The 112,090-nt window shown below is 53.0% G+C and carries 115 protein-coding genes and 1 pseudogene (2 of these 116 cut by a window edge); 76 read left to right on the top strand and 40 right to left on the bottom strand.

Annotation, left to right across the window (positions count from 1 at the left end; translation table 11 throughout):
* The 9 genes in view from ACFFLD_RS13015 to cobJ are tightly spaced (at most 19 nt apart) and all read left to right on the top strand, a layout consistent with a single transcriptional unit that may run on beyond the window.
* Positions 1-193, top strand: the 3' portion of a protein-coding gene (locus ACFFLD_RS13015) for an AAA family ATPase (protein WP_386041560.1). 1,535 nt of this gene lie to the left of the window's left edge; the window shows 193 of its 1,728 coding nt (coding positions 1,536-1,728); its start codon lies off the left edge, out of view; its stop codon occupies positions 191-193.
* Positions 190-783: a cob(I)yrinic acid a,c-diamide adenosyltransferase gene (gene cobO / locus ACFFLD_RS13010; RefSeq protein ID WP_386041302.1), complete on the top strand. Its 594-nt coding sequence runs from the start codon at positions 190-192 to the stop codon at positions 781-783. The genes ACFFLD_RS13015 and cobO overlap by 4 nt, the downstream gene beginning before the upstream one ends.
* A complete protein-coding gene (locus tag ACFFLD_RS13005; RefSeq protein WP_386041300.1) occupies positions 783-2,192 on the top strand; it encodes a cobyrinate a,c-diamide synthase in 1,410 nt (469 codons plus the stop codon). Before cobO ends, ACFFLD_RS13005 begins: the two co-directional genes overlap by 1 nt.
* A 19-nt stretch (positions 2,193-2,211) precedes the next feature.
* Entirely contained in the window at positions 2,212-3,321 is a 1,110-nt protein-coding gene (cobW, locus tag ACFFLD_RS13000; RefSeq protein ID WP_386041298.1) for a cobalamin biosynthesis protein CobW, read from the top strand.
* Entirely contained in the window at positions 3,321-7,139 is a 3,819-nt protein-coding gene (cobN, locus tag ACFFLD_RS12995) for a cobaltochelatase subunit CobN (RefSeq protein ID WP_386041296.1), read from the top strand. The genes cobW and cobN overlap by 1 nt, the downstream gene beginning before the upstream one ends.
* Entirely contained in the window at positions 7,136-8,311 is a 1,176-nt protein-coding gene (locus tag ACFFLD_RS12990; protein WP_386041293.1) for a cobalamin biosynthesis protein CobG, read from the top strand. The genes cobN and ACFFLD_RS12990 overlap by 4 nt, the downstream gene beginning before the upstream one ends.
* Entirely contained in the window at positions 8,295-8,924 is a 630-nt protein-coding gene (locus tag ACFFLD_RS12985) for a precorrin-8X methylmutase (protein WP_386041291.1), read from the top strand. Before ACFFLD_RS12990 ends, ACFFLD_RS12985 begins: the two co-directional genes overlap by 17 nt.
* Positions 8,921-9,658, top strand: coding sequence for a precorrin-2 C(20)-methyltransferase (cobI, locus tag ACFFLD_RS12980; RefSeq protein ID WP_386041289.1), 738 nt, complete (start codon positions 8,921-8,923; stop codon positions 9,656-9,658). Before ACFFLD_RS12985 ends, cobI begins: the two co-directional genes overlap by 4 nt.
* A complete protein-coding gene (gene cobJ / locus ACFFLD_RS12975) occupies positions 9,655-10,419 on the top strand; it encodes a precorrin-3B C(17)-methyltransferase (protein WP_386041287.1) in 765 nt (254 codons plus the stop codon). The genes cobI and cobJ overlap by 4 nt, the downstream gene beginning before the upstream one ends.
* Here the strand turns inward: cobJ and ACFFLD_RS12970 are convergent.
* A complete protein-coding gene (locus ACFFLD_RS12970) occupies positions 10,416-11,144 on the bottom strand; it encodes a cobalt-precorrin-6A reductase (protein ID WP_386041285.1) in 729 nt (242 codons plus the stop codon). The genes cobJ and ACFFLD_RS12970 overlap by 4 nt on opposite strands.
* On the opposite strand from ACFFLD_RS12970, the gene cbiE reads away from it, so the two are divergent.
* From cbiE to ACFFLD_RS12920, 10 genes are all read left to right on the top strand, one after another.
* Complete coding sequence (gene cbiE / locus ACFFLD_RS12965; protein ID WP_386041283.1) at positions 11,143-12,351, top strand: precorrin-6y C5,15-methyltransferase (decarboxylating) subunit CbiE; 1,209 nt, start codon at positions 11,143-11,145, stop codon at positions 12,349-12,351. The genes ACFFLD_RS12970 and cbiE overlap by 2 nt on opposite strands.
* Complete coding sequence (locus ACFFLD_RS12960) at positions 12,348-12,806, top strand: cobalamin biosynthesis protein (RefSeq protein WP_386041281.1); 459 nt, start codon at positions 12,348-12,350, stop codon at positions 12,804-12,806. The genes cbiE and ACFFLD_RS12960 overlap by 4 nt, the downstream gene beginning before the upstream one ends.
* A 74-nt stretch (positions 12,807-12,880) precedes the next feature.
* The gene (gene cobM / locus ACFFLD_RS12955; protein WP_386041279.1) at positions 12,881-13,681 is read left to right on the top strand and encodes a precorrin-4 C(11)-methyltransferase; all 801 of its coding nucleotides are present in this window, start codon (positions 12,881-12,883) and stop codon (positions 13,679-13,681) included.
* A complete protein-coding gene (gene cobF, locus ACFFLD_RS12950) occupies positions 13,678-14,442 on the top strand; it encodes a precorrin-6A synthase (deacetylating) (protein ID WP_386041277.1) in 765 nt (254 codons plus the stop codon). The genes cobM and cobF overlap by 4 nt, the downstream gene beginning before the upstream one ends.
* A 71-nt stretch (positions 14,443-14,513) precedes the next feature.
* Positions 14,514-14,954, top strand: coding sequence for a YtoQ family protein (locus ACFFLD_RS12945; protein WP_386041275.1), 441 nt, complete (start codon positions 14,514-14,516; stop codon positions 14,952-14,954).
* A 261-nt stretch (positions 14,955-15,215) separates the two neighbouring features.
* Positions 15,216-15,509, top strand: a complete 294-nt coding sequence (locus ACFFLD_RS12940) for a BrnT family toxin (protein WP_386041273.1) — start codon at positions 15,216-15,218, stop codon at positions 15,507-15,509.
* Complete coding sequence (locus tag ACFFLD_RS12935) at positions 15,427-15,711, top strand: BrnA antitoxin family protein (protein ID WP_386041271.1); 285 nt, start codon at positions 15,427-15,429, stop codon at positions 15,709-15,711. Before ACFFLD_RS12940 ends, ACFFLD_RS12935 begins: the two co-directional genes overlap by 83 nt.
* Before the next feature lie 25 nt (positions 15,712-15,736).
* Positions 15,737-15,856 carry a YtoQ family protein gene (locus ACFFLD_RS12930; protein ID WP_386041558.1) on the top strand — a complete coding sequence of 40 codons (120 nt, stop codon included), beginning with the start codon at positions 15,737-15,739 and terminating at the stop codon, positions 15,854-15,856.
* 456 nt (positions 15,857-16,312) lie between these two features.
* Positions 16,313-17,431, top strand: a complete 1,119-nt coding sequence (locus ACFFLD_RS12925; protein WP_386041269.1) for a restriction endonuclease — start codon at positions 16,313-16,315, stop codon at positions 17,429-17,431.
* A 139-nt stretch (positions 17,432-17,570) separates the two neighbouring features.
* A complete protein-coding gene (locus ACFFLD_RS12920) occupies positions 17,571-18,485 on the top strand; it encodes a hypothetical protein (RefSeq protein ID WP_386041267.1) in 915 nt (304 codons plus the stop codon).
* A gap of 123 nt (positions 18,486-18,608) precedes the next feature.
* Here the strand turns inward: ACFFLD_RS12920 and ACFFLD_RS12915 are convergent, their stop codons facing one another.
* Positions 18,609-19,073, bottom strand: coding sequence for a DUF1203 domain-containing protein (locus ACFFLD_RS12915; RefSeq protein ID WP_386041556.1), 465 nt, complete (start codon positions 19,071-19,073; stop codon positions 18,609-18,611).
* Positions 19,074-19,460: 387 nt separating this feature from the next.
* Positions 19,461-20,195 (bottom strand): SDR family NAD(P)-dependent oxidoreductase, encoded by a 735-nt coding sequence (locus ACFFLD_RS12910; protein WP_386041265.1) that lies wholly within the window; start codon positions 20,193-20,195, stop codon positions 19,461-19,463.
* An 87-nt stretch (positions 20,196-20,282) separates the two neighbouring features.
* Between ACFFLD_RS12910 and ACFFLD_RS12905 the strand changes: the two genes are divergently transcribed.
* The 3 genes from ACFFLD_RS12905 (at position 20,283) to ACFFLD_RS12895 (ending at position 22,272) form a co-directional block, all read left to right on the top strand.
* Positions 20,283-20,654 carry a winged helix-turn-helix transcriptional regulator gene (locus ACFFLD_RS12905; RefSeq protein ID WP_386041554.1) on the top strand — a complete coding sequence of 124 codons (372 nt, stop codon included), beginning with the start codon at positions 20,283-20,285 and terminating at the stop codon, positions 20,652-20,654.
* A gap of 202 nt (positions 20,655-20,856) precedes the next feature.
* Entirely contained in the window at positions 20,857-21,687 is an 831-nt protein-coding gene (locus tag ACFFLD_RS12900; RefSeq protein WP_386041263.1) for an alpha/beta fold hydrolase, read from the top strand.
* A gap of 108 nt (positions 21,688-21,795) precedes the next feature.
* Positions 21,796-22,272, top strand: a complete 477-nt coding sequence (locus tag ACFFLD_RS12895) for a GNAT family N-acetyltransferase (protein ID WP_386041261.1) — start codon at positions 21,796-21,798, stop codon at positions 22,270-22,272.
* Positions 22,273-22,319: 47 nt separating this feature from the next.
* Here the strand turns inward: ACFFLD_RS12895 and ACFFLD_RS20565 are convergent.
* Positions 22,320-22,484, bottom strand: a pseudogene (locus tag ACFFLD_RS20565) (IS30 family transposase); the annotation flags it as partial.
* Between the two features lie 189 nt (positions 22,485-22,673).
* Between ACFFLD_RS20565 and ACFFLD_RS12890 the strand changes: the two are divergent.
* The 4 genes from ACFFLD_RS12890 to rho all read left to right on the top strand — a co-directional run bounded on the left by ACFFLD_RS12890 (position 22,674) and on the right by rho (position 24,807).
* On the top strand, positions 22,674-22,838 hold the full coding sequence (locus tag ACFFLD_RS12890) for a BrnT family toxin (protein WP_386041552.1): 165 nt from the start codon (positions 22,674-22,676) through the stop codon (positions 22,836-22,838).
* Complete coding sequence (gene brnA / locus ACFFLD_RS12885; protein WP_386041259.1) at positions 22,828-23,097, top strand: type II toxin-antitoxin system BrnA family antitoxin; 270 nt, start codon at positions 22,828-22,830, stop codon at positions 23,095-23,097. The genes ACFFLD_RS12890 and brnA overlap by 11 nt, the downstream gene beginning before the upstream one ends.
* Positions 23,098-23,135: 38 nt before the next feature.
* A complete protein-coding gene (locus tag ACFFLD_RS12880; RefSeq protein WP_386041257.1) occupies positions 23,136-23,483 on the top strand; it encodes a DUF3024 domain-containing protein in 348 nt (115 codons plus the stop codon).
* A 364-nt stretch (positions 23,484-23,847) separates the two neighbouring features.
* Complete coding sequence (gene rho / locus ACFFLD_RS12875; RefSeq protein ID WP_386041255.1) at positions 23,848-24,807, top strand: transcription termination factor Rho; 960 nt, start codon at positions 23,848-23,850, stop codon at positions 24,805-24,807.
* Positions 24,808-24,923: 116 nt separating this feature from the next.
* On the opposite strand, the gene ACFFLD_RS12870 is transcribed toward rho, so the two are convergent.
* On the bottom strand, positions 24,924-26,111 hold the full coding sequence (locus ACFFLD_RS12870; RefSeq protein WP_386041253.1) for a DEAD/DEAH box helicase: 1,188 nt from the start codon (positions 26,109-26,111) through the stop codon (positions 24,924-24,926).
* A 493-nt stretch (positions 26,112-26,604) separates the two neighbouring features.
* Between ACFFLD_RS12870 and ACFFLD_RS12865 the strand changes: the two genes are divergently transcribed.
* A complete protein-coding gene (locus ACFFLD_RS12865) occupies positions 26,605-27,204 on the top strand; it encodes a pentapeptide repeat-containing protein (protein WP_386041251.1) in 600 nt (199 codons plus the stop codon).
* A gap of 224 nt (positions 27,205-27,428) precedes the next feature.
* On the opposite strand, the gene soxR is transcribed toward ACFFLD_RS12865, so the two are convergent.
* The gene (gene soxR / locus ACFFLD_RS12860) at positions 27,429-27,896 is read right to left on the bottom strand and encodes a redox-sensitive transcriptional activator SoxR (protein WP_386041249.1); all 468 of its coding nucleotides are present in this window, start codon (positions 27,894-27,896) and stop codon (positions 27,429-27,431) included.
* Positions 27,897-27,997: 101 nt separating this feature from the next.
* Between soxR and ACFFLD_RS12855 the strand changes: the two genes are divergently transcribed.
* Both ACFFLD_RS12855 and ACFFLD_RS12850 read left to right on the top strand, forming a co-directional pair.
* Positions 27,998-28,435, top strand: coding sequence for a VOC family protein (locus ACFFLD_RS12855; RefSeq protein ID WP_386041247.1), 438 nt, complete (start codon positions 27,998-28,000; stop codon positions 28,433-28,435).
* Positions 28,436-28,452: 17 nt separating this feature from the next.
* On the top strand, positions 28,453-28,848 hold the full coding sequence (locus tag ACFFLD_RS12850) for a VOC family protein (RefSeq protein ID WP_386041245.1): 396 nt from the start codon (positions 28,453-28,455) through the stop codon (positions 28,846-28,848).
* A gap of 140 nt (positions 28,849-28,988) precedes the next feature.
* Here the strand turns inward: ACFFLD_RS12850 and ACFFLD_RS12845 are convergent, their stop codons facing one another.
* Both ACFFLD_RS12845 and ACFFLD_RS12840 read right to left on the bottom strand, forming a co-directional pair.
* Positions 28,989-29,657: a mechanosensitive ion channel family protein gene (locus tag ACFFLD_RS12845; protein WP_386041550.1), complete on the bottom strand. Its 669-nt coding sequence runs from the start codon at positions 29,655-29,657 to the stop codon at positions 28,989-28,991.
* Complete coding sequence (locus ACFFLD_RS12840; RefSeq protein ID WP_386041243.1) at positions 29,563-30,534, bottom strand: mechanosensitive ion channel family protein; 972 nt, start codon at positions 30,532-30,534, stop codon at positions 29,563-29,565. Before ACFFLD_RS12840 ends, ACFFLD_RS12845 begins: the two co-directional genes overlap by 95 nt.
* Before the next feature lie 257 nt (positions 30,535-30,791).
* On the opposite strand from ACFFLD_RS12840, the gene ACFFLD_RS12835 reads away from it, so the two are divergent.
* The 11 genes from ACFFLD_RS12835 to ACFFLD_RS12785 all read left to right on the top strand — a co-directional run bounded on the left by ACFFLD_RS12835 (position 30,792) and on the right by ACFFLD_RS12785 (position 36,570).
* Entirely contained in the window at positions 30,792-31,358 is a 567-nt protein-coding gene (locus tag ACFFLD_RS12835; protein WP_386041241.1) for a GNAT family N-acetyltransferase, read from the top strand.
* Positions 31,359-31,386: 28 nt separating this feature from the next.
* Positions 31,387-31,536 carry a hypothetical protein gene (locus ACFFLD_RS12830; RefSeq protein WP_386041239.1) on the top strand — a complete coding sequence of 50 codons (150 nt, stop codon included), beginning with the start codon at positions 31,387-31,389 and terminating at the stop codon, positions 31,534-31,536.
* Positions 31,537-31,543: 7 nt separating this feature from the next.
* The gene (locus ACFFLD_RS12825) at positions 31,544-31,855 is read left to right on the top strand and encodes a hypothetical protein (RefSeq protein WP_386041237.1); all 312 of its coding nucleotides are present in this window, start codon (positions 31,544-31,546) and stop codon (positions 31,853-31,855) included.
* 142 nt (positions 31,856-31,997) lie between these two features.
* Positions 31,998-32,741 (top strand): class I SAM-dependent DNA methyltransferase, encoded by a 744-nt coding sequence (locus ACFFLD_RS12820; RefSeq protein ID WP_386041235.1) that lies wholly within the window; start codon positions 31,998-32,000, stop codon positions 32,739-32,741.
* Positions 32,741-33,247 (top strand): GNAT family N-acetyltransferase, encoded by a 507-nt coding sequence (locus ACFFLD_RS12815; RefSeq protein WP_386041233.1) that lies wholly within the window; start codon positions 32,741-32,743, stop codon positions 33,245-33,247. The genes ACFFLD_RS12820 and ACFFLD_RS12815 overlap by 1 nt, the downstream gene beginning before the upstream one ends.
* A gap of 181 nt (positions 33,248-33,428) precedes the next feature.
* Positions 33,429-33,827, top strand: a complete 399-nt coding sequence (fos, locus tag ACFFLD_RS12810) for a fosfomycin resistance glutathione transferase (protein WP_386041231.1) — start codon at positions 33,429-33,431, stop codon at positions 33,825-33,827.
* A 171-nt stretch (positions 33,828-33,998) separates the two neighbouring features.
* Positions 33,999-34,232: a putative quinol monooxygenase gene (locus tag ACFFLD_RS12805; RefSeq protein WP_386041548.1), complete on the top strand. Its 234-nt coding sequence runs from the start codon at positions 33,999-34,001 to the stop codon at positions 34,230-34,232.
* Between the two features lie 7 nt (positions 34,233-34,239).
* The gene (locus tag ACFFLD_RS12800) at positions 34,240-34,668 is read left to right on the top strand and encodes a GFA family protein (protein WP_386041229.1); all 429 of its coding nucleotides are present in this window, start codon (positions 34,240-34,242) and stop codon (positions 34,666-34,668) included.
* Positions 34,669-34,772: 104 nt separating this feature from the next.
* Complete coding sequence (locus ACFFLD_RS12795) at positions 34,773-35,318, top strand: nucleotidyltransferase family protein (protein ID WP_386041227.1); 546 nt, start codon at positions 34,773-34,775, stop codon at positions 35,316-35,318.
* Positions 35,319-35,588: 270 nt separating this feature from the next.
* On the top strand, positions 35,589-36,011 hold the full coding sequence (locus tag ACFFLD_RS12790; protein ID WP_386041225.1) for a tetratricopeptide repeat protein: 423 nt from the start codon (positions 35,589-35,591) through the stop codon (positions 36,009-36,011).
* A gap of 79 nt (positions 36,012-36,090) precedes the next feature.
* Positions 36,091-36,570 (top strand): DUF1456 family protein, encoded by a 480-nt coding sequence (locus tag ACFFLD_RS12785; RefSeq protein WP_386041223.1) that lies wholly within the window; start codon positions 36,091-36,093, stop codon positions 36,568-36,570.
* 70 nt (positions 36,571-36,640) lie between these two features.
* On the opposite strand, the gene ACFFLD_RS12780 is transcribed toward ACFFLD_RS12785, so the two are convergent.
* Positions 36,641-37,384, bottom strand: coding sequence for a class I SAM-dependent DNA methyltransferase (locus tag ACFFLD_RS12780; protein WP_386041220.1), 744 nt, complete (start codon positions 37,382-37,384; stop codon positions 36,641-36,643).
* 185 nt (positions 37,385-37,569) lie between these two features.
* Here ACFFLD_RS12780 and ACFFLD_RS12775 point away from each other — a divergent pair, with 185 nt between their 5' ends.
* Positions 37,570-37,992, top strand: coding sequence for an MAPEG family protein (locus ACFFLD_RS12775; protein WP_386041217.1), 423 nt, complete (start codon positions 37,570-37,572; stop codon positions 37,990-37,992).
* Between the two features lie 110 nt (positions 37,993-38,102).
* Here ACFFLD_RS12775 and ACFFLD_RS12770 read toward each other — a convergent pair whose 3' ends face one another.
* The gene (locus ACFFLD_RS12770; protein ID WP_386041215.1) at positions 38,103-39,125 is read right to left on the bottom strand and encodes a GlxA family transcriptional regulator; all 1,023 of its coding nucleotides are present in this window, start codon (positions 39,123-39,125) and stop codon (positions 38,103-38,105) included.
* On the bottom strand, positions 39,100-39,666 hold the full coding sequence (locus tag ACFFLD_RS12765) for an isochorismatase family protein (protein WP_386041212.1): 567 nt from the start codon (positions 39,664-39,666) through the stop codon (positions 39,100-39,102). The genes ACFFLD_RS12770 and ACFFLD_RS12765 overlap by 26 nt, the downstream gene beginning before the upstream one ends.
* Positions 39,667-39,942: 276 nt before the next feature.
* Between ACFFLD_RS12765 and ACFFLD_RS12760 the strand changes: the two genes are divergently transcribed.
* The gene (locus ACFFLD_RS12760; protein WP_386041210.1) at positions 39,943-40,350 is read left to right on the top strand and encodes a DUF4019 domain-containing protein; all 408 of its coding nucleotides are present in this window, start codon (positions 39,943-39,945) and stop codon (positions 40,348-40,350) included.
* Positions 40,351-40,383: 33 nt separating this feature from the next.
* Entirely contained in the window at positions 40,384-40,701 is a 318-nt protein-coding gene (locus tag ACFFLD_RS12755; protein ID WP_386041208.1) for an antibiotic biosynthesis monooxygenase family protein, read from the top strand.
* Positions 40,702-40,735: 34 nt separating this feature from the next.
* Here the strand turns inward: ACFFLD_RS12755 and ACFFLD_RS12750 are convergent, their stop codons facing one another.
* Entirely contained in the window at positions 40,736-41,338 is a 603-nt protein-coding gene (locus ACFFLD_RS12750; protein ID WP_386041206.1) for a YqaA family protein, read from the bottom strand.
* 9 nt (positions 41,339-41,347) lie between these two features.
* Positions 41,348-42,169 (bottom strand): DUF1206 domain-containing protein, encoded by an 822-nt coding sequence (locus ACFFLD_RS12745; RefSeq protein WP_386041205.1) that lies wholly within the window; start codon positions 42,167-42,169, stop codon positions 41,348-41,350.
* Positions 42,170-42,360: 191 nt separating this feature from the next.
* Between ACFFLD_RS12745 and ACFFLD_RS12740 the strand changes: the two genes are divergently transcribed.
* A complete protein-coding gene (locus ACFFLD_RS12740) occupies positions 42,361-43,194 on the top strand; it encodes a helix-turn-helix domain-containing protein (protein ID WP_386041203.1) in 834 nt (277 codons plus the stop codon).
* Here the strand turns inward: ACFFLD_RS12740 and ACFFLD_RS12735 are convergent.
* Positions 43,180-43,785 (bottom strand): LysE family translocator, encoded by a 606-nt coding sequence (locus ACFFLD_RS12735; RefSeq protein WP_386041201.1) that lies wholly within the window; start codon positions 43,783-43,785, stop codon positions 43,180-43,182. The two genes, ACFFLD_RS12740 and ACFFLD_RS12735, sit on opposite strands and share 15 nt — an antisense overlap.
* Positions 43,786-43,872: 87 nt before the next feature.
* The gene (locus ACFFLD_RS12730) at positions 43,873-44,793 is read right to left on the bottom strand and encodes a glutaminase (protein WP_386041199.1); all 921 of its coding nucleotides are present in this window, start codon (positions 44,791-44,793) and stop codon (positions 43,873-43,875) included.
* Between the two features lie 258 nt (positions 44,794-45,051).
* On the opposite strand from ACFFLD_RS12730, the gene ACFFLD_RS12725 reads away from it, so the two are divergent.
* Together ACFFLD_RS12725 and ACFFLD_RS12720 are read left to right on the top strand one after the other, a co-directional pair.
* Positions 45,052-45,909: a bifunctional transcriptional activator/DNA repair enzyme AdaA gene (locus tag ACFFLD_RS12725; protein ID WP_386041197.1), complete on the top strand. Its 858-nt coding sequence runs from the start codon at positions 45,052-45,054 to the stop codon at positions 45,907-45,909.
* Between the two features lie 34 nt (positions 45,910-45,943).
* Positions 45,944-46,456 (top strand): O-acetyl-ADP-ribose deacetylase, encoded by a 513-nt coding sequence (locus ACFFLD_RS12720; protein WP_386041195.1) that lies wholly within the window; start codon positions 45,944-45,946, stop codon positions 46,454-46,456.
* Here ACFFLD_RS12720 and ACFFLD_RS12715 read toward each other — a convergent pair.
* Genes ACFFLD_RS12715 through ACFFLD_RS12690 form a run of 6 tightly spaced genes read right to left on the bottom strand, consistent with a single transcriptional unit; the run spans position 46,437 to position 52,167 of the window.
* Positions 46,437-47,285, bottom strand: a complete 849-nt coding sequence (locus tag ACFFLD_RS12715; RefSeq protein ID WP_386041193.1) for a phosphodiesterase — start codon at positions 47,283-47,285, stop codon at positions 46,437-46,439. The two genes, ACFFLD_RS12720 and ACFFLD_RS12715, sit on opposite strands and share 20 nt — an antisense overlap.
* A complete protein-coding gene (locus tag ACFFLD_RS12710; RefSeq protein ID WP_386041191.1) occupies positions 47,278-48,357 on the bottom strand; it encodes an ABC transporter ATP-binding protein in 1,080 nt (359 codons plus the stop codon). Before ACFFLD_RS12710 ends, ACFFLD_RS12715 begins: the two co-directional genes overlap by 8 nt.
* Before the next feature lie 60 nt (positions 48,358-48,417).
* A complete protein-coding gene (locus tag ACFFLD_RS12705) occupies positions 48,418-49,206 on the bottom strand; it encodes an ABC transporter permease (RefSeq protein WP_386041189.1) in 789 nt (262 codons plus the stop codon).
* Complete coding sequence (locus ACFFLD_RS12700; RefSeq protein ID WP_386041187.1) at positions 49,203-50,099, bottom strand: ABC transporter permease; 897 nt, start codon at positions 50,097-50,099, stop codon at positions 49,203-49,205. Before ACFFLD_RS12700 ends, ACFFLD_RS12705 begins: the two co-directional genes overlap by 4 nt.
* Positions 50,100-50,101: 2 nt before the next feature.
* Positions 50,102-51,133, bottom strand: coding sequence for an ABC transporter substrate-binding protein (locus tag ACFFLD_RS12695; protein WP_386041185.1), 1,032 nt, complete (start codon positions 51,131-51,133; stop codon positions 50,102-50,104).
* Positions 51,134-51,144: 11 nt separating this feature from the next.
* Entirely contained in the window at positions 51,145-52,167 is a 1,023-nt protein-coding gene (locus tag ACFFLD_RS12690) for a LacI family DNA-binding transcriptional regulator (RefSeq protein ID WP_386041183.1), read from the bottom strand.
* A 421-nt stretch (positions 52,168-52,588) separates the two neighbouring features.
* On the opposite strand from ACFFLD_RS12690, the gene ACFFLD_RS12685 reads away from it, so the two are divergent.
* Both ACFFLD_RS12685 and ACFFLD_RS12680 read left to right on the top strand, forming a co-directional pair.
* Positions 52,589-54,769, top strand: a complete 2,181-nt coding sequence (locus ACFFLD_RS12685) for a S8 family peptidase (protein WP_386041181.1) — start codon at positions 52,589-52,591, stop codon at positions 54,767-54,769.
* A 112-nt stretch (positions 54,770-54,881) separates the two neighbouring features.
* Positions 54,882-56,336: a cobyric acid synthase gene (locus ACFFLD_RS12680; protein ID WP_386041179.1), complete on the top strand. Its 1,455-nt coding sequence runs from the start codon at positions 54,882-54,884 to the stop codon at positions 56,334-56,336.
* Here the strand turns inward: ACFFLD_RS12680 and ACFFLD_RS12675 are convergent.
* A complete protein-coding gene (locus tag ACFFLD_RS12675; RefSeq protein ID WP_386041177.1) occupies positions 56,320-56,706 on the bottom strand; it encodes a RidA family protein in 387 nt (128 codons plus the stop codon). The two genes, ACFFLD_RS12680 and ACFFLD_RS12675, sit on opposite strands and share 17 nt — an antisense overlap.
* Before the next feature lie 170 nt (positions 56,707-56,876).
* On the opposite strand from ACFFLD_RS12675, the gene ACFFLD_RS12670 reads away from it, so the two are divergent.
* Complete coding sequence (locus ACFFLD_RS12670) at positions 56,877-57,440, top strand: hypothetical protein (RefSeq protein ID WP_386041175.1); 564 nt, start codon at positions 56,877-56,879, stop codon at positions 57,438-57,440.
* Positions 57,441-57,491: 51 nt separating this feature from the next.
* Here the strand turns inward: ACFFLD_RS12670 and ACFFLD_RS12665 are convergent, their stop codons facing one another.
* The 3 genes from ACFFLD_RS12665 to ACFFLD_RS12655 form a co-directional block, all read right to left on the bottom strand.
* On the bottom strand, positions 57,492-58,673 hold the full coding sequence (locus tag ACFFLD_RS12665) for a vWA domain-containing protein (protein ID WP_386041173.1): 1,182 nt from the start codon (positions 58,671-58,673) through the stop codon (positions 57,492-57,494).
* Between the two features lie 3 nt (positions 58,674-58,676).
* Positions 58,677-59,531, bottom strand: coding sequence for an AAA family ATPase (locus ACFFLD_RS12660; RefSeq protein WP_386041171.1), 855 nt, complete (start codon positions 59,529-59,531; stop codon positions 58,677-58,679).
* Between the two features lie 175 nt (positions 59,532-59,706).
* Positions 59,707-60,471, bottom strand: coding sequence for an SDR family oxidoreductase (locus tag ACFFLD_RS12655; RefSeq protein ID WP_386041169.1), 765 nt, complete (start codon positions 60,469-60,471; stop codon positions 59,707-59,709).
* A 218-nt stretch (positions 60,472-60,689) separates the two neighbouring features.
* On the opposite strand from ACFFLD_RS12655, the gene ACFFLD_RS12650 reads away from it, so the two are divergent.
* The 5 genes from ACFFLD_RS12650 (at position 60,690) to ACFFLD_RS12630 (ending at position 68,942) form a co-directional block, all read left to right on the top strand.
* Positions 60,690-62,423 carry a sensor histidine kinase gene (locus ACFFLD_RS12650; protein ID WP_386041167.1) on the top strand — a complete coding sequence of 578 codons (1,734 nt, stop codon included), beginning with the start codon at positions 60,690-60,692 and terminating at the stop codon, positions 62,421-62,423.
* The gene (locus ACFFLD_RS12645; protein ID WP_386041165.1) at positions 62,410-65,583 is read left to right on the top strand and encodes a response regulator; all 3,174 of its coding nucleotides are present in this window, start codon (positions 62,410-62,412) and stop codon (positions 65,581-65,583) included. The genes ACFFLD_RS12650 and ACFFLD_RS12645 overlap by 14 nt, the downstream gene beginning before the upstream one ends.
* A 13-nt stretch (positions 65,584-65,596) precedes the next feature.
* Entirely contained in the window at positions 65,597-65,983 is a 387-nt protein-coding gene (locus ACFFLD_RS12640; RefSeq protein ID WP_386041163.1) for a response regulator, read from the top strand.
* Positions 65,976-67,631 (top strand): diguanylate cyclase, encoded by a 1,656-nt coding sequence (locus ACFFLD_RS12635; protein WP_386041161.1) that lies wholly within the window; start codon positions 65,976-65,978, stop codon positions 67,629-67,631. The genes ACFFLD_RS12640 and ACFFLD_RS12635 overlap by 8 nt, the downstream gene beginning before the upstream one ends.
* A 708-nt stretch (positions 67,632-68,339) precedes the next feature.
* Positions 68,340-68,942: an OmpW/AlkL family protein gene (locus ACFFLD_RS12630; protein WP_386041159.1), complete on the top strand. Its 603-nt coding sequence runs from the start codon at positions 68,340-68,342 to the stop codon at positions 68,940-68,942.
* Between the two features lie 98 nt (positions 68,943-69,040).
* Here the strand turns inward: ACFFLD_RS12630 and pepQ are convergent, their stop codons facing one another.
* The 7 genes from pepQ to ACFFLD_RS12595 all read right to left on the bottom strand — a co-directional run bounded on the left by pepQ (position 69,041) and on the right by ACFFLD_RS12595 (position 77,165).
* Positions 69,041-70,339 (bottom strand): Xaa-Pro dipeptidase, encoded by a 1,299-nt coding sequence (pepQ, locus tag ACFFLD_RS12625; protein ID WP_386041157.1) that lies wholly within the window; start codon positions 70,337-70,339, stop codon positions 69,041-69,043.
* Between the two features lie 48 nt (positions 70,340-70,387).
* Positions 70,388-71,299 carry a LysR family transcriptional regulator gene (locus ACFFLD_RS12620; protein WP_386041155.1) on the bottom strand — a complete coding sequence of 304 codons (912 nt, stop codon included), beginning with the start codon at positions 71,297-71,299 and terminating at the stop codon, positions 70,388-70,390.
* 49 nt (positions 71,300-71,348) lie between these two features.
* Positions 71,349-72,428: an ABC transporter ATP-binding protein gene (locus ACFFLD_RS12615; RefSeq protein WP_386041153.1), complete on the bottom strand. Its 1,080-nt coding sequence runs from the start codon at positions 72,426-72,428 to the stop codon at positions 71,349-71,351.
* Positions 72,425-73,441, bottom strand: a complete 1,017-nt coding sequence (locus ACFFLD_RS12610) for an ABC transporter ATP-binding protein (RefSeq protein ID WP_386041151.1) — start codon at positions 73,439-73,441, stop codon at positions 72,425-72,427. Before ACFFLD_RS12610 ends, ACFFLD_RS12615 begins: the two co-directional genes overlap by 4 nt.
* 7 nt (positions 73,442-73,448) lie before the next feature.
* A complete protein-coding gene (locus ACFFLD_RS12605) occupies positions 73,449-74,390 on the bottom strand; it encodes an ABC transporter permease (RefSeq protein WP_386041149.1) in 942 nt (313 codons plus the stop codon).
* Positions 74,387-75,436 carry an ABC transporter permease gene (locus ACFFLD_RS12600; protein WP_386041147.1) on the bottom strand — a complete coding sequence of 350 codons (1,050 nt, stop codon included), beginning with the start codon at positions 75,434-75,436 and terminating at the stop codon, positions 74,387-74,389. Before ACFFLD_RS12600 ends, ACFFLD_RS12605 begins: the two co-directional genes overlap by 4 nt.
* Before the next feature lie 148 nt (positions 75,437-75,584).
* Positions 75,585-77,165, bottom strand: coding sequence for an ABC transporter substrate-binding protein (locus ACFFLD_RS12595; protein ID WP_386041145.1), 1,581 nt, complete (start codon positions 77,163-77,165; stop codon positions 75,585-75,587).
* A 316-nt stretch (positions 77,166-77,481) separates the two neighbouring features.
* Here ACFFLD_RS12595 and ACFFLD_RS12590 point away from each other — a divergent pair, with 316 nt between their 5' ends.
* Positions 77,482-78,024 (top strand): hypothetical protein, encoded by a 543-nt coding sequence (locus ACFFLD_RS12590; protein WP_386041143.1) that lies wholly within the window; start codon positions 77,482-77,484, stop codon positions 78,022-78,024.
* 153 nt (positions 78,025-78,177) lie between these two features.
* Here the strand turns inward: ACFFLD_RS12590 and ACFFLD_RS12585 are convergent, their stop codons facing one another.
* Complete coding sequence (locus tag ACFFLD_RS12585; protein ID WP_386041141.1) at positions 78,178-78,564, bottom strand: glutaredoxin family protein; 387 nt, start codon at positions 78,562-78,564, stop codon at positions 78,178-78,180.
* Between the two features lie 276 nt (positions 78,565-78,840).
* On the opposite strand from ACFFLD_RS12585, the gene mpl reads away from it, so the two are divergent.
* From mpl to ACFFLD_RS12570, 3 genes are read left to right on the top strand one after another with little or no spacing between them, the layout of a single operon-like run.
* Complete coding sequence (gene mpl, locus ACFFLD_RS12580) at positions 78,841-80,250, top strand: UDP-N-acetylmuramate:L-alanyl-gamma-D-glutamyl-meso-diaminopimelate ligase (protein ID WP_386041139.1); 1,410 nt, start codon at positions 78,841-78,843, stop codon at positions 80,248-80,250.
* Positions 80,247-80,909 (top strand): flavin prenyltransferase UbiX, encoded by a 663-nt coding sequence (locus ACFFLD_RS12575; RefSeq protein WP_386041137.1) that lies wholly within the window; start codon positions 80,247-80,249, stop codon positions 80,907-80,909. The genes mpl and ACFFLD_RS12575 overlap by 4 nt, the downstream gene beginning before the upstream one ends.
* A gap of 3 nt (positions 80,910-80,912) precedes the next feature.
* Complete coding sequence (locus tag ACFFLD_RS12570) at positions 80,913-81,536, top strand: LysE family translocator (protein WP_386041135.1); 624 nt, start codon at positions 80,913-80,915, stop codon at positions 81,534-81,536.
* A 19-nt stretch (positions 81,537-81,555) separates the two neighbouring features.
* Here ACFFLD_RS12570 and ACFFLD_RS12565 read toward each other — a convergent pair whose 3' ends face one another.
* From ACFFLD_RS12565 to ACFFLD_RS12555, 3 genes are read right to left on the bottom strand one after another with little or no spacing between them, the layout of a single operon-like run.
* A complete protein-coding gene (locus ACFFLD_RS12565) occupies positions 81,556-82,953 on the bottom strand; it encodes a bifunctional DedA family/phosphatase PAP2 family protein (protein WP_386041133.1) in 1,398 nt (465 codons plus the stop codon).
* 42 nt (positions 82,954-82,995) lie between these two features.
* Positions 82,996-83,928 (bottom strand): diguanylate cyclase domain-containing protein, encoded by a 933-nt coding sequence (locus ACFFLD_RS12560; protein ID WP_386041130.1) that lies wholly within the window; start codon positions 83,926-83,928, stop codon positions 82,996-82,998.
* A complete protein-coding gene (locus ACFFLD_RS12555; RefSeq protein WP_386041128.1) occupies positions 83,925-84,779 on the bottom strand; it encodes a hypothetical protein in 855 nt (284 codons plus the stop codon). The genes ACFFLD_RS12560 and ACFFLD_RS12555 overlap by 4 nt, the downstream gene beginning before the upstream one ends.
* Positions 84,780-85,036: 257 nt before the next feature.
* On the opposite strand from ACFFLD_RS12555, the gene ACFFLD_RS12550 reads away from it, so the two are divergent.
* The 11 genes from ACFFLD_RS12550 to lipB all read left to right on the top strand — a co-directional run bounded on the left by ACFFLD_RS12550 (position 85,037) and on the right by lipB (position 95,676).
* On the top strand, positions 85,037-86,344 hold the full coding sequence (locus tag ACFFLD_RS12550) for a glutamate-5-semialdehyde dehydrogenase (protein WP_386041126.1): 1,308 nt from the start codon (positions 85,037-85,039) through the stop codon (positions 86,342-86,344).
* A 9-nt stretch (positions 86,345-86,353) separates the two neighbouring features.
* Positions 86,354-87,013, top strand: a complete 660-nt coding sequence (nadD, locus tag ACFFLD_RS12545; RefSeq protein WP_386041124.1) for a nicotinate-nucleotide adenylyltransferase — start codon at positions 86,354-86,356, stop codon at positions 87,011-87,013.
* Between the two features lie 78 nt (positions 87,014-87,091).
* Positions 87,092-87,478, top strand: a complete 387-nt coding sequence (rsfS, locus tag ACFFLD_RS12540) for a ribosome silencing factor (protein WP_386041122.1) — start codon at positions 87,092-87,094, stop codon at positions 87,476-87,478.
* A complete protein-coding gene (gene rlmH / locus ACFFLD_RS12535; protein ID WP_386041120.1) occupies positions 87,475-87,942 on the top strand; it encodes a 23S rRNA (pseudouridine(1915)-N(3))-methyltransferase RlmH in 468 nt (155 codons plus the stop codon). Before rsfS ends, rlmH begins: the two co-directional genes overlap by 4 nt.
* Positions 87,943-88,012: 70 nt before the next feature.
* The gene (gene mrdA / locus ACFFLD_RS12530) at positions 88,013-89,920 is read left to right on the top strand and encodes a penicillin-binding protein 2 (RefSeq protein WP_386041118.1); all 1,908 of its coding nucleotides are present in this window, start codon (positions 88,013-88,015) and stop codon (positions 89,918-89,920) included.
* A gap of 3 nt (positions 89,921-89,923) precedes the next feature.
* Positions 89,924-91,084, top strand: a complete 1,161-nt coding sequence (rodA, locus tag ACFFLD_RS12525; RefSeq protein ID WP_386041116.1) for a rod shape-determining protein RodA — start codon at positions 89,924-89,926, stop codon at positions 91,082-91,084.
* Positions 91,085-91,252: 168 nt separating this feature from the next.
* A complete protein-coding gene (mltB, locus tag ACFFLD_RS12520; RefSeq protein ID WP_386041114.1) occupies positions 91,253-92,302 on the top strand; it encodes a lytic murein transglycosylase B in 1,050 nt (349 codons plus the stop codon).
* Positions 92,299-93,312 (top strand): septal ring lytic transglycosylase RlpA family protein, encoded by a 1,014-nt coding sequence (locus ACFFLD_RS12515; RefSeq protein WP_386041111.1) that lies wholly within the window; start codon positions 92,299-92,301, stop codon positions 93,310-93,312. Before mltB ends, ACFFLD_RS12515 begins: the two co-directional genes overlap by 4 nt.
* A gap of 99 nt (positions 93,313-93,411) precedes the next feature.
* A complete protein-coding gene (locus ACFFLD_RS12510) occupies positions 93,412-94,611 on the top strand; it encodes a D-alanyl-D-alanine carboxypeptidase family protein (protein ID WP_386041109.1) in 1,200 nt (399 codons plus the stop codon).
* Between the two features lie 70 nt (positions 94,612-94,681).
* Positions 94,682-94,993 (top strand): HP0495 family protein, encoded by a 312-nt coding sequence (locus tag ACFFLD_RS12505; RefSeq protein WP_386041107.1) that lies wholly within the window; start codon positions 94,682-94,684, stop codon positions 94,991-94,993.
* A 2-nt stretch (positions 94,994-94,995) separates the two neighbouring features.
* The gene (lipB, locus tag ACFFLD_RS12500; protein WP_386041105.1) at positions 94,996-95,676 is read left to right on the top strand and encodes a lipoyl(octanoyl) transferase LipB; all 681 of its coding nucleotides are present in this window, start codon (positions 94,996-94,998) and stop codon (positions 95,674-95,676) included.
* 65 nt (positions 95,677-95,741) lie between these two features.
* Here the strand turns inward: lipB and lipA are convergent, their stop codons facing one another.
* Positions 95,742-96,800 (bottom strand): lipoyl synthase, encoded by a 1,059-nt coding sequence (gene lipA / locus ACFFLD_RS12495; RefSeq protein ID WP_386041103.1) that lies wholly within the window; start codon positions 96,798-96,800, stop codon positions 95,742-95,744.
* Positions 96,801-96,966: 166 nt separating this feature from the next.
* Positions 96,967-97,953 carry a LysR family transcriptional regulator gene (locus ACFFLD_RS12490; protein ID WP_386041101.1) on the bottom strand — a complete coding sequence of 329 codons (987 nt, stop codon included), beginning with the start codon at positions 97,951-97,953 and terminating at the stop codon, positions 96,967-96,969.
* Positions 97,954-98,193: 240 nt separating this feature from the next.
* Here ACFFLD_RS12490 and ACFFLD_RS12485 point away from each other — a divergent pair, with 240 nt between their 5' ends.
* From ACFFLD_RS12485 to ACFFLD_RS12460, 6 genes are all read left to right on the top strand, one after another.
* Positions 98,194-100,860: a DUF3141 domain-containing protein gene (locus tag ACFFLD_RS12485; protein WP_386041099.1), complete on the top strand. Its 2,667-nt coding sequence runs from the start codon at positions 98,194-98,196 to the stop codon at positions 100,858-100,860.
* Positions 100,861-101,152: 292 nt separating this feature from the next.
* Entirely contained in the window at positions 101,153-103,780 is a 2,628-nt protein-coding gene (gene topA, locus ACFFLD_RS12480; protein WP_386041097.1) for a type I DNA topoisomerase, read from the top strand.
* On the top strand, positions 103,777-104,238 hold the full coding sequence (locus ACFFLD_RS12475; protein ID WP_386041095.1) for a DUF6586 family protein: 462 nt from the start codon (positions 103,777-103,779) through the stop codon (positions 104,236-104,238). Before topA ends, ACFFLD_RS12475 begins: the two co-directional genes overlap by 4 nt.
* 60 nt (positions 104,239-104,298) lie before the next feature.
* Positions 104,299-104,763 (top strand): 2-hydroxyacyl-CoA dehydratase, encoded by a 465-nt coding sequence (locus tag ACFFLD_RS12470; RefSeq protein WP_386041546.1) that lies wholly within the window; start codon positions 104,299-104,301, stop codon positions 104,761-104,763.
* 168 nt (positions 104,764-104,931) lie between these two features.
* Positions 104,932-105,561 carry a L,D-transpeptidase family protein gene (locus ACFFLD_RS12465; protein WP_386041093.1) on the top strand — a complete coding sequence of 210 codons (630 nt, stop codon included), beginning with the start codon at positions 104,932-104,934 and terminating at the stop codon, positions 105,559-105,561.
* Positions 105,562-105,773: 212 nt separating this feature from the next.
* Positions 105,774-106,037: an Lpp/OprI family alanine-zipper lipoprotein gene (locus tag ACFFLD_RS12460; RefSeq protein WP_386041091.1), complete on the top strand. Its 264-nt coding sequence runs from the start codon at positions 105,774-105,776 to the stop codon at positions 106,035-106,037.
* Positions 106,038-106,179: 142 nt separating this feature from the next.
* Here ACFFLD_RS12460 and ACFFLD_RS12455 read toward each other — a convergent pair whose 3' ends face one another.
* Positions 106,180-107,379 carry a L,D-transpeptidase family protein gene (locus ACFFLD_RS12455; RefSeq protein WP_386041089.1) on the bottom strand — a complete coding sequence of 400 codons (1,200 nt, stop codon included), beginning with the start codon at positions 107,377-107,379 and terminating at the stop codon, positions 106,180-106,182.
* Positions 107,380-107,487: 108 nt separating this feature from the next.
* Positions 107,488-110,937 (bottom strand): transcription-repair coupling factor, encoded by a 3,450-nt coding sequence (gene mfd, locus ACFFLD_RS12450; RefSeq protein ID WP_386041087.1) that lies wholly within the window; start codon positions 110,935-110,937, stop codon positions 107,488-107,490.
* Between the two features lie 306 nt (positions 110,938-111,243).
* Between mfd and ACFFLD_RS12445 the strand changes: the two genes are divergently transcribed.
* A protein-coding gene (locus ACFFLD_RS12445) for a glyceraldehyde-3-phosphate dehydrogenase (RefSeq protein WP_386041084.1) crosses the window boundary here: on the top strand, positions 111,244-112,090 show its 5' portion. 608 nt of this gene lie beyond the right edge of the window; 847 of the gene's 1,455 nt are visible here — the first part of the coding sequence; the start codon lies at positions 111,244-111,246; the stop codon falls past the right edge of the window.

Raw genomic sequence — 112,090 nt, 5'->3', positions numbered from 1 at the left:
GCCGGGCCTTGCGATTTACACCTACCTGATTACCGACGGGCGCACCCGGGAATCCCTGGCGGGTCTGGCGCCCTTGGGCGACTGCCTTGTGCTGGATACTGAAGGATCAAGGGTCAAGCGCGGTAAGGGGGCAAGGCTTGCCCGCGAACTTGGCGCGCGCTACCGCACACTGCCAACCAAGGAGTTCACATGACGGACCAGCGCCACCAAAGCCGCATGCAGCGCAAGAAAGACGTCGTCGATGAGCGTATCAGCAAGGCCACTGAAGAGCGTGGCGTGCTGATTCTGCTCAAGGGCAACGGCAAGGGCAAAAGCAGCTCTGCGTTTGGCACCATGGCGCGCTCGTTGGGCCACGGCCAGCAGTGTGCCGTCATCCAGTTCATCAAGGGCCGCCGGGAAACCGGTGAGTACCTGTTCTTTCGTGACCACCCCAAGCTCGACTGGCACATCATGGGTCACGGGTTCACCTGGGAAACCCAGAACCGCGAGCGGGATATTGAAGCTGCCGAAGCCGCCTGGGCCATCGCCAAGGAGCTGTTAGAAAACCCGGCCTACAGCCTGATCGTACTTGACGAGATGAGCTATATGTTCAAGTACGGCTATCTTGACCCTGAGCCAATAGTCGAAGCACTGAAACGCCGCCCCGCTCACCAAAACGTGATCATCACTGGGCGTACCATGGCCACACCTTTACAAGATATAGCCGACACCATCAGCACGGTGCAGGACGAACGCCACGCCTTTCGTGGCGGCGTTAAAGCCCAAGCGGGGATCGAATACTGATGAACACACCCGTTACCTGTCCGGCGCTGTTTATCGCCGCGCCTGCCTCAGGCCAGGGAAAAACTACCGTGACGGCTGGGCTTGCGCGCCTGCTGCGTAATCAAGGCAAGGTCGTGCGGGTGTTCAAGACCGGCCCAGACTATCTGGATCCGCAAATTCTCGCCCAGGCATCCGGTCAGCCGGTGGATCAGCTCGATCTCTGGATGGCAGGCGAGGCCTACTGCCGCCAGCGCTTTTATGACGCCGCCTGCGAGGCGGATCTAATTTTAGTCGAAGGCGCCATGGGCTTATTTGATGGCGAGCCCTCAAGCGCTGATCTCGCGGCCCTGTTTGGTATTCCCCTGGCGATTGTCATGGATGTCAAAGGCATGGCTCAGACCGCCGCCGCGCTGGTGATGGGCCTTGCAAGCTTTCGCGACGATATCCATATTGCCGGGCTGATTGCCAACAGCTGCGGCTCGGCGCGCCACCGGGAATTGATCGAAGGGGCACTGCCAGCCTCTATCCCGCTTCTGGCCACCGTGCCCCGCGACCCGGCGCTGTCGCTGCCCGAACGCCACCTGGGCTTGGTGCAGGCCGCCGAAATTCGTGAAGACCTGGAAGGCCGCTTTGAAGCCGCTGCCCTGGCGCTGGAAGCCGCTGGGCTGCTTGAATCACTCGCCGCACTTTCGCCAGTGAGCTTTTCGGCGCCAGAAGACGCGCTTTCTTTTTCAGCGCCCGAAGACGCGCTTTCTTTGGTGGCACCGGCGTTGGCCGGCCAGACGATCGGCGTCGCCCGGGATGCCGCGTTCAGCTTTATCTACCAGGCCAACCTGGATTTACTCGAGCAGATGGGCGCTCGGCTGCGCTTCTTCTCGCCGCTTGTCGATCAAATGCTGCCCGAGTGCGATGCGCTGTGGCTGCCCGGCGGCTACCCGGAGCTTCACGCTTCGGCACTTTCAGCGAACGCTTCCATGCGTGAAGCGATTCAGGCGTTTTTTGCAGCCGATAAGCCTATTCTGGCCGAGTGCGGCGGCATGCTCTACAGCCTGGAAACCCTGACCAGCTATGATGACAGCACTCACACCATGCTGGGGCTGCTGGCAGGCCACGGTGCCATGCGCGGGCGGCGCGGCTGCCAGGGGATGCAGACCGCCGAGCTTCCTGAAGGCGCCATTCGCGGCCATGCTCATCATCGTTCTTTGGCTGAACAAACGCCGGAACCTATTGCCCATGGCCGCCGTCAGCGCCACCCCGCACCAGGGGAGCCGATCTATCGCCAGAAACGCCTGACGGCGACCTACTTGCATCTGTTTTTCCCGAATAATCCTGCCGCCGTGGCGCGCCTTTTTAGCCACGATCTTGACGACGATTCAGCGCCGCACGATTCAAAACAAGCCGGTTCAGCGCAGGCCACTGCCGCAAGCTAACAAATTGAGGAATCCTCTCATGCAGTTAAATAAAATTCCCGCCACGGTGGTCACCGGTTTTCTGGGCAGCGGCAAGACCACGTTGCTTGCCAATATTCTGCGTCAAGTGACCGGCAAGCGGATTGCGGTGATCGTCAATGAGTTCGGTGAGCAGGATATCGACTCCAGCTTATTACGCAGCTGTGCGCTTTCATGTGAACCGGGCTGTGAAGACGAGCAGCCGGTAGAAGGCGATGACAGCGGCATTTACGAGCTGGCCAACGGCTGTATCTGCTGCACCGTGGAAGAAGAGTTTCTGCCGGTGATGAAAAAGCTGGTGGCCCGGCGCGACGATATCGACCATATCCTGATCGAGACCAGCGGCCTGGCGCTGCCCAAGCCGTTGGTGCAGGCGTTTAACTGGCCGGAAGTGCGCCAGCACTGCACCGTGGATGCGATCATTACCGTGATCGATGGCCCGGCTGTCGCCGCTGGCCGCTTTGCCAATGACGAAGATAGAGTCGCCGCCCAACGCCTGGCCGATGACAGCCTGGATCATGACCCCAGCCTGCAGGAGCTGTTTGATGATCAACTAAGTGCCGCCGACCTGGTGCTGGTCAGTAAGGCCGATCTACTAAGCGCCGATGACAAGGCACAAGTTGAAGCGCTGATTGCCGCGCGCGTGCCAGCATCGGTGAAAACGCTGTTTATCGATCAGACCCTAACCACCGACACCGTTCAGTTGGAAGCGCTGATGGGAATTCAGGCTGCCAGTGAGAGAAATATCGACAGCATTGCCAACCACCATGATCGTCACCATGCCGAAGGCGCACACCACGACCACGCACATGATCACTTCGACTCCTGCGTGATTACCCTGGGCGAAGTGGATGGCGCCGCACTTGAACAGAAGCTGCAGGCGCTGCTGGAAAGTCACGAGATTTACCGCGCCAAAGGCTTCGCGGCTATTCCCGGCAAGCCGATGCGCCGGGTGATTCAGGCGGTGGGTGAGCGCCTGGATGGCTACTTCGACCGGCTGTGGGGACAAGATGAGCCGCGCCAGACCCAGCTGGTGTTTATTGGCCGTGGGTTTAATAGCGCCGAGTTACATGACGCGCTAGCCAGCGCCGAGACTGCGGCCAGCGTTTAATGCATCTATTTGCCGCCAAGCCCGGAGGCTTTGTCGATGATGAAGGCATCGTCGACTTGCAACAAAGCCCTGCCGATATCGTCATCATGTCCGCCGCCGACAGCAACCTGTCGGCGCTGGCCCAAGCCGCCGAGCGGTTGGGTGAGGCGTACCCGTCGGTGCGCCTGGCCAACTGGATGAACCTGGTCAAGCCCGCCGCTTATGATCTCTATGAAGATCGGGTGCTGGAAAAGGCCCGGCTGGTGGTGGTGTCGCTTTTGGGCGGCAAGGGCTACTGGCAGTATGGCCATGAGCGCCTGCTGGCCTGGGCGGCGGCGAAGCCTGCGCGCCAGCTAATACTGGTGCCGGGCTGCGACGCGCCGGATGACGCGCTGCTGGAAGACTCGAGCATCGGTTTTGATGACGCCTACCGCGTTTGGCGCTACCTGCGCGAAGGCGGCGTGGATAACGCAGAAGGGCTTTTGCGTTTTATTGCCAGCCATTGCCTGGGCCGTGAGTTTGCCTGGCAGGAGCCCAAGGTGATTCCGGCGGCAGTGATTTACGCGCCTCAAGAGGGTGCTCCAACCCGCCAGGCGGCCAGCCTTAGCGAGTGGCGTGAAAAACGCCAGGCCGGGCGGCCGGTATGTTTGCTGCTCTTCTATCGTAGTCATTTGCAGGGCGCCAATACTGGCGTTATCGATGGCATGTTGGCGGCGCTGGAGGCTCAGGGGCTGGCGCCGCTGGCGGTGGCCGTGGCCTCGCTTAAAGAAGGGCCGTGCATCGAGTTTGTGAATCATCTGATTGAGCAGACCGGCGCCATGCTGGTCATCAATACCACCAGCTTTTCGGTAAACCGCAACGCCGATGAAGCGGACGGGCGGGGCGGCGACGTAGCACAAAGCCTGTTTACAGGCAGGCCCGTGGTGCTTCAGGCGATTCTTGCCAGCAGTACCGCGGAGGACTGGCAGGGCATGGCCGCTGGTTTGCACAGCCGTGATGTGGCGATGCAGATCGTGCTGCCCGAAATGGATGGGCGGGTGATTACCCGGGCCGTCGGGTTTAAAGCCGAAGCTCACTACAATGAGCGCTGCCAGCTCTCCATTACCCACCATGCCCTGCACCCGGAGCGCGCCGCCTTTGTTGCCACGCTGGCGCGGCGTTACTGTGCGCTGCGTGAAACGCCCAACGCGCAAAAACGTATTGCGCTGGTGATGGCCAACTACCCCAACCGCGATGGCCGGATCGGTAACGGCGTGGGGCTGGATACACCTGCCTCGACGCTGAACATCCTCAACGCCATGGCGGCGGCGGGCTACCCGCTTTCTGAGCTGCCCGCAGACGGCGACGCATTGATCCGCCTGCTCCAGGGGGCGGTTACCAATGACCACGCAAGCCTTGATCAGCGCGCCTGTTGGCAGAGTATTGGCGTTGATGAGTACCTGGCCTGGTTTGAAACGCTGCCCGAAGCGCTCAGGCAAACCGTGTGGACGCGCTGGGGGGCGCCGGAAAACGACCCCAAGTGCCGCCAGGGACGGCTGATGATATCCGGCATCCGCCTGGGCGAGACCTTCGTGGGCATTCAGCCTGAGCGCGACTTTATCGAGGATTTGACCCAGTCCTACCACGATATGGAGCTGGCCCCGCCGCACAGCTATCTGGCGTTCTACCTGTGGCTGCGCGAGCACTATCAGGTCGAAGCAGTCATTCACGTAGGCAAGCACGGCAATCTGGAGTGGCTGCCGGGCAAAAGTACCGCGCTAAGCGCCGACTGCTGGCCGGATATTGCCTTGGGCCCGCTGCCGCATTTTTATCCGTTTATCGTCAACGACCCCGGCGAAGGCGCCCAGGCCAAGCGGCGCAGCCAGGCGGTGATTATCGACCACCTGATGCCGCCACTGGCGCGCGCCGAGCTTTACGGCCCCATGGCCGAGCTTGAAGCGCTTACCGATGAGTACTACCAGGCGCTGGATATGGACCCGCGCCGCGAGGCGTTGATTCGCGAACAGATATTGGCGCACCTGCGCGAGACCGGCATCGACCAGGAACTGGCCCACGCGGTCCAAGGTGAGTGCGAGGCCGAGATTCTCAATGCCCTGGATACCTTCCTGTGCGATATCAAGGAAGCTCAGATTCGCCATGGCCTGCATATCCTCGGCACACCGCCCCCGCTTGAAAAGCGCGCGGGCACGCTGGTGGCGCTGCTGCGCCTGCCCAGAGGTGAAGCCGTGGCCCAGCGAGGCCTGTTGCACAACCTGGCCCGTGATCTAAAACTGGACATTGACCCGCTGGCTGCCAGCAGTGAGCCGTGGCTGGGCGCAAAACCGGCGATTCTAACCGAGCAGCTGGACGCCGCCTGGCGCAGCGGTGCGGATACCCGCGAGCGCCTGGAGCTCCTGGCCGAGCAGTGGGTGAGTGATTACGTGCTGGCTGATGGTTGCCTTGAGACGCTGACGAAGGATTACCCCGCCACGGCAGAGCAGCTGCGCTTTGCCCGCACGCTGTGGGCGACCATGCAGCGTGGCGTGACCATGGAAATTCAATCGCTGCTCGATGGCCTTGACGGTATCTTCGTGCCCGCCGGGCCCAGCGGCGCGCCGAGCCGTGGGCGGCTGGATACGCTGCCCACCGGGCGCAACTTCTTCAGTGTGGACAATCGCTCGATTCCATCGCCCGCCGCCTGGACGCTTGGTGAAAAATCCGCTCAGGCGTTTGTCGAGCGCTACCTGCAGGATAACGGCGACTACCCGCGCCGCCTGGGACTTTCTATCTGGGGCACCGCCACCATGCGCACCGGTGGCGACGATATCGCCCAGGCTTTTGCACTGATGGGCGTGCGCCCCAAGTGGTCGCTGGGTTCCCAGCGGGTAATAGATTTCGAAGTAATCCCTTCGATGCTATTGGGCCGCCCGCGGGTGGATGTGACGCTGAGGGTCTCGGGGTTTTTTCGCGATGCGTTCCCCAACGTGATCCGCCTGTTTGATGCCGCCGTGCAGGCGGTAGCGAGCTATGAAGAGCCAGGTGATAGCAACACCATTCGCCAAGCGGTGATGGCGCGCCAGCATGTGCTGGAAGCAGAAGGGTTAAGTGCCGAGCAGGCGGCTCAGGAAGCGAGCTACCGTATTTTCGGCAGCAAGCCCGGCGAGTATGGCGCGGGCCTTAACCGGTTGATTGAGAACCGTAGCTGGGAAAACGCCGATGATTTAGCCGAGGCGTACCTGGGCGCAGGCGCCTACGCCTATGGTCAGTTTGCTGATTCCGGTACCGCGGCGCGAGGCGCCTTCGAGCAACAGCTGCAAGGGCTGGACGCGGTGATGCAGAATCAGGATAACCGCGAGCACGATATTCTCGATTCCAACAGCTACTACGCTTTTCAGGGCGGCATGGCCAACGCCAGCCGGTCGTTAAGCGGGCAGGCGCCCATCATCTATCACGCCGACCACGCCAACCCGGCCGCGCCCAAGATCCGCACGCTGCAAGAGGAGCTGGCGCGGGTGATTCGCTCGCGGGTACTCAACCCCAAGTGGATCAACGCCATGCGCGAACACGGCTATAAAGGCGCGTTCGAGATGGCTGCCACGGTGGATTACCTGTTTGCTTATGACGCCACTACCGATCTGGTCGCCGACTACCAGTACGCCCAGGTTAGCGACGCCCTGGTGCTGGATAAGACCAATCAGCAGTTCCTGCGCGATCACAACCCGGCCGCGTTGGAAGAGATGGCCGAGCGACTTATGGAAGCCGCCCAGCGCGGCATGTGGCAAGACCCCGGCGAGCAGGGCCAAGCGCTTCAGGAGCTGCTGCTGGAAATGGATGAAGCCAAAGAGACCGCCAGCCTATGAACAGCAATTCGCACGCTGACTCGTCAGGCAGCCCACGTATCAAGGGCTGGTGCCCCGGCGCATGGCGGCCCATGACTACCGGCGATGGGCTACTGGTTCGCGTGCGACCGCCGTTGGGGGAGCTTTCCCGCGAGCAGACGCTGGCATTATGTGAAGCCGCCGAGACATTCGGCAGCGGTCTGATCGAGCTGACCAGCCGAGCCAATATCCAGCTGCGCGGCATGACAGAGGCGACCTGGGCACCGCTGATGGAATTTCTTGTCGAGCAGCAACTGGTAAGTGACAACGCTAAGATAGAGCGCCAGCCACAAATAATGCTGGCACCTGCGTGGCAAACAGGGGACGACACTCATACCATTGCCCAGCAATTGCAGGCGCGGGGCGTTGAGCTTGCCGAAATGCCCGGCAAGGTAGGTATTGCGATAGACGCCGGAGAAGCGCCAGTGCTGAGTGACAGCGCCGCCGATTTTCGTGTTGAGCGCTCGATCGAGGGCAGGCTGCTGGTACGTGCCGAGGGCTACGCGCTCGGCACAGCGGTAGCCGATGCCGAGGCCGCCGTGACGCTTTTAATCCGCCTGACCCATTGGTTCATGCAAAGCGGCGGCGAGATATCTCGCCGCATGGCGCGCCACCGCGCGCCGTTGCCTGTTTGGGCAAGCGCTGATATGCCCCCAGCGCCCCCTGGCAGCAAACTGGCCATTGGTGACCATGGCGCAGGGCGGGTTTACGGATTGGCCTTTGGCCGCGTAGACGCTGCCACGCTGCGTGCTCTGGTAACGCCCCGCGCTGTCAGTCATGTGCGCATAACGCCCTGGCGGCGGCTTTGGGTCAACGGTGCGACAGCCCCTGTGACTGCTGGCGTCATCAATGACGAAAGCGATTCCCGACTACTGATGGATGCCTGCCCCGGTGCGCCTTACTGCGCCCAGGCCAGCGTCGCGACCCAGCCACTCGCCCAACGGTTGACGCCCCACGTTGAACAGCGTGTCCATATTTCGGCCTGCGCCAAAGGCTGCGCACGGCAGCAACCCGCGCCTGTGTGTTTAACCGGTCGCAATGGCCGCTTTGATGTGATTATTGACGGCTGCGCCGATAGCACGCCGCAAGTCGCCGGGCTTAATGAATCTGACGTATTGGACTATTTGGAGAGTTTGGGTGCCTTACACCTATGAGACCCACGGCCCGGCGATTTACCGGGAATCGTTTGCGATCATTCGCCGCGAAGCTGACCTTGAGCGCTTTTCAGCGGAAGAGGAAACCGTGGCCGTGCGCATGATTCACGCCGCCGGGCTTGTGGAACTAGCCGGGCACATCCACTTTCAAAACGATGTGGTCAACAAGGCGCGCGCCGCTTTAGAGGCCGGTGCGCCGATTTTGTGCGATGCGCGCATGGTGTCCGAAGGCATCACCCGCAAGCGCCTGCCGGCCGATAACGCGATTATCTGTACTCTGAATGATGAGCGCACGCCAACGCTTGCCCAGGAGATGGCCAACACCCGCTCGGCGGCGGCGTTAGAGCTGTGGCGCCCGCATTTGGAAGGCGCGGTCGTGGCGATTGGCAACGCGCCAACCGCGCTCTTTCATCTTCTCAATATGCTCGAAGACCCGGAGTGCCCACGCCCGGCGGCGATTATCGGCTGCCCGGTGGGTTTTGTGGGCGCAGCGGAATCCAAGGAGGCGCTGTTCGCCACGACTGAACTATCCAGCTGCATCGTACGCGGGCGTTTGGGCGGCAGTGCGGTAACGGTGGCCGCTATCAACGCCATGGCGGATCGTGTCGAATGACTCAGGATTTCACACCGGGCACCGTTTACGGCGTTGGCCTGGGGCCGGGCTGTCAGGATCTGATGAGCGTGCGCGCCGACCGACTGATTCGCGGGGCGACGCATATCGCCTATTTCCGAAAAAAGGGCCGCAAGGGGCATGCACGTAGCATCGTGGAGGGCCTGCTTGCGCCCGGCGTTGTCGAGATGCCCATGGAGTATCCGGTCACCACGGAGATACCCTTCGATGACCCGCGCTACAACGCGTTACTCTCCACGTTTTACTCGCGATGCGTGGCGCAACTGATTGAGATGAGCGAGGCCGGAGGGGATGTGGTGGTGCTTTGCGAAGGCGACCCATTCTTCTATGGCTCGTTCATGCATTTGTATACACGCCTGCTAAACCGCGTGCCGGTGTCTGTGGTGCCAGGAATTACCGGCATGTCGGCGGCGTGGACGGCCACCGGCCAGCCCATTACCTGGGGCGACGACGTGCTGACCGTGCTGATGGCGACCTTGCCGGAAGCCCAGCTTGCCGAGCACATCGCTCAAACTGATGCGCTGGTGGTGATGAAGATTGGTCGCAACCTCGACAAGCTGCGTCGGGCCCTTGTTCATACAGAACGCGAAGCTGACGCCTGGCTGATCGAATATGCCGCCATGACCAACCAGCGCGTCATTCCATTTAGTGAAGTGGAAGAGAGCGTACCGTATTTCTCGATTGTGTTGATTCATGGTAACGGGAGGCGCCCATGAGCGGCTGGCTAAAGATTGTCGGCTTGGGGCCGGGGGCGGATTCGATGATTACCCCGGAGGTAACGGCCGCGCTTGAGGATGCCACAGACGTGGTGGGCTACGTGCCTTACGTTAACCGCGTCGCCCCGCGCGTGGGGCTGACCCGTCATGGCTCGGACAACCGCGAGGAGATTCGCCGCGCCGAGCAGGCCTTGCAACTGGCATTAGAAGGCCACCGAGTCGTGGTGGTTTCTTCCGGCGACCCCGGCGTTTTCGCCATGGCTTCGGCGGTCTTTGAAGCGCTTGAAGCGGGCGATGCCGCCTGGCGCGCGCTGGATATTCAGGTGCTGCCGGGTATCTCCGCCATGCTGGCGGCCAGCGCATGCGCTGGCGCGCCGCTGGGCCACGACTTCTGCTGCATCAATTTATCCGACAACCTAAAGCCTTGGGCGCTGATCGAAAAGCGCCTGCGCCTGGCGGCGGAAGCGGATTTCGCCATGGCGTTCTACAACCCGCGCTCCAAGGCGCGCCCGGTGGGGTTTGAGCGCACGTTAGACGTTCTGCGGGAGACGTGTGAACCCGAGCGCTTGATCATCTTCGCCCGGGCGGTCTCCACGCCGGAAGAGTTGATCTGCGTGATGGCATTAAAAGATGCCATGCCGGAAATGGCGGATATGCGCACGCTGGTGATCGTCGGCTCGAAACAAACGCGGTTGATCGAGCGAGAAGGGAAGCCTTTGGTTTATTCGCCGCGCTCAGCAGGCAAACCCTGGAGCGTTTAGTGAAGCCAGGCAAGCACCTGATCAACGCTATGCACTTCATGGCGAGCGGGCAGTGCCGGGCGATCAATCATGATGACCGGCACGCCAAGCGCGCGGGCAGCGTCAAGTTTTGAAACGGCGCCTTCACCGCCAGCGTTCTTGCACACGATGCACTCGATACGGTGATTTTGTAGCAGGGCCAGATCGCCCTCCAGGGTAAACGGGCCTCTATCCACCGTGGTGGTGAAGTGGGCAAGCGGCGGCGGGGCGGTTGGCTCGTCGACCAAACGCAGCACATAGTGGTGTTGAGGCTTGGCGGCAAACGCGGCCAGGTGCATGCGGCCAATGGCGAGCAGCACGCGCTGGGCGGGGCACTCAAGGGCGCTAACAGCTTCATCGATACTCGCCACATGTTGCCAGTTATCGTGAGTAGTCGGTGCCCAGGCCGGGCGCGTCAGGGCAATCGCCGGTACGCTGGTTTGTAGGCTGGCGGCCAGCACATTGCGGCTCATCTGTGTGGCAAACGGATGGGTCGCATCAATAATATGGGTGATGCGCTGTTGGGTAATAAAGGCTGCCAAACCCTCGGCGCCGCCAAATCCCCCTACACGGGTGGGCAGCGGCTGTGCTTTAGGTGTTTTAACCCGGCCTGCATAGCTGAAAATGGCCGGGATGCCGCGCTCGCTAACGGCGCAGGCCAGCTTACTGGCCTCACTCGTACCCCCAAGAATCAGGACGTTTATCATGGCTGAGGTTAACAAGGCTCCGTGGCTCACACTGTTAGGGTGGGGGGAGAGTGGCACAGCGGGCCTGACAGCGGCAAGCTGCGAGCCGCTTGAAGGTGCCGAGATCGTGTTTGGCGCTCGCCGTCACCTACGCCTGCTTCCCCCGTTAAACGCGGATGTACGCGAGTGGCCGGTGCCGTTTCTTGATGGCATTCCGGCACTTCTCAATGAGCGCGGCCGCCGTGTAGTCATGCTGGTATCTAATGATCCGTTCTGGTTTGGCGCGGGTACGTCGCTTGTTAGCCATTTGGAATCTGGTGAATGGCAAGCACTGCCATCGCCCTCGACCTTCAGCCTGGCGGCGGCCCGCTTGGGCTGGCCGCTTGAGCGCTGCACCTGCCTTGGCCTGCACGCCAAACCGCTGACCCGCCTTCGGCCTTACCTGCAAAGCGGCCGGCGCTTGCTGGTGCTGTTACGCGATGGCGCAGCGGTAGCGGAGCTTGCCGCGCTGATCAAACGCTACGACTTTGCGGATTCCCAGATCACCGTGCTGGAAGCCCTGGGTGGTGCGGATGAGCGCATCCGCACGCTGCGTATGGATGACTCGCTACCCGATGATATCGCCCACCCGGTGGCGGTAGGCATTGAAGTCGCCGGTAACGGTCCCACGCTCCCCTTGACGCCGGGCCTGGCCGATAGCTTTTTTGAGCATGACGGGCAGATCACCAAGCAGGCCGTGCGCAGCCTGACGCTTTGCGCACTGGCCCCCAAGCCCGGCGAGCGGCTATGGGATATCGGCACCGGATCTGGCTCCATCGCCATCGAGTGGCTGCTTGCCCATCCAGATAACCAGGCTATCGGCTTCGAGCAGCACCCAGAGCGCGCCGCCCGGGCACGCCGCAACGCAGAAAACCTGGGCGTTGATTGGCTGGAGATAAACGAAGGCCGTGCCCCGGAAGTGCTCGAGAATGCTCCGCTGCCCGATGCGGTGTTTATTGGCGGCGGGCTTTCCCAGAAACTGCTGGACGCTTTATGGCAGGTTTTGCCCAGCGGCACGCGCGTAGTAGCGAATGCAGTCACGCTGGAATCCGAAGCGTTGCTGGCGCACTGGCAGCAACAGGCGGGCGGCGAGCTGCTCCGCATCGAGCTTGCAAACGCCGCATCCATCGGCACGCGCCGGGGCTGGAAAGCGAGCTACCCGATCGTGCAGTGGCGGGGCGTTCGATGACGGCGCGGGTGTTGAAAGTCGCGGGGTTTGGGTATCAAAGCCAGGCCACGCTTGCCTCGCTCGAAAAGGCGCTCGATCAGTTGATTGTCCAGTACGGCCCTATCGACCGGCTGGCAGCGGCGCACAGCATGCTGCCACTGGTTCAAGCGCTGGGCAGCGCCCGCAACCTCCCGGTAATAGATGTAGCGGATGCAAAGCTAGGCAGCGTTACCACACTGACCCATTCTGCCTACAGCCTGCGCGAAAAAGGCACCGGCAGCGTGGCCGAAGCCGTGGCGCTGCTGGCCGCAGGCAGCGGGGCGCGGCTGTTAGGACCGCGCACGGTTTCAGACGATAGAAAGGCCACGGCCGCGGTGGCGCAGACAATAAGTACCGGCTTTGTACGAAAAGTCGGCGAGCGAAGACTAGACAAGGCAAAAATCAACGAAAAAGCGGAGTTTACGGGGTGTAAATGAGTATTTTGAGGCGATTTTTAACGCAGTATTGTCGAGCGCAGGCAGTTTTCGTGCAAAGCCTAGGGAGTTGATTTATGACAGTTCATTTCATCGGCGCTGGCCCCGGCGCGCCGGATCTCTTGACGCTGCGCGGACGCGACCTGATCGCCGCCTGCCCGGTGTGCCTGTATGCAGGGTCACTTGTCCCTGAAGAAATTCTCGAGCACTGCCCGGAAGGCGCGCGCATCATTAATACCGCGCCACTGTCGCTTGATGAGATCATGCAGGAAATTCAGACCGCCCACGCCGCAGGCCAGGATATCGCTAGGCTACACTCTGGCGATCTCTCGGTGTGGTCCGCCATGGGCGAACAGCTGCGCCGCCTGCGCGCACTGGACATTCCCTACAGCGTGACCCCCGGCGTACCTTCGTTTGCGGCAGCGGCGGCAACGCTTGGCCAGGAACTCACTCTACCCGGCGTGGCTCAATCGGTAGTGCTGACCCGCACACCAGGCCGGGCCAGCGCCATGCCCGAGCATGAGACGCTTGCCAACTTCGCCCGCGCGAGGGCAACGCTTGCCATTCACCTCTCTATCCACAACCTGGCCCAGGTTGTTGAAAGCCTGACGCCTCATTACGGTAAAGAGTGCCCAGTGGCGATTGTATGGCGAGCCAGCTGGCCGGATGAGCACGTGGTGCGCGGGCGCTTATCGACGGTGGAATCGCTGATCGACCACACGCTGCAACGCACGGCGCTGATTCTGGTGGGGCCGGTACTCGAATCCGAAGACTTCCAGGAGAGCAGTCTGTACGCGGTAGGCTACGACCGCCGCTTTCGGCCACAGTCGGCGGACTCGCCCTTTGCCAGCAGCACGGGTGAAGAGGGCGGCGCATGATCACGCTCTCGCTGATCGGCATTGGCACCGGCAACGTCGACCACGTCACGCTTGCCGCCGTTCGCGCATTGAACGCCGCGGACGTGGTGTTTTTGCCCCGCAAGGGCGAGGCGAAATCGGACCTTATCGACTTGCGCCGCGTACTCTGCGGCGAGCTGCTGGAAAGTAAAAGCACCACGCAGGTGATCGAGTTTGACCTGCCCGCCCGCGACAGCGAACGCCAGTACCTAAGCGCAGTAGACGAGTGGCATAACGCCATTGCCAGCGTGTGGGCCGAGCTGATGAATAAGCACCTGCCAAACGGCGGGCGAGTAGGAATGCTGGTTTGGGGAGACCCGTCGCTTTACGACAGCAGCCTGCGCATCGCCAAGCGGCTGACGGGCAGCGGCCGCGCGGTTGAGGTCAACGTCGTTCCCGGCATCACCAGCCTGCAAGTGCTCACCGCCGAGCATAAAATCCCGCTCAACGCGCTCGCCGAACCCATCCAGATCACCACCGGCCGCCGCCTGCGTGAACGCGGCTGGCCTAGTGATGCCGCCACCGTTGCCGTGATGCTCGACAGCGGCGGGGCGTTTACCACGCTGCCACAAGCCGACACCTACATCTGGTGGGGCGCCTACCTGGGCATGGATAAGCAGTGCTTGATCAAAGGCCTGCTAAGCGAAGTAAGCGATGAGATCATCGAGCGCCGCGCCGCGCTGCGTGAAATGCATGGCTGGATCATGGATATTTACTTAATCGCCAAACAGCCTCTGCTATAACGCTGGTATTAATATGGAATGTTTTTCCATAAAATAATAAGACAACCCCCTACCAAGTTAAGGAGTACGCCATGAGTTTTTACGTGTATCTATCCGGCGAGATCCACACTGACTGGCGCGACGAAATCCAGCGCGGCGCAGAAGCCGCGGGCCTGGATATCGTGTTTACCGCTCCAGTTACCGACCATGATGCTTCTGATGCTGCAGGCGACCACCTGGGCAAGCCGGAAAGCGGCTTCTGGCGCGACCACCAATCCTCCAAGGTCAACGCCATCCGTACCCGCACACTGATCGAGCAGTCTGATCTGGTTGTCGTGCGCTTCGGCGATAAGTACAAGCAGTGGAACGCAGCATTTGATGCGGGCTACTGCTCGGCACTCGCCAAGCCCTACATCACCCTGCACAGCGAAGATATCGTTCATCCGCTGAAAGAAGTCGATGCCGGTGCCCAAGCCTGGTGCACCACCACCGAGCAGGTTGTCGAAACGCTTAAATACGTGCTGAAAGCATAACGCAAGCCATCCCTATGCAGGCCCAACCTGGCCTGCATCCCTCTTTACTTGCGACTGCTAATGGCTGGTTTTGTAGGAGCACGCTTCAGCGCGCGATGATTTCGCCACAGCAGTCAGCAACCCCGTAGCGCGGCGTAACGATTTGGCGAGGTACGAGCCAATGAGGCACCCGCATGAGCCCCGCGCGAAGGGCAGCGCCAGTTGCCCCGATGCCGCCATTTTGCTCTTGATAATACGTACCTTGTAACTACAATGTAGTGCATGAGCCATCTAACGTTTGAATGGGATCCAAAGAAGGATGCCGCCAATCTCGAAAAGCATGACGTCTCGTTCCAAGAGGCCAAAACTGCTTTTACAGACGAGTTTGGCCGTCTGATATCAGATCCCGATCATTCTGAAGAGGAAGATCGATTCATACTACTCGGCACGAGCATTCATTCTCGTCTGTTGGTGGTATGCCATTGCATTAGAGGTGGTGAGACCATTCGCATTATCTCAGCGCGAAAGGCGAATAAGCGAGAGCGAAAAACTTACGAAGGGTATAGACATGCGTGACCATTACGATTTTTCAGAGTCAGTCAAAAACCCATATGCCAAAAAGCTTAAAAAGCAGGTCACAATCCGGCTGGATGAAGACACTATCGCGTACTTCAAAAATCTAGCAGAAGAAAAAGATCTACCTTATCAGAGCTTGATTAATCTCTACCTGCGAGACTGTGCCCAGTCACATAAAGACCTCAAGCTTGAGTGGAAATGAAAGGTGAGGCGCTGGCAAGCCCTAAATCATCCTGTGCAGCGAAGATATTATCAACCCGCTTAAAGAAGTCGATGGCAGTGCCAAAGGGTTGTGTACAGCTTTTGAGCAGGTAGTCGAAACTCTCAAGTACGTGTTGAAAGTATAACGCAGGCTATCCCTATGCAGGCCCAACCTGACGGCCTACATCCCCCTTTTCCTTTCGACTGCTAATGGCTGGTTTTGTAGGAGCACGCTTCAGCGCGCTAAGGCAGCGGTAGCTGCCCCGGTACCGTCGCAATCCTCACTCTCTTTTGCCATCGCGCTCCTCATATCTCCTGGCAATATCCCGACTGAATTCAACGCTGTACTACGACCTATTGCTGACTGCTGTCACTAAATTACTACGTGACCGAAGGTAAATTTGTGAATAGAGTATGATTGTGCAGAGCAAAACGAGCGGGCACGCGAATAATTAATATGCTGCCTGAAATTTTTTATAAACTCTATAAAACAATGAGTAATGATTATTTTTTTAGGCTGCATAACATCAATGAATGTGCCGTCGCGTTTATTGATGTTATGTGGTTGGACGTATAATCACTGTTAGGTAACTCTAGAGATTATGGACGAATTTGAATATCAAAGAGTAATCGATTCAAGGTTTGTTGGTAGAGATTCGGAAGTTGAATGGCTCCGCTCTAATTTTTTTGGTAGATCTCATCGAGCTATATCAGTAACCGGAAGTGCAGGCACAGGAAAAACTAGCCTCGTAAAATATTTTCTTGCATCAAGTCGAATCGCATCCCAACCATTGTGGCTGAATCTCGAACAAGAAAGAAATTCCGAAGAAGCATTATTTGCTTTCATCGATCAATTATATGAAAACCGACCTAGTGGTAGTTTTTGTGTAGTAATTGATGGTGCCGATGGGCTTAGTGAAGATAATATTAAATTCGCTATAAGTAGAATTTATAAAATTAAGGCCACAAGAGGGCTTATTTTTATAGCACGATCTTTACCGCACTTGGATCGTGTGAGTAACCTAAATTTAGATAATCTATCTGAGAATTACGCATCTGAGTTGATTAAAGGTCTTCTGGAGAAAATATTAACTCCAGAGCAGTTAGATTTAGCCATTAAGAATTCTCATGGAAACCCTTTGGCAATGGAACTGCTTGCCAAAATGTTAGCTGGAGAAGAAGGTAAGGAAATATTAAGCGTATTAGGCGGTCAGTTATACAATTTTTCGGATGGTTTTTTGTTGCCGGAGGAGAAAATTATAACGGCCATTCGGCCGACGATAATGAGCGCTACGGATAAGCTAATCGACAAACTAAGGATGAAGCCCGAATCTATATACGACTTATCCTCCCGTCAATTTGAAGAGCTATTGGCAAGCCTTTTATCCGATATGGGTTGGGAGGTAGAGCTTACCAAAGCTACTCGTGATGGAGGAAAGGATATCTTGGCCTATTTGGATACCGATCTTGGAAAGATGCTGTGTTTGGTTGAAGCAAAAAGATACCGAAAGGACAGAAAAATTGGTGTAGATTTGGTTAGGACTTTATACGGTACATTATGTGACCATCAAGCAAATAGTGCGATGCTTATTACAACGTCTTCGTTTTCACCTGATGCAATGGCGTTTCAAAAACGTCATGAATATCAACTTCGCTTGAGGGCATTTGGTGATATTGCGCTATGGATTAAGAATTATAAAAACCGTGCTGGATTTACCTAACAAGCGCTTGCAGGCCGACAGCTGGTACTACGCTATTTTTGTGTTACTCGCTTGCGCTCAAACAATAACACAAAAATCGCTCCATACCAGCTGCGGCTGAAGCGAGCGTTAGCAATCAGAAGGGTGGGTACGAATAGTTATGACATTGCTGCAAAGTTGTTTGATTGATGTATTGAAGCCTGAAGAAGGTATTTTTCCTTATTATGAGTCATTTTTATCTAGGTACTCTTTAATTACGGTTACTGCAATCGTGTCTCAATGTAGTTTGTTGCCTGAAACTTATGAAGGTATGACAAAAGCAGACATGGATGGAGATATTGATGGGATGATTCAAGGTCTTCCCGCTGGTTCTGAAGAAAAACGAAAAGCGTATCGAATTTTTTGTTCAGGTGCCCATATTGACCCAGGAGAATCAGTTCAAGAGAATGAAAATAGGACTTTTGCATCAGAATTATTTACTCAAGATGCAAAAAAATACTCACTCTCTAATAGAGAAATGATTTTGAGAGGTTTGAATTCATCCACATTTTTAAACTACTTCTTTTTAATCGAAGATAGTTTAAAAACCATCTATATAGATTTGGTTAATCCTCGCAATAAGTTTATAAAAGGCTCGGAAATAATCGAATTTTGCTTAGGAAAAAGCATCTCCGAGGCTGATATTGTTCAGGAATTTGAAAAAGAATTGTATGCTAGAAGTAAGATATTTTTCGATATTAGATCCCTAGAAATTATGTGGAGCCTTTTGAATTTAATAAGGAATCAAATAGCCCATACAAATGGATTTTATGATGATAAAACCAAGCGATCACTAAATCGAAGAATTGAGCGCCTAGCGAAACACTATAGCGGTAATGATGATTGTTTGCTGTCGATTAACATGATTCTCGATGTTTTTGAAAATCATGAGGCGCAAGTCAAGAAGACGGGATACTTAGTCATTGATGATTCTCTTGAGAATATAATCAGAAATATTTCCATTTTTATTATGGAATCATTGTACGCTTGCAATCGAAACAAGATTGCTAACAAGGCCTTAAAGTCGGATTCGTAACAGTTGGCTCGGTTACGCTTCGCTTCACATTTTAGCCAACAATTACTCACCGCTTAAGGCGACGTTAGGCGCTGAAACCGAACGCGGCGAATACGGATGGGTTAGAGTGCGTCGTGAATCAGTTCACTCTTTGTCGATTCGACACTGGTAGCAGTTGTTTGCGGAGGACCGCACATGAAGATAAGCAACGCTTGGATCCGCAAAAAGCTCTTCTGCGTAGTCCGAAATCAGCGATCTCTGGGTAACCTTCCCTGTTCCATACCTTATTCTGTCGGATGAATCGTACCCCCGGACAATGTATTGAGCGCTATCGAGAATTGAAGGGAGATCTCTGTCGCTTTCACTCCTCTCGCATTCCTTCGCGTGCAGAAATATTGGACCCTGCTCGGAATAGGGCTGAAGTGTAGAAAATGGCCGAAACGACAGTATTAGATATTTGTCACCTTCCTCAATGTGTCGAAGGCAGTGGCGACAAGGTGTTCCGGCCCCTGTGGAGGTCGCCTGTTCGCACGGTTGCCCGTTGGCGTCAAGGCCCCCATTCTGGAGCCTCCGTACGGAGGCAGTATCAAGAGCTACAAAACGGACCATTAGGAATACCTCAATCAATGAATTTTCGTTAGGGATAGGACGACCATCATTGATAAGATTTTCTTCCAATCCGACCCGTTTCTTGCGGTATTCAGTCTATAGCTGCGCTAGATTTTTCAGGATTAGGCAAAATGGTTGAGCGGGGGGCGAAGGCAACGCCTAACAAGGCGCTGCAGTGGCGCGGATTAGACGCGATCTGCTTTCCTTGGCTCTTCGTCCGCACCACTGAGCTTGGTCGTTATGTACAGTGGAGGCCAAAATTAAAAGGGTCAGATCGACTTTATTTTGATCAATGTGAATGGGGCAGTCTGTTTTTTAACCAAGCTGATTGATTTAAAATCTATCTGACCCCTTTTGGTTCATTGCCTCCCGTTTCCCACTTAGCCGCTAAACCTGCGCGTAGCCCCCGTCAACGAATACCTCGCTCCCTGTCATAAAGCTGCTATCGTCGGACGCCAGAAACGCCACTGCGGCTGCGGTTTCTTTGGGATTGCCCAGACGCTCAAGCGGTATGGCCCGTTTCATCTCGCTCAGGGCTTCGGACGGGAGCAGTTCCATCACCTTGTCTGTTTTGGTTGGGCCAGGAGACATGACGTTCACACGAATGCCGGTTCCCCTGAGGTCATGGGCCCAGCTGCGTGCCAGATTGCGGACGGCCGCCTTGGAAGCGCTGTAGATGCTCATGGCCGGGGTGCCCATGCTGCCCACCGTGGATCCGGTGAGGATGATGGAGCCGCCTTTCTTCATCAGCGGCAGGGCCTTCTGGACGGTGAAGAGGGTGCCTTTGACATTGATATCGAAGATGTAGTCGTAGTGCTCGGGGGTGATCTGTCCCAAGCTTGCGAACTCGCCGACGCCCGCGTTGACCACCAGCACGTCCAGGCTCCCTTTCTCTTTCCGCACTGTCTCGAATACACGGTCGAGATCCTCCGGCTTCGTCACGTCCGCCTGGATACCACGGGCGTTGGATCCCAGTGCCTCAGCCGCGTTGTCGAGGACGTCCTGGCGCCGTCCGACAATAAAGACGAAGGCGCCTTCGTCGATGAGGCGTTGGGCCGAGGCTAGGCCGATGCCGCTGGCGCCGCCGGTGATGAGTGCGATTTTACCGTTTAGCCGATTCATGTTGGGGTCTCCGTGTGTGTTGACTAGATTCGCTTTAACGATATATAAATCACTTACTAATGTTCAAGTATGCACCTTTTGGTAAGTATGGTTATGGCGAAAGAAAACTCAGAAAACCCACGCTTTATTTGCGGCCTGCATGCGACGCTGCACGTGATCTCCGGAAAGTGGAAGCCGTTGATTCTGTTCTTTTTAAACAAGGGCCCGACGCGTTACGGCGAGCTCAAGCGAAGCGTCCGGGGCGTGAGCGACAAAATGTTGATCCAGCAGTTGAAGGAGCTTGAGTCCGACGGCATCGTGGAGAGAACCGACTATGGTGAGATCCCGCTGCGCGTCGACTACTCACTGACACCCTTCGGGGCAAGTCTGGTGCGGGCCATGGAGCCGCTTTGCGGCTGGGGCGAAGAGCACGAAGAGGACATTGGCGCGGCGTTGGATCGCCGGAAAGCTAGCCGGTAGAAAGTTAAGTTGGCAACGAATCACCAATGGGGTCAGATCTATTTATTTTTAACCAAACTGACTAGCTTTAAATAGTCTGGCACCCATTGTGATTATTTATAAAGTCTAGGCTTAACAAGGTGGTCAATGGGACGCCTGCTACGCTGTGCTCCGAGGCCTCCGTCTGTGAGCCGTGGCGTTATGTAGAAAAGGAGTTCAAGCATTGGACAACTGGAAACTTTCTAATTCTTATGACTTCGACGGGCGGGAAGTTCGTTATGGCCAGTTGGGCGAAGGCCCGGCAATGGTCCTTGTTCATGGAACTCCGTGGTCGTCATTCAATCTGCGACATTTGATACAGCAGCTTTCCAAAAAGTACACGGTCTATTTTTTTGACTTGCTGGGCTATGGCCAATCTTGTACCTCTGAAGGCGACGTGTCGCTGGGTGTGCAGAATAAGGTGTTGGATAGCTTACTTACTCATTGGGAGCTGGACGACCCGATTATTGTCGGTCATGACTTTGGAGGCGCTACCGCGCTCAGAACTCATCTTCTCAATGGACGGTTTTTTAAGAAGATGATTCTGATTGATCCGGTCGCAGTTTCTCCCTGGGGTTCGCCATTTTTCCGTCATGTAAACATACATGAAGCCGCTTTTTCAGGACTTCCCGACTGTATTCACGAAGCTGTTGTCCGTACCTACGTGCAAACGGCTGCTTTCAAGCCTCTTGATGAGCCAACACTGGAGGGGATCGTTTCACCGTGGACTGGCGAGCAAGGCAAGACAGCCTTCTATCGTCAGATGGCTCAAGCAGACTCTAAATATACCGACGAAGTCCAATCGCTTTATCCTTCGATTACTACCCCTACCTTGATCCTGTGGGGGCGGGAGGATAGCTGGATACCGCTGGAGCGAGGGGAAGAGCTACATGGCTTGATCCCGGGATCGGTTTTTCGCGTGTTTGATGATGCAGGCCACCTCGTCATTGAAGAGAAACCTGATGAGGTGGTGCAAGAAATCTTGAATTTTTGTGCAACCCTCGAAACTACATAATAAGCAGCTGTACGGCGACCGTCTTTACGGCGCGGCGCGCCTCGAAGCCGGCCCTTAAGCCTTTGCGTTATGTTGCGGATGGATTTCATTGCATTAAAAGGAATATAAATGGTTGTACTTCGGGAGATGCGGCAAGATGAATATCCCGTTTATTGTCAGTACTTTATCGACGATTATAGCCGGGAAATAGCCGCGAATTATGGACACTCCACAGAGTTGGCAATTGAACTGGCTAAAAAGGATCTCCATCGTTGCTTTCCTAATGGTTTACAGGGGAGTGAGCATTCATTGTTATGCATTGATGTTGAACTTGATGGACAGCTAAAGCATGTTGGTTATTTGTGGCATTCAATTAATGCTGCAGATAAGTCGGCTTATATATCTGATTTCTTTGTGTTCAATGAATATCGTGGTTTGGGCTATGGCACTCTAGCTATTTCTGCGTTGGAGAAGCAGTTGCAAGAGGTTGGTGTTAATCAAATAAAGCTAAGAGTAGCTTATCAAAATGAGCGTGCGCTCAAGCTATACCAAGAAGTCGGCTTTGTGATTACTGGTTTCAATATGTCCAAGAGCATTGGTAACTAGTCGCTATAACAAAACAAACTGTTCAAGCAGGTCCTGAATTCCTGAATTCAACTAATAAGTGCAGCACCTGCGGTTTTTAGTGCTCCTGAGTATTCACCAAAGAACACCTGGGCTGGCGATCGGTATCCCAGCCGCTTTCTTGGTCTATCGTTTAGCTTATTGACAACACGTGGTGGTGCGGCATTGGTCACTTTTCGAAAGTCAGTACCTTTGATGCTCCGGCGCCGGTTACCATCAGCGCTAGCCGCTGAAGTCTCCTTTCATATCTTGCGACGTGAGTAAAAAAGGAATAATTTGTACTTATGGGGGAATTTGAATTTGACGAAGCCAAAAGCCGGGGCAACCTGGTCAAGCACGGTATCGATTTCGTTGCTGCCCAAGGGCTGTGAAAAGATCCATACCTGCTGGAGCTCCGAGCAACATCGGAGGATGAGCAGAGGTTTTTGCTGGTAGGTAAGATTGGTGAAAAGCACTGGTCGGCTATCGTCACGTACAGGGATGCTCACATTCGTCTGATTTCAGTCAGACGTTCCCGTAAGAAGGAGGTAGAACTCTATGAAAGCTAAAGACTTCGATAAAAAATTTGAGGAAGGTCAAGAAGATATCATTGATGACCTGGATCTGTCCTCTGCTCGCCGCATTAATCAGGAACAAAAGCGAATCAACGTCGATTTCCCGGCTTGGGTTGTGGAGTCGTTGGATCGTGAAGCTGCGCGCTATGGTGTTACCCGCCAATCCATCATCAAGGTGTGGCTGGTGGAGCGTCTTCAGGCAGAATCTGCTAACAACCCGCTCAATGGTGACGCCACAGGCGGTGCGCATTAGCATAGCGTAATGTGACCATCAGAAATCAGTGAATCATCATGGCATTAAGTGAATTCGAAATTAAAAAATGTGAGAAAGAGATCAAGGCATTCTTAAAGGTGCACCGACCTCCGGCACACATCCGACACGAGCTTGATCTTGGGTACAGGATAGAGGGTCAGAGCATTGAGCTATTTGAGATACGGCCACACTGGCGTGACCCTTCGCAGAAGATGGAAGCATCAGTGGCAAAGGCCACTTTTGTAAAATCCCGAGGGTACTGGAAGATATTTTGGCAACGAGCCGATCTCAAGTGGCATGGATATGAACCGACGCCTAACGTTAAGTCTTTTACTGATTTCATCAATATCGTGGCTGAAGACAAGTACGCATGTTTTTTCGGTTAGCGCATGACAAAGTGCACGGCACTAGCACCGGAGAACTCTGACTCAAAAATACGTCATCAGTATGGCGGATGAAATTCTAAAAAAAACTGCTGACAGCATTGCCGTCGGATGTTTTTTCAGCGTTTCGTATCGAGCCATAGCAAATCCATTGTAATTCTTTAAGCCACTCGTTAAAGCGGGCGGCTAGTCATGTTCAAGCAGTCAATCATAACGCCCAGCTTATCGTACAGCGCCTAACAGATACGCAATCTCAAAAGTCATCACATCTTGCCGGGGATACAGTGGTGCTTAGAGACTAATATCATTTCCAAAGCGCTGCCGTTATTCTATAAACCCAGATTACTCAAGGCGATCCATCGATCTTATGACGAGAAAAATACTAGGTTTGAAGGCGAAAAGAGAGGTGGATGCCAAGCCCGCCGACGAAGTGGAAGAACAATTCCTTGATGATCCCGAAAAACGTTTTTTAAATGGCGTCGCTATCCATCCTTCCCCGCGCATTAATTTAGAGCCTGGTTCCAACCAGCGCACTTCGCGAGCGATGGATTTGATTACGCCCATCGGGATGGGGCAGCGGGGCTTGATCGTAGCGCCGCCAGGTTCTGGCAAAACGACGATGTTAAAACATATCTGCCAAGCCGTGGCAGAGGCGCACCCGGACATAAAACTGTATGCCTTGCTTATCGATGAGCGCCCTGAAGAAGTGACAGATTTTAGGCGCAGCGTGACGGCAGACGTACATGCATCGTCTTCAGACGAGAGCTACACCCACCATGTGCAAATGGCCGATAAGCTTCTTGAGACGGCGCGTAGGCAAGCCGGCGAAGGCCATGATGTGATGATTGTGATTGATTCTCTTACGAGACTCTCGCGAGTTCATAATGCCGAGCAGCGGGGCAACGGTCGCACCATGTCCGGTGGGTTGGATAGCCGCGCGATGGAAATACCGCGCAAGCTATTTGGAGCCGCGCGAAAGATCGAAAACGGTGGGTCGCTCACGATTCTGGCTACCGTGCTGGTGGATACGGGAAGCCGTATGGATCAGGTGATTTTCGAGGAGTTCAAGGGCACGGGCAATATGGAGATCGTGCTGTCACGCGACGTGGCCAATCAGCGGATTTTTCCGGCGATCGATATCGCCAAGAGCAGTACCCGCCGTGAAGAGCTTTTGATTGATGCAAAGGATATCGAAAAAGTACGTACATTGCGTCGAGCGTTGACACAGCTCAAGCCAACCGAGGGGGCGCAGAAGTTATTGGAGCTATTGGAGAAATACCCGACCAATGCCGAGCTATTGAACGCGTTTTCACCCGCCTCAGCCTAGTCAGACCTTAGACGGCCTCTGCGCGTTGGTAAAATAGACGCTAATTGCAAAAAATTAGCAGATAAGCTCACCTTTTATTGATTTAACAGGTGAGCTTATTTGTTACGTACGAATGATTACTTATTTTTATAATTCAGGTTTGACGCGGGGACTGCTTTTCGAACCGGAAAGCCTGCAATCTCTTTGCGCTCAATCATAGTGTTTAATCGCCTTTCAATGGCACAAAGATTTTTAAAGTCACTCATGTCTACTAAAGAGATGGCTTCACCTGAGGCACCCGCGCGGCCGGTTCGGCCAATGCGGTGGATGTACTCTTCTGGCTGAAAGGGTAAATCGTAATTGACCACACGGCTCAGTTCACCAATATCCAAACCACGCGCGGCAACCCCTGTAGCGATCAGGTACTTTAGCTCGCCCGATTTGAATTGAGCCAAGATCTTTTCGCGCATGGCTTGGCTTCTGTCACCATGAATGGAGTCTGCCTTGATGCCACGTTTTTCCAGTTGAGCAACCAGCTTGGCAGCATTGTGTTTTTTCTCGGTAAAAATCAGCGCCTGATCCCACTCCTGCTCGTTGATCAAGTGACTCAACAGGGCGGACTTGGTGTCTTTGTCTACCGTGATTAGCCATTGCTTGATATTAGCGGCGGCACGGATGTTGGGAGAAATGGAGATGTCAGCCGCCAGATCGGTCATCTTGCTATCTGAAAAACCGTAGGCCAGCGCCCGAACGTCGCCGGTCATGGTGGCCGAAAACAACAGGTTCTGACGATTGTCAGGCAAGCGTTCCATGATTTTTTTGATATCGTCGACAAACCCCATGTCGACCATTCTGTCCGCTTCGTCCAGCACCAGGGCTTTAAGTTCATCAAAGTGCAGCGCACGCTGATGAGCTAAATCCAGCAATCTGCCCGGGGTGGCGACAAGGATATCAATCCCTTCTATCAAGCGCTTTTTTTGAGGCTCGCTATCAACACCGCCATACATCGCCATAGACGTTAAGTGCAGGTGTTTAGCGTATTGAGCCACATTGGCTTCGACCTGAACCGCTAATTCGCGGGTCGGCACCAGGATCAGCGCACGTATGCGTTTGCCGCGTAACGTGCCTGCTGTACTGAATTGCTCTAGCAGAGGCAGAACAAAGGCGGCAGTTTTGCCGGTTCCGGTTTGCGCGGTGGCGATTAAATCCTGACCCGAGAGAATGACAGGAATTGCTTGTTCCTGAATGGGCGTTGGCGTGGTGTAACCGAGTTCGGTAATCGCTTGAACCAGAGGACTGGATAAGCCTAGTTTTGCAAAGGGCATGGGAAGCTCTGACAGAGTGTCGTATGGGATATCGAAAAGAAAAAAGTGGTGCAGTATAACGTAAAAGAGTCATACCCCCATTTTTAGTGCGTCAATCACCACTGTGAGTTTGCGGTTACTGGGCTTTTTTATCATTGGCCGTTTCCCCTGATAAGGTGATTACGACTTGGGCTACGCTGACCTCAACGGCTACCCATCACTCGACTTCAGATAAAATGCCGCGAATGCACTGGCGAATATCAGTGTCTTGGAGGGGCGAAGAGGTCGTTTCGATCTGGGCATTGTTAGTACTTTCGCCGCTGATCGTTGGGGCAGGCGGAACCGGGGCAGGTGGCACATGCCACTATTGCGCCCTGGCAACGATTCAGCAAAGACGCGTGACCTAAGCCAAATTTATGCATAAAGTATGATTTAAGCGAGCAGGAAGAGCGGGCACGTTCAATAATGTATGCATCGGGTTGTGTAATCACTGTTAGCCTATTCAGAGGATACGATGAAATATTTAAAGAATAATGAAGACTATTTCGACGTTACTTTTGAGGAACTTTCTTCAGTTGAAGAACACTACAATAGTATCGAGTTTGAAGGTTGCCAATTCTCTGATTGTGATTTCTCAGCGTCTATATTTCAGAAATGTAAATTCACAAACTGCAGTTTCGAACGTTGTAATTTAAGTCTGGTCAATTTTTCAAATTCAAAGCTATTTGCGCTTACATTTCAAGACAGTAAACTGGTTGGCGTTGATTGGACCAAGGCGACTTGGCCGGTTTACCACTTAGACTTTGAGCTAAGTTTCAAGCGTTGTATTTTAAATGACTCGTCTTTCTTTGGACTGAGTTTAAATGAATTGGTTTTTGACGAATGCAAGGTGCATGATGTTGATTTTCGAGGAGGAAGCTTTGTAGGTTCAACCATGACTTATAGTGACTTCAGCAATAGTTTATTTATGAGGACAGATTTGCAAAGTGTCGATTTCAGTGAGTCAACAGCATACGTAATTGACGTGTTAGAAAATAATATTAAAAAAGCTAAATTTTCACGGTTTGAAGCGTTGAGTTTATTGGAAAGCTTAGGTGTTGAACTGGTTGATTGATAGCCTAATAAACGATTTAGCAGGAAAAGCCAATCCTTGACGCTCTCCGTTAAAGTCAGCATTGTTGAGAGAGAGTGGCCTGCAATCAAGGAGCGCCTTGAGTCTAAGCTTTTGGTAAGGCGCGGAAGATAGTTTATCAATCGTGACTAAGCGACCAATTCTCTGCCGCTTAGCAGCTCCAAAATGTTATTAATCTGTATGCGCTAATTAACTAACGTTGACTGTTAATTAGCGCCTGAACCAGCGCGCTCCTCCGCCTGATCCAATAACACCGGTCCGCTACCTAGCTCCGCCAGTTGATCTTCCGGGTTATACAACGGGCAGCTCGTCATGCTCAAACAGCCGCAGCCGATACAGCCGCTCAGGTTATTGCGCAGCGTTTGCAGGTACGCAATGCGGCCATCCAGCATGCGCTGCCAGTTCTTGGATAGCTGCTGCCAATCTTCCACAGTGGGAGTGCGATTATTGGGCAGTGATTCAAAGGCTTGCTTGATCTCATCCAGGCTGACACCGACTTTCTGCGCAGCTTTTATCACCGAAATGCGCCTTAGCACCTCGGGTTTATAGCGGCGTTGATTGCCCGCGTTACGCGAGCTTTGAATCAGCCCTTGCTGCTCATAGAAGTGCAGGGCGCTGATATTAATACCGCAGCGCTTGGCTACCTTGCCGACACTCCAATTTGCCTCCGCCATCGCTGCCTCTGTTTTTTTGCTGGTTCGTAAAAAAAAATGCTTTACCTAAACTTAGGTTGAGGTTTTACCCTTTTATACGAACCCATTCAAGGAGAAAACCTATGTATTTGGAACACGTTAACCTGGTAGTGATGGATATGGATGCCATGCTGGACTTTTACCGTGCTGCTTTCCCGCACTGGCGGATACGCGACGAAGGCCATGGCGAGTGGTACGGCAAGCCGCGCAAATGGGTGCACTTTGGTGATGACCGCCACTACTTGGCGTTGAGTAATCATGGCGAAGGGCAGAACCGTGCGCTGGAAGGCCATAGTGTTGGCCTGGCCCACTTCGCCTACGTGACCGATAACCTGGATGCCGCAGTGGCCCGGTTGAATAACGCGGGCTTTGCCGTCGCCAAACCCGGTGCCACCGAGCCGTTTCGTAAAAATGTCTACTTTGTCGATCCGGCCGGGTTTGAGGTGGAATTTGTCGAGTATCTCAGTGATATTCCGGCGGAGCGTAATCTAAATCGTGATGCGGCGTTAATGGAACACTGATGAGCAAAGGAGAGCCCATGAATATAAACGTGGCACGCTATGGAGTGATTCTTAATACCGAGCGCTATGTTGAGTGTGTTGCTTTTTACCGTGGGCTGTTTGGATTGCGTCAGCTCTTCGAACGGAATGAAGATGGTTTCAAACTTACTTGCCTGGAGTTTGGCGATGGTTACTTAATGGTCGAGCAGGGCGGTAAGGCAAAGAGCAGCGTCAAGACTCCCGAGGAAAGCAGCTTTAAATTACGATTCAACGTCGATGATTTGGAAGATACATTATCGAGAGTTAGAGCATGGGGTATTGAAGCGGCCATTACTGAAAACGCTTGGGGAAGAACGATCAATATCGCTGATCCCGATGGCAACCGGGTAGGTATCAGGGATGAAACTGGTTTTGTACAGCAGATCGATAGTTAGCGAATGGCCGCAATGGAGAAGTTCATGCGGCTATTGTTTTTAATGAGTATGGGTGAAGCCACTTCATCAATGCGCGCGTATTTCTACCGACAGAGCTTGACGATATCGTCGCTGATACCAATCCCGGCCATGCATGCAACTCATTCCCGTGCCGAGTGCTTGCTCAACAAGTCGGTTCCATCGGCGCTTTGAGCGATTTCTTCATCCACCTTTTTCATCAGCTTGTCGTCAGGGCGAGCATCGAGCACTTTGTCGGCTTGCGGGCCTTGCAGTATTTGCTTGGCGCGCGTTTTGGCCTGCTGTTTGTCTCTGGCGACAGCGTTGCCCAGCCGTGTTTCCATAGATGAATCTGGAATAGACGCGGGTAGCGACGTAGAAGGCTCGCTTTGAGGGCTAACGGGCGGTATGCGTGTTAGTGCCTGCTCAACCCTCGGGCTGAAGCTTAAGCGGTAAATCGGCTCTGGCAGGCTGAAACCGTTATTTTCCAGCGCGTGCTTGGTTTCACGAATGGCGATGCTGCGCGCCTTGCCGAAATCCGTCGTCGACTGATCTACCCACCCTTGAAACTCCAATACAATATTGGAATCGCCAACGTGGGTGATAATGCCAATGGCTTTGGGTTCGCTCAATACGAACTCCAACGCCTGGAGGGCATCGAGGCCCACCTTGATGGCGGCCAGAGGGTCGTCATTGGCATCTACGCCCAGTTCGAAATTAAAGCGGCGCTCCGGGTTCTGAGTGTAATTGAGGATGATGCCCTTGAAGACATCGGCGTTGGGAATACGCAGCTGGTTGCCTTCCAGGGTCATGAGAATGGTGGCGCGGGAGGTCAGGCGCACCACGATACCTTCGGTCATTGATGACCACGTGATCGCGTGCCTGAAACGGCTGGCGGATGCTGAGCATCAAGGAGGCGATGTAGTTTTCGATGGTGTCCTTGACGGCAAAACCGATGGCAATACCGATCACGCCAGCGCCGCCCAGCAGGGTGCCGATGACTGTTTCGGCACCTATCAAGCTTAACGCCATGATCAACCCGAGGACAATGAACATGACCTTGATGGTTTGCGCGACCAACTCGGCCACGAAGGGGTTAGGCGTCAGCCTTTGCCATAGGCGCTTGCGGTTGGATAGCCAGGCGCCGAACCAGGTGACCAGCCCGAATATCACAAAGCCCACTAATAATAGCGGCAACGCTTTTATCAGGTTTTGGGCCCTGGCTTTTAGGCCCTGATAGGCGGTAGTGACATTATCTTGCACGTCCAGCGTGCGGTCGATCTGGTCTGCTACCGTCACCACATCGGTCAACCGGTTCGCCAGGCCAACGGCCTGCTGGGCTTTTCTGTCGTTAGTGGTTTCACCTTCAAGCGTCACCACACCTTGAACGACGCTGACCTCGACCGCCCCAAGCCCGTCGATCTCTGAGAAGATGCCGCTGATTCGCTGGCGAATCTCTTCATCCTTGAGCGGTGATGGAGTGGTCTCGATCTGAGCGTTGTCAGCGCCTTCGCTGCTTGGAATAGCCTTCTCTTCAACGCCGTTGGCCGAGGTAGCGGCGTTGGTGCCTGGCGCCTTCTCCTCGGTGGCATGCACCGATCCACCTAAAAGCATACTCAGCAGTAACAGTAATGAACCCAAGCCTTGAAGCGCTTTATGCACACTTGAACGGGTTAAAGGAGCTTCCATAACCATCCTTGTTTATTGATTGATAGAATAAGCATTTTAAGGCTAAATTTTAACTAGCTTGGCTTTCCGGTAGCGCGGGATCCACTTCAGTCTAGTGGGTTTTCTGTATAGGCGTTTACTTGTGACCTAATCATACTATTCGTACTGGTGGGTTAACTGTTCAGTAGCGGGCATCTGCCAGGCCTTGCCTGAAAAGCCGTCAACGCGTCATGATTTAACAGAAGTGCAAGGCCAATAGGTAAGGGAGCGGTAGCCAAATGAGGCAGGAAGGTGTGCAAATTTGTGAGACGGAGCGGCTATCGATCCGGGCGTTAACGTTAAACGATACTCCGGTGCTAACCCAAATTCTCAGCGATCCCGACGTAATGAAATACTCGATTCGAGGCGTTTGCGATGAAGCCATGACGCGCCGCTTTATCGAATGGTGTTTAGCGTGCTACGAGGCGCACGGTATCGGCCCTTGGGCGTTGATCGAAAAGGATTCGAATACGATGATCGGTTTTTGCGGCGTTAGCCCGGAAGAGGTAAACGGCACTGAAGAGGCCGGCCTTGGTTACCGGCTTGCTACCCGTTACTGGAACAAGGGGTTCGCGCCGGAGGCGGCCAACGCGATTCTGCATTATGCCTTTGACAAAAAGAAGGTGCCTTCGGTTGTGGCTCTTATAGAACCCGATCATGTGGCGTCGCAAAAGGTTGCGCTCAAGGTAGGTTTTGATCGTTTCGACGTTCATGAATTTCATGGTCGTGAAGTGAGGCTATATCGCCACACGTTGGCGGAGTGGGGCGAGCATCACGATAGCTTCTCTTATCGCCTAAACGAGTAATCGTCGGCGCTATACTTGAGGAGAGGATATGCATGATTCATCTGCTCAATGGATTGTTGGGTTACTGAGAGATAAGGAGATACCGTTTCAAATTTGTGGCGGTCTAGCTGCTAAAGGCTATGGTGCTGAGCGTGAATTATATGACATAGACCTTTTCGTACCTGGAGGAACACTTTGACTCGGTAGTGCAGGCCGGGCAGGCGATAGTCTCAAAGTCTGCCGCTCATCGCCAGGAAGAAGGCTGGGACTTAACCTACGTTCAGTTCAAGTATGCAGGCGTTAACATAGAGGTCGGTAAAGCTGATGGTGTGCGCATTTTTGATTTAGGCAGCGAAACATGGATGCCACTAACCATCGATTTTTCTCGCTTTTTGATGGTGCATTTGTTGGGACTGGATCTACCGCTCATGCTGAGCGATGATTTGATTCGTTATAAATCCATGCTTGCACGGCCTGTGGATATTGAAGATATTCGTGCCATTCGCCAGATGAAATAGGCTGTCCGAAACCTTCCCGAAATTGCTCTAGCCGCGAAATGTACTCCTTGAGAAATCATGCTTCTAGGTCATCGTAACTTAATATTTCAATTCTATATTAGAGTTTCTTAAAATATGTGAGTCGTTGTTTAAGGAAGCCTAAATGGTCCAGTACTTCGCAGGTACCGGCGTCGGTGAGCGATACGATCAATACCGTCCGAAAGCTCATCAGGTGCTTTTTCAAATCATGCAGCGGCACATGCCTGCTGAGCGCTTTGGCAGTGCGGTAGACGTAGCGTGCGGCACCGGCGACTCTACCGTTCCACTACTGGATATTGCCCAGGAGGTCATCGGTATCGATTCCTCTGACGAGATGCTGGGCATGGCGCGAAAGCGCGGCTTATCCGTAAGAAAGGCGGACTACACTGAACTGCCCGATCAGGGGCGTTTCGATCTCATCTCGACGTGTATGGCGTTTCACTGGTTTGACGCTGCGAAAGCCCTGGCTGCCTATAAAGCCGCCTCCAATCCTGGAGCCATTTGGGTCATCTATAATTTCGCATTCGAGGGCCATTCCACCTCTGAACAGTTTAATCATTGGCTTCGTAACGAGTACTTTAAGCGCTATCCATCACCGCCGCGCAATCGATACAAAGATATGACACTGGCAGGCGATCAGGCGCTTTCTCTGCTTGCGAGGGAGGAAGGCTGGCTGCCGATAACGTTCACGCTCGAGTCTCTGATTGGTTATCTCACCACGCAATCGAATATTGAAGAGGCGGTGCGGAAGGGCAGGCTATTGGACTCGATAGCAGCAGAGCTAAGCGAAGACCTATCTCACATCGATCTTACCGGTACATTCAAATACGCCTACTCGTACGAAATTCTGCAGTACGCTGGGCGTTAATGAAACTTTTGGGGTCTTTTGCTCAGGAGCAAAAATTGGTTATTCGTTTAATGGTTAAAGAGGACTTGGCCGTTGCGGCGTTGGTACACGCGTCCGCCTTTCCGAGGCAGGGCTACTCATTTGATTGGCTAGCGTGCAATTTAAATGCGTTTCCACGCTATCTGATGTTTGTCGCATCAAGTGGTGAAGATATCTACGGTTATATTGCTTGGGCACAAAAGAGCGGGTTTCGCCCGGAAGCGGTTCTGGAGCTTGAGCAGCTAGCGGTTATGCCTGATGTTCAGGGTCACGGTATTGGCCGACAATTGATCACCGATTCCTTGCCGTTGGTTAAAGCGCAGCTCGCTTTGAAAAATTCCGTACTCAAGAGCGTTATGGTCAGCACAAGAGCCGATAATCATGCTCAAAAATTGTATAAACAAACACTCGGTGCTGAGGTCGTGGCAACGATTTCCAATCTATATTCCGCTGATGAAGTGCTGATGGTTGCCCGAAATGTGGGTTAACTATTGAGCCTAATATGATGTTAAAGAATGATTAATGCTTCACGGAGCGTGTGCTTTGCATGCCGACCAGTTTTTTGATTCAGGTGTGGCGCACTAGCTTCGTATTGTGTCGTTCCCTCCTAGTAGGCAAATACTTATTAGCGGTCTGTTAGTTCAAGGCAGATAACCTAAAGGAGTCACCGTGATCAATGGCCTGAACCACATTACCCTTGCTGTCAGCGACTTGGAGCGTTCGCTGCACTTTTATACCCAGGCGTTAGGGCTGACCGGCCACGCAAAGTGGGACAGCGGAGCATACCTGTCATCGGGCGACTTATGGCTGTGTCTTTCTTGTGATGATCCGTGCCCGAAGGATGATTACACCCATATTGCCTTTGATGTCTCTGCAGAGGACTTTGACGCCTGCTGTGCGCGGTTGGAAGCCTTTAATGCGTCTCAGTGGAAGGTGAATAAAAGTGAAGGGCGTTCCATGTATATATTGGATCCTGACGGCCATAAGCTGGAAGTTCACGTGGGCAACCTCCAGAGCCGCCTGGCATCCATTGCAGAGAAGGCGTATAGCGGGTTTGTTTGGCTATGACTTTTTAATAAAGAATGCGTCGGGGTGCCACAATGCTTTCATCAGGCTATAGCGGTCATAGTAATGTTCGGAGTGTCCCATGTAAGTAATGGTCATTTATTCTCCAAGGCAAATAAATGCTGAAAGTGACGCCAAGGGGATTTATTACCATTTCTGGGCTAGGTTTGGACAATTTCAAAAAACGAATTTATAAGTCACAAGAAGCTAACGCTACATGAATCCGGCTGTATCACGTTCAAGGTCATTCAGAACAAGAGCGACGCCTGCCGTTTTGACGTCTATGAAGAGTTTATTGATCGCGCCGCTTTCGAGCAGCACCAGCAGCGCGTAGCAGGCTCGGAGTGGTGCGGGTTAACCAAAAACGCTGAACGTCACTACCGCATTGATGAAGTGGCTCAGGAGTAAATAAAGTATGAACGGCGAGTGCCTTTGCGGAGCAGTAACGTTTGAAATCGATGGCGCATTGCCGAATTTGTATCAGTGCCACTGCTCTTTATGCCGGAAGGTAACGGGGTCTACGGCGAATGCCGCTACGTTTGTTGATCAAGGTCATTTCCACTGGGTGACGGGGCAGGACAACATCACTTCTTTTCAGAAAGCGACGGGGTATCGGAGCGATTTTTGCAGGACCTGTGGAAGCCCTGTGCCTAATCCGCTGCGAAGCACCAATCTGGTTTGGGTGCCTGCCGGGTTGCTCGCTGGCGATGTTGAGTCGAGCGTCGCCGTCCATCTTCATGTTGATTCATCGGCTCGCTGGGCGCGAGACATGAAGAGCTGTACCCGATACGAGGCAGGCCCCGATAGTTTAGATTCACTTAATCAAGCCTTGCAGTGGACATGATGCTGAGGTGCCACCTGGGTGCGACTAGCTTGGTTCCATTGGGGCGATAGAGTAGTGGTATCAATCATGAAGCTGATCGGTAGCTGAAGAAGGTAAATGTTGCGATGGATCATGAGGCCCAGATCAACTATTGGATAATGAATGACACGGTGCGAATGGAAGCGCTAAGCATCGCGGCGGAACTGAATTTGCCCGACTGGTGCCTGGCTGCTGGATTCGTTAGAAATTTGGTGTGGGACAAGTTGCATGGCTTTACAACGAGTACCACCCTTAACGATATTGACTTAATTTACTTCGACCCAAACGATAAACGTGATGTTAGGGATCGCGAGATAGAACGTCGATTACAAAGCGAATCGCGGCTCCCTTGGTCGGTAAAGAACCAGGCAAGAATGCATGAGCGTAATGGGGATCGTGCATATGTCTCGACTGTCGATGCCATGCGTTTTTGGGTGGAAATCGAAACGGCGGTTGGCGCTACCATGAAAGATAATGGTGACGTGGTGATGATGGCTCCCTTTGGTATTGAGCCACTTTTTGCCTATACGATTACTTTAAACCCGACGAGGCCAAAGCGCGCGGATTTTGAAGCCCGCCTCATTAACAAGCAGTGGCTGACAACCTGGCCAAAATTGGTGGTCAATGGCTAGTGAAGCCATGCGCTAGAAGACGTTTGGCTTTGCTGTGAGCTTGAACCCAGGACCACAAGACGAAAAGCAGAAAACGCTACCACCTGATGACGTCGACCTTACCAATCCAAAATATGCTGAAAATGAGCGTCTGATAGCACACGGTTCATCGCGATAATTGCGTGTTATCATGCGACGTGCTGCAGTGCCCACCACGCTACATGGGTGCGCTGCGAAAGTGGTTGTGTGGCGTCACTTATTGTTTTTTTACGCTTTAATAAAGAGAAGGTAATGGTTAATACCAAGATATATAAGGCTGTTTACGAATTAGCAGAAAAACTCATGAAAGCAGCCGATAAGGACGATAGGGAAACGTTCGAGTCGCTTTATGCAGAGTTGAAAGCTATTTGTACCGAGAATGAAAATACCGATAAAGATCATCCAGAGCAGTGGGAAACACTGGCTGACTTTACCGAAGAGCTGGAAGACGCAGTCGTTATTTATGAGAAAGCGTTAGAAAAAGCCAACGCCGTCAATTCAAAAGACCATATGGCGTCCATTGCCTTTTCAATGGCGACGTTACAAATTGAATTAGGCCAGACTGACGCGGCGATTAACAACCTGCAAGATGCCAAAATTAGCGCCAACAAGATTGAAGATAATGAGCTTAAAGCAGAAATAGATGAGTTGCTTGCAACGCTTACAGCAAGCTGAATTTAGTACGTTATAAACCTGAAAATACTCTGTGTAGCAAGTGACGTTGCTGGATTTTCCTAAGATTAGGAGCGCTATTTTGACCAATAATGATATTTTTCGCCGTATACGTTACATCTTTGATTTAAAAGAAGGCACTATTGTTGATATTTTTTCACTGGCAGAGTTTGACGTAACCCATGCGCAGGTTACCGACTGGTTGAGAAAGGATGAAGACGAAGCGCTGCTCAAGATGAAAGACGTTGAGCTGGCAGCGTTTCTGAATGGTTTCATTAGTTTTAAGCGCGGCAAACGCGAAGGTGAGCAGCCAGCGCCAGAAAAGAATCTGAACAATAATATGGTATTTCAAAAGCTGAGAATTGCGCTAGATTTAAAGGCTGACGATATTTTGGCTATTTTTGAGTTGGCGGGATTCCGTATCAGCAATCATGAATTAAGTGCTTTCTTTCGCAAACCAAACCACAAGAATTATCGCGAGTGCAAAGATCAGGTGCTGCGTAATTTTTTAATGGGTCTTCAATACCAGTGGCGCCCCAGCCAAAATGGTGATGGCTCATAACTAGGCTTGAAGTCCGGACTTTAAAAATCAGGGCTACAAAGACGAGCCGTCTTGCCCTTGGTAATGATATTTACTTTTTCACGCAAACAAAAATGGCGTTCCCTGAGGCGGTGTCCCAGGGCGTTATTTTTTCATAGTCATGCTCAAAGACATGCACATCGAAGAGCGGCTCCAGTAATACGATGAGTTCTGGGAAGCTGACGGCCACCATTGGATGTTCGTCGTGCCATATCTGCGTTGCCTCAGTATCTGTTTTCTCAATGCTGAGCTTGAGTGACTGCTGTTCGCCATGCCCCGTGTAATGCCAGCCAGAGCGAAAGGTGAACAGGTCGTTGCCCTGTTTAGCGGTGTGCTTAACAAACAGCGCGTTGTCGATTTTGCTTTTATCGACGGCGTTAAAACAGAAAATCCCGCCTGATGTTAGGGCGCGATGCGCACTGGATAGGCAGTCGGTTAGCTTCTCTATGCCTGCATTGTAGTGAATCGAGTAGAGAAAGCAGGTAATCAAATCCTGGGGGTCGCTAACCTGGAAGTCTGCCATGTCCTGTCGTGTAAACGTGGCTTCAGGACAACGGGCAGCGGCAAGCTCCAGCATGGGCTGGTTAATATCCAGACCGCTACTTGAATAGCCAAACTCACTAAAATGGCGCACGTGCGGGCCTGTCCCGCAGGCCAGGTCAAGATGCGTACGGCCACCGTCACCAAATATTTGATGCAGACGGCGAATGCCATCGCTTTGGGCCTGATAGTCGATATCCGCGCACATTAAATCGTAATAACCAGAAAGATCGGTATAGAGGGCGTTGGCGGACATATCAGCCTAGTCGTGAGAGCGGAGGGGGAGCATGGTAAACGAGTGGTTTAGCTTTGAGAAGCGGGGAGCATTAAGCCTCCTGGCTTGGCCTGAACCAACTATTGGCTATGCTGATACTCATCCATAGGCTTTCACGCCAAGCGTGTAGCTTTACGCAAGCGATAAATCGAGATAAAGGAGTCATCATGGAAGACCCCGTTTTTTGGTATGCAGTGGCGTCGGTACTGCTTTACGTGAAGATGTTTGCCACGTCGATGTACCAAGGCTTTCATCGCATTACGAAAATGACCTTTAAAACCCCCGAAGATGCAGCGCTGGCCGGTAAGGCGCCTGCTCAGGAGGAGTTGCCGCAGGTGCAAAAAGCGGGTAAAGCGTGGTCGAATGACCTTGAAAATATACCCATTTTTTTAGCACTAGGCGTGGCTTATGTGCTGGTCGGTGCGTCTTCCGGGCTTGCTGGTTGGCTCTTCATGACGTTCACGGTGGCGCGCTACTGCCATACAATCTTTTATCTGGCAGAGCTTCAGCCCTGGCGAACGATTGCTTATGGCGTGGGCACACTGTGCATGATCGCCATGTGCGTTCTAATCCTCTTCACGCTTTTCTAACCACTGCCATTAGATCTAACCACTACTATTCGGTCTAATCACTACCATTTGATCTAACCACTCGCATTAAGCGCCGCCATTGAGAGCGGCGCTTTTTTCTCCTGGTTTGATTAAACCGGCATGGCAAGCTGTGAGCGGCGCCATACGCTCGGAGGCAGTTTTTCTGTGCGCGCCCAACACCGCCTTAGCTGGCGTTCATCGCCAAGCCCTGCCTCTTCGGCAATTCTTGCGAGTGTCCATGTGGTTTCGGTCATTAACGTCTTGGCCCTCTGTAAACGTAACCCGGTAATGTAGTCGCCTACCTGCATGCCGGTAATATGCTTGAACTGACGCCGGAAATGACGCTCGCTCATTGCCGCCTGCGAGGCCAATGACTCGGCGCGCCACGTGTGCGCCGGGCTGGCGCAAATGGCGTCCTGCACCCGATGAATCCGCTCATCAACATGATTACGGCCTTCAAGCCAGGCGCCCAGTTGGGGTTCCTGGCCGCTGCGGCGAAGATAAAGCACCATTTCCCGGGCAACCGCTAATGCTAGCGAGTGGCCGCAGGCGCGGGTAAGCCAGTGGAGCATGGTATCAATACCTGTTGAAATGCCCGCGCTGGTTAGATAACGCCCATCCTCGATAAAAATGCAGTCACTTTGAACCTTGGCTCGTGGTGCGTTACGTCTCAACTGATCGAGGAGGGTGTGGTGGGTCGTGCAGCGTCGCCCATCAAGCAAACCTGTTTCAGCAAGCAGCAGCGTGCCAGAACACACGGTCATTACGGTACTGGCGTGATGGGCGTTGGCGTTCAGCCATTGAATGCACTCCTGCTGTACCGAAGGCTCAATGCGGTTGCGATACTGGCCGGGTATGAGCAACAGGTCCTGAGACTGCAACTGTTCAGGTAATGGCTCGATACCACTCAGCGTGAGGGGGCCTAACCACTCCATGGCTACCTTGGGTCCGATGTATCTTACCTCAAACGCTTTCATGAGGCGGCCCGCGGAGTGCAGCACCTGAAGTGGACCAATCAGATCCAGCGGCACCTGACCGGGCATCATTAAAACGGCCACCCGCTGAATGGTATCTCGCTGGTCGGATGGCTGACATTGGCTGGGCATTTCATTCACGCAGGGTGTGCCACTCATTGATCAAATCATGGGTATTGATAATACGTGCAAAGCGGTCTTCCAGTACGAGTTCGGTGCGCGCTTTAATATCCTCAGCGGACCAAGTGATGCCCTGACGTGTCATGGGAAACGTCAAGGTGGCATCGCTGACAAAGTCGACGTTAAAGCCAAGGTCTGACGCTACTCGCGTCGTCGTTTCGCAACATTGCTCGGTACGAATGCCACTAACCGCGAGATGTGAAATATGTCGCTCGCGAAGCCAGTTTTCCAGCTGAGTATCGCTGAAGGCATTATGAACCCGCTTGTGAAACGTTACCGCGACTTCATCTTTAAAACCTTCAAGCGGACAAATAAGGCCGTTGTCAGGATCAAAGGCTCCCTGGCTGCCAGGCGCTTCATGAAAAATTCGTACTACCGGTATGTTCAATGCTTGAGCGGCATCGAGCAGGGCACGCTGGTTAGGCCGCCAGGCTTCTGCAAGGGATTCTACCCAATAATCGCGCGCAGGGAAGGAGGCTTGAACATCAATCAACAGTAACGCGGTGGTAGAGAGTGGCATAGTAGACCTCATCTTGTTGGGAATGAGGCTATAGCGTAAGGCGTTACGATGTACTGAACGACACACGAAGCGGTCGCAAACCGGTCAATATCGGCCAACAGTACATAAAAGGAATATTAATTATTTAAATTATCGTTTGGCGATTAAACGCTAAATTTTTATTGGTCATTAAAGAAATCCTGCCAATTCCCGATATAAAGATAAGACCGTCAACGGTTAGCCATTTATGCCCGAAACGGCCCTGCGTCTGCGTATTAAACGTCACAAGAGTCTGCTATGCCTAAACCACTGCCTTTGTTCATTGCCTTTTTGCTTTTTTCTTTATCCAGCCATGCTTATTCGGCCACTGATAAGGCGGAAGTGGCGGCGTTAGAATGGCTGGAGGCTATTGATAGCGGTGCCTATGAGCAAGCTTGGGAAACCTCCTCTCCATTGCTGCAAATACCGTTATCCTCTAATATGCTGGAACGTACCATCAGCGCCGCACGACGTGATTTTGGTGCCGTTCAATCACGCCAACGGCTGCGTGTTATCCGCGAAACCTCCATGCCGGGCGCCCCGATTGGAGATTACGCGGTGATTACTTTCAAAACGCGTTTTGAAAACAAGCCACAGATTATTGAAACCATAACCCCGCACCTTGAAGGGGATGCCTGGAAGGTGAGCGGTTATTACGTTAAATAAGCATCGCTTAACAGGACCACGGTAACCCGCTTTATGTCACTGATCGCCACTACTCCCGAGCCTCCTTATTACGCGGTGATTTTTACCTCGGTACGAACTGACGTTGATAATGGCTATGACGCAATGGCCACTAGAATGGTTGAGCTAGCCGCACAGCAGCCGGGGTTTTTAGGGGTGGAGTCGGCGCGAAATGAGGCAGGCGTCACAGTGTCATACTGGGCCGATTTAGCCTCTATTCAGGCATGGAAAGCGAACGCTGAGCATCTTGAAGCTCAGCGTTTAGGGCACCAGCAGTGGTATCAACACTTCAAAACCCGGGTGGCTAAAGTAGAGCGGGATTATGGCAGGTAGGGCGGTTATTAGCCTACCTGCCAATTGATTCTGATTACATGACTACTCTTGCCAGTGTCTGCATTACCAACGCAAAGGCCAGTACAATGCCCCCCACCGCCAAACTGGTAATGATGGCGTGGCGTCTCCATAGCACCAGTACACGGTGACCAAAGCGATGTACCAGCCAAGCCAAGCCATAATAGCGAATTCCGCGAGCAATTAGCGCTGCTAGCACGAACAATAAAATAGGGTACCCCGACAGCCCCGCAGTAATCATCGCTATCTGAAAGGGGATGGGGATAATGCCAATGGTCAGAATAGCTATGAAGCCATACTGATCAAAGAAAGTCTGAAACGATTGGTAGCTCTGCTGCATACCCATAAACTCGATAAACCACGTGCCTATCGATTGAAATAGCAGCATTCCAACGCCGTAGCCGACCAGCGATGCAATCAAGCAGCCGACCGTGGTGACGGTTGCCAAGAGCCAGATACGCTCTCGATTGGCTGCCATCAATGGAATAAGTATCAACTCCAGCGGAATGGGCAGAATAATCGTCTCAAGAAAAGAGAGCGTGCCGAGTAGCCACAGCATGTTATTTGAGCTGTTAAGGCGCTCAAACCACTGTCTTGCGCGGTTAGATGTCTTCTTCATTGCGGGCCACTACATACTGGGATTAATACGGCGGTATACAGCCGCTAAAATACTGTAGAGCCCAAACGCCAAGAGACCAATGGCCACAAAGGCTAGCAGCCACTGTCCATATGGCTGTTCACGCAGCGTGCTAAACACTTCATCGATGCCGCCCGCTTGATCGGGATTAATGTGATAAGCGGCGATGATAAAAAAGCATCCCACAATCACAAATACAAGCCCGCGAATCACCAGCCCGAAACGGCAAATGGGGTAGGCCCATGTTTGTACATGAGCAGGCATAACGAAGTGTTTGTGAAATTTTGCCTGGTAGCCTTTAACGGCGTGGGAGATCCCTACACCGATAAGGATCAAACCCACTCCGCCGACCAGCCAACGACCGAAAGGCTGCTGCATTAACCAACTGACGACCCCTTCTTGCGAGCCACCGCCTGATCCGCCAGACGAGCTACCAAACTGAAAAATGAGGCTGGCGGCAAAAAAAGCGAGCAAAAGGTGGGTAACGGCACTTGCCATTAAGCCTGATCGAATGGCGATGCCCTTTGTGTCGGTGCCGTGGTGATCGGCATCCTTGATGGCTTGAATAGTGCGCCACATGGCGTAGCCAACCAATCCCAACGCAATGATAGCCAACAGGAATTGGCCGAAGGGGGCAATGAGTACCCTTTCCAATGCACCACGGCTACCATCTGTTTGTCCGCCCTGGCCAAACGCTGCCAGGGCAGCAAGACCGCCTACTAATACATAGACGACACCGCGGGAGGCGTAGCCCATGCGGGCAAACAGCTTTATCGCATCGCGATGATCGGGATTTGTGCTACCAGTAGCCATGAAGTCCTCCTGACGATTAATGGCGTGCGAGTCCTTATGCAATCTAGACTATAGAAAGCGTATTGGCGGCCCATACTGTGCGAGTAGGACACTATTGTCTAGCGGAGAAGGGGGAGACAGCGGCGAGTAATGAGTACCTACAGCCACTGGCTTGCTTTTATAATTCCTTAATTTTATTGGGTTGAGACATCATGGCGAGTTCCTGTTTCCCCGTTTTCTGGCGTGATCCACGTATGCCTTATGTGGAGCTACGAAAAATTAGCGATGCCCGGCACGTGGGCTATGCGCCCCATAGTCACTCCCAATGGTCGCTGGGAGCTGTTACCGCCGGTAAAAGCACGTTTTTTTATCGAGAGGATACGTATCAGATTAGTGCCGGGGATCTGGTTATGATGAACCCTGATTGGGTGCATGCCTGTAACCCTGTCGAGAACCAACCTTGGGCATATCTGATGCTCTATATTGATGTCGATTGGTTAAGTAAATTGCGCTACCAACTAGGGTTGCTTAATGAGCCGTATTGGCAAGATATTGCAACCGCTGTTATTACTCAGCCAGACCTCTATACAAAGTATTGCGATATGACTGCTTGTTTGCTGGAGGAAAAGCGAGATATTAGCGAGAAGCAAGCGGCGTTGAGTGAGTACTTGTCGCTCATAATGAAGAGGCTTTCTAAAGAAGCCACTACGGTCCCGCCTTACGTCCCGGAAGTGCTTGAGGACGTTGCGGCTTATATACGTGCGAACAGTGCCAACGAACTTCCGCTTGAATGCTTATGTAAGCGGTCTGGCTATAGTGCTGGGTATTTAATCCGCGCGTTTAAGCTGCACTTCGGGTTAACGCCCCATGCTTACCTGGTTAATCAGCGCATTCAGATAGGGCAGAAGGCCCTTAAACAAGGGCAACCGATTGTTGAGGCAGCGTTGGTGGCTGGCTTTAACGATCAGCCTCACTTCCAACGAACTTTTAAGCGGCTGGTGGCCGCCACTCCGAATCAGTATCGCTATCCATTACTCAATCAATAAAAAAAGCGCGCTTATGACTAAGCAGGCAGCGAGCGTGCGGTTAATCGACAGCAACACAAGGGGGCGGCGTATATATCGCTTCAAAAAGGCGCCTGCATATACCCAACTGGCTAGCGATAGCCAGCAAATGGGCAGATAGAGGGCGGCGAAGAGCCATAGTAAATAAGCCTCGTCAGCATTGGTGTAGGCGCCAGTGCCAGCGGCAGACGCGAGCCATGCTTTGGGATTGAGCCACTGCATCAGCGCACCCGCCCAAAACCCGGGAGCGTTATCAGCACCTTGCATATTCAAGCGGCCATCATGCTGAAATAACTGATAGCTGAGATAGAGTAAAAAAAGAATACCCGACCAGCGTAAAACATCTTCAAGAAGTGGCATCACAGTCAGCAGCGAATAAAGCCCTGCGCCGATGCCTAAAAACAGTGCCACAAACCCTAATGTGGCGCCGGTGACAAAGGTCAGCCCTTTGGCAATGGGGTAGTGTGAACCGCTACTTAAACACACAATGTTGACGGGGCCAGGCGAAATAGAGGCGGCAAGTGCAAATGCGGCCATGGGCAGAATGATAGGTAACATCGACGAACCACTCATGGTTATCCTCCTTGTTAATCCAAGGAGTTTGCAGTGTCGTCAACTCACCGTATTGAACAAAATTGATGTCACTACCAATCGGTCAGTTTAATGCCCAAACACCGACCACCCGGTATGTTGCACAAACATTTCTAGCGCTTGCGTGCCGAGCAGGCTGTTGCCGTAAGCATCCAGCCCCGGTGACCAAACGGCGATGGAGCCGTGGCCTGGGGCGATGGCGAGTATGCCGCCGCCCACGCCGCTTTTGCCCGGCAAGCCGACGCGAAAAGCGAACTCCCCTGAGGCATCGTAGTGCCCACACATCATCATCAACGAGTTGATACGGCGTGCTCGCTGCGGGGCCACGACACGAATGTCGCTGGGCTTGTTGACGCCATCCGAGGCTAAAAAAAGCCCAGCATGTGCGAGTTGTTCGCAGCTCATTGCGATGGCGCATTGATGGAAATATGTGCCCAGCACTTTATCGACATCGTGGCGAAGGTGACCAAACGCTTTCATGAAGTGTGCAAGTGAGGCGTTGCGGTCACGGTGCGCCATCTCTGAGGCAGCGACTGCATGATCAAAACAAATAGAGTCGTCATTGGCGATGTAGCGCACAAAGCGAAGGATCTCACCCAGTGTTTCTTTGGGCTCGTGGCCCATCATGATGGCATCGACCACCGCAATAGCACCGGCATTGATAAAAGGATTTCGCGGTTTGCCGCTTTCGTGTTCAAGCTGAACAATAGAGTTGAACGGGTCGCCAGAGGGCTCACGCCCGACTTTTGACCATAACGCATCGCCCATCTGTCCGAGCGCAATCGTCAGCGTGAAGACTTTTGAGATACTTTGGATCGAGAACGGTGTCGTCGCACAGCCCGCTGAATATACCTTGCCATCCACTGTGGCGAGTGAAATGGCAAACTGCTTTGGGTCAACCAGGCCAAGCTCGGGAATATAGTCGGCCACCTTGCCGCGCTGCTCAGCGGTCGCCATGGCGGCTGCAATGTCATTGATCATTTCTTGCATGGGCTTGTCGTGTACCGTCAATAGAGGCGGAGCCTCACCCTAGCGGAAAATAGCCGTTATGTCTGTTGCCGAGATTAAAGCAAATGGCAACAGAGAGTCGGCTTATGTGTTGATGAGCAAGATTCGGGTCGGCAATCAGAGAGTAATCGCTTAGGCTGCCTATCTAACTATATAGACAAACAAAAAACGGTATAGATAAACAAAAAACGGTATAGATAGATTAAAAACAGTATAGATAGCCTAAAAACGGTGACGAGCATGAATGATTTTGAGCGGGTCGAGAAAGCCATGAGCTTCATGGTAGCTCAGGCGGCGGCGCAACCTACCTTGGCGACCGTGGCGGCCCACGTTCATTTGAGTGCTTTTCACTTCCAGCGGCTTTTTTGCCGTTACGTGGGAATTAGCCCGAAGCGCTTTTTGCAGGCACTGACCTTAGAACGGGGTAAGCAGCTGATGCACGCGTCCACGTCGTTATTGGACATTGCGCATACCTTGGGGTTAAGCGGTGGGGCCAGGCTGTATGATCACTTTGTACAGCTAGAAGCCGTCACGCCGGGCGAGTACAAGCGCCAAGGTGAAGGGGTTGAGATCGCGTATGGGGTTCATGACACGCCGTTAGGACGTATGTTCGTGGCGGTAACGCGCAGAGGTATCTGCCGCATGGGGTTTGTTGATGCCACCAGTGCAGATGAATTGCTGGCGCGGCTTGCCAAAGAGTGGCCTCGTAGCATCTGCCAGCCTGATCCAATAGCGACTCGTTACGCAGTAGAGCGAATATTTGCTGCGCCTGAACCGGGCGCGGAGGCCGTGTCGCTGCACGTAAAAGGCACTAACTTTCAAATGGCGGTCTGGCGGGCGCTGCTCACCATTCCGGAAGGCCAGTGGGCAAGCTATTCTCATATTGCCAAGGCGCTCGGCACACCGAATGCATCCCGTGCGGTGGGCAACGCCGTGGGGGCTAACCCCATTGCACTGTGGATACCCTGTCACCGGGTGATTCAGCAAAGCGGTGCGCTGGGCGGCTACCGATGGGGAGGCGCAAAAAAGCAGATGGTGCAGGCCTGGGAGCTGGCTCAATCGAATTCTGTCACGGCTGATGTTGAAGGCTGCCTTTAATGCGCTAGTTTATGTGTACAAGGAGGTAATGAATATGAAGATTAATGCTATTCAGGCGGATATCACCCAGCAGGAGGTCGACGCGATTGTTAATGCTGCCAATACCTCGCTACTCGGCGGTGGCGGTGTTGACGGTGCCATTCACCGCGCGGCAGGGCCTGAGCTATTGGCGGCGTGCAAACAGTTGGGCGGTTGCGCCACCGGGGATGCTAAATCAACGCGTGGTTTCAAGCTGCCAGCCCGGTACGTCATTCATACCGTCGGCCCGGTCTGGCAGGGTGGAGAGCGCGGCGAAGCTGAGTTACTGATGTCCTGCTATCGGCGCTCGCTTGAGGAGGCCGCTTCAGTCAACGCGCGCTCGGTGGCGTTTCCCAGTATCAGCACCGGCGTCTATCGATACCCGATTAACGAAGCGGCCAAGCTGGCTGTCTCCACTGTCAAGCAAACACTTGACGCGATTCCCAGCATTGAAACCGTCACGTTTTGCTGTTTTTCCGCGGAGGACTTGGCCGTTTATCAAGCGTGTATTAATCAATTAACCCGTTAGCGTCGTAAAACGGAAAAGGGCCAGGATAACGGTCGATAAACCCCTGGTGGGTCACCACACCGGTAGCTTTTGACCACTGATGCAGCAGGTAACCCGGCGGCTCTAGCTGAAAGCGCGAGGGGCCGTCTGGGCTAAGATCCAAACTCACCTGGTGGGAAACACCAGGACAGCTAATCGCCAGCGTGTTGGCAAATCGCGCTTGGATCGAGCGATGTACATGGCCGCATAGTACGCGCTCTACCTGGGAGTACTTGCCTATGACTGCGGCGAGTGCCTCCGGTCGGACAAGCGATTGATGATCCATATGGTCAATGCCGCTGACAAACGGATGGTGATGCAGCATCACCAGAGTCGGTTTGTGAGGCTGTTCTGCCAACGTGGTGTCCAGCCATTGAAGCGTTGCATCGCTTAGTTCCCCATGAGGCTTGCCCGGCACTGAGGAGTCTAGCCCCACCAAGCGTAGCGGGTAATCATCCACCACCCATTGAAGGTAATCATTGTTCTGGAAAAGGTAGCGATGATCGGGAAAGGCATCGCGCAAGTGCTCACGGTCATCGTGATTGCCGGGTATTAGATACACGGGAAGCGTTAATTCTGCCAGAAGTTGGCTGAAGGTGGCGTATTCATCTGGATGGCCAAAATCGACCAGGTCGCCGCTAATCAGCACTAAATCGGGGCGGGGGGATAGCTGGTTGAGTGTCTGGATTGCTTGGCGCAGCGCTTTTGCAGTATCCACCTGACGGTATGAAAGTTTACCGCCAGCCTTGATGTGTGGGTCACTAATGTGGGCGATAAGGCAGTGTTGCGTTTGATGGCGAAGATCAACCATGGACGATGTCCTTACTATTAAACGAGGCATTGGCATCTGGGTGAAAAAGCACGCTGGGGGGAAGGGTTAATCCAATCACGGCGCCGTTAGCCCAGCGCTGTCGCGACGGTGCTTCTATTTGCAGCGGCTTACTGCCGCCGGTATTCACCATCAAGCGTTGCGTTTGGCCTAAGAAAACGCTCTTGATGACCTCTCCTTTGATATCGGCTTGGCTCAACGGCACCACCTGAATATCTTCTGGTCGACAGTAAACAGTGGATACGTCCTGTAAATGAGTGGCCTTAAGCTCGCCTCCATGCACTCTCAAACGCCCATCGGGCTGCTTGGCTATTACCTCCAGGCAATTAACTGCACCGATAAAGTCAGCTACAAAGGCATTGGCTGGCTGATGGTAAATTTCTTGAGGTGTTCCTAGCTGGGCAATGCTGCCTGCCTGCATCACGGCGATGCGGTCACCTAGCGCCATTGCCTCATCCTGATCGTGGGTGACATATACGGCTGTCGTACCCAACTCACGCAGCAGTTCGCCGATTTCAAGACGCAAGCGATCGCGTAATTGTGCGTCCAACGCCGCCAGTGGTTCGTCAAATAACAGCACTTTAGGACGTACGGCAATCGCGCGGGCAAGTGCGACGCGCTGTTTTTGGCCGCCGGAAAGGGCATCGATGCGTCGCTCGCCAAAGCCTTTTAAATCGACCATGCGCATTACTTCATCCAGCCGTTGGGCTATCTCGGCGCGAGGCAGTCGCTGTATTTTTAGGCCATAGGCAATATTGTCGGCAACGCTCATGTTGGGAAACAACGCATAGTTTTGAAACACCATCCCGACATCGCGCTTTTCAATCGGCAGGGCGGTGACATCACGCTCGCCGAACAAGACCCGCCCGCCGATGTCGGGGCTTTCCAGGCCGCTGATGATGCGCAGCGTGGTGGTTTTACCGCACCCTGAGGGCCCTAACAGCACTAACGTTTCGCCGGCCTTAACCTGTAAATCAAGCGGCTTTAACGCTGTAAAACCGCCCGCAAAGGTGCGGCTGCAGTGCGTAAGGGTAATACTGACAGATGAACTCATCGCGAGTGCTCCGGTGACGACATTCGTCATTGTGTGTCTGATGCTGATTTAAAAAGAGGGTTAGCGACGTTGGCCGGTCAAGCGGCCTGCCCACTGGATCGCTACCAGTAGCGGTACCACCATGACTAGAAAGATCAACGTGTAGGCTGAGCCAATTTCCAGGCGCATGGAGGCATAGCTGTCGGCTAAGCCGACCGGCAGCGTTTTAGTCAGCGGGGTATGCAGCATCCAGGTGATATTGAATTCACCGATGGATAACGTCACCACCATCAACGCGCCCGCCAAAATGCCGCTCATGCAGTTAGGAATAACCACGGCGAAGAAGCGTTGCCGGAAGCTGGCTCCCAGACTGGCGGCGGCTTCTTCAAGGTGGTTAAGCTGTGCGGTTTGCATCACTGAAAGCACCGCGCGAACCATAAACGGCAACGTAAAGAGCACATGACCGACAAGGATAAATAACCAGCTGCCGCGAAATTCACGGTAACTGCCGTAGGCGAGTAATAGTGCCAGAGCGGTAGCTAAACCCGGTACGGCAACCGGTAGCAGGAGTAGTTCTTCGATGGCATTCGCCCAACGGCGCCGGCTTCGCAGCAGCCCGTAGGCGGCGGGCACACCAATCAGTGCGGTAATAACCAAGCAGGCGATGGCTAATTTGATCGAAAGCCAGATCGTGTTGGCATAGAGCTGCCAGACTTCATTAACCCAACGCAGCGTTAAGCCGCTCTGCAAACCGACAAAATAGTTTTCGGTTAATCCCGCCATTACCGACATTGCTACGGGTACCAGCATGAACGCACAGACCAGTAGGGTGAAACTCAGTTGCAGCGTGAAGCGTAGTCGTGAGGTCATGCTGAGGCTCCCAGGTTGCCGCCTGCCAGCCTGCGCGCAATGCTGAGTGCCAGCCAGGTGATAATGCCCAGCACGACCGAGAGCGCAGCCGCCATCGCAAAGTTGGCGTAATTGGTGAATTCACCATAAATATTGAGCGGTAAAATGCTTAGCCGTGTGCCCAACGTAAAGGCGGTGCCGAACGCGCCCATGCTGGTGGCAAAGCAGATCGCGCCGGTGGACAGCAGGGCTGGCGAAATGCCGGGAACAATCACATCTTTGGTGACCTGCCAAGTGGAAGCCCCTAATGAGCGAGCGGCCTCTTCAAGGCTTGTGTCCAGATTGTCGCAAGCTGCCATGACGGTGGTAATCACGCGCGGAATAGAGAAGTAGAGGTAGCCAACGAATAAACCGGCCAGTGAATAGGCGAACACCCAGCGTTCACCCAATAGCCACAGGCTCGTCTGTGCCAACGCGCCCTGACGTCCCCCCAACATAATGACCAGAAAGCCCACCACGACGCCTGGAAACGCCAGCGGAAAAGTGAGGATGGCAATCAATACGGCTTTACCGAAAAAATGCTGGCGGGCCAGAAAGAACCCGGCTACGCCTGCAATGGCGACGGCCACAAGTGAGACCAGTAGTGAAAGACCAACGGTGGTTGCCAGACTAATTAGATACTGGCGGTGGGTGAGTATGGTCAGATAAGCGCTAAGCCCGCTATTACGGTCAACCTCGGTCCCCATGAGTATCAAGCGCGAAAACGGCAATAACCAAAAAGCGCAAAACACGATTAATGCAGGCATTAACGCAAGCAACGCAATGAGCTTTTTACGCTGTCCTGGGGCCGATAACATCTCCCGACGAGTGGCGTAAGAAGCAGCCCCGGAGGGCTGCTTGGATACCGCTGTCATGATTAACGGACCTCCGACAAGTATCGTTCAGAAAAACTGCGCTGGGCAGCTGCCATGGCGGAGTAGTCAACCGCTGAAGCACGGGCGTAATCGCTATCGGGAAGGAAAACACTGCGCGCTTCGGGGGAAATGGCGCTTTCGCGTACCGGACGTAGGTAGGCATCTGCCCAGACGGCTTGTCCTTCGTCAGAAAGTACAAAATCAAGTACTTGCTGGCCATTTTCTGGGTTAGGGCCATTCTTCACTAGGCTCATCACATAAGGGACGACCACGCTACCTTCTTCGGGAATGACAAACTCCACATTGGCGCCATCGCTGTGGCGAGCGCGGTAAGCGTTGAAATCGTAATCGAGTAAAATAGGAATTTCGCCGGACAGCACGCGGGCATAGCTCGTCTGCTTAGGAACGATAGGGGCGTTGTCAGCAAGTTGATTGAAGTAGTCGATTGCCGGGGTGAAGTCATTGAGGTCTCCACCCATCGCCAGGTTAACTGCAACGGCACCGACATAGCCGACAAACGCACTTGCAGGATCAAGATAGCCGACCATGCCGCGGTATTCGGGTTTGAGCAGGTCTTCCCACGAAGTAGGCACCTCGTCACCGTCTAGTGCATCGACATTCACCATAAAGCCGAGCGTACCTGAGTGAATAGCGAACCAGTTTCCTTCCGGGTCTTTAAGGCCTTCCGGGATCTCTTCCCAATGATTGGGCTGGTAGGGGGTGACCACCTCTTCTTCCATGGCTTGAATGCCAAACGTGACGCCATAGTAGACGACATCCGCGACGGGGCTACTCGCTTCAGCCACTAGCTGAGCCAGTGATTGCCCAGAGTTTTTATTATCTTGCGGTACATGAATGCCAGTTTGCTGTTCAATCAAACGTAGCTGAGTGCCCCAATCGGCCCACTGCGGTGGGCAGTTATAGCAAATCGCATTGTCGTCGGCTTGAACGACGGTTGCTCCAGAGGCACCGATTATCGCGGTGGCCAAAACGGCTTGATAAAAACGCTTCATACCCATGCGCTTAAACGTCATGCTGTGCTCCTTTAGGAAGTACCTAATGTGGACTTACTGGATGCCGGGACTCCGGCACTTTCGCCCTGACGCAATGCGTGGGGCAGGGGAGCCGGTGAACATGCTTCTCCCCGAATCATGGCTAACAAGGTATGCACGGCCGTTCGGCCTATGTCGGCGCGAGGCTGAGCAATCGTCGATAACGATGGGTAGATATGCTCGCCCATGGCAATGCCATCAAATCCCATGACGGAAAGGTCGCCGGGAACGCTAATGCCCGCCCGTTGTAGTTCCCCCATCAGGCTGATGGCGAGCAGGTCGTTGGTACAAATCACTGCGCTAAGCGCATCAGGCCCAGTTAAGGCAGGTGCCAGGCTGGTTAGGTCTGCTTGGGTATGACGATCCATTTCAATAAGCGGGCGAGGTGCTAAACCAGCACTGCGCATCGCCTGGCAGTACCCTTGATAGCGCTGTTGGGCACGGTCTGACTGCAGCAATGGACCGGCAACCATCCCTATTCGTGCATGCCCCTTATCGATTAAATAGCGAGTGGCATCAGCGCCAGCAGCGAGATTATCAACCCCGATGGAGGGAAAGCCGCTCGAACCAGGCGGGTTATAGACCAACAGGCAAGGGATGGTCTCCGCGCGTAGTTTGGCGAGTACCTCACTCTGTTCAGCATTGGCAACGGTAAGCACCAAACCATCGACACGCTGACGCAGCATTTCTTCAACAATGTCGCCTTCACGGCTGGAGGAGTAGTCACTGGTGGTCACGATCAGTGAGTAACCGCATGCCCTTGCCGCCACTTCCATTGCTTGAAGCTGTTCGGCAAATACAGGGTTATTGAGGCTGGGCACCATGACGCCAATCATGTGAGTGGCTTGAGTACGCAACTGCTGGGCGACCTTGTTGGGTCTAAATGCCAGCTGTTGGGCAGCACTAAAAATTTTTTCACGGGTCGCCGGGCGGACTAATTCGGGGCTTGAAAATGCCCGCGCAGCGGTCGCTCGGGAAACCCCGGCCAGTTTTGCCACGGTGAGTAAATCGGCCATACCAGTTCCTGTAATCGATAAAAAATGAGATCGATCTCATTTGCTTGGTATCAGCCTAAGGAAGGAATATGACAAAGTGATGGCGGAAAGATGTTGATTTAAATAATGGGCAAGAAAGTAAAGGGTGTCTGAAAAAAGCTGAGATTTTAATTATTAGCATTATTTTAATTAGAATTATCTTTTAATCGTTTTAAGCAAATAAAAGCCTCTAAAAGGGCACGCTTATTACTCCTCAAGGAGAGGCCGAAATAGTCGATATTAATGGTTACTAGCGATTATCAAGAATGCTAAACGCAGTTAGCGAATTTCTTCGATAGATTGTTTCCCCTCCTGGTCGTCAATGCGACTGTTCTTCCTTTGTCAGCTTGAAGCGAGAGTGATGCCATCATGAATAGTATTGAATGCGTGCAGGATGGTGGGCATGTTTGATAAGCATCCACTTTTTTTGGCCATGGCAGCAGTACTTGCAAGCAGCGCATTAGCAGGCTGCAGCTCGGGGGGCGGGGGTGTGAGTAGTGGCCCTTCCCAGAGCGTTTTCTCACCGTCTATCGACGACTCAGGTACGAATCAAGTGCCTGTTGGGCCCGTTGATGTTCGCGTTGCGGTCACCGATACCGGCTTTGATATAGCCTCGATTACCAATAGTGAGCGGGTAATCGATAGCCTGAATATTCACACCGGTAACAGCGATGTCAGCGGTGGTAATGAGTGGCACGGTAACGTGGTCTCCTCAGTGATTTCCGGCGGCGACCAAGGGAGAGCACGGCTGGATCTGATCAAAGTCGAAAAAGATGGGGTCACGCTCAGCAGTGCGCTTGATTACGCTATTGGCGTAGCGGCACAACGTGGGGCACGTGTCATTAACACCAGCTTTTCCAATCGGTTTGTGGCCAGCGATCCGCGGCTCTCCTTTAACGGTGTCAGTTCAGCTGACTCTTATCAGCGCGTTGTAAACGCCAATGGCGGCAGCGGTGCGGTTTATGTCATTAGTGCTGGCAACGACGGTCTCGCGATTGATACTCAGGGACGGCCAATGTACGCAAGCCATCCCGATCTTTTCAACATGATGCTGATCGCGGTGGGCACCGACAGTAACGGCAATATTCACTCTTCCAGCAGTTATCCTGGTAGCGATACCCAACTGCAGGAACGCACGATTGCGACCGACTTTGTTAATCGAACGGTGGGCGCTAAGGGCACCTCTATTTCAGCGGCCCGTATTTCTGAATATGCAGCGGGCATCCTCTCTATATGGCCCCACTTGAATGCCCAGCAAGCCAGCCAGCGGCTGCTTGATACGGCCAGCCAAACGAGTGCTCTCTATCAGCAGAATACCTGTGGCGACGGCGCTAATCTAAACTGTGGGTCTTTTTACCTTGGTCAGGGCGAGGCGGATATTAACGCTGCCCTCGCGCCTCAAGGAGACGTCATTGTCCCGCAGAGCGAACAGGTAAGTGCAGGGGGCGAGCAAGCGAATACCTCGTTCATGCAGCTTTCCGGCGCTTATGGCAATGCGCTGGCGGCCTCGGGTGCACTGGACTCAGTCTCGGTGTTTGATGAATTGGGACGCGATTATCAGATGGATTTTAGTGCTCAAGCCCAACAGCGTTTTAACCGCTCGACGCAACTGCGTGACCAAATGGAGCGTATGTCCATTAGTTCGGCACAAGCGATACAAACGGCATCGATGGAAAGCGACCGCTATCACTTTACCTCTCGCGCTAATAACGCGGGTGAGCTTGTCAGTAGCCGTTTCGATGGAACGTTCGGCAGCTCCACCTTGAGTGCGTTTCAGTATACGGGGGAACAGATTGATCCCATGAGCGGCTACGCGGAGTCTGGGATTATGCCGATGATTTCTTTCCAGTCAGGCGACGTGCTTACTCAGGCCTTTGATAATGTTAATGGAATGAAAACGCGCTACGACTTATCCGATCAACTGAGCCTTTCCGCATCGCATTGGGTGGGAGGTGTGAATGATGAGTTGCGTTTCGCTAGCGACTACAGTGCTAACCGCTCAGACATTGAAATGGCTTATCAGCTAACCCCTGGGGTTAATATAAGCACTCATATTGCACGCTTGGATGAGCAGAATGGTCTATTGGGGGCTAACGGATCGGGCGCTCTGGGCTTTGGTAGGCATAATCAGATGACGTTTGTAGGCGCTGGGCTGCAGGCAAACGTCAGCAATGAATTTGCAGCGTTTGCCGAGTTTGAGCAAGGTTATGGCGATGCCGAGGGCAGTGGTTTAGTCACCCAAATTAACGATATTAAAGCCCAGCAAATGGCGTTGGGGCTTCAATGGCAAAAAGACGATGAGCGTGCGGCGTTAACCTTGCGTCAGCCGTTGCGTATCGATCAGGCAACGGCGGAATTCAGTGTGCCGGTTGGCCGTACGCTGGACGGTGGCGTTCTGAGAGAAACGCGCGAGGCGTCTTTGTCCCCCTCCGGGCGGCAACTGGATATTGAGCTGGGTTATGCTTTTATGCCTAGCGAACGTAGCCAGCTGCAGTTTAATTTACTGCATACCATGTCGCCGGGACATAACGCGGATGCCCGTGCCGACAGCGCGGCGATGGTAAATTATCAACTAGCGTGGTAGCCATGGAGGACGCTAGGCAATTGTAATGGGCTAAGCCTTCGCGGCTGCTCATTGCGCCGCTGAACGCCGCCCGCTAAAGTCTCGCCTGTGTTCACTTCGGCGAGACTTTTTTATGGCGACATTGATGATTCAAGGCACCACCTCGGATGCTGGTAAAAGCACCGTGGTGGCTGCGCTATGCCGTGCATTAGCCAGGCGTGGAATATCAGTGGCGCCTTTCAAACCGCAGAATATGGCGCTTAATAGCGCCGTGACCGACGATGGCGGCGAGATTGGGCGCTCAACGGCATTACAAGCCCAGGCATGCTTTTTAGCGCCTCATAGCGATATGAATCCGGTACTGTTGAAACCGGAAACTGATCGTGGAGCCCAGGTGATTTTACGCGGCAAAGTGCATGGTCACATGGATGCCTTGGATTACCATGCTTATAAACGCACCGCGAAAGCGAGCGTGATGGCCGCTTGGCAAGCACTGGAAAGCCGCTTTGATGTGATCATTGCTGAAGGCGCCGGTAGCCCCGCGGAAATTAATCTGCGAGAAGGTGATATCGCCAACATGGGCTTTGCCGAAGCGGTCAACTGCCCGGTACTACTGGTCGGTGATATCGACCGCGGCGGTGTGTTTGCTCAGTTGGTGGGTACCTTGGCGCTTCTGAGTGATAGCGAACAGGCCCGCACCAAAGGTTTTATCATCAATCGTTTTCGTGGCGACATGGCGTTACTCACGCCAGGGCTTGAGTGGCTGGAGGCACGTACCCAAAAACCGGTAGTGGGAACGCTGCCCTATCTGCAGGGGCTGGTGCTTGATTCCGAAGACAGCATTGGCTTAACCCAAGGCGAAAAAGCCAGCCAGACGCTTAACGTGATCGTTCCCGCGCTACCGCGCATCAGTAACCATACCGACTTTGATCCGCTGCGCCTGCACCCTCAGGTCGCGCTATCGTTTATTGGGCCTGATCAAACCATTCCTGCCGCCGATGTGATTATCCTGCCCGGAAGCAAAAGCACTGCCAGTGATTTGCAATGGCTCAAGCACCATGGTTGGGAGCACGCTATTGCTCGCCATTTGCGCTATGGCGGCAAGGTATTAGGTATTTGCGGCGGCTTTCAGATGCTCGGCGATTGGGTCGAGGACCCGCAAGGAATCGAAGGCAAACCGGGAAGGGTGGCGGGGTTGGGATTGTTGCCGCTGACGACGCGTATGGTGCCCGGCAAGCAACTGCGCAATGTGCGTGGGAAGCTTGTGGCAGGGGGCGCTAACGTTAGCGGCTATGAAATCCATAACGGCGTTAGTGAAGGGGCCGCTCTTGAGTCCCCGCTTTTTGACATAGCAGGCCGACCGGAAGGGGCGGTCAGCGACGATGGCCAAGTGCTCGGCAGCTATCTACATGGCTTATTTGATCATCCTGAGGCGTGCCAGGGATTGTTAGCGCTACTGGGCCTTTCCAATAGCGAATCAAGTGATTATCAAGCCCACCGTGAGCGTGAGCTTGATCGTTTGGCCGATATGCTGGAAGCGCACGTTGATATTGAGGCAATCATGACGCTGATTAAAGCTGGCGTTTAGCCATCATGGTAATTTCAACATTGCTCTCGCCTGCGAGGTGGGGGGACTCAGTGCAGGTCCGGGCAGGATAGCGGCCTGCTTCAAAGTACTCCGCGTAAACACTATCCATGTCTTGCATAGTGTGTAAGTCAGTTAGGTGTATATCCACACGCAACACATCGGCTAGGCTTCCGCCCTCCATTTCCAGCATGCGCGATAAGGCTCGCATGACAAGGCGAGTCTCTTCTTTAACGTTTCCCCGCGCAGCGTCGCCGTTAGAAAGGTCAGATACGGTTAACCCTGAAATGAAGACGTAGTGATCATCTACCACCATATGGCTACCGGGAAAGGACGGTGAGGGCATGGTGGGATCATTCGTAAAAGTGGGCATTCTAGCTCCTTCTAGTTGATGTACACGCTTACGGGTTGTTTGACGCCTTTGTAGCCGTAGGATTCCGTATTCAGTATAAATGATTGGGGTACTGTGCGTGGCACAATACACTGTCAAAACGTCAGCGTTTGCTCTAGGCTTGCGGCTTTTTAGGGGCAAGGAGGAGTCAAATGAAAGTCGTACAGGTTAACGCAGAGGCCCAGCGAAACGCTTGTCTGGCGCGCTTATGTGCTGAGGTTTACGGGCAGGAGGCGGGCCTCACCCCGCTGGTGGTATTTACAGGCACGTGTAACGTGCTATTTCCTCAGGAAGCGGCGCGTTTATTTGCCAGTGTGGATGGAAAGGGCCGCCCTCAAGCGCTTGCTCTGCTGGTGCTGGATGAAGAGGGTGTGGGCATGACGGTTACCCACGCGTGCGCGCTGGCTGATGCCAATGCACATCAACACTTGATTAGAGAACTTAGCTTAAAGGCGCCCCTGCGTGTTGAGGCTGACGATGCCCAGCAGGAAGCGTTTTATCAGAAAAGCGGCATTAAGCGTTGGTTTGTCGGATCAAAAGGTAAGCGAATTGGACTAGGCGCACGCCACCCAGCCCAAAGCGTTAGTGAACTGGCGCCTACGTTAGCATTGGATGAAGCGCTTATTCTGCGCCGGTTTAAGCATGATCCCTCAACATTTGAAACCGCCAAAAAGTCATTTTTGAACGGTCTGAACGATTTTCCAGAAACGCTTTGAACGCCGGTCTTAAACACGTTATTAGGGGCCGCCTGGTCGCTGGTAGTGGGTTCACTTTTTTGCCAGTTCACGCATGGCGGTTTCCAGACCCTCCAACGTCATAGGGTACATACGGTCATCAATGATGTCGCGGATTAACTTGGTTGAATAAGTGTATTCCCAGGCACGGGGCGGCAAGGGGTTAAGCCATGCCAGGCGTGGAAATGTGTCGCATAGACGCTTGAGCCATAGGCCGCCTGGTTCGTCGTTGAAGTGCTCTACACTGCCGCCTGGGTGACTAATCTCGTAGGGCGACATCGCGGCGTCGCCGACCACCACTACTTGGTAGTCCGCACCGTAGGTGTTGAGCACATCCTGAGTGGGTATTCGCTCATTGCCCCGGCGCAGGTTGTTCTTCCAGACGCCTTCATAAAGACAGTTATGGAAATAAAAATGCTCCAGGTGTTTAAACTCGGAGCGCGCGGCTGAAAACAGCTCTTCACACACCCGGATATGGTCATCCATTGAGCCGCCCACGTCTAAAAACAACAGCACTTTGACCGAGTTATGACGTTCAGGACGCATTTGCACGTTAAGCAGCCCAGCATCCCGCGCGGTTTCGCGGATGGTGCTGTCGACGTCGAATTCCTCGCGTGCCCCCTGGCGGGCAAATTTACGTAGGCGGCGCAGCGCCAGTTTGATATTGCGCGTGCCAAGCTCCAACGAGTCGTCATAATCTCGAAAGCGGCGTTCATCCCACACTTTGGTGGCCCGCCGGTGGCGGGAGCCGTCCTGACCAATGCGAATACCTTCCGGGTTATAGCCATAGGCCCCAAAAGGACTAGTGCCGCCGGTACCTATCCATTTGTTACCCCCCGCGTGGCGCTCTTTTTGCTCCTCCAGACGTTTTTTGAACGTCTCAATGAGTTCTTCAAGCCCGCCCAGGGACTCGATCTTTGCTTTCTCTTCCTCGCTTAGCTGCTTCTCGAATTCACGGCGCAGCCAATCGTCGGGGATTAACGCCTCAATCGCCGCGTCCATATCGTCAAGGCCTTTAAACCAGGCGGCGAAAGCGCGATCAAAACGATCAAAGTGGCTTTCATCCTTGACCATGACGGTGCGTGCCACATGATAGAACGCTTCCATATCGGCAAATACCACGCCGCGCTCCACCACTGCGTGAAGGTCGAGCAACTCGCGGAGCGATACCGGAACACCCGCGCGCTTTAACGTCTCAAACAGGCCAATAAACATGGCTTAGCGTCCTGTGCCTTTTTGACGACGCAACATAAATGCCAAGCGTTCAAGCAGTTGCGTATCCTGCTCGTTTTTCACCAGAGCACCGGCCATGGGCGGCAACGCTTTAACCGGATCACGGTTATAAAGGGCCTCTTGCGCAAGCTCATCGGCCATCAGCAGTTTGAGCCAATCGACCAATTCAGACGTCGACGGTTTTTTCTTCAAACCAGGCGCCTTGCGCAACTCAAAGAAAACTTCCAGCGCCTCGCCGACCAGTTTCGGCGCAATGTCAGGGAAGTGAACGTCAACGATTGCCTGCATGGTTTCCCGGTCGGGAAACTCGATGTAGTGGAAAAAGCAGCGGCGCAGGAAAGCATCAGGAAGCTCTTTTTCGTTATTCGAGGTAATGATGATAATGGGGCGCTGCTCGGCGCGGATGGTTTCGCCGGTTTCATAAACGTGAAACTCCATACGATCCAGCTCTTGAAGCAGGTCATTTGGAAATTCAATATCCGCCTTGTCGATCTCATCAATCAGCAGGACCACGCGCTCATTTGCGGTAAAGGCATCCCATAACTTGCCGGGCTTGATGTAGTTGGCGACGTTTTCCACGCCCTCTATGCCCAACTGAGAATCCCGCAGTCGGCTCACTGCATCGTACTCATAAAGCCCTTGGGCCGCTTTCGTGCTGGACTTGATATGCCAGGTAATCAACTGGGTATTGAGAGATTCGGCCAGTTCTTCTGCCAACAATGTTTTACCGGTGCCTGGCTCGCCTTTAATCAGGAGTGGACGCTCAAGCACCACAGCAGCATTGACTGCCTGCATGAGCGCATCGGTTGCGATATACGAAGAAGTGGATGCAAACGCCATGGGGAGCCTCTGGTTGTCAAAAACGTATTTCAAAATGGATTCAAACAAGTGTACGTGAGGGTAAACCGCAAGGCCAAGCCACCATTTTCAGTCGCCATTAATCGAAGAAGAGTGACGTTAAAGAACTATCAACGCATGACCTTGTTATGTAGGCACCTATTACTCGTTATAGAGGTTATTCGGCATAGATCATTTTACGTGTCATGCCGCCATCGGCGACAAAATTCTGGCCGGTAATAAAGCCTGCTTCCTGGCTTAGCAGGAAACGAGTTAAAGAGGCTATATCGCTGGGAGTGCCAACGCGGCCAACGGGGTGTTGCTCGCGATCTATGGCACGATGTTCAACCGGCTGCTGCTGACTTGGCTTTTGCCAATCGCCGACTTCGATCCAGCCGGGGCTGATGGCGTTGACCCGAATGTCGGGGCCGAGGCTAATCGCCAGCGCGTGAGTCAGGGCGACGATGCCTCCTTTGCTGGCAGCGTACGCTTCGGTATCAGGCTCTGACTGTAATGCACGTGAAGAGGCCATCAGTACCATGCTACCGCGCTGCTGACGCAGATGCTTTGCCCCATGTTTGGCGCACAAAAATGCGCCAGTAAGATTAGTGCCTAGATACGCTTGCCACTTATCCAGCGACAGTTGCTCAACCGGGCCGTGAAAGGGATCGGCAATGCCCGCGTTATGCACCATGCCATCCAGTTGACCAAAATGGTTCACGGTCTTTTCAATACTCGCCGCCACCTGTGCTTCGTCGCTGGCGTTAGCCGTCAGTACGAGCAGTTTGTCACGATGGGGCAAGCGTTCAGCGGCGGCGGTGAGTGCTTCTTCATCACGATCGGTTATCGCTACACAGTAGCCATCATGCAAAAGCATTTCGGCAATCCCAAGGCCAATGCCCTGGGCTCCTCCCGTCACATAAATCGTGTTATTGGCTGACATGTTAGTTCCTTGATCTATTGGCATGTTAACTATTTATTTATTTTAAATCAGTGGCTTATAATTCGATCATCGCTTTTCTGAGTGGATCCAAATGTTAAATATCGATACAGCCAGCGACAATGGTTGGATTTCCACATACATTGAAATTAATAAAATGTGCTTAGCTGCATGCTTTCATTAATTCTAAGTAGTTAATAATTGGCATGAGAGGTTTGATTATGCTGGAGAGTGAACAGGCGCGGCTGCAGGCACTTCAACGCCTTGCTATTTTGGATACCCCCCCAGAAGAGCGTTTTGACCGAATCACTCGGCTCGCGATCCACCTCTTTGAGGTTGATATAGCCTTAGTGTCATTAGTGGATGAGGCGCGACAATGGTTCAAGTCCCGTCAGGGTTTTCCATTGGCGCAGACCTGCCGAACGGTATCATTTTGCGCCCATGCGATTAAAGGTGAGGGCATTTTTGAAATTGAGGACGCTAGTAAAGACTCTCGTTTTGAAAACAATCAACTAGTGACCTCACCCGGGGGAATCAGGTTTTACGCAGGCGTACCACTAACCACCTCTGATGGATTTCGAGTCGGTACGCTGTGTGTCATTGATAGCCATCCACGGCGGTTAAGCTATGCACAGCGCCAAGCGCTGATTGATTTAGCCACCTGTGTCGAAGAGGAGATTAATCGGATTGGGCTGGAACAAGAGATTGTTCATATCCGCGAAGCACGTCGACGCTTGGAAGAAGCTGAGCATCAGCAGCGTTCATTGGTGCATGCACTCGCGTCGCTGAATGAAATTAGTACATCGCATGAGCTAAGCCTAGCCGAGCAATTAAATGCCGCGCTAGCGCTTGGATGTAGTTATTTCAACATGCAGATTGGTATTATTAGCCGTATTGAAAATAACATGTTTGAGGTTGTGTCTGTCACTGCACCCGAAGGTGTCCCGCTCAGTAATGGTTTGAGTCTTCCGCTCGCTAATACTTATTGCGATATGACACTTAAAACGGGCGAACTGCTGGCTATTTATAATGTAGGCGAAGATAATGCGCGTCATTATCCTTGTTATTCTCAATTTGGTCTAGAAGCTTATATTGGTATCGTCATTTATCTGGATGGTGAGTATTTCGGCACCTTAAGCTTCTCATCCGATTCCCCTCGTGACACGGATTTCTCTGAAGCCGATAAACTGTTTATAAAATTACTAAGCCGCTGGGTAAGCGCTGTTTTAGAGCGTCAGCGAGTGGATACGTTAAAAAACGAGTTTGTATCAATTGTTAGCCATGAGCTGCGTACTCCGTTAACGTCGGTCATTGGCGGCATTAAACTGGTGCTAGGCGGTGTAACGGGCGAGATGTCTGATCAAACGCATGATTTACTCTCCATGGTGTTAAAAAATAGCGAGCGTCTGGGCGAATTGATTAACGACCTACTCGATATGGAGAAGTTGCTGGCGGGTCAAATAAACATAACGTGTGAGCCGTATTTAGTTAATGAATTATTATCTATATCGCTTGAAGAGAACCAGGCTTATGCCGATCAACTTGGGATTACCCTCAAACTCACGCCTTTGAAAAAAGCGTGTTTGATTAATGTTGATTTTTTACGCTTTCAGCAAATCATGGCTAATTTGCTATCAAATGCAGCTAAGTTTTCCTTACCTGGAAGTAATGTGGTTATTGTGTGTGATGAGAGCGAAGAACGTATTCGTATCAATGTAAAAGACACGGGTTGTGGTATTCCCAGTGGATTTAAAAAACATATTTTTAAAAAGTTTTCACAAGCCGATGGTAGCGATCAGCGTAGCAAAAATGGAACGGGATTAGGCCTTTCAATCAGTAAAGCCTTAACAGAACGGATGGGCGGCACGATTGGGTTTTCTTCAGAGGAGGGAGAGGGAAGCACTTTCTATATTACATTTCCTTGCCTAAAGGAGAATGCCGATGCGAACGCTTAACTCATTACCCTCTCCGTTAATAATACCCATGCGGGCAGGTGTGGCGTGGTTCATTCTCTTGCTGGTCATGGGAGTAGTGGGCAATATGCTGCAGCTCTCGGTTCTGTTTAAAGTATATTTTGTTTTTGGGTCTGTGTCGGTCATGCTCGCCATTGCTTGGCTGGGTGTGTTACCGGCCATTGGTGTCGGACTTGCTTCAGGGCTCTATACCTATGTTTTTTGGGAGAATCCGGTCACCGTAGTAGTGTTCATACTCGAAGCTATCGTTGTGTCTTGGCTTTATCACTATAAAATCAAAAATATTATTATTGCCAGTCTGCTTTTTTGGGTAGTTATTGCCGCTCCTATCGATTTTCTATTGTTTCCCTATCTAATGGGTTGGAGTCAAGAGCTAACGCTGTTGGTTTATTTAAAGCAGGCGGTGAATGGGGTACTGAATGCAGTCATCGCTAGCGGTATTATTATTGCTTTTGGTTTGTCTCGGCGTCACTGGCTGCCCACCGCTGGATCATTGCTAAAGCTGAGGCATTTACTCTTTTGCGCCTTGTTGACCGTTGCCTTGATAACAGGCATTCCGCTTGTACTGTATGAAGGTCATGCGATGCGCCAAGGGCAAGAACGATTTGTCGATCAAACGCTCGCAACGATGGGCGAGAATTTACTTGCTCGGCTGGATGAACCTAACGCTGAGTCACGTTATGACTACCATCTGAACCGTGTTCAAGGTCAGTCTGACGTTAGTATTGCCTTATTGGGTGAGCAAGGAGAAGTATTAAGTCAGGTAGGCCGCCTTGAATCATTAGTGTTGGCGCCAGAGGATGACGTGCTGGCGATCAATGAGCGTACTATCATGTGGCTACCTGGCAGCATTGAAGCGCCGGGAGGAAGGTTTGCTCAGGGAGTTTACGCTTTAACCATGCCCGCTCAAGGTAGAGCCGGCGTTGATCAAATTCAAATTGAAACACCTGCGTTATCGACAGTCACCGCCATGGAGGCTTACCGCTCGGTGCTGTTCATCATGTTAGCGGCTGTATTGGGGTTAGGTATTTTAGCGGCTGAGTTGTTAAGCCGTATGATTACGTATCCTTTAATGCGTTTAGGGCGTGCTGGAAGAGCCCTCAGCCACTCTATCGCTCATGGCGATCCTCACCGTTTACCTCATAGCCGCATTGTTGAATTTCAACAGCTCTCCGATTTACTTGGCACGATGAGCCAAGAACTGAGTAGCGCGTTTAAAAGCTTGCGCCATACACAAAGTAATCTTGAACATCAGGTAGAGGAGCGCACTAGTGCATTAGCCATCAGTAATGACTTGCTTAGCTCGGTGTTCGACTCTGCTGCTGATTTCGCCATTATTGCCGCCGATACACAGGGGAATGTAACGCTCTTTAATAAAGGCGCTGAAAATATGCTGGGTTATAGCGCCAGTGAGATTGTCGGGCTGCATACCGTCATGTTGTTTCACGACTCAAATGAGGTTGAGCAGCGCTTAAAGGAGTTAACCGCAGTAGCTGGCCACGAGTTAACCCCCTTTGATGTTTTTACCCATCGCACGGTTATCGATAAGCGCGAAGCAAACGAGTGGACTTACATAGCGCATTCTGGCAAACGGTTGCCCGTGAAGCTTGTGGTGAGTGCCATCATCGATGCGCAAGGTGTTATTACCGGTTATTTGGCGATTGCCGAGGATATCTCTGAATCCAAGCGCATCGAACAGATGAAAAATGAGTTTATCGCTACCGTTAGCCATGAACTGCGCACACCGTTAACCTCAATTTCAGGTGCACTTGGCATGATTGCGGCGGGTGCACTAGGGAATGCTCCGCCCCAAATGATGCAGATGGTCTCTATTGCTAATAAAAACAGTCAGCGTTTAACGCACCTTATTAACGACCTATTGGATATTGAGAAAATTGCTGCTGGGAAGTTGGCGTTCGACATGCATTGGCAACCGTTGCAAACGCTGTTGGAAAATGCGATTGAAGAAAATCGTCATTTCCAGCATGAGCGCAATATCACCCTAGTGCTGCGTCCTGAGAATATAGATGTGCAGGTCAGGGTAGATGCACAACGACTTCAACAGGTACTGGCAAATTTACTTTCTAACGCGGTGAAGTTCTCACCCGACGGCGGTGAGGTTCTAATTTCAGTGGATAAGCAGGGGCACCAGGTCGTCGTTAATGTGCAAGACCAAGGCCCCGGTATACCTGACACTTTTAAACCCCAGATCTTTAATAAATTTGCTCAGGTAGACGGCTCTGACTCACGCGCCAAAGGCGGTACAGGACTAGGACTGGCTATCACTCGCGAGTTGATTGAGCATATGGATGGAGAGGTAGGCTATGTGTCTGAGCAGGGCAAGGGCGCCTGTTTCTGGTTTTCACTACCGCTACACCCTGCGTCTTCATTGCCCCATCACAGCAGTCATGAGGCCTACGCAGGGCGTATTCTGGTCATCGAAGATGATGTGTCAGTCGTAAGGGTCTTGCAGGCAACGCTGACTCAGGCAGGTTACAACGTTGATTCAGCTCCCACAGGAGCAGACGCATTAAAGAAGCTGGCGCTTCACCGCTACGATGCCATTACCGTCGATATTGGCTTGCCCGACATGAGCGGTTTTGAAGTAATCCAGACCATTCGTGAGCAGCGCTCCGCCAAACATACGCCAGTGCTTGTGGTTACAGGCAGTGTTGAGCGTGGGCAGGTGGCACTGGAAGGTCATCTCGAAGATATACCGTGGTTGGCTAAACCGGTGCAAATGCCTCATTTGCTGGCGTTACTCAATGAGCAGGTACAGGCGCATCAAGAGCGCCTAACGTTACTGCATATCGAAGATGACCCCGATCTGCATGAAGTGGTTCGCACCATGTTACGCGACCACGCTAACTGTGATCACGCAGGTAGTTTTGCCATGGCACGTGAGTGTTTAACACAGCGCCACTACGATGCGATTATTTTAGATCTAGGGCTGCCCGATGGCGAAGGGTGGGGCTTGTTGGAGCACATCCGTGAGAAACAACCCAACACTCGTATTATTATCCTTTCGGGACAAGCTATTAGCGATAGTGAGCAACATCGTGTTGAGGCCGTTGTGCTGAAATCGCGTATTAGTCCCGCGCAACTGCTCAAAGCTATTCAACAACAAACCCAACTGGTATGAAGGGAGTATGCAAATGAGTAGCTTGGAACGTATTTTGTACGTAGAAGATGACCTTGATATTCAAACGGTAGCAACCTTGGCGCTTGAAGTAGTGGGTGGTTTTAACGTCAAGGTATGCTCTTCTGGTGAACAGGCAATGGAGGAAGTGGTGGCGTTTGCTCCCGATATGATCTTGCTGGATGTCATGATGCCCGGTATGGATGGGCCCACCTCGCTGAAAGCATTGCGCCAGTTGGATAGCCTTGACGAAGTGCCGATTGCCTTTATGACGGCAAAAGTCCAGTCGCATGAAGTGGATCAATTGATCAAGCTGGGTGCTGTAGGGGTGATCACCAAGCCGTTTGATCCCATGGCACTAGCTATCCAAGTTCGCAGCCTATGGGAGCAGGCGCATGGTTGACAATGAACAGCAGCAGCTCGAGCAAAAACTAGCGCTTTTAAATCAAGGCTACCAGCAAAATTTACAGGCTGAGCTGGTATCTCTTCGGCAGGTAATAGAAGACTTGCAGGGACGACTTGACCCCACGCAGACATCCGAATCCTGTGATACTAACCTCGCAGCCGTGAGGACACTTCTCGATGATATGAATCGACGTTTACATAAAATAGCGGGCTCGGCTGGTACCTTCGGTTGGGACGCCATTGGAAGCCGGGCACGTGTCTTGGAAGCCAGCCTGACGCCATGGTTGGAAGAAAACACAGTAGAAGCTGATCAGCCGCTGTTAGACATGCTTGATCAGGAGCTGTACGCCATGCAGCAAGCGTTAGCGCCTTGTGACCAGCACATCATTGAAGCCTTTCCTAAACCCTCAAACGCCCATACACCAGCCAGCATTTGGCTAATTGAGGAGAATGCTGAGCCAGACAAGCGTATCTTTGAACAGCTTACCAACTTCAGCTACGAGGTTAAGTTGTTCTCCACCGTAGCAGAGGCTCAGGTCAGTAGTGAGAATACCCCACCTGATGTGGTAGTGGTTGATGCAACGCCGGGGTTGGAAAGACTTTTACCATTAAAGACATTAGGCTGTCCGCTGCTGCTTATTAGCGATCAAGATGGCTTTGAGGACCGTATCAAGGCCGCCCAATTAAATGCACACGGTTACTTTTTAAAACCCCTCAATATTCCCCAATTGGTGAGTCGGCTTGAGCAATTGCTGCAAGAGCGTTCGGCACCACCCGCGAGGATTTTGATTGTCGATGATGATTATCAGTTGGCAGCGTATTACCAGCTGGTGCTAGAAGCCGCCCGAATGGAAGTTCGGATACTTGATCATCCTCACCAAATTATTGAAGAACTGGGTTCGTTTAGGCCCGAATTACTGTTGATGGATGTCCACATGCCGGAGTATGACGGCCCTGATTTGGCCTCTGTGGTCAGGCAGTATGATGAGTGGAGCAGTCTTCCTTTTGTGTTTCTTTCCGCCGAAACGGATCTCAATAAACAGGTAGATGCCCTCAGTCATGGGGCTGATGACTTTCTTACCAAGCCTATTTCAGCGGCTCAGTTGGTGGCCTCTGTTCGGGCCAGGGTGGCGCGGGCGCGCACTTTGTCGGCGTTACTAAACAAGGACAGCCTCACGGGGCTATTAAAGCATGCCAGTATCAAAAGCGCGGCTATTAATGAAATTGCCCGTGCCTACCGGCAGGGTTACCCGCTGGTGGTTGCGATGCTGGATATCGACCATTTTAAAAACGTTAACGACACCTACGGCCATGCAGTGGGGGATGTCGTGATTGCCTCTGTCGCAACACTTTTGCGTCAGCGGTTGCGCCAAACGGATTTAATAGGTCGCTACGGAGGGGAAGAGTTTCTAATTGTGTTATCGCATTGTGGTGAACAGGATGGATGGAAAAGGCTTGAAGATGTACGTAAGTATTTTGCTAAGTTGCGGTTTAACCAGGGAGAACAAGAGTTCGCCTGTACATTATCCGCGGGCATGGTATGTAGTCGTGATGCCACCGAGGAGCAGCGTAGCAACCTGTTAATTGCAGCCGATGAAGCCCTTTATCGGGCTAAGCGGTCAGGACGTAATAAGGTGTGCAACTAACGATGAGCAGCACAGCTAATGCAGCACAGCTAATTATGAGCCGCATAGCTCAGCATGAGCGGTACAAGTAAGTATAAGAAGAGCAGATAAGCACGAGCAAGGCGGCGTTTGAGCGATTGTGAGGCAAGAATGTGTTTGGTTGAGCATTTCTGGTGCAAGAGGCCGAGGTAAAAGCATTCTTACTTATGTAAACACTTATTTTATTTTTATAAGTTATTGATATTTAAATTTTATTTAATTTATGGCACGCAGATCGCAATATAAATAGCAAAGGATGAGAGTAAAGAGAGCCATCGCTTACTTTCGGGTTTCTCTCCCTGCTTCATCCACATTGCTACATTACGTAGCGATACACCGAGTGAGCTGGCGTGCTCCACCTGGGTCCCCTTCGGGGGACTTTTTTTATGCCTGTAAAAAACTAGGCTCTGTCTGAAAACTGGCTGTGCTCGATCATACGGCGTTAAAAATCGGCTCAAAGTACTCATTTACAACCTGTAAACTCCGTCTTTTCGCCAATTTTTGCCTTGTCTGATCTTCGCTCGCCGACTTTTCAGAAAAACCTAACATAGTTAAATAACTTATAATAATATTTGACAGAAAATTTGGAAACACTGTTCGCGTACTATATACTGTATAAGTAAGTTTGATAGACAATGTTGCAATCCTAGGCGCAAGGAAATAAGCGCTGCATAAAAGAGGATGACCCTGATGAGTAAAATGAAATTAATGTCTGCTGCTGTCATTACCGCTGGTTTCGCACTGGCAAGCCAAGCGGCTCTTGCTTATAACGCTGGTGACGTCTTTGTACGTGGCGGTGTTGCCCAAACGGACACGGGTTCAGGTAATGGCAATGTGGGTGGTGATTCATTAAGTGTTGATGAAGCGCGTGGATTCACATTCGGCGCAGGTTACCTGTTTACTGATAAGGTCGGTGTTGAGCTGAATAGTTCAGAGAAATTTGAACACGACTTTACGACCGATTCTGGAGCCAGCGGCAGCGTAGATCGTCTGCCAGTCAATCTGCTGGTCAACTACTACCCCATGGGTGGCTTGGATTCTCGCGTACAGCCTTATGCGGGTGTCGGTCTTAACTATACGCATTTCTCTAACGAGCCCTCGGGTATGAGCATTGATCATAGCTATGGTGCGATTGGACAGGTAGGTATTGATCTGGCCGTGACCGATAACATCATGCTCAATGGTTACGCCAGCTATGCAGACGTTAGTGCTGATATCAATGCGGCGGGTGTTAGTGGCGAAGTGGACATGGAGCCCGTCACTGTTGGTGGTGGTATCACCTACCGTTTCTAAGCGGATCAGTCAGTTTAGCTTTTAGTACCGGTAACAATTAACGCCTAGCCTTGTGCTAGGCGTTTTTGTTGGTGTGATAAAGGCAAGGAGGGGCGAGTTTAGGGTGTCAGGTTATCAACACCGCTTTCTGTCACTACCACGTTATCTTCAATACGAATGCCGCCGCACGGTGCTAGCTGATCAATCCGCTCCCAATTGAGAGGAAGCGTTGAGTCACGCAAGGGGGCAAGCAGCATCGCAATGAAATAGAGCCCAGGCTCAATGGTCACGACCATGCCAGGGCGCAGGGTGCGCGTCAGGCGAAGCGCTGGGTGAGATTCTGGTGCTGGCGCTGGCGTACCGTCAGGGTGACGTAGCCCCGCCACATCATGCACCTGTAGACCCAGTGAATGACCCAATCCATGTGGGCAGAAAGCGCGAGTAACGCCTTCGGCTACTGCCTGCTCAGCACTGCCTTTGAATAGATTGTGCGTCACCAATATGTCGGCCAAGAGCCGATGCATCTTCTCATGCAGCGCTACAAAGCTAACGCCGGGCGCGACTGCATTGACCAGCTCATCTTTTAGACCATGCAGGGCGTCTACCAGCTCGCCGAACACAGCAGGGGCGTCTGGGCCAGCATAAGTGCGAGTAATATCGGCACAGTAGCCACGAAAGCGACGGCCAGCATCCACCAATAGGCTGTAGCGATGTCTCGGCGCGCTCAGATCATAGTGCTGGTAGTGCAGAACACCAGCGTGCTCATTTAAACCAATAATATTTTGATAGGGCACCGCCGACTCACGCTGACGGCTGGCTGCCAGGTAAGCTAGCTGGATATCGAGCTCGCCGGTTGATTCATTAAAAGCAGCCTGTGCCGCTTGATGGCCGGTAATTGCCAAACGGTTGGCTTCACCAAGGCAGGCGACTTCATAAGGGGTCTTGTAAAGGCGCAACTCATCGAGTGCCACTAATAACCGTTCAGGCTGGCATGTTGCGTTTAAGGACTTTTGTGTGCTGGCTGTAAACTGCTCTATATCGCCTACCACCGCGGCATTAGCGGTCAAGGGCGGCGCTATTTTCTCATGGCAAAAGTGAATATCGAATGCTTCTACCCACGGCTCATCAGGTAGATGCGTGGGTAAATGCCAGAAGTCTGCTGGGGCATACAAGTAAAGTTGTGGGCGCTGTTCCGGTTGAATGACCAGCCAGCTATGTTCGACATCCGCCAATCCCACCCAGTGCATAAAGTGACCGTAGGCTTGAAAAGGCGGAGCATGATCGTCAGCAAAGTGAACGCTGGCGTGACCGCTGTAGATCGCTAGGCTATCAAAGCCGTGATCGACCAACAGCGCTGAATAAGCGCGTTGTAGATGAGCAATGTGATCAAGCTGCAGGTTAAATAAGTTGGTTGACATCAAAATGTCCTTTCGTGATAACGAGTCACGCCCAAGCGTCTAGATGGCTTACAGACGTGGTGAGGCAAGCTCATTCCAGAACTTGTCAAGCTCAGCGTGATGATGGCTTTGGTGCCGGTACAGACGTAGCTCCATGGGCACATCCCAGCGGCTATCACCCGCTCTAATGAGCGTGCCTTGCGCAAGCTCTTCAGCCACATTGCGCTCTGGCAGCCAGCTCATCCCGTAGCCAAGCAGCACAAGCTCTTTAATGCCCGCCGCGTAGAGGTTTTCGCTTTGAGCGGTTAAATAGGTGCTCTGAGGGAGTCTTGCCAAGTGTGCTTTGACGGCAGAGCCAAGCAAGCCGCGCTTGGGGTAGGCGAGCCACGGGGCTGGCTGATGGCGTGATCCTGGCAGTAACGCGCAAGGTTTCCCCGCCGATGTGAACCCGGTCACCGGAATCAGTCTTTCATGACCTATCACTCGATAAGTACACTCGCTGGTATCGATATCAAGGTCACACCGTCCAATCGGCCAGTAGCAAATAGCCAGGTCACACTCCGCACGCGCCAACGCTTGAAAGTAGTCGGTGGCCACCCAGCCGGTGGCGCGAAGATAAGGCTGGACACGTTCCTGCCACTCCGTCGACGCTAACCATTCCGGTAAAAAATGTGGCAATAGGCTCTGTGGTGCTGCCACCATGATACGACGCTGCTGACCCGCATTGATTTCCCGCACCCGGTCCCTGGTTAATCGCACACGCTCAGTTACCTGTTCACACAGGGTCAAAAACTCTTCCCCGGCGGGGGTGAGCGATAGCGGCAGCGTTTGACGATTGATTAATATTACCCCCATTTCCTCCTCAAGCAGTTTAATGCGTCGGGAGAAGGTAGGTTGGGTAACATGCTGATCATCTGCTGCGCGCGAGAAATGCCGGGTTCTGGCCAGGGCGATAAAATCTTCTAGCCAGCGTATTTCCATGTTTTACCTCTCAGCGCGTTGGTTCGCCGTTGCAGAAATGGCGCCCATTTCATAGGCGCCCCTCCTCAACAGCGTGACATGCGACACGAGTTCCGTCTGTCTGTGTCTGCAACAGGGGGATCTCCTGTTTACAGCGCGCGTTAGCGTGCGGGCAACGTCCATGAAATACACAGCCGCTTGGTAAGTTAACCGGGGTGGGTACTTCACCGGATAAGCGAATATGCTGAGGGCGATCATCTTTCAGACGCGGAATCGCTGAGAGCAACGCTTGAGTATAGGGGTGGCGCGGCTTTTCAAAGAGTGTGGCCGTGGTGGCGATTTCACATACCGTGCCTAAGTACATCACCGCTACGCGCGTACCAAAGTGCTCAACGACCGCCAGATCGTGGGTAATGAACAGATACGTCAGATTGCGCTGTTGCTGGGCTTCCATCAACAGGTTCAGTACCTGAGCCTGAATGGAGACGTCGAGCGCGGAAATAGGCTCATCGGCAACAATGAACTCCGGATCAACAGCCAAGGCGCGGGCAATCGCGATACGCTGACGTTGGCCACCTGAGAATTCATGGCCAAAGCGCTTACCCCAGTCAGGATCGATACCCACTGAGCGCATCACCTCTTCAACCTTGTCGAGAATCTGCGCGCGTTTCCAATCAGGGTGGTGCAGGCGCAGTGGTTCTTCCAGTGTTTGCTGAATGGTCATACGCGGATTCAGCGAGGCATACGGGTTCTGGAAGATCATCTGCATGCGCTTACGATAGGGCAGCAGCTGGCGTGAGCTTAAGTTATCAATGCGCGTGCCGTCGTAATGTATTTCACCTTCAGACGGCGTCAAAAGCCCCATCACTGTGCGCGCCACGGTCGACTTGCCACAGCCAGACTCGCCCACCACACAAAGCGCCTCGCCTCGTTGGATGTCTAGATTGACGCCGTTAATGGCGTGAACATGCTCTTGATGACGTACCAGCTTGCCGCCTTTAAAGCGCAACTGTTCAAGAAAGTCCCCCGATAGCGAGAAGCGCTTTTTCAGATCGCGAATTTGCAGCAGCGAATCGGCACTCTCTTCGTTCTGACTTGGGGTATGGAGAGGAAGTTGGTTATCCGTGATGGCCTCAGCGTTTGTGCTCATGAGGTTTCCTCCTTCAGACGACGATCTTCAAGCATTTCAGCGACCATATGGCACGCTACACGGCAGTTGCCTGACTCAACGAACTCAGGCACTACTTGCGTACAGGCGGGGCGTGGCTGTCCGTCAGCGCGATTAATAAAATTACAACGTGGATGAAATGCGCAGCCGCTCGGCAGGTTAGACAGTGAGGGCATGCTACCACGAATTTGATTGAGCTTTTCTCCGGGGGTCGCCATTTGCGGCAGCGCGTTGATTAACCCTTGAGTGTACGGGTGCTGCGGGTCGTTAATAATTTCCCGCGTGGGGCCTTGCTCGATCACTCGGCCCGCATACATGACCAGCATTCGCTGGGTGACCTGGCTGACCACACCCAGGTCATGGGTAATCAAAATAAGCCCGACGTTATGCTGTTCGCATAGCTCCAGCAGCAGTGCCATGATTTCGGCTTGAATCGTCACGTCGAGTGCCGTGGTAGGCTCATCGGCAATGATAATGTCAGGGTCGAGGAGCAGGGCAATGGCAATAATAATACGTTGGCGCATGCCTCCTGAAAGTTCATGAGGGTACTGGTCCAGGCGAGTTTCCGGTGAGGGAATCTGCACCTGGCGCAGCTTGTCCAGAGCAATCGCGCGAGCTTCTTTCGAAGAAATGCGTCGGTGGGCTTTTAAGCACTCGACCATTTGTTCGCCAATGGAGAGCACTGGGTTCAGTGTCATCATTGGATCTTGAAAGATCATCGAAATCCGATTGCCGCGCACCTTGCGCAGGCCGCGCTCCGACATGGTGTTGAGCACCTGGCCATCAAAGTTGACCGTGCCGCCCGAAATATAACCCGGTTTCGAAATCAAGTTGAGCAGCGAGAACGCGGCCACTGATTTGCCTGCGCCTGACTCACCAACAATGCCTAAGCGCTCGCCGCGCTCCAGGCTAAAGCAAATGTCCCGCAAGGCGTGTACGTCACCGTGGCGCAACGCGAAGTGGACATCAAGGTTGTTAACATCAAGAAGTGCCATGCTGTCCTCAGCCTTTGTAGAGTCGTGGGTTCATGACGTCACGCAGCCAATCGCCAAGCAGATTGATCGACAGCACCAGTACTACCAGTACCGCCCCTGGGATCAGGGTGATCCACCAGGAGCCAGATTGGATATAGTCAAAGCCTGACTTGATGAGTGAGCCGAGCGATGGATGCGTTTCCGGCATCCCTAGTCCTAGAAACGAAAGAGCTGCTTCAGAAATGATCGCGTTGGCAATCTGCACGGTCGAAATAACAAAAATCGGCGACATGGTGTTCGGCAGCACATGGCGGAACATGATCCGTTTGCTGCGCAGCCCCATCACGCGGGCAGCGTCGACGTACTCTTTGTTTTTCTCAGATAAGACCGAGGCGCGCACCGTACGTGCATATTGCGGCCATTCTGCGAGGCCGATAATCAAGATCAGCATCATTACCGCATATTGGCTGTAGAAGGCGCTGCCCAGCGTCGCTTTGACTAACGCACCGACCACAATCGCAACCATGAGGGTCGAGAAGGACAGCTGGATATCCGCAAGCCGCATCAAAATAGTATCGATGCGTCCGCCCAGATAGCCCGCCATCAGGCCAAACGTCACCCCCAGCAAGGCTTGTAAAATAACCGCACCAAAGCCAATCAGCAGAGAGACGCGCGTGCCGTACAGCACAATAGACCACAAATCTCGCCCTTGAGCGTCGGTGCCCAAGGCGTAACGGTCATCAGCACCATCAATCCAGAAGGGCGGTAGTTCAGAATCAAGAATATTGATCTGACCAAGGTCATAGGGGTTGGTAGGCGCTAGAAGCGGTGACGCAAAGGCTGCGATGACCATGCAAATAAACACAGCCAAGCAGAGTTGAGCAGTGCGGTCACGCTTGAAGCTATACCACATGTAAGAGTCGCGCAGTCGTTCCCAGCGGCTGGGTGAAGCATTAGTAGTCGTGCTCATGCGGGCTTCCCAGTCAGTTTAACGGTTGGATTCACAAAGCCGTAGATCAGATCCACGATCGTATTGGTCACTACAAAAATGACGCCAACAATCATCAGGTAAGACACAATCAGGGGAATATCGGCACGATTAATCGCATCCAAAAACATCAGGCCCATTCCCGGCCATTGAAATACGGTTTCGGTCAAAATGGTGTACGCCACCATGGTGCCGATCTGAACGCCGCCTACGGTAATAACAGGCAGCATGGTGTTTTTAAGGGCATGAACGAAATAGACACGGCGCATAGAAATGCCTTTGGCCCGTGCGTACTTAACATATTCCGACTGCAGCACTTCCATCATTTCGGCGCGAATCAGGCGAATAAATAACGGAAGCATAATCGAAGCCAACGAGACGGCCGGTAGGACCAGGTGTTGTAAGCCGCTCCAGGAGGCTAAATTGGTGTCCCAATGCCCGACAACATTGACGAGGTCATAACCACGTCCAAAGGACGGCATATTGCCTTGCGTCGAGAACAGGCCATTGAGCCATGCGCCCCAACCGGTGCTTTCAGGGAATATCGTCACGGTCACGCCGATCGCAAAGATCTGGATAAGCACGATGGCGGTCAAGAACACCGGAATCGAAATACCGATGATGGAGACCCCCATGAATAGGCGCGAAATGGGCGAGCGCGGTTTGATGGCGCTATACACCCCAATAGGCACCGAAAACACCACAATAATGAGTGTTGCGGCAAACACCAGCTCTAGCGTGGCGGGTAGATGACGGGCAATTACTTCCAGTGCGGGTTCACGGTAAAAGTAAGACTGACCAAAGTCGCCTTGTACGGCATTGGTAGCGAATCGCACATATTGAACTAAAAAGGGGTCGTTGAGCCCTAGCCGTTCGCGCAACGCTTCGCGTTCACTCTCGGGGACCGATTGGCCAACCATCTGTTGTACAGGATCACCCAGGTTATCCTGGATAGCGAAGGCCAATACACTGATGACAAACATCACCAATACTGCGTGCATCAGCCGCTTGATTAAAAAGGCAATCATGGCGTACGCCACCTATATAAAAGGTTCGACAAAGGGAGTAGGGGCCAAACAAAAGGCTTCGCCCCCTAAACCTCTAGGGAGCGAAGCATCCTTGCAGACAAATACCGCAGTGACGGTGTAACGGGTTGATTAACTCGTGCTTAGAGAATTAATCGTTACCGCGATTAATAACGAGATCACCTAAGTAGGGGAAGTCGATAGCGTTGACGATGGGTTCGATATCAACGCCTTCGGCGGCGGCATACGCCAGATTCTGCCAGTGCAGCGTAATAAAACCAACGTCTTCATAGAGCATGGCTTCGGCTTGCTGGAGCATCTCAGCGCGTTTTTCGAGGTCGGTTTCGCTGTCAGCCTCGGTTACCAGCGCGTCGATCTCTTCGTTGCAGTAATTACCATAGTTGTACTGACCAGCGCCGGTCTCTTCATCGTTACAGAACGTGAGATACTGGAAGAAGTTGGCGGTATCTTCGGTGTCAGCGTGCCAGCCGACCATCGCAATGTCCGAGCCGCGATCGTCATACTCCGGCCAGTACTGGGCCAGCGGCATGGTGCGCAAGTTCACGGTGATATTGATTTGAGCCAGCATGTTAGCCACTGCTTGAGCGATCTGGGCATCGTTCACATAGCGGTTATTAGGCGCAATCATCTCAACGCTAAAGCCATCTTCATAGCCCGCTTCGGCCATTAGCTCTTTGGCGCGCTCAATGTCAAAGCGTGGCGTTAAATCAGGGTTGTAACCGGTATAACCTTCCGGTGAAAGCTGTCCTGCTGGGGTGGCAAAGCCACGCATCAAACGATCAGCAATACCTTCCTGGTTAATGGCAAGGTCAACGGCCTGACGAACACGGGCGTCCTGGAAGGCCTCAACGCGATCTTCGTTAAGCTGTAAGCCGATAATCCGGGTGCCGGGTACTTCAATGAGATTGACGCCTTGCGCTTCACGTACACGTTCTAAGTCGTTGGGCGGCACGGCATCGATAAAGTCCACCCCGCCTGATAGAAGGGCGGCAACACGAGAAGCATTTTCTGAAATGGGTGTCAGCACGATTTCCGTGACGTTACCTTCAGATTCGGTGTCCCAGTAGTCCTCAAACCGCTTGAAGTCGACACGCACACCCTGGCGGCGGTCGGTAACAATAAATGGACCGGTGCCTGACACATTGCGCGAGGCGTAGGAATTGCCAGCTTTAACGATCTCTGACTTCGCGTTACCGTCTTCGGTGTCACCGCTGTAAAACTCGCTATCCAGAGGGAAAATGTAGGTAGCAAGGTTGAGCAGCAGCGGATAAGGTTCAGTAGTAACGATTTCGACCGTATAGTCGTCGATTGCTTCAGCGCTGGCAATCGGCTCGAAAATCGCTTTATAGTCCGGGCTTTCTTTCAGACGTTCAATAGTCCATACCACATCTTGTGCAGTGAACTCATTACCTGAGTGGAAGGTAACGCCTTCACGCAAGGTCATGCGTGTGGTGTTTTCGTCTACCTGCTCCCACTCGGTGGCTAGGCGCGGCTCAAACTGAAAGTCTTTTGTCCAGCGAATGAGCGGATCAAATGCCAGGTGGGAGAAGCGCAGCATACCGCCGGAAAGCTGCTCATGAATATCGAGCGTTTCCGGGTCGGCGGCGTAACCAATACGCAGTGTTTCCGCACTAGCGGTCATTGGTAGTAATGCTGTACCTGTCACCACAGCACCAATAACAGAAGCGAGTAGGGTCTTTTTGAACGTCATAGTTGTTCCCTTGATGATTGTTTATTTTATCGTTTTACTGCTAAGCGTGTTTATCAGGCTATCCTTTGATAAGCGGAACAGGCTGCAACACAAGTAATCGGCAGTGAAACAGACACGGTCATTGCAAACGCCGTGTTAACAAAATAGTTAACAACGTAGCCTTCTAACATAGAGAGTGACTATCACTACTTACAATCGAAATAATGACAGACCTCATTCGTCTACTGAATGATGAGGCTAATAGCGCCGCGTTCAGAGTATATGATAAGACTAAAGTAGTAAGAAAAATGCGATGCATAACAGGGCAGGAACGTAGATGTGGAATAAAATCGCACTGACCATCATAGCGTTATGGCTACCTGTTAGCGGTAACGCCGATGAGCCAGCAGGGCGGCCTGAGAAAAGCGTGTCTGAGATGTCTGTGTCTGAGATAGCTGGGTGGTTGGATGAAGAGCAGCGCGCGTGGTTTGTGTTAAGCCGGGGTCATGATTCAAACGCGTCGTTTATCGAGCACGGTGACAATATTAATGTTGATATTACCGGCTTTGTAGATGAAACGTCATGGGAGTCGGAGGAGGCGCTACTCATCAGTCTCACCATTCATGAACAGGCATTGCTCAGCGCCGTGGTTATTCATCCTCTCGGCGAGTCGCTGTCTCCTCCTCTTTATACCTCAGAAGGCGGCCAAGTGACCGTAACACTTGAACATTTTGAGCGCGCCAGTCAATGGGTTCGCGTGGCTGGTAGCATAAAAGGGATGCTCGCGCTGCAGGCGCAGCTAGGTGAGCCGCCAGCCAAAGAAGAGGGCATTGAGATTAATGTAGCGTTTGATGTGAAAGCGCAGAAAATAGAATTTTAATCGCTCCCCAAGCCAAGTTTATAAGACGTGTTTATAAGACGAGTGTATAGAACAAGTTTATAAGCCCTGGGCTTGCACAGAGACAACGCCCACCAGCGTAGATTTACTAAACGGCGTGTGCGGCTAGGTAGGCATTATTGTATAGGCGTAACGTTAGCCAAATCTGCGATGAAGCCATGCATTAATGGTGTCAGATTCGTACATCCACTCTTCACGCCCGTCATCGTGGGTAATGTTTAGACAAGGTACTTTGACTTTACCGCCGCCTTCTAGCAGCGCCTGCTTATGGGCAGGATCGAGCTGTGCGTCACGAAGCTCAATGTTTAGCCCCAGTCGGGCTATCTCTTTACGTACTTTGATACAAAAAGGGCAGGTTCGAAATTGATATAGCGCCAGCTGCTGGCACGCTTGATCCACCTGTGCTTGTTGTTCCGGTGAGCGCTCGATCGATTTAGGTGTTGATAGCTTTTCAGACATCAACATGAACGGGGCAAGCACCAGGCGAACACCACGGAAAAAGTAGCGGATTAAAATACGCATTAAAGGCTCCTATGCTGATGTACTAGCTTACCTCAGCGTGCCAAGTAGAAGAAAGCGTACTCATCATTGCGTGTTAGTGGCCACGCATCCTGCAACACCCGAAAGGATTTGTCACTCGAGGAACGTTTGGCCTGCCTTAATCGCGCGCTAAAGCGATGAGATGGTGAGCAAAACGAGTCAGCGTGCTAGGCTATTTGTCTATTTTTACGTCATTTTTTGGCTTTTATTAAATCGGCTTATACACATTAGTTGATTAGCGATTACGGGGCGAGAGCCATGCATCTGCATATTATGGGTATCTGCGGCACCTTTATGGGTAGCCTGGCGCTGCTGGCGCGTGAGTTAGGACATCAGGTGAGTGGCTCTGACCAGCATGTTTACCCACCCATGAGCACCCAGCTTGCTGAGGCAGGTATAGCATTAAAGGAAGGCTATCACGCGCAGCACCTGGTGCCCGCGCCGGATTTGGTGATAGTGGGCAACGCCATCTCTCGAGGTAATGAAGAGGTAGAGGCGTTGCTCAATAGCGGCCTGCCCTATACCTCGGGCGCTCAGTGGCTGGCAGAGCATGTATTGCCCGGTAGGCGAGTGATTGCGGTGGCAGGTACTCATGGCAAAACAACGACCGCGAGCATTCTTGCCTGGCTGCTGGAAAGCGCTGGATTAGCGCCGGGCTTTTTAATTGGCGGGGTGCCGCGCAATTTTGGTGTGTCGGCGCAGCTGGGCGATACCCAGGCGCCGTTTGTTGTGGAGGCCGATGAATACGATACAGCCTTCTTCGATAAGCGCTCCAAGTTTGTTCACTATCGTCCTGACATCGCGATACTTAATAATCTTGAGTTTGACCACGCCGATATTTTTCCCGATCTGGCCGCTATTGAGCGCCAGTTCCATCACATGGTGCGCACGGTACCCAGTCAGGGGCATTTACTGGTAGCCGATCAGCAACCCGCGCTTGAGCGAGTGCTGGAACAGGGCGCCTGGACGCCGATAGCGCATTTTGGTGATCAACCCACCAGTGAATGGCAACTGTCGCTTGAGCGTGCGGATGCTAGTCGCTTTCAGGTGCTTCATTGCCCCGCCGATAGCCCCCCTGATCATGTGCGCCAAGAAGAAGATGGCGTCGTGGAATGGGCGCTTACCGGCGAGCATAACGCGCGTAATGCCCTTGCCGCGCTGGCGGCGGCACACCTGTGTGGGGTTGATTTGGCGCGCGGCTGTGCAGCGCTGGCACGTTTTGAAACGCCGAGAAGACGTCAGGAGGTGCGAGGTGAAATTAACGGCATTCAGGTGATCGACGATTTTGCCCATCACCCCACGGCGATTGCCGCCACGCTCAATGGACTACGCGCAGCGACCCCAAAAGGGCGCCTGCTGGCGGTTATTGAGCCCCGCTCCAATACGATGCGCTTAGGCGCACTGCGCGAGCGACTAAGCGAGAGCGTGGCCGACGCGGACAATGTCTTTTGGTTTCAGCCCCCGGGTCTTGATTGGTCTTTGGAGGAAGTGGTGGCGTTACAGGCAGGGCGTGGGCAGCTGTTTAGTGACCTTGATCAGCTAGTGGCAGCCGTCGTAGCACAAGCGTCACCCTTGGATCGTATTGTCGTTATGTCCAATGGTGGGTTTGGCGGCGTGCATGAGCGTTTGCTTGCGGCCTTAGCCACTGCCAACGAGGGACATGAATGAGTGACATTGAGCCGCAATCGTTTAAAAAGCCGGTGACAGTAGCACTGACTGGTGCGTCAGGGGCGCAGTATGGGCTACGTCTGATCGAGGTATTGGTCACGGCGGGTCATGAGGTATGGGTCATGATTTCAAAGGCCGCGCACATGGTTATCGCCACGGAAACCGATATCGAGCTGCCCGCCCAGCCCACGCGTCTAGCCCAGGCGTTGAGCGAGCGCAGCGGTGCGCAGCCAGGGCAGATTCGCTGTTTTGCTCGTGAAGACTGGATGGCACCCGTGGCCTCAGGCTCCGGGGCGCCTTCGGCGATGGTGGTCTGTCCATGTTCAACAGGGACGCTTTCAGCTGTCGCCACCGGGGCGAGTAATAACCTGATTGAGCGAGCGGCCGATGTAGCGATTAAAGAGCGTCGAACGCTGGTGCTGGTGCCCCGGGAAACTCCTCTATCACCCCTTCATCTCGAGCATATGCTGACGTTGAGCCGTCTGGGCGTGGTTATCCTACCCGCTGCTCCGGGGTTTTATCACCGCCCTCAAGGTATTGATGATCTAATTGATTTTATTGTGGCGCGAATCCTGAACCAGTTGGCCATTGAGCATACGCTGGTGCCTCGCTGGGGTGAGGTAGATGCGGCGAACAACTCCATACCTAACCATGAGTGACTTATGATGTCGTGGGCAACGCTGTCCGTTTTTGTACCAACGTTTTTGTTCGTTTCATTAACCCCGGGTATGTGCATGACCCTTGCCATGGTGCTGGGGATGACCCAGGGGGTGAAGCGAACACTATGGATGATGATAGGCGAACTGCTGGGGGTCGGCTTGGTGGCAGCGGCTGCCGGCGCAGGGGTGGCTGCACTCATGCTGCGCCAACCTGAAATATTTGTGTTGTTTAAATGGGTAGGCGGCGCCTATCTCGGCTATTTAGGGGTGATGATGTGGCGCTCAAGGGGACGCATGGCTATCCCTAATGAGTTGGATGCTGGTCCCCCCGCTAGTCCCATGCAGCTAGCCATACAAGGTTTTGTTACTGCGGTGGCCAATCCCAAGGGGTGGGCATTTTTTATGGTGCTGTTGCCGCCTTTTTTAGACAGTAGTCGACCCCTGCCAGGCCAGCTGATGCTGCTGATTAGCGTCATTCTAAGTATCGAGTTTGCCAGTATGCTGGTATATGCCACTGGCGGGAAATCGCTGCGCAACGTGCTCGGTAAAAGTGGCAACGTGCGCTTGCTGAATCGTATCGCAGGCACGCTTATGATTGGCGTTGGGCTCTGGTTAGCGCTTGGCTAGCCAGAGCATTGGTTTCTGCCTAGACCGGTGGCAGCAAAATAACACGTGCGCTGAGAAGCACTAAAGAAGCGAGTAATAGCAGCGGCCAAGGGCAGGGTCTTAACGTTGCCCTTGGCTGTTGCTGCCAATGCAGCAGGGTGAGCGCACATACCACCAGTCCCAACAGTGCCCCTCCCACCAAATCACTGAACCAATGAACACCGACCATTAGGCGTGATAAAGCCATCGGCAGCGCAAAGGCTAACGCTATCCAGTAAGCCCAAAAGCGTTTTTGACGCGGTAATTCGGCCGCTATGAAGGCTGCTGCCAGGCCACATAACACCACTGCGGTGGAAGTGTGCGCGCTGGGGTAGGAAAATGAGCCCATCAGGTAGTCTGGCGTGTCGGGACGAGCACGTCCAAATACTCCTTTTCCAATGATGTTAAGCACCGCCACGCCTGCAAAAGCGCCGCCAATATGCAGCAAGGCGTCCCATCTTTTAGCCATTAATAGCCATAACCCCCAAGGCAGAACGATGACGAAAATGCCTAAGAGGTCGCCGATACGGGCAAAGATATTCCCCAAGGTGTACATGGAATCACTGTGCAGACTCACAAACAGGTTCTGAACGAACAGATCCATTATCAGCGGTTCTTGATGGCTGATGACCAGCAGTGTCCAGCCGGATAGGCTGCCTAGCGCCAACACGAGTAAAAGCATGGAGGCGAGGGGTACATCGCCTGTCTGGCTCATGGCGAGCCATGGCCGGCGTAGCAGCGGTACGCGGCGAATGCTAACCACGATCGCTCGATAAAGCCTGCCGTGGCGCGATGCTTGCTGTCGGCCCCACGAAAAAATGACCGCGAGTACGACCGTTATCGCAGCCAGTGTCAATAAAGCCGCCTCGATACCAGGAGGGAGATTAAAATGATGCTGCCACGTGCGGCCGAGGACATAACCAGGCAGTAAATAGGCGGGGGCCCAAATGGCCGCTGAGGATATATTCGCCCAGATAAAGGTGTTTGGCGGCATCCGCATCATCCCCGCTACCAGCGGGATAACCGGACGGACAGGGCCGACAAATCGGCCGATAAAGACTGACCACACACCGTAGCGTTTGAAAAAGCGCGCCCCACGCTCCAGCCATTCCGGATGTTGTGACAGGGGCCAGCGTCGAGTGACTTGCTCGCGATGCTTAAACCCCAAGGTAAAACTGATGCTATCGCCCAGCACGGCGCCCACGAAAGCCGCCCCTATCAGCCAGGCCAAGGCGATATCCTGATGTCCGGCCAGCGATGCCGCCGTAGTGATTAATACCACTCCCGGCACCAGCAGCCCTACCAGGGCCAGGGATTCTGCTAATGAAATGACCAGCACCAGACCAATTAACAGCGGGGGTGAGGGGGTTAATGAATAAAGCATATCGGCTAGCGACACAGACTTCTCCGTCGACAAGTAAGCATTATTGAAAAAAGAGGACTATACGTTGGCGAGGGCAGCACCACGTGCTTCAAGACGCTTTAAATAGTGCTGAAAGTGCTCGGCTGGGCTGGGTAAGCAGGCCGCAATGCGCGCTTCAAGCTGGCCTGTTTCTACCAACACACATTGGGAAAGGGCTCGTTGCAAGCGCTCACGGACGAGTAGGGCACCGCTTTCGCTTGTATCTGGCAAGACAAGCCAAAACGTTGCGTTTTCTGCCCGGCCTAACACGTCATGGTCACGACAGCGGCTATTCACCTCGCTGCAGAGTGCTCCTAGGATGGCCGTTTGGGCTCGATGGCCGAACTGTTCTGCCGCCATATCCAGCTGTGGCAGGTGCAGTACCAGCACCGCTAGCTGCTGATTCAGCATGGCTGCCCGCTGGAACTCGCTATGTAAGCGCTCTTTTAGAGTATCAATGTGATAGGCATCGCAATCACTGTCGTTGGGGTCGGTTGCACGCAATAACGCTCGACGACGTGCATGCTCCCATCGGGGAAGCGCGAGCAGTAACGTCAAGGCCGCGTAACCCACGATTGTGGCGGGTGGCGAAGCCGCTACCGAGGGCAGTAGCCACCATAATGGCCCGGCACCAATATTGATCACTAAGGCAGCCCCCAGCGGCAGCAGTAAAAAAGCGGCGGTAATCGGCAGGCCGAGCCAAATAGGAGACATTTGTGGATGATAATAAAAAGCGCTCAACACGACTGAATAGGTACAAAACAGCAGTACAAAACGAGGCAGGTAGCTTTTTAGTCCTTGCCCAATATGCATGAGTAGGGCGGACATGAGCAGCAAGGTCATGAACGTAGGGATGAGTAGGTCGCGGTAATCGCCCATGGCATAGAGCCACAAGGCAAAGCCGGCCATTAGTGCGATACTGGCGCTATACGCTAACGTCATTAGCCGTTTGGGAATTAAAAGCTCGGTCATATCGTCTCTCGCGCCCGCTCAGCCGGCAATTTGCTCATTTCTGTTACTGATAACGTGGTCGTCTCAATATCAATCAACGCTAGATGTTCGCTGGTAATATTGTCGGGCAAGTCTTCGAGTAGCAGACGACGGCGGTTTGACGCTTCTGCCTGCGAACGGGATAGAATCAAAGTGACCAGCGTTGTGGCGTCCAGGCGGTAAACGTTTTCAAAGTCATAGGTTAGCTCGCATAGTCTTTGTGCTATGGGCCAAAGCTGATGGCGTTTGACATGCAAAATAAATATTTCTGCATGAACACCTTCGCGTTCAGAGCGTGTTTGCTCTCGGCTGATGTCGCGCAGCAGTTGCTCGCCAGCCCATAGATTAAGGCCGGGAATCAAGCGTAAGCGTTGACGGATAGAGCCGTTCATATCGATCAGCTGCTGTGCTCTGGATAGCGAGAGCAGACCCAGTACTAATAGTGTGCAGATCAATAGAATAAAGGCGGGGCCATCCAGTGCCGGTATCACCAGTATCGAGCTGAGCAGCGCGGCGGTTAGATTAAACGCCGCGACCCAACGGCTTTGTGGCAACATTAGCATCGCCGCCCAAGCCCATATTAAAATGCCGTGCCGTTCCGGCGCAGTCGCTATTAAACACACTAAAAGCGCGCCGGGCACAATCTGCCAAGGCAACCCGCGCGAGCGGCGATGGCTGAAGTCGAGCATGAGCGCAGTGATCAACAGCCAGCCAATAGAAAACCACAGAGCCAGGGCCGCCGCAGGTGGCGTGGAAGGCGTCCATAGTGCCAAGGCAGCGGCCGCTGCTAAAAGATTCGCCCGTAACAGCCGGATTTTGTACTTGCTTTGCATGGTGGCTTACTATTCGTCCTGAATAACCTTATGAATCCCAGCAAGTGGGTTAATGTCAGCCAATCTACCGACACAACTCACGTTAGCGCCTTAACCGTTCTTAGTATAACGTCGCATTAGCGTAACATAAGCACAAATATTTAATGGCTTTGCGCCTATGCTTAGCCGTCATTAGCACCACATTGACAGAATAACCGTCCCTGATACTGTTTAGGGCGCCCTTAATTTTAGTATGCGCGATGACGCACGGAGATTGCATGAGCGTTTCAATACCGTTCCAAGACGAAGCCAGCCAGCACCTTTCGACTGGCAATATCACCGCCTACATGCAGGCCCTGGGGCAGTCTGCACGCTTAGCCGCTCGTGAACTTCGTCAGGCCGATACAGGGCTGAAAAATCGTGCGCTAGCGGCGATGTCAACGCGCCTGGCTGATTCGCGTGGCCGCATTCTAGACGCCAACGCCGAGGATTTACAGCGCGGCCGGGAGAATGATCTAGACAGCGCCTTGCTGGACCGGCTAGCCCTCAACGATGACCGTATTGATGCCATGATTGAAGGGCTCCGGCAAGTCGCCGACCTGCCAGACCCGGTCGGCGAGATTAGCGACATGCGCTATCGCCCAAGCGGCATTCAGGTGGGGAAGATGCGCGTACCGCTAGGGGTTGTCGGCATTATTTTTGAATCGCGCCCCAACGTCACCATGGAGGCCGCCAGCCTGTGCTTGAAGTCGGGCAATGCCTGCATTTTACGGGGTGGGTCGGAAGCGAGTGCCTCTAACGCTGTGATTAGCGACTGCATACAAGCCGGGTTAGCCGACGTGGGGCTGCCGGCAGGGTGTGTGCAGGTAGTCGCAACCACTGACCGCGCGGCGGTCGGGGAAATGATCTGTATGCCTGACTACGTGGATGTGATTATTCCCCGTGGCGGCAAGTCTCTCATTGAGCGCATCACGCGTGATGCCAGTGTGCCGGTCATCAAACATCTCGACGGCGTTTGTCATGTGTATATTGATACCACCGCTGACCCAGCCAAGGCGTTGGCGATTGCTGTTAATGCAAAAACGCATCGCTACGGCACCTGCAATACAATGGAAACACTGTTGGTCGACGCACCGATTGCCGACTTGATATTGCCCGAACTAGCCCGTGCTTATGCCGAACACGAGGTCGAGCTGCGTGGCTGTGAGCGCACACAAGCGCTGTTACCCCAGGCGTCGGCAGCCGATGAACAGGATTGGTACGCTGAGTACTTGGCGCCGGTGTTGGCCATCAAAGTAGTGGACGGCATCGACGAGGCGATAACGCATATAGAGCAGTACGGGTCTCACCATACCGATGCGATTGTCACTCAAGATTATTCATTGGCGCGTCGTTTTATGGCGGAAGTGGACTCAAGCTCGGTCATCGTCAATGCCTCTACCCGCTTTGCCGACGGGTTTGAGTATGGCTTAGGCGCCGAAATCGGTATTTCAACCAACAAGCTTCATGCGCGTGGGCCCGTCGGATTGGAGGGGCTCACCACGCAAAAATACGTGGTGTTCGGTGACGGCCAGGTGCGTAACTAAGGTGGTGGCATGAATCAATCGACGCAGCGTATTGGCATGTTAGGAGGTACGTTTGACCCCATTCACGTGGGGCATCTGCGTAGCGCCATCGAACTGCAGGAGTTATTAGCGCTTGATCAACTGCATATGATACCTGCACAGCAGCCGCCGCTACGTGATAGGCCGCAAGTGTCGGCAACGCAGCGGTTGGCGCTGCTAAAAACAGGTATCGGCAATACGCCAGGATTAGTGGCTGATGACCGTGAACTGCTGCGTGAGGGGCCTTCCTATAGTGCTGATACGCTAGCTGAACTGCGTATCGAGTACGGCAGCGATACACGGTTAGTGATGGTGATTGGCTACGATGCCTTTTTGCGGCTTACCGACTGGCATCAACCTGAGCGCTTGTTTGAACTGGCTCACCTAGTGGTGATGGCACGGCCAGGCTATTGCGATGCGCTGTCAGCATCATTAATGGAACTGGTGGAGCATCGTAGAGTCGATAGCGTAGAGGCATTGATGGAGCGCCCCTGTGGCGGATATTTGTCGCTTGAATTGCCGTCTCAGATGGCGGTGTCGGCCACCTATATTCGCCACTGTCTGGAGGCGGGCAAAAGCGTGCGTTATTTGGTACCTGCGACGGTCGAACAAGCCATTGAGTCTGGCAAACTTTATCAACGCAACGAATAGCGCTGGCAGTCATCAAAGAAGCCGTTACAATGGCCGGCTTTATTGGCCGATTACCCAATGAGGTTCTCTTTAGGAGTCATGCACATCGATACATTGAAAAATCTAGCGGTTGACGCGCTAGAAGAACTGAAAGCACGTGACATTACGCAGTTAGATGTTGCTAAATTAACTGAGGTAACCGATCTGATGCTGATCGCCAGCGGGACCTCGACACGTCATGTGGCTGCGCTTGCACAAAACGTAGTGGAAAAAGCCAAGGCCGCAGGTCTTGGGCCGTTAGGCGTTGAAGGCGGCGATAATGCTGACTGGGTGTTGGTTGACCTAGGCGACGTGGTAGTTCATGTCATGATGCCCGAGGCCCGTTCTCAGTATGACCTGGAGCGCCTATGGGCTGATCTGCCAAGCGATTCCGGTGCGATCGGCGAGGCACTTGAGCGCTTTCAAGAGCGAGCCGGTATGTCATGAGGATACGGCTGTTAGCGGTAGGTAGTAAAATGCCTGGATGGGTAGAAGAGGGCATCGACACTTACCGCAAACGGTTGCCCAAAGACTTTATGCTCGACATCGAAGAGATTGCTCTTGGCCAACGCGGTAAAAACGCTGATATCTCCAAGGCGCGAGCTCAGGAGGCTCAGCGTATTCGTGACAAGCTACGCGGCGACGAATATGTAATAGCGTTGGAAGTTAAAGGCAAACCCTGGACGACCGAGCAGCTAGCGGAAGAAGCCCAAGACTGGCGCATGTCTGGGCGCGATATCGTATTGCTGGTGGGTGGGCCTGACGGACTTGAGCCTTCGCTCTCTGCGATGGCCGATAAAACCTGGTCGATATCTCCTTTAACGCTACCTCACCCGCTGGTGAGGATTATGCTGGCCGAGCAACTCTATCGCGCTTGGACACTTTTGGTCGGCCACCCCTATCACCGCTAATGGCTAATGGTGAGTAATTTCAGTCAGCGGTTTATTGCGCCATTCGTTTGTTTTGAGAGTCATCGTCGTCATGCTCAAGCGCCCCAACACGCTAAAAAATTCCGAGCAAGAATTACGTATTTTCCGAGTGAGAGCGTTTCTCGCCATATTGGTGGTGTTGACTCTCGCTAGTTTATTGATGGGGCGACTCGTCTATTTGCAAATCGTTCAGCACGATATGTATAGCACGCGTTCCGAGAATAACCGTGTGCGTGTCGAGCCACTTCCGCCCAACAGAGGGCTAATCTACGATCGTAATGGCGTGCTGCTGGCTGAAAATCGTCCCACTTACAACCTGACGTTAGTTCGTGAGCGCGTTGATGACTTAGATGACACCTTGGCGCTGCTGGTCGAGTTGCTCGAGCTACCTGATGAAGAGATAGAGGCATTTAATGTTAGGTCGCGCCAGCGCCAACGGCCTTTTCAGCCCGCTCTGTTAACCAGTGATTTAAGTGAAGAGCAAATTGCGCGCTTAGCGGTTAACCGCCACCGTTTGCCGGGGGTGGAGATAGAAGCCCAGCCACTGCGTTTCTATCCCGATGCTGAGATAATGGCCCACGCATTGGGTTATGTGGGGCGTATCAACGCAGAAGAAATGGAAACGTTGGATGCGGGTCGCTATGCGGGTACGCACTTTATCGGTAAAACGGGTATTGAGCGTTTTTATGAAGAGGAGCTTCACGGCGAAGCGGGCTTACGCAAAGTAGAGACGAATGCGCGTGGACGGGTCTTGAGAGAGCTAGGTCGAACTGATCCGGTGCCGGGTGCCAATGTGACCCTGACGCTGGATAAAAATCTGCAGCAGCTAGCTTATGATCTGCTTGATGGCCGCCGTGGTTCTATCGTTGCTATCGCCCCGGCCACTGGCGAGATACTGGCCATGGTCTCGACACCAGGGTTTGATAGTAATCAGTTTGTCACCGGTATTGATGTGGCGTCATACCGCGCTTTACAGCAGGATCTTGACCTTCCCCTCTTTAACCGTGCCATACGCGGCCATTATCCACCCGGGTCTACCATCAAGCCTTTTCTGGCCTTGGCGGGTTTGGTCGAAGGGGTAATCACCCCGGACAGTACGATTAACGATCCAGGCTACTTTCAACTGCCTAATGACTCGCGTCGCTATCGCAACTGGTTGCGGTGGGGGCATGGGCGTGTCGATATGGAGCGCTCTTTAGCTGTCTCTAATAACACTTACTACTACACGTTGGCGCATGATCTAGGCATTGATAAATTACATGAGCAAATGAGTAACTTTGGTTTTGGTCAACAGGTGGCCCACGACGTGCAAGGCGAAAGTAGCGCGTTAATGCCCTCCCGGGATTGGAAGCGTGGTCGCTTTAACCAGCCTTGGTATCCGGGTGAAACTCTCTCGGTGGGTATTGGGCAAGGGTATTGGCAAGTTACGCCGCTTCAGCTTGCCAGCGCCACCGCTACGCTTGCCAATCGCGGTCACTGGGTGAAGCCACGGTTGGCGCGCCAGATAGGTGATGAGCCTGTTGCACGGGACTTGCCAGATACATTGGACGATATTCAACTGGCCAATGACGGCTGGTGGGATCGTGTCTTCAACGGTATGGAAAAAGTGATCAGTGGCAGTGAAGGCACCGCCCGTCGTACAGGGGTTGGGCTTGAGTACCGCATGGGGGGTAAGTCAGGCACCGCCCAGGTGTTTTCACTCGGGCAGGATCAGCGTTACAACGCAGATCAGTTGGCTGAGCGGCTACGTGACCATGCCCTGTTCATGGCGTTCGCTCCCTTGGAAGATCCTCAAATAGCCGTCTCGGTCATTGTCGAGAACGCTGGCGGCGGCAGTACCCATGCTGCTCATTTGGCTCGTGCCATGACGGATGCGTGGCTATTGAAGGATGACGCTCCCGATGTGGAAGAAGTGCGCGAAGTACTCGAAGAAGATAATGCCAACGTGGAGGGTAACTAAGCCATGCCCTGGCATTTTATAACGCGTTCGATGCGCGGTCATCCTGTACGCCCTCCTGAAAGCGGTATCGCTCGGCGAAAAAGCATTTGGGAACGAATTCATCTCGACCCCTGGCTGCTTGGCTTGCTGCTGTTGCTGATGGGAAGCGGCTTGATTGTGCTTTACAGTGCTTCTGGTCAATCGATGGACGCTGTTATTGGTCAGGGCCTGCGCTTTTGCATTGCATTAGTGGGGATGATTATTATCGCCCAGTTTTCACCTTCCACTTTCTTGCGCTGGGCCCCCTTGGCCTATGGCGTAGGGGTTGCCATGCTGGTCGCCGTCGATGTGGTGGGTGATGTCGGCATGGGAGCCAAACGCTGGCTGGAAATTCCGGGGGTGATTCGCTTTCAGCCATCGGAAATGATGAAGCTGGCGGCGCCGCTAATGGTGGCGGCCTATCTTAATCGCTGTGAATTGCCTCCCCGCTTTCGCGATATTCTGGTGTGTGGGGTCATTATCGGTGTGCCGGTGGTGTTGACTGCGATTCAGCCTGATTTGGGGACTTCCCTGCTAGTGTCGAGTGCTGCCCTGATAGTGGTGCTACTAGCGGGTCTGTCGTGGCGTTTAATCGGCTTTATGATGGCATTGGGTGCCGCGGGTGTGCCGCTGCTCTGGATGAATATGCACAATTACCAGCGCCAGCGGGTGTTGACGTTTTTAAATCCAGAAAGTGATCCATTGGGGTCGGGGTGGAACATAATTCAATCAACTACCGCCATTGGTAGTGGTGGTCTTTGGGGCAAAGGGTGGCTTCAGGGGACCCAGTCTCAGCTAGAATTTTTACCTGAGCGGCATACCGATTTCATCATTGCTGTCCTGGGTGAAGAGTTTGGGTTAGTGGGCATGCTAGTGCTGCTGGCACTCTATCTTTTAATTGTAAGTCGTGGGTTATGGATGGCGAGTACGGCCCAGGACACCTTTGGCCGCTTGGTGGCGGGCAGTATCATTTTAACCTTCTTTATCTACGTGTTTGTCAATATGGGCATGGTGAGCGGTATTTTGCCTGTTGTAGGGGTACCGCTGCCGCTGGTTAGCTACGGGGGTACCTCAAGCGTGACCTTGTTAGCAGGTTTCGGTATTCTCATGTCCATACATGCCCATCGTCGACTGCTATCCCGCTAGCCAGCCTGCCGAGTGATCGTGCGTACGTTAAATTGAGCTAATATTGTTTGAAAATCTGTTGCTTCAGAACCTGTTGCTTAAGAACGTATTGGTTGAGAAATGATTGCTCGGAAAGAAATAGCACGGGAGGGGCGGCTCAGGAATTTCAGTTCCAGGAGTGGAAAGTTAATGACCAAGGTTCAAAGGAAGACGAGCAGCTATTTATTGGTAGCGTTGTTGAGCTGGGGAGCGCCCGCTGCGTTTGCTGAAGAACCTTCACAGGGGCAAGCCCCCTCCGTCGCGCCTGAGCTTAATGCTGATAGCCAGGCGTTAATGGCGGAGCTGGTCCAACAAGGGCTGCCACAAGATTGGCTGAAAGATGCACTAGGGCAGGCGGCCTATACCCAGAGTGTGTTGGATGCGATGGAGGGAGCGGCCGAGCGTCGCTTGAAATGGCATGAGTATCGCGCCATATTTTTGACCCAGCAGCGCATCGAAGAAGGTGCTGAGTTTATTGAAGCTCATGCGCAAGCGTTTGCGCGCGCCGAGAACATTTATGGTGTTCCTGCCGAGATTATCGCTGCCATTATCGGTGTGGAAACGTATTATGGTCGCCATAAAGGCCAGCATCGTGTGCTTGATTCGCTTGCCACGCTGGCTTTTTATCATCCTACCAGAGGCAGCTTCTTCCGCGGTGAATTGGCAGCATTCCTGCGTATTGCTTACGAGCAGGATGTTGAGCCTGGCGAGCTGCATGGCTCGTATGCGGGGGCGATGGGATATCCGCAGTTTATACCCACCAGCTATCAAGCCTATGCGGTCGATTTTGATGACGATGGGCGCCGTGACCTTTGGGATAATCCGGTCGATGCTATTGGTAGCGTCGCCAATTATTTTTCTGAGCATGGCTGGCGCGCGGGAGAGGCCATTTATCATCAGGCCACTGGGCCCGACGAGCTCTCTTCAGCATTACGACAGCAGCTCTCTTTTAACCAAACATCCTCTCCGTCTGTAAGCATTGCCCAGCTTGCCGCGCATGGTGTCGAGTCTGTCGAGCCTTTTGATGACGACATGTTGGTGATGCCCCTGGCGTTTGAGTTTGCCGATGGGGAGATTGGCTATCGGTTGGGTGAGAACAACTTTTACGTTATTACTCGTTACAACCATAGCCACCTTTATGCCATGGCGGTGACTGAATTATCCGAAGCGATTGCTGCGCTGCATGAGGAACAACGATGAAGTTAGGTTTATCCAAGCGCCAGCTTGCCCAAGCGCAGTTTACACCGTTGCTAAAAATCAGTGGGTGGCTGACTTTAATCGCACTAGTCGGTGGTTGCGCCAGTAATGACGTACAGCGTGTTGAAGCGCCCAATACCACCAACCAGACAACCGCGGCGGCGCCGGCCGGTACCAGCGGTGGGCGTTATGCCATGAGTGGAGATGCCTATCCGCTTGAGCCACCCGATGTGACCAAGGTGCCGAACGCCGTACCCCGGATTGAGGCGCCTTCACGAGCAGGTAATCGCGCCACCTATGAAGTGTGGGGCAAAACCTATCATGTTTTGCCTGATGCCACGGGTTATGCAAAAAGCGGAACGGCTTCCTGGTATGGCGAAAAATTCCATGGCTACGCTACGTCAAATGGCGAAATCTACGACATGTACAAAATGTCGGCTGCGCATCGTTCGTTACCGCTCCCTACCTTTGCTCGGGTTACCAGCCTGGACAATGGCCGGTCAGTCATCGTTAGGGTAAATGACCGCGGCCCCTTTCATAGTGAGCGCGAAATTGACCTCTCCTATGCGGCAGCGGCTCGTCTTGGTTTTCTCGACAATGGGACAGGGTCGGTAAAAGTAGAGGCGATCAACCCTGAACAGTGGCTGGCCGAGCAGGGCAGAGGTGCTGAGATGCCGACGCAGGCCAGGGCGCCTCAGCCGTCCAATACCGGTCCTGGTGCCTCGCCTGCCGTGTCGACAGCGAACGCTCCTCAGCCTGCCGTCGCTCAAGCATCGCCAAGCCAGGAAGCGACGGGCGATATGATTTACCTGCAAATAGCTGCATTAGGTAATCCTGAGGGCGCGCAACAGCTTCAGCAGCGTTTGCAGGTTGAGCAGCCATTAGATGTGCGTATCATGAGCGACGCCGAGGTATATCGTGTGCAGGTAGGTCCCCTTAGCGCTGACCAGGAAGCTCAAGCGCGTGAAACGCTACGTCAAGCAGGGTTCCCCCAGGTCTTTGTTGTGCGATAATTAAGTCCTCTATTTACTCATTGTGGCGCGTCCTTTCGCGCCGCCGTATTTTACAAATAAGCTTTGCAAGTTAGCTTTCAAGTAAGTGAGATTGACGTTATGAACGTGTTTACATCCATTGGTCGCTCTGCACGCCTGTGCCTCTTCGCTGCCATGGCGGCCGTATCCGTGCCTGCTTCTGCTCAGGTGATACCGCAACCACAAACCATTATTCCCGCGGCTCCTCAGTTGGCGGCGAGTTCATGGATACTCATGGATGCGAATAGTGGTCGTATTTTAGCGGAGCATAACTCTGATGAGCGCTTGCCTCCGGCGAGTTTGACCAAGTTGATGACCGCCTACCTGGTTGAGCGTGAGCTTGACCGCGGCACCATCAACCTGACCGACATGATCAATATCAGCGAGAATGCCTGGAGAACCGGCGGCTCGAAAATGTTTATTGAAGTGGGTGATCAGGTCTCGGTTGATAACCTGCTCCACGGTATTATTATCGTGTCTGGTAACGATGCCAGTGTCGCAATGGCTGAGCACCTGGCCGGAGGCGAGGCACCCTTTGCAGATTTAATGAATCAGCATGCCACGCGCCTAGGCATGAACGATACCAACTTCCAGAACGCGACTGGCTTGCCTGCTGAGAATCACTACTCAACGGCGCATGACATGGCGCGTCTATCCCGGCATATCATCAATGACTATCCGGATCACTATGAAATTTATTCTCAGCGCACCTTTTCTTATGGCGATATAGATCAGCCCAACCGCAACCGGCTGTTATGGCGTGACCCGTCAGTCGATGGACTAAAAACCGGCTGGACAACGGAAGCTGGGTATTGCCTGGTCTCCTCGGCCAAGCGTGAGGATATGCGACTAATTTCAGTCGTCATGGGCACTCAATCAGATGAAGCGCGGGCGCAGGAAACCCAGAAATTGCTCAGCTATGGGTTCCGTTTTTTTGAAACCATGAAGCTTTATGAGCGTGGGGCAGTGCTAGCTACGCCGCGAGTGTGGGGCGGCGATATTAACGAGCTACGAGTCGGTGTGGATGAAGAGGTCTTCATGACCTTGCCGCGCAACCGCAATGAAGAGCTGCGCGCCCGCCTTAACCTCAATCCAGATCTGCAGGCACCGGTTTCAATCGGCGATGAGGTGGGTACACTCGAAGTTCATCTGGGTGACGAAGTGGTCGGTGAGCGGCGCCTGGTAGCGTTAGAAAATATTGAAGAAGGCGGTCTCTTCAAGCGCCTTTTCGATCAAGTGCAACGTTTCTTTAGTGGCTTGATTAGTAACTTTACCGACTAGGTTTTGTCTAATGGGTAGTGTTAAAAGCGTTTTTTAGCGATGTTTTAGGGTCTGTTACGATGAGGTTGTTATGAAAAAAGGTGCTTCACAGGGTCTGCGCGATTTGCGTCAACCGGCAGCTCAAGCGCCGCCTAAAATTACCTTTCCCTGTGACTACTCGTTAAAAGTGGTGGGTGACGCAGCCGATGACTTTCCGGCCTGTGTCTGCCAGGTCATTGTGCGCCATACTCCTGATTTTGATGCCACTACGATGCAAGTGGTGGATAGCCGCAATGGTCGTTTCCAGTCCGTTCGTGTGATGATTAGAGCGACCGGAGAGGAGCATATTAAAGAGGTGTTTATGGCGCTCAAAGCCACAGGTCGTGTTCATATGGTGGTTTAAGCGTGGACGACACCACACCTATTGAGCTTTATGACTTGGGTCGGCAAAAGTACCAGCCGGTATGGGAGGCAATGCGCGCGTTGACCGATACGCGCGATGCTCAGACACCCGATCAGTTTTGGTTAGTAGAACATGACCCAGTATTTACCCAGGGTCAGGCCGGCAAGCCAGAGCATTTACTGCTGCCGGGTGATATCCCGGTCGTGCACACTGACCGTGGTGGCCAGGTAACGTATCACGGCCCTGGTCAAGTGGTGCTGTATCCGCTGTTGGATGTGCGGCGGAGCAGCATCGGCGTGCGCGATTTAGTTACTGCGTTGGAGCGCGCGGTAATTGAGGTATTGGGTCTTTACGGGGTAAGCGCCCGGGCCAAGCCAGACGCGCCAGGGGTCTATGTGGATACCGCGATGGGAGAGGCAAAAATTGCCTCGCTTGGGCTAAGAATTCGGCGCGGAGCCAGTTTTCATGGGGTCGCACTTAATGTAGATGGCGACCTGAGCCCTTTCTTGCGCATTAACCCCTGTGGTTATGCGGGCATGTCGATGGCGAAGTTAGCTGACTTGGTTGATCTTCCAGTGCCGCATCAGGTTGGCAAACAGTTGGCTGACTCATTAGCTCATCAGTTAAAGCGCACCCTGGTGAGCATTAATCGTTCGCCGCTATTGCCTCATCAACCGCAGTAATAGTGAACACTGAATAGCAGCGTTTAGTGACAGCCAGCCAGCGGTCACTAAACGCATGTGCCTGCTTAACCGACGCTCAACGTTGGAATCAGGTTGGGATTGGTTGGCTCTTCTTGGCCTGGAATGGCGGCTGGCGAGGCCAGGCCCAGGTTGTTCTTCTCGAAAACTCGATCCGCGCGATAGCTTGAGCGTACTAGCGGACCTGAAGGAACCTCCATAAAGCCTTTTTCCAAACCAATGACGCGGTACCGGTCAAACTCTTCAGGCGTAACCCAGCGCTCGACATCCAGGTGGTACTTGGTTGGGCGAAGATACTGGCCTAACGTCACGATATCGACACCTATTTCGCGAAGATCATCGAACGTTTGCAAAATTTCTTCATCTGTTTCACCCAGCCCCAGCATCAGGCTGGTTTTGGTGATGATGTCAGGGCGGTAGCGTTTTGCATGGGCAAGTACGTCTAGCGTTTTGCGATAACCCGCTCGGCGGTCACGGACACGGCCGGTCAAGCGCTCAACGGTTTCCACGTTTTGAGCAAATACCTGTAAGCCAGAATCGACGACGCGTTCAATGGCCGCAAGTTCACCGTCAAAGTCGGGGGTCAGGGCTTCTACGACTACGTCTGGAGTACGTGCCTTAATGGCACGGATGCAGTTGGCGTAATGGGTAGCTCCACCATCATCCAGATCATCACGGTCCACTGACGTCAGTACGATATAACGCAGGCCCATTAACTCCACTGATTTAGCGGTATTGTCAGGCTCTTCTTTATCTAACCAGCCCTGTGGGTTGCCTGTATCAACCGCGCAGAAACGACAGGCGCGGGTGCAGACCGATCCCATGAGCATGATGGTGGCCGTACCGTTGCTCCAACACTCGCCCATATTAGGACAGTGGGATTCGGCACAGACGGTGCTTAGTCGGTGAGTGGCGACATTTTTTTTGACGGCCTCAAAGCGCTCTCCCCCTGGTATCTGGGCGCGGAGCCATTTGGGCTTACGTTCTAGAGAAGGGGCCTCTGCCTGCGCTTTGCGCTGCTTCATGCCATCCTTGATCACCGTCATGCCATGTTCGTTACGGTATTTTTCACCGCTAGAGACACGCTGCGAGGGGGTATTGCTCATAGGGACAGAGCCTCTCTTCTGTGCGGTAGGCCGAATGAGTGAGCGGGCGTAAACGCCTTACTTGGCCTACCATTTAATACGTGGTTTGCGCGATATTTTATCGTGCTTATAACGTCTAATGTAACATATTTCGCCGTTAACAAGACACCGCCCACCGTCATGGGGATTAGTGGGGCAGCATGGGTAGACAGGCAACGCCATGGCTGGGTAGCGGGCTGGAGGGCGCCTGGAAATAGCGGCGATAATCGGCTAAATGTTCACGAATAAAACTTAAAAAAAGTTCAGCCACCGGCGTGGGAAAGCGCTCTCGCGTATAAACCGTGCACCAGGAGCGGTGTATGGGAAAATCAGGAAGCTCCAACTCCACCAGTAGTTTTTGCTCAAGCTCAAGCTGAACCGCCAGGCGGGGAAGGACCGCAACGCCCAAGTGGGCCATCACGCCGCCTTTAATCGCCTCGTTGGTCCCTAGTTCAATTGTATGGGAAAGGGCGATCTGTTGGTTGGCGGCCATTTGCTCGAAAGCGTTGCGTACGCCTGAGCCTGGCTCGCGCATGAGCACGTAATGGCGAGCGAAGTCTGCCAGTGATGGCTCGGGCATAGACAGCAGCGGATGCTCAGGCCAAACGACGGCGATCAGTTCATTATCAAGTATTGGCATAACGACCAGGCGTTCGTCTTCAGGCACCATGGCCATAATCACAAGGTCATCTTGCTGTTCTGCCAACCTCTCCAGCGCCTGGCTGCGGTTACATACTTTTAGACGCACATGAACGTCAGGGTAGTGAGCCCGAAACCGGGCGAGCAAGTAGGGCACTACGTATTGGGCAGATGACACTGCCGCAATATTAAGCTCGCCGCTAATTTTGCCGTTAATAGTGGATAGGTTCATTTGCAGGCGTGAAAGCTGGCCAAAAATTTCACGCGTCGAGTGAGCCAGGGTGTCGGCAGCGGGAAGAGTATGGAATATTTTGCCCGCATATTTAAACAGCGCTTGGCCCAGTGTCAGTTCGAGTTGACGTATTTGCGCGCTTACCGCTGGCTGGGTAAGCCCTAATTGCTCGGCAGCGCGGGAGTAAGAGCGTTGTTGGTACACCGCCTGAAACACCTGTAGCTGCCGAAAGGTCAGGCGATTGAGCAGAGTAGGGGGCGACATAGCAACCTCATCGTGAGCATCCCTTAATAATGTCAGGATTTAACTCAGTATCAAGCGTCATCGCCAGTAAATACACGCCATTACTGAATCTTTTACATTATTTCAACAGCGGAAAGGCTGTCTAAGTCGTTTTTATCAGCGTTAGGATCGACGCCACGCGCGTAGTGGCCTAAACTATATTGCATTGCAGCATCATTGCTTTCGGGTCTGATGCCGGTTCATCAACCCACGGGAGAACCTATGAACTTTCTCGCCAATCCTATGTTTCCAGTCAGCGCCTTCACTAGTGCATGGCTTAAGCAAAAAAATGATTCCTCCACGGCGCAGGCTAGTGACGCCATGGCTTCTTTTGTCGACCCATTTGGTGTTGGGCGTGCCGCCGTGAGCTACTGGCGCGACAGCGTTGAGCGCAGCGTCTTGTATCTGGATGTCATGCGTCAACGTGGCAATCAGTACCTTGAGCATATGGAGCAGACCAAGCCCAATGTGTTGGGGTTTGATACTGAAGTGCTAATGGACGGCCGGACGCTGCCACGCCCCACCAACTATGAGCTGATGCGCGTGCTGCCCAAGGAAGGGACTGAGATAGATCCCCAAAAACGTCCTTTCGTGGTGGTGGATCCACGTGCGGGCCACGGGCCAGGGATTGGCGGATTTAAGCCTGACAGCGAGTTGGGGGTCGCGCTTAAAGCAGGGCATCCCTGCTACTTCATAGGGTTTTTACCGTTTCCAGAGCCAGGCCAAACGGTTGAAGACGTCGTTGAGTCTGAAATAGCGTTTTTGCGCCATGTGATTGAACTGCACCCAGAAACTACCGAAAAGCCAATGGTGGTGGGTAATTGCCAAGCAGGTTGGCAACTGATGATGGCAGCTGCCCTGGAGCCGGACGTATTTGGACCTATTCTGATTGCCGGTGCGCCGCTTTCATACTGGGCGGGCGAGCATGGCAAGGCGCCCATGCGCTATACCGGAGGGATGACTGGCGGGAGCTGGATAACCGCGTTTACCAGCGACATGGGCGACGGTCTTTTTGACGGTGCTTGGCTGGTGCAAAACTTTGAGCGACTCAATCCCGCCAATACCTATTGGAAAAAGCAGTATCATCTTTACGACAATGTCGATACTGAAGCAGGTCGCTATCTCGACTTCGAGCGCTGGTGGGGCGGGCACGTTGTGTTGGGCGGCGAAGAGATCCAATACATTGTCGATAATCTATTCGTTGGCAACCGGCTCTCAACGGCACAGTTGGTGACTCGCGACGGTCGTCGTATTGACCTGCGTAATGTGCGCTCTCCCGTGGTGGTGTTCTGCTCGCGTGGTGACGATATTACCCCGCCTCCTCAAGCACTCGGCTGGATTCGTGATCTTTACGAAAACGAAGACGACATCATTGCTAACGATCAGACGATTGTGTATTGCCAGCATGACACCACCGGCCATCTAGGGATTTTTGTATCGGGCAGCGTATCGCGTAAAGAGCATACTGAATTTACGGCGAACATGGATTATATCGACGTTATGCCGCCAGGGTTGTATGAAACGGCTATCACGCCAGCTGAAAAAGGCGCTGACGCTGACTTGTATGAGCGTGATTACCTGCTTGAATTTATGCCGCGCAATTTTGAAGAATTAGATCGTGCGGTGATGCATAAGCCTGAAGACGACCGTCGATTTGCGACGGTGGCGCGTATTTCAGAAATTAACCTTGGGTTGTACCGGCTATTTCTACAGCCCTGGTTAAAAGCCACGATAACGCCTGAAGCTGCTCGTTGGATTCGCCGTATGCATCCTATCCGCCTGGGCTATAAATTACTTTCTGATCGTAATCCATTGTCAGTCCCATTGCCGGTAATGGCTGAAATGGTACGTAAAAACCGCCACCAGGTGTCGTCTGAGAATATATTTAAAGCCTTTGAATCCATGGGGTCTGACCAACTGGTCGCTAGCCTCAATGCCATTCGCGATGTGCGTGATAGCTCGACTGAAAAGGTATTTATGAACGTCTATGGCCAGCCGCTGTTGCAGGCTGCCGTGGGCTTGTATGGAGACGCTCATGTCCATCGCCGTCGTCCGGGTGCTGAACCCGAACACCGTCGCTTCGTAGAGCAGCGCCAGCACACTTTGGGTGAGAAATATGCCCAAGGCGGCCCCCATGAAGCGGTGATGCGTTCACTTATTTATGTGTTAGGCGGTTCACCAACCACCGATGAGCGAAACTTTAAACGCCTGCGTGCCTCGCGTGCTGAGCTTGAGCCTGGTATCAAGCTAAGTGAGTTTAAACATCTGGTTCGAGAACAGTTCTTCATGTTGAAGCTGGATCGTGAACAAGCATTGAATTCGCTGCCTGTTTTGTTGGATGGGCAAACCAATGAAGCGATTGACGGCTATATTCAACATCTTGACCACGTATTCGCCGCTAGTGGTGAGATGACGAAGAACTCTGCTGATCGCTTTACTCAGATCAAGGCCCTGTTTGATAAAGCAAGGCCCAGGCAAGCCTCCAAGTCGGCTAATGCCAACGCGGCACAGGCACCCACAGCAAGCGTTGAGGCAACGCCTACTCAGCCTGCTCAGAAGAAAACCGCTGCCAAGCCAAAAACCGTCGCCAAGCCGAACGCCGATACGAAATCCAAAACCGACACTCGCTCTAGAAACGATAACAAGCCACAGGCTACGACCAAGCCGAAGGCCTCTGAACAGGCAAAAGCTGGCGCCAACGCATCTGACAAGTCTAATGACTTGACGAACCAAGCCTCGGTGACTGAGAGCAAGGTAAAGGATGAGGCGAGTCAGTCTGCTTCTAAGAAGTCGACCGTGACCTCGACGCCAGAGGCGACCTCGAGCGATACAAAGACCAATGCTAAAAGTACCACTGACACGCGTAAAAAAGAGCCAACCAAGCGCTAAAACAGTACGTTAATGTCAATCGCCCCCGCCAATTTGGTGGGGGCGATTTGTCTGCTGCACGACCTTTTGGGTTGCCGTAACGTCGGTGGCAGTCTAGTGTCTAGCTACTATTTGTCTGAAATCGAAGGATCCATCCCGCGCATTGCTTGCTACTAGCGCTTAGCCAAGGGCTGAGTTAGGGTAGGCGCATTTTTTTCATCCGTATCTTTTGGGGGGATGGTTTATCCCAACGATGCGGTACCGAATTCAGAGCACGCGCTAGACAGCCCGTGCATTAGGAAAGTGGAGCACTATGGGCAAGTCACTGGTCATCGTCGAATCGCCAGCGAAAGCGAAGACGATTAATAAATATCTCGGCAACGATTTCATCGTGAAGTCGAGCGTGGGCCACATACGTGACCTGCCGACCAGCGGCTCAGGTAAGGCAGCCTCCGACCCCAAGGAGCGCGCACGCCAAGCCGCAGCGACACGTAAGATGTCGGCAGAAGAAAAAGCAGAATATAAAAAGCGCAAAAGCCAGGATCAGCTAATCCGGCGTATGGGTATCGATCCTAACAATGGTTGGGAAGCCCACTACGAAGTATTACCTGGTAAAGAGAAAGTCGTCGCTGAACTTAAAAAGTTGGCTGAGAAAGCAGACGCCGTTTATCTTGCAACGGATTTGGATCGCGAGGGTGAAGCGATTGCTTGGCATCTGCGCGAGACTATCGGCGGTGATGATAACCGTTATAAGCGTGTTGTATTTAACGAAATTACTAAAAATGCGATTCAAGATGCTTTTAAAGCACCGGGCGCACTCAATATTCCCCGTGTAGAAGCGCAGCAGGCGCGGCGTTTCCTCGACCGAGTCGTAGGCTTCATGCTGTCGCCCTTGCTATGGGCGAAAGTGGCACGAGGGCTGTCAGCTGGCCGTGTGCAATCCGTCGCGGTTCGACTGATCGTTGAGCGTGAGCGGGAAATCCGGGCTTTTATTCCTGAAGAGTTCTGGGATGTACATGCCGACTTAGCCTCACCCGAGGGCGAGCTCGTTCGTTTCGCGCTGGTACGCCAAGAGGGTAAAGCCTTCAGACCGACCTCTGAAAAAGATACCCTGGCGCGTATTGAGCAGCTTAGAAAAGCCAAGCTGGCCATTACCTCTCGCGAAGATAAACCCACCAGTTCCAAGCCCACTGCTCCTTTTATTACCTCTACGCTGCAGCAGGCGGCCAGCGGTCGGTTAGGGTTTTCTGTTAAAAAGACCATGACCATGGCCCAGCGTCTCTACGAGGCGGGCTATATTACCTATATGCGAACCGACTCCACCAACTTGTCTAAAGATGCCGTGGAAGGGGTGCGCAGTTACATAGACAACGAGTTCGGCAAGCGCTACCTGCCTGAAACGCCTAATCGCTACAGCAGCAAAGAGAGCGCCCAAGAGGCACACGAGGCTATTCGACCTTCAAGTGTTGAGCGTAAAGCGTCCGACCTGGCTGGAATGGAGCGTGATGCCGAGCGCCTTTATGAACTGATTTGGCGTCAGTTCGTGGCCTGCCAAATGACGCCTGCCGAGTATCTGTCGAGCACCTTGAGTGCCGAGGTCGATGGTTATGAGCTGCGTGCTAAAGGCCGTGTGCTCAAGTTTGACGGCTATACCCGTGTCATGAAGCCCAGCGGCAAGAATGAGGATCAGAGCTTACCTGATTTGCCAAAGGGTACGCCCATGGCGCTCAATGCGCTGGATCCTCAGCAGCACTTTACCAAGCCCGCGCCGCGTTATACCGAAGCGAGCCTAGTGAAAGAGTTGGAAAAGCAAGGAATCGGTCGTCCCTCGACGTACGCGTCGATCATTTCAACGATCCAGGATCGCGGTTATGTAAAGCTGGAGAATCGACGCTTTTATGCTGAGAAGCTGGGCGATATCGTTACTGAGCGACTTAAAGAGTCGTTTCCGGACCTGATGGATTTCTCGTTTACGGCCCGCATGGAAGACAGCCTGGATGAAGTCGCAGAAGGAGAGCGCAATTGGCAGGCATTACTGGACGCCTTCTATGGTGAGTTCCGCGAAGAGCTTGCCAAAGCTGAGAGCGATGACGGTATGCGGCCTAATCAGCCTGTGCCCACCAATATCGATTGCCCAAAATGTGGCCGTCATATGCAGATTCGCACTGCTTCGACAGGCGTTTTTCTGGGCTGTAGCGGCTATAACCTCCCTCCCAAGGAGCGCTGCAAAACCACCATTGATTTGATTCCAGGTGAAGAAGCCGTTGCCGAAGACGCCGGCGAAGAGGCCGAAACCAATGCGTTGCGGGCCAAGCGTCGCTGCCCAAAATGTGGCACGGCGATGGATAACTACCTGATCGATGAAACGCGCAAGCTGCACATTTGTGGCAACAGCCCTGATTGTGACGGCTACGAAGTGGAAAGCGGCAAATTCAAGATCAAAGGCTATGACGGCCCGGTGATTGAGTGCGACAAGTGTGGCTCAGAAATGCAGTTGAAATCTGGCCGCTTTGGCAAGTATTTTGGGTGTACCAACAGTGAATGCAAAAATACCCGCAAGCTGTTGAAGAGCGGGGAAGTGGCGCCGCCAAAAATGGATCCTATTCCAATGCCGGAGCTTGAGTGCCAAAAAGTTGAAGATCATTACGTGCTTCGCGATGGCGCCAGCGGGCTCTTTTTAGCCGCGAGTAAGTTTCCCAAAAATCGCGAAACGAGGCCACCGCTGGTCAAAGAGCTCAAAGCACATGCCGACGAGCTGCCTGAAAAGTATCATTTTATACTTAAAGCGCCCAGCGAAGACCCGGATGGACGTCCCGCTCAAATACGTTACTCGCGTAAGAGTAAAGAGCAGTACGTGATGACCGACGAAGAGGGCAAGGCGACTGGCTGGAAAGCCATGTTTGATGGCAATAAATGGCAAGTAGAGGACAAGCGTAAGTGACAGCACGTTCGAGGACTAACCAGTTGCTCTACCAGGCAGAGTTGCTTGCCAACCTGCCTGGAGGGGATGATGAACATGCCCCTTCACGCCAGATGGCGCTTGAGGAGGGCGCGCTAGCGCTCTTTGAACTGGCACTATCGTCGCTTTTACGTGAAGTCACTGAGCACGCTCGTTTGCCGGAACACCGCTGGCAAGTGTTGCTGTCCCAGGATGGGCCTGCGCTTGCGGAATTGCAGCGACTGCGCGACTTAGCGTCCCAACCCGAGAGTTGGGTGAGCTGGCTGGTCACCCAGCTTGAACGCCTGCATAGCGACAAAGGTGCCGCGCAGCGCGTTACCGTTAATCCGGCACTCATTGCGCTGGGAGGCCAGGCGGATTTTCGCCAACAGCTGCTTGATAATATTCAGGCTGCCAAACGTGAAATAAGTGCTTTGCGCGAAACCAGCCTAGAGTGGTAGAAGTAATACGCTCTTGGATTCGTTATACGGTCAAGTAAGCACCACGAGAAGGAGATCATGATGCGCTACAACCAGGTTAAAGATTTAGTTGAGTGGGCGGCAGGTTTTCACACGCGGATGGCGCGTCAGTATGGCGAGGCCGCTGAAAATGCTGATAATGAGCGCTTAAAGATGGCGTTAGATTACTTGGCTAGCCGTGAGCTGCAGATGAAAACGGGGCTTGAAGACCTGTTTCATGATAGTACGGACCAATCCGAAGTGTTGGAGACATGGTTCGATGAATCTGGTGAGTTTCCTGAGCCTCCCGAGCTGGATCGTCTTGCGGAGCAATCGGTCACTGGTTCGATAGATGATGCGATGGAAACGGCTACGACCGCACACCAGCGTTTGCAAGCAATGTATGAGCATCGTGCTTTACGTGCCAGGATTAAACCCGAAGCAGAGTTTTTTGACTCGCTAGCGGAAGGACATAATGCTGAGATACGCAAGATGGTTGCCAGCATAGAAGAGCTAAAGGGCCTTTAATGAGGCGGTATGCGAGCTTAGTGGTGACAAGCGCATTGGTCATTGAGCGTGAGCTAATGACGAAATTACTAACGTCGAATGACGGAATAAGGTATAACAGCCTCCTGATGTATCTAATTGATCAATCAAAGGCTAATGTGTCGAGAGTGCCCTGTTTCGAGAGCAATCATGTTTTTAGTTAATCGCCGTCAATTCTTAGCCATGGCGCTTAGTTTACCCGCCGTTGCTAGCGCCCATGCCTCTTTCATTGGTGAAGCTGGCACAGCGGATCTCATTGAGACAATGCTGGTTCGCGCGCCTGTGCCACGCCATACGAATGAGCTGTGGGTGCTGGTGGATGATCAAGAGGCAACGTTGAGTGTCTTTCGTGGCAATGCGCTACTGGAACGCTTTGAGCCTATATCGCTTGGCCGTGCCGGGGCAAAAACGCAACGAGTTAGAGGCGATAATGTCACCCCCAAAGGCGAGTTTCGTATTAACCGTTTTAACTACGAAAGCCAATGGCGTACTTTCATGAGCCTTGATTATCCCTCGCCTGCGCACGCTCGCATGGCGCTGGATAAAGGAATTTATTCGCAAACTGATTACGAACAATACTTCGATTACTACCGACGTACCGGCCAGCCACCGCAAAATACCGCCCTGGGTGGGGCGATTGGTATTCATGGTCTGGGGCGCGCTGATCCAGAGGTTCATGGGCGCTTCCATTGGACCCAGGGGTGTGTTGCCGTTACCAACGAACAAATAGACCGCTTAGCAGAACTCGTAGGTGTTGGCACTCGAGTAGTGATCCGTTAAGCTGATGTCGTTGAAGGAAGTTCGAGGTTTTAAATACATGGCTATAGACAACCGCTGTGGTCTATTATAAAACAGCGTTTGACTTGCGTGCTTCACAGCACCAGTCATTGTAAAGAACCTGCACCGCAGGTAGACAAAGCTAAACTAATTAATTAGCCTTATCTTTGTCATACCATTAACGTAGTACCCAAGGACGACTCAAGGAGAACATTATGACTTTGAAAACTACTCTGAAGATGACTGCTGCTGCCGCTTCTCTGGCAATTCTTGCTGGTTGTGCTTCTACCAGCGCTCTGGAAGAAGTTCGCATGACTGCAGAATCTGCACAAGCTGACGCTGCAGAAGCACGTAGCATGGCTTCACAAGCAATGAACACTGCTAACCAAGCTCAGCGCGACGCGCAAGCTGCCCTGCAGATGTCTGAGCAGAGCCGTGAAGAAATGAACCGTCAGTTCCAGCGTTCCATGCAGAAGTAATTCTGCCTGGAGCTGTTGTGGAGTCTCTCGACTCTCTCAGCAGTTGCTGTATGAAAGTCGTAGTTAGTTAGGTAAGTGTTTTTGCCGCTAGCTATGCTAAAAACCCCGCCTCGGCGGGGTTTTTGGTTTTAGGACTCTTAGTTTAGGACTCTTGGTTAGCAGAGGAGGAGGCGCTTAGCTCAACCTCGTTGATCAGCTTCACCGGTTCTGGTTCAGGCTCAAGTTCGGGTGCTTGGGGGCCATAAAGCGCAATAAACTGCCCATCGGGCGCTTCTACGGCGCGTTCGATCTGTGCCGAGTCTATCTCAATGTTGTTTTCAGTCAGCGCGTTGACCCGCTCCAGAGCGTTCAGTAGCGGCTCAAAGTCCCCTACATTCTCTTGTAGCTGCGGGAAGGACTGAACAAACAGTGTCCCGTCAGCCGCCCAGCCTGCTTTAAAGGGCGCATCCATCAAGTTGACCTGGGTGCCACTCGGAAGGCGCTCATAAAGCGACTTAATGTCTTCTGGGTACATACGAATACAGCCACGGCTGACGCGCATGCCTACGCCATCTGGGCGGTTGGTGCCATGAATCAGATAGCTCGGCATGGCGAGCAATATAGCGTGTTCTCCCAGGGGATTGTCCGGGCCTGGCGGAACGACCGACGGTGCAGGATCTCCACGCTCGGCTGCTTCGCGACGCATGGAGGCGGGCGGTGCCCAGGCGGGGTCTTTCACCTTGACCGTCGTCCGCGTTATACCCACCGGGGTGGCGAACTCTTCACGACCGACGCTGACCGGGTAGGTCTCGACGATTCCCGGTTTGTTGGCGGGATAGTAATAAAGGCGCAGTTCCGAGAGGTTAACCACTACACCTTCCCGTGGGGCAGGAGGCAGAATATATTTGGCTGGAATGACCACTTCAGTGCCAACACCCGGTACCCAAAGGCTGACATCAGGGTTGGCCATGCGGATTTCTTCATAGCCAATATTATGGCGCCGAGCGATATCGATCAGCGTCTGCTCGGGGTCTTCTACGATAACCGTGTAGTGCTCCCCTATCACGTCTCCTTGTTCAGGGAGGCGGAAGTGGCCACGCGGCAGCTCATCCTGGTCCGCGACTTGAGCAGCGCTATCAACCGCATCAATGCTGATGTCTGCCTGCGGTTGCGTCTGTTCTTGAGACTGTTCTTTAGATTGTTCTTGAGACTGTTCTTGGGAGCGTTCTTGAGGCTGCTCCTGAACCTGTGGATCGGCTTGGGTAGCAGCCTGTTGCGCAAAAGCGGGACTCGACAAGCTGGCGGCGAGTAACACTGCCAGACTGGTGGGGCCCCATAGGGTAAAGGTATCGCGAATGTTCATGGACGTTCCTAATATGTTAATTCACTGCTGATGCGCGTTGGGCCACAGGAGTTGAATCATGGGTGCTGATCAACTGGGGAGTGGCTAGGGTTAAGTTTGCCCCAAGGCTCACGCCGCCGCTACTTTTTGATTAAGCATGCTGAGTAGCTTTTCAAGCTGCTCAAAACGCTTGTCGACACTTTCCATCGGTAATTCAAATCGTAACGTATCCGACCCATCTAAGCGGTAATGTTTCGGATGGGTCTGAATAAGGTTCACCAGCGTTAATGGATCTACTTGGGTGCTGCCGTCAAACAGCACTCGACCACGGCTTTCGCCAGCTTCGATCTTGCTAATACCTAACTGCTCGGCACGATGCCGTAGCTTGGTCTGTCGTATTAAATTCTTCAGCGATGCGGGTAGCAGGCCAAAACGATCAATTAACTCTACTTGCAGCTCTTTGAGTTCATTATCGCTTTGTGTGTTGGCAATGCGCTTGTAGATGACTAGCCGCTGTTGCACATCATGAATGTAATCATTCGGAATCAATGCTGGCAAATTAAGACTAATTTCTACGCCGGTGTTGAAGGGGGCGTCGATATTAGGCGTCTTGCCTGCCCGAATGGCCTTGACCGCACGATCTAGCATTTCCATATAGAGCGTGTAGCCAATGGTTTCCATCTGGCCGCTCTGTTCATCGCCTAATAGTTCGCCCGCACCGCGAATTTCCATGTCGTGACTTGCGAGTGTGAAACCAGCGCCTAAATCGTCCGAAGCGCTTATCGCCTCCAAACGTTTAATGGCATCTCTGGTCATGGCTTTGGGAGGCGGTGTTAACAGATAGGCGTAAGCTTGGTGGTGACTGCGACCGACCCGGCCACGCAACTGATGTAGCTGTGCTAAACCAAATTTATCGGCACGCTCGATAATAATGGTATTGGCACTGGGAACATCAATACCTGTTTCAATAATAGTCGAGCATACCAGCACATTAAAGCGGCGGTGGTAAAAGTCCGACATAATACGCTCCAGGCTGCGTTCCGGTAGTTGCCCATGGGCAACGCCTACGCGTGCTTCAGGAACCAGTTCGCGTATTTTTTCTGCGCTGTTTTCGATCGTTTTTACTTCGTTATGCAGCACATAAACCTGACCGCCGCGAAGTATTTCACGCAGCAGGGCCTCTTTGACGATGCTGGCATCGTGCTGCTGCACAAAGGTTTTAACAGAAAGGCGCCGCGCAGGAGGCGTTGCAATGATGGACAGGTCACGAATGCCGCTCATGGCCATGTTCAGCGTGCGTGGAATAGGCGTGGCGGTCAGCGTCAGAATATCAATTTCAGCGCGAAGCGTTTTAAGCTTCTCTTTTTGGGCCACCCCAAAGCGATGCTCTTCATCAATAATGAGCAGGCCCATTTTGGGGAGCTCAACGCTCTTGGAGAGCAGTTTGTGGGTGCCAATAACGATATCCGTTTGACCGTTTTTGATGCTTTCCAGCGTTTGGCTGGTATCTTTTCCGCTGGTGAAGCGAGAGATCAAGCCAATGTTGACGGCTGTATCGGCAAATCGGTCTCGGAAGTTCTCAAAATGCTGGCGGGCCAGTAGCGTCGTAGGGACTAACACGACTACCTGTCGGCCGGATTGAACCGCAATAAAGGCCGCGCGCATGGCGACTTCCGTTTTGCCAAACCCTACGTCGCCGCAAACAACGCGATCCATAGGCTGAGGAGAGGTCATGTCGCTTATTACCGACTCAATCGCTGCATGCTGGTCGGCGGTCTCTTCAAACGGGAAGTTTCCAGCAAAGCGAAGGTACTCATCTCCCGGTGATTCGTAGACGACGCCTTGCTGAGCTTCCCGACGAGCGTAAATATCCAATAGCTCGGCAGCGGTGTCGCGTATCTTCTCAGCGGCCTTGCGACGGGCTTTTTCCCACTGGTCCGAACCAAGCTTATGGAGGGGCGCCAGCTCGTCATCGGCGCCGCTATAGCGCGAAATGAGGTGCAGGCTATCAACCGGAACATAAAGTTTGGCACCATCAGCGTAAGAGAGAGCGAGAAACTCGCTTGCCTGCCCACCCGCCTCCAGCGTTTCCAACCCTAAATAACGGCCCACTCCGTGCGCTTGATGTACCACGGGGGCACCTTCACGCAGCTCTGATAAATGGCGTACCGCCAGTTCATTATCATCAGTGGCTTTTTCGCGTCGCCGGCTTTGGCGTACCACATCGCCAAACAGCTCCGTTTCACTGATGACAGCAATGTTGGGCGTATTGAGCCATAGACCACTGGCAATTAACCCTTCGGTAATGGCATACGCGTGTTGGCTGGTTAGAAAATCTTGAAAGCCATTGATATGCGGGAGCGAAAGCCCTAGCGGAGCCAAAACTTCTTCCAAGGCTTCGCGACGACCCCGCGATTCGGCCACGAAAAGCACGCGCGTTTCAGTGTGGTTTTTTAAGAATGCCCTGAGCTCGCCAAGCGGCTGTTTGGCGCGGGCATTAATGGCCAGCGCTGGCAATGGGGTGGCTTCGGGCTGTTGGGCATGGCGCTGTTCGCTATCGTCAGTCAGCTCGATCCGCGGGCGCGCCTTAATGGCCGAGAAAACGTCGTTAACCGGGAAAAACGCCCGGTGCGGCGGAAGCAGTGGTCGGGTAGGGTCGACACCCAAATTGACATAGCGTGCATCAATCGACTGCCAATGCTGTTCGGCAGCCTGGAAAACACCAGGAAGCAGTGCCACCCGGGTATCGTCGGTCAGGTGGTCGAATAGGGAAGCGGTGTGTTCAAAAAACAGCGGTAAATAGTGCTCAAGGCCCGGTGATGGAATACCTTTTAAGGCATCGTTATAAAGCGGGCATTGGCGAGGATCAACATCAAACAGCGTTTCAAATTGCTCTCGGAAACAGGCAATAGCGCTACGGCTTAACGAGTATTCGTGGGCCGGCAATAGTTCCAAAGCGTCGCGTTTGTCCGTGGACCGTTGGCTGCCTGGGTCGAAATGGCGCAGCGTATCGATCTCATCGTCAAACAAGTCGATGCGGATCGGCTCTTCCATGCCCATCGCAAATAGATCAATCAGCGCCCCACGCATGGCGTATTCGCCCGGTTCGTAAACAGTTTCAACCGCGCGATAGCCAGCGCGTGAAAGCGATTCACGAAACGTTTCGCGGTTGAGCCGTTCCCCGACCTTTAAGGTCATTACACGCCCGGCAATATATTCAACCGGGGGTAAGCGCTGCATGAGGGTATTGATGGGTACTAAGACAATGCCGCGTACACCATCTTGGAGCTGGCGCAGGGTGCGTAGCCGAGCTGAAACAATATCTTGGTGGGGCGAAAAGCTATCGTACGGCAGCGTTTCCCAGTCGGGGAAAGACAGTACCGGCACATCGCTATAAAAATAAAGGTCTTGTTCGAGGCGCTGGGCGCTGGCCGTATTGGCGGTAATGACCAGCAGCGGGGCATGCGTAGCAACACGCGCCAGTGCCAGGGCTGCTGCGCTGCCCGGCGGCGATGTCCAATATAGCGTGTCGCGAGCCCCGTCAGGCTGAGGCGGTTCGAGCAAAGAAAAAGTAGGCATAAGCTAGATATCGTTTTGCGCTGAAACGGAAAGAGGATCATACACGATCACCCGTTTCAGTTAGAGTGCCGCGACGACGGGTAGCGATGTAATCTTTAGTCCGTCGTGATCTTGTAGTCAAATCCACGTTTCTGTAATACCCCTACATGTTGTGCGACTATCCATTCATTGCGACCGCTGGGCTGGCCCCGGATAATGACCAACGAATTTTCAGTTACAAGATGTTTCTAACGCCACGTTTTAACGTCGCGTTTGTTTTATTAAACTGTGGTTACTAACTAGTCCCCCTACCTGATGAGGCCGCACGTGAGTCAGCAAGCTCTCGAAAACGTTTTTCAAGAATGGCAGTGTAACGAAGCCTTGGCAGAGCAGATGATCCCGTTAGTGGGGCAGCTCTATCGTCAGAACAACGTCGTTGCCACCATGTTCGGACGTTCGCTGATCAAGCGGTCGGTTATCCGTATTCTTAAAGATCACCGCTTTGTGCGTAAGCTGGAGGGGACTGAACTCTTTGTTGAGGATACCTATCCCATCATTAAAGGGATGGTGGCGTTAAATCTAGGTCCTGCGCACGTTGATGTGGGCAAGCTGGCGGTTATGTTCAAGCGTCAGGGCGGTGGTGATGTCGAGGCTTTTTTACGTAAAGAGCTTCACGATATTATTGATGGATATCAGCCTGGAGCCAGTACCGGCGAGCCACAAGATGTGGTGCTTTATGGGTTTGGCCGTATCGGGCGGTTGTTGGCTCGGGTAATGATCGAAAAAGCCGGGGGCGGTAATTTGCTACGGCTGCGTGCGATCGTTGTGCGTGGTCGGGGTGATGTTGCAAAAGATCTGGAAAAACGCGCAAGCTTGCTGCGTCGAGACTCTGTGCATGGTCCGTTTGACGGCACGATCATGGTGGACGCTGAGGCCCGTACACTCATCGTCAATGGCAATGTTATTCAGGTGATATACGCCGACTCACCGAGCGATATTGACTATACCCACTACGATATCAATAATGCAGTAATCGTCGATAATACCGGTATTTGGCGCGATGAAGCTGGCTTGGGCCAGCATCTACAGTGCAAGGGGGCCGCTAAGGCATTGCTGACCGCTCCAGGCAAAGGCGATATTAAAAATATTGTCTATGGCATTAATCATGACAGCA

Source organism: Vreelandella sulfidaeris, from assembly GCF_042429665.1.
Lineage (GTDB): Bacteria > Pseudomonadota > Gammaproteobacteria > Pseudomonadales > Halomonadaceae > Vreelandella.
This window is presented reverse-complemented; position numbering and strand designations above follow the sequence as displayed.

Excerpts from the sequence above, each read along its gene's own strand:
- ACFFLD_RS12835 (WP_386041241.1), top strand. The coding sequence starts at position 30,792 with ATGAGGCAGGAAGGTGTGCAAATTTGTGAGACGGAGCGGCTATCGATC.
- ACFFLD_RS12665 (WP_386041173.1), bottom strand. The coding sequence starts at position 58,673 with ATGTTTATTGGCCTGTTTGAGACGTTAAAGCGCGCGGGTGTTCCGGTA.
- ACFFLD_RS12845 (WP_386041550.1), bottom strand. The coding sequence starts at position 29,657 with ATGACCCTGGAAGGCAACCAGCTGCGTATTCCCAACGCCGATGTCTTC.
- ACFFLD_RS12680 (WP_386041179.1), top strand. The coding sequence starts at position 54,882 with ATGGCGACATTGATGATTCAAGGCACCACCTCGGATGCTGGTAAAAGC.
- ACFFLD_RS12720 (WP_386041195.1), top strand. The coding sequence starts at position 45,944 with ATGAAGATTAATGCTATTCAGGCGGATATCACCCAGCAGGAGGTCGAC.
- ACFFLD_RS12920 (WP_386041267.1), top strand. The coding sequence starts at position 17,571 with ATGACATTGCTGCAAAGTTGTTTGATTGATGTATTGAAGCCTGAAGAA.
- ACFFLD_RS12660 (WP_386041171.1), bottom strand. The coding sequence starts at position 59,531 with ATGGCGTTTGCATCCACTTCTTCGTATATCGCAACCGATGCGCTCATG.
- ACFFLD_RS12585 (WP_386041141.1), bottom strand. The coding sequence starts at position 78,564 with ATGCGTATTTTAATCCGCTACTTTTTCCGTGGTGTTCGCCTGGTGCTT.
- ACFFLD_RS12855 (WP_386041247.1), top strand. The coding sequence starts at position 27,998 with ATGTATTTGGAACACGTTAACCTGGTAGTGATGGATATGGATGCCATG.
- ACFFLD_RS12730 (WP_386041199.1), bottom strand. The coding sequence starts at position 44,793 with ATGCAAGAAATGATCAATGACATTGCAGCCGCCATGGCGACCGCTGAG.
- ACFFLD_RS12970 (WP_386041285.1), bottom strand. The coding sequence starts at position 11,144 with ATGATAAACGTCCTGATTCTTGGGGGTACGAGTGAGGCCAGTAAGCTG.
- ACFFLD_RS12940 (WP_386041273.1), top strand. The coding sequence starts at position 15,216 with ATGAGCCATCTAACGTTTGAATGGGATCCAAAGAAGGATGCCGCCAAT.
- cobO (WP_386041302.1), top strand. The coding sequence starts at position 190 with ATGACGGACCAGCGCCACCAAAGCCGCATGCAGCGCAAGAAAGACGTC.
- ACFFLD_RS12485 (WP_386041099.1), top strand. The coding sequence starts at position 98,194 with ATGAACTTTCTCGCCAATCCTATGTTTCCAGTCAGCGCCTTCACTAGT.
- mfd (WP_386041087.1), bottom strand. The coding sequence starts at position 110,937 with ATGCCTACTTTTTCTTTGCTCGAACCGCCTCAGCCTGACGGGGCTCGC.
- ACFFLD_RS12960 (WP_386041281.1), top strand. The coding sequence starts at position 12,348 with ATGACGGCGCGGGTGTTGAAAGTCGCGGGGTTTGGGTATCAAAGCCAG.
- ACFFLD_RS12705 (WP_386041189.1), bottom strand. The coding sequence starts at position 49,206 with ATGACCTCACGACTACGCTTCACGCTGCAACTGAGTTTCACCCTACTG.
- ACFFLD_RS12505 (WP_386041107.1), top strand. The coding sequence starts at position 94,682 with ATGAAAAAAGGTGCTTCACAGGGTCTGCGCGATTTGCGTCAACCGGCA.
- ACFFLD_RS12910 (WP_386041265.1), bottom strand. The coding sequence starts at position 20,195 with ATGAATCGGCTAAACGGTAAAATCGCACTCATCACCGGCGGCGCCAGC.
- ACFFLD_RS12615 (WP_386041153.1), bottom strand. The coding sequence starts at position 72,428 with ATGAGCACAAACGCTGAGGCCATCACGGATAACCAACTTCCTCTCCAT.
- ACFFLD_RS12645 (WP_386041165.1), top strand. The coding sequence starts at position 62,410 with ATGCGAACGCTTAACTCATTACCCTCTCCGTTAATAATACCCATGCGG.
- cobJ (WP_386041287.1), top strand. The coding sequence starts at position 9,655 with ATGAGCGGCTGGCTAAAGATTGTCGGCTTGGGGCCGGGGGCGGATTCG.
- cobF (WP_386041277.1), top strand. The coding sequence starts at position 13,678 with ATGATCACGCTCTCGCTGATCGGCATTGGCACCGGCAACGTCGACCAC.
- ACFFLD_RS12570 (WP_386041135.1), top strand. The coding sequence starts at position 80,913 with ATGATGTCGTGGGCAACGCTGTCCGTTTTTGTACCAACGTTTTTGTTC.
- ACFFLD_RS12790 (WP_386041225.1), top strand. The coding sequence starts at position 35,589 with ATGGTTAATACCAAGATATATAAGGCTGTTTACGAATTAGCAGAAAAA.
- ACFFLD_RS12515 (WP_386041111.1), top strand. The coding sequence starts at position 92,299 with ATGAAGTTAGGTTTATCCAAGCGCCAGCTTGCCCAAGCGCAGTTTACA.
- ACFFLD_RS12820 (WP_386041235.1), top strand. The coding sequence starts at position 31,998 with ATGGTCCAGTACTTCGCAGGTACCGGCGTCGGTGAGCGATACGATCAA.
- rlmH (WP_386041120.1), top strand. The coding sequence starts at position 87,475 with ATGAGGATACGGCTGTTAGCGGTAGGTAGTAAAATGCCTGGATGGGTA.
- rodA (WP_386041116.1), top strand. The coding sequence starts at position 89,924 with ATGCCCTGGCATTTTATAACGCGTTCGATGCGCGGTCATCCTGTACGC.
- ACFFLD_RS12710 (WP_386041191.1), bottom strand. The coding sequence starts at position 48,357 with ATGAGTTCATCTGTCAGTATTACCCTTACGCACTGCAGCCGCACCTTT.
- ACFFLD_RS12470 (WP_386041546.1), top strand. The coding sequence starts at position 104,299 with ATGCGCTACAACCAGGTTAAAGATTTAGTTGAGTGGGCGGCAGGTTTT.
- ACFFLD_RS12550 (WP_386041126.1), top strand. The coding sequence starts at position 85,037 with ATGAGCGTTTCAATACCGTTCCAAGACGAAGCCAGCCAGCACCTTTCG.
- ACFFLD_RS12465 (WP_386041093.1), top strand. The coding sequence starts at position 104,932 with ATGTTTTTAGTTAATCGCCGTCAATTCTTAGCCATGGCGCTTAGTTTA.
- ACFFLD_RS12760 (WP_386041210.1), top strand. The coding sequence starts at position 39,943 with ATGCCTAAACCACTGCCTTTGTTCATTGCCTTTTTGCTTTTTTCTTTA.
- ACFFLD_RS12840 (WP_386041243.1), bottom strand. The coding sequence starts at position 30,534 with ATGGAAGCTCCTTTAACCCGTTCAAGTGTGCATAAAGCGCTTCAAGGC.
- ACFFLD_RS12595 (WP_386041145.1), bottom strand. The coding sequence starts at position 77,165 with ATGACGTTCAAAAAGACCCTACTCGCTTCTGTTATTGGTGCTGTGGTG.
- cobM (WP_386041279.1), top strand. The coding sequence starts at position 12,881 with ATGACAGTTCATTTCATCGGCGCTGGCCCCGGCGCGCCGGATCTCTTG.
- cobW (WP_386041298.1), top strand. The coding sequence starts at position 2,212 with ATGCAGTTAAATAAAATTCCCGCCACGGTGGTCACCGGTTTTCTGGGC.
- ACFFLD_RS12905 (WP_386041554.1), top strand. The coding sequence starts at position 20,283 with ATGGTTATGGCGAAAGAAAACTCAGAAAACCCACGCTTTATTTGCGGC.
- mltB (WP_386041114.1), top strand. The coding sequence starts at position 91,253 with ATGACCAAGGTTCAAAGGAAGACGAGCAGCTATTTATTGGTAGCGTTG.
- pepQ (WP_386041157.1), bottom strand. The coding sequence starts at position 70,339 with ATGTCAACCAACTTATTTAACCTGCAGCTTGATCACATTGCTCATCTA.
- ACFFLD_RS12685 (WP_386041181.1), top strand. The coding sequence starts at position 52,589 with ATGTTTGATAAGCATCCACTTTTTTTGGCCATGGCAGCAGTACTTGCA.
- ACFFLD_RS12575 (WP_386041137.1), top strand. The coding sequence starts at position 80,247 with ATGAGTGACATTGAGCCGCAATCGTTTAAAAAGCCGGTGACAGTAGCA.
- topA (WP_386041097.1), top strand. The coding sequence starts at position 101,153 with ATGGGCAAGTCACTGGTCATCGTCGAATCGCCAGCGAAAGCGAAGACG.
- ACFFLD_RS12460 (WP_386041091.1), top strand. The coding sequence starts at position 105,774 with ATGACTTTGAAAACTACTCTGAAGATGACTGCTGCTGCCGCTTCTCTG.
- ACFFLD_RS12600 (WP_386041147.1), bottom strand. The coding sequence starts at position 75,436 with ATGATTGCCTTTTTAATCAAGCGGCTGATGCACGCAGTATTGGTGATG.
- ACFFLD_RS12630 (WP_386041159.1), top strand. The coding sequence starts at position 68,340 with ATGAGTAAAATGAAATTAATGTCTGCTGCTGTCATTACCGCTGGTTTC.
- ACFFLD_RS12560 (WP_386041130.1), bottom strand. The coding sequence starts at position 83,928 with ATGACCGAGCTTTTAATTCCCAAACGGCTAATGACGTTAGCGTATAGC.
- ACFFLD_RS12715 (WP_386041193.1), bottom strand. The coding sequence starts at position 47,285 with ATGGTTGATCTTCGCCATCAAACGCAACACTGCCTTATCGCCCACATT.
- ACFFLD_RS12455 (WP_386041089.1), bottom strand. The coding sequence starts at position 107,379 with ATGAACATTCGCGATACCTTTACCCTATGGGGCCCCACCAGTCTGGCA.
- ACFFLD_RS12490 (WP_386041101.1), bottom strand. The coding sequence starts at position 97,953 with ATGTCGCCCCCTACTCTGCTCAATCGCCTGACCTTTCGGCAGCTACAG.
- rsfS (WP_386041122.1), top strand. The coding sequence starts at position 87,092 with ATGCACATCGATACATTGAAAAATCTAGCGGTTGACGCGCTAGAAGAA.
- brnA (WP_386041259.1), top strand. The coding sequence starts at position 22,828 with ATGAAAGCTAAAGACTTCGATAAAAAATTTGAGGAAGGTCAAGAAGAT.
- ACFFLD_RS12870 (WP_386041253.1), bottom strand. The coding sequence starts at position 26,111 with ATGCCCTTTGCAAAACTAGGCTTATCCAGTCCTCTGGTTCAAGCGATT.
- ACFFLD_RS12620 (WP_386041155.1), bottom strand. The coding sequence starts at position 71,299 with ATGGAAATACGCTGGCTAGAAGATTTTATCGCCCTGGCCAGAACCCGG.
- ACFFLD_RS12740 (WP_386041203.1), top strand. The coding sequence starts at position 42,361 with ATGGCGAGTTCCTGTTTCCCCGTTTTCTGGCGTGATCCACGTATGCCT.
- ACFFLD_RS12555 (WP_386041128.1), bottom strand. The coding sequence starts at position 84,779 with ATGCAAAGCAAGTACAAAATCCGGCTGTTACGGGCGAATCTTTTAGCA.
- ACFFLD_RS12655 (WP_386041169.1), bottom strand. The coding sequence starts at position 60,471 with ATGTCAGCCAATAACACGATTTATGTGACGGGAGGAGCCCAGGGCATT.
- ACFFLD_RS12650 (WP_386041167.1), top strand. The coding sequence starts at position 60,690 with ATGCTGGAGAGTGAACAGGCGCGGCTGCAGGCACTTCAACGCCTTGCT.
- ACFFLD_RS12765 (WP_386041212.1), bottom strand. The coding sequence starts at position 39,666 with ATGCCACTCTCTACCACCGCGTTACTGTTGATTGATGTTCAAGCCTCC.
- ACFFLD_RS12915 (WP_386041556.1), bottom strand. The coding sequence starts at position 19,073 with ATGGTCCGTTTTGTAGCTCTTGATACTGCCTCCGTACGGAGGCTCCAG.
- ACFFLD_RS12690 (WP_386041183.1), bottom strand. The coding sequence starts at position 52,167 with ATGGCCGATTTACTCACCGTGGCAAAACTGGCCGGGGTTTCCCGAGCG.
- ACFFLD_RS12695 (WP_386041185.1), bottom strand. The coding sequence starts at position 51,133 with ATGACGTTTAAGCGCATGGGTATGAAGCGTTTTTATCAAGCCGTTTTG.
- lipA (WP_386041103.1), bottom strand. The coding sequence starts at position 96,800 with ATGAGCAATACCCCCTCGCAGCGTGTCTCTAGCGGTGAAAAATACCGT.
- ACFFLD_RS12610 (WP_386041151.1), bottom strand. The coding sequence starts at position 73,441 with ATGGCACTTCTTGATGTTAACAACCTTGATGTCCACTTCGCGTTGCGC.
- ACFFLD_RS12725 (WP_386041197.1), top strand. The coding sequence starts at position 45,052 with ATGAATGATTTTGAGCGGGTCGAGAAAGCCATGAGCTTCATGGTAGCT.
- rho (WP_386041255.1), top strand. The coding sequence starts at position 23,848 with ATGACGAGAAAAATACTAGGTTTGAAGGCGAAAAGAGAGGTGGATGCC.
- ACFFLD_RS12880 (WP_386041257.1), top strand. The coding sequence starts at position 23,136 with ATGGCATTAAGTGAATTCGAAATTAAAAAATGTGAGAAAGAGATCAAG.
- ACFFLD_RS12700 (WP_386041187.1), bottom strand. The coding sequence starts at position 50,099 with ATGACAGCGGTATCCAAGCAGCCCTCCGGGGCTGCTTCTTACGCCACT.
- ACFFLD_RS12745 (WP_386041205.1), bottom strand. The coding sequence starts at position 42,169 with ATGGCTACTGGTAGCACAAATCCCGATCATCGCGATGCGATAAAGCTG.
- ACFFLD_RS12510 (WP_386041109.1), top strand. The coding sequence starts at position 93,412 with ATGAACGTGTTTACATCCATTGGTCGCTCTGCACGCCTGTGCCTCTTC.
- ACFFLD_RS12795 (WP_386041227.1), top strand. The coding sequence starts at position 34,773 with ATGGATCATGAGGCCCAGATCAACTATTGGATAATGAATGACACGGTG.
- nadD (WP_386041124.1), top strand. The coding sequence starts at position 86,354 with ATGAATCAATCGACGCAGCGTATTGGCATGTTAGGAGGTACGTTTGAC.
- ACFFLD_RS12815 (WP_386041233.1), top strand. The coding sequence starts at position 32,741 with ATGAAACTTTTGGGGTCTTTTGCTCAGGAGCAAAAATTGGTTATTCGT.
- ACFFLD_RS12895 (WP_386041261.1), top strand. The coding sequence starts at position 21,796 with ATGGTTGTACTTCGGGAGATGCGGCAAGATGAATATCCCGTTTATTGT.
- ACFFLD_RS13005 (WP_386041300.1), top strand. The coding sequence starts at position 783 with ATGAACACACCCGTTACCTGTCCGGCGCTGTTTATCGCCGCGCCTGCC.
- ACFFLD_RS12750 (WP_386041206.1), bottom strand. The coding sequence starts at position 41,338 with ATGAAGAAGACATCTAACCGCGCAAGACAGTGGTTTGAGCGCCTTAAC.
- ACFFLD_RS12755 (WP_386041208.1), top strand. The coding sequence starts at position 40,384 with ATGTCACTGATCGCCACTACTCCCGAGCCTCCTTATTACGCGGTGATT.
- mpl (WP_386041139.1), top strand. The coding sequence starts at position 78,841 with ATGCATCTGCATATTATGGGTATCTGCGGCACCTTTATGGGTAGCCTG.
- ACFFLD_RS12640 (WP_386041163.1), top strand. The coding sequence starts at position 65,597 with ATGAGTAGCTTGGAACGTATTTTGTACGTAGAAGATGACCTTGATATT.
- ACFFLD_RS12830 (WP_386041239.1), top strand. The coding sequence starts at position 31,387 with ATGCATGATTCATCTGCTCAATGGATTGTTGGGTTACTGAGAGATAAG.
- ACFFLD_RS12925 (WP_386041269.1), top strand. The coding sequence starts at position 16,313 with ATGGACGAATTTGAATATCAAAGAGTAATCGATTCAAGGTTTGTTGGT.
- ACFFLD_RS12990 (WP_386041293.1), top strand. The coding sequence starts at position 7,136 with ATGAACAGCAATTCGCACGCTGACTCGTCAGGCAGCCCACGTATCAAG.
- cobN (WP_386041296.1), top strand. The coding sequence starts at position 3,321 with ATGCATCTATTTGCCGCCAAGCCCGGAGGCTTTGTCGATGATGAAGGC.
- mrdA (WP_386041118.1), top strand. The coding sequence starts at position 88,013 with ATGCTCAAGCGCCCCAACACGCTAAAAAATTCCGAGCAAGAATTACGT.
- ACFFLD_RS12605 (WP_386041149.1), bottom strand. The coding sequence starts at position 74,390 with ATGAGCACGACTACTAATGCTTCACCCAGCCGCTGGGAACGACTGCGC.
- ACFFLD_RS12850 (WP_386041245.1), top strand. The coding sequence starts at position 28,453 with ATGAATATAAACGTGGCACGCTATGGAGTGATTCTTAATACCGAGCGC.
- soxR (WP_386041249.1), bottom strand. The coding sequence starts at position 27,896 with ATGGCGGAGGCAAATTGGAGTGTCGGCAAGGTAGCCAAGCGCTGCGGT.
- ACFFLD_RS12735 (WP_386041201.1), bottom strand. The coding sequence starts at position 43,785 with ATGAGTGGTTCGTCGATGTTACCTATCATTCTGCCCATGGCCGCATTT.
- ACFFLD_RS12635 (WP_386041161.1), top strand. The coding sequence starts at position 65,976 with ATGGTTGACAATGAACAGCAGCAGCTCGAGCAAAAACTAGCGCTTTTA.
- ACFFLD_RS12945 (WP_386041275.1), top strand. The coding sequence starts at position 14,514 with ATGAGTTTTTACGTGTATCTATCCGGCGAGATCCACACTGACTGGCGC.
- ACFFLD_RS12865 (WP_386041251.1), top strand. The coding sequence starts at position 26,605 with ATGAAATATTTAAAGAATAATGAAGACTATTTCGACGTTACTTTTGAG.
- ACFFLD_RS12590 (WP_386041143.1), top strand. The coding sequence starts at position 77,482 with ATGTGGAATAAAATCGCACTGACCATCATAGCGTTATGGCTACCTGTT.
- ACFFLD_RS12670 (WP_386041175.1), top strand. The coding sequence starts at position 56,877 with ATGAAAGTCGTACAGGTTAACGCAGAGGCCCAGCGAAACGCTTGTCTG.
- ACFFLD_RS12780 (WP_386041220.1), bottom strand. The coding sequence starts at position 37,384 with ATGTCCGCCAACGCCCTCTATACCGATCTTTCTGGTTATTACGATTTA.
- cbiE (WP_386041283.1), top strand. The coding sequence starts at position 11,143 with ATGGCTGAGGTTAACAAGGCTCCGTGGCTCACACTGTTAGGGTGGGGG.
- ACFFLD_RS12775 (WP_386041217.1), top strand. The coding sequence starts at position 37,570 with ATGGAAGACCCCGTTTTTTGGTATGCAGTGGCGTCGGTACTGCTTTAC.
- cobI (WP_386041289.1), top strand. The coding sequence starts at position 8,921 with ATGACTCAGGATTTCACACCGGGCACCGTTTACGGCGTTGGCCTGGGG.
- ACFFLD_RS12800 (WP_386041229.1), top strand. The coding sequence starts at position 34,240 with ATGAACGGCGAGTGCCTTTGCGGAGCAGTAACGTTTGAAATCGATGGC.
- ACFFLD_RS12675 (WP_386041177.1), bottom strand. The coding sequence starts at position 56,706 with ATGCCCACTTTTACGAATGATCCCACCATGCCCTCACCGTCCTTTCCC.
- ACFFLD_RS12770 (WP_386041215.1), bottom strand. The coding sequence starts at position 39,125 with ATGAGTGGCACACCCTGCGTGAATGAAATGCCCAGCCAATGTCAGCCA.